At 58.8% G+C, this 87,224-nt stretch carries 83 protein-coding genes, 2 tRNA genes and 1 other RNA gene; 39 read left to right on the top strand and 47 right to left on the bottom strand.

What is annotated here, in order from left to right; genetic code table 11:
• Positions 1–111: 111 nt before the first annotated feature.
• Positions 112–185: transfer RNA gene (locus ADB02_RS03620), tRNA-Met, on the bottom strand.
• Between the two features lie 200 nt (positions 186–385).
• Entirely contained in the window at positions 386–3,373 is a 2,988-nt protein-coding gene (locus ADB02_RS03625) for a UPF0182 family protein (RefSeq protein ID WP_049189694.1), read from the bottom strand.
• 151 nt (positions 3,374–3,524) lie between these two features.
• Here ADB02_RS03625 and ADB02_RS03630 point away from each other — a divergent pair, with 151 nt between their 5' ends.
• Both ADB02_RS03630 and ADB02_RS03635 read left to right on the top strand, forming a co-directional pair.
• Positions 3,525–4,106 (top strand): PPA1309 family protein, encoded by a 582-nt coding sequence (locus ADB02_RS03630; RefSeq protein WP_048733546.1) that lies wholly within the window; start codon positions 3,525–3,527, stop codon positions 4,104–4,106.
• Between the two features lie 261 nt (positions 4,107–4,367).
• Positions 4,368–5,207, top strand: coding sequence for a GDSL-type esterase/lipase family protein (locus ADB02_RS03635; RefSeq protein WP_049189695.1), 840 nt, complete (start codon positions 4,368–4,370; stop codon positions 5,205–5,207).
• A gap of 73 nt (positions 5,208–5,280) precedes the next feature.
• Here the strand turns inward: ADB02_RS03635 and ssrA are convergent.
• Positions 5,281–5,664: a transfer-messenger RNA gene (gene ssrA, locus ADB02_RS11135) on the bottom strand.
• A gap of 354 nt (positions 5,665–6,018) precedes the next feature.
• On the opposite strand from ssrA, the gene ADB02_RS03640 reads away from it, so the two are divergent.
• Positions 6,019–6,414: a DUF3887 domain-containing protein gene (locus tag ADB02_RS03640; RefSeq protein WP_016423247.1), complete on the top strand. Its 396-nt coding sequence runs from the start codon at positions 6,019–6,021 to the stop codon at positions 6,412–6,414.
• A gap of 28 nt (positions 6,415–6,442) precedes the next feature.
• Here the strand turns inward: ADB02_RS03640 and smpB are convergent, their stop codons facing one another.
• Positions 6,443–6,946, bottom strand: coding sequence for an SsrA-binding protein SmpB (gene smpB / locus ADB02_RS03645; RefSeq protein WP_005511394.1), 504 nt, complete (start codon positions 6,944–6,946; stop codon positions 6,443–6,445).
• A gap of 178 nt (positions 6,947–7,124) precedes the next feature.
• On the opposite strand from smpB, the gene ADB02_RS03650 reads away from it, so the two are divergent.
• The 3 genes from ADB02_RS03650 (at position 7,125) to ADB02_RS03660 (ending at position 10,706) form a co-directional block, all read left to right on the top strand.
• Entirely contained in the window at positions 7,125–8,768 is a 1,644-nt protein-coding gene (locus ADB02_RS03650; protein ID WP_049189696.1) for an AbgT family transporter, read from the top strand.
• A 163-nt stretch (positions 8,769–8,931) separates the two neighbouring features.
• Positions 8,932–9,699: an alpha/beta hydrolase family protein gene (locus tag ADB02_RS03655; RefSeq protein WP_048733555.1), complete on the top strand. Its 768-nt coding sequence runs from the start codon at positions 8,932–8,934 to the stop codon at positions 9,697–9,699.
• Positions 9,700–9,719: 20 nt separating this feature from the next.
• Positions 9,720–10,706 (top strand): cation diffusion facilitator family transporter, encoded by a 987-nt coding sequence (locus tag ADB02_RS03660; protein ID WP_049189697.1) that lies wholly within the window; start codon positions 9,720–9,722, stop codon positions 10,704–10,706.
• Positions 10,707–10,735: 29 nt separating this feature from the next.
• On the opposite strand, the gene ADB02_RS03665 is transcribed toward ADB02_RS03660, so the two are convergent.
• The 6 genes from ADB02_RS03665 to metG all read right to left on the bottom strand — a co-directional run bounded on the left by ADB02_RS03665 (position 10,736) and on the right by metG (position 18,033).
• A complete protein-coding gene (locus ADB02_RS03665; protein WP_049189698.1) occupies positions 10,736–12,544 on the bottom strand; it encodes an ABC-F family ATP-binding cassette domain-containing protein in 1,809 nt (602 codons plus the stop codon).
• The gene (locus ADB02_RS03670) at positions 12,528–13,043 is read right to left on the bottom strand and encodes an NUDIX hydrolase (protein WP_049189699.1); all 516 of its coding nucleotides are present in this window, start codon (positions 13,041–13,043) and stop codon (positions 12,528–12,530) included. The genes ADB02_RS03665 and ADB02_RS03670 overlap by 17 nt, the downstream gene beginning before the upstream one ends.
• Before the next feature lie 24 nt (positions 13,044–13,067).
• Entirely contained in the window at positions 13,068–13,982 is a 915-nt protein-coding gene (rsmA, locus tag ADB02_RS03675) for a 16S rRNA (adenine(1518)-N(6)/adenine(1519)-N(6))-dimethyltransferase RsmA (protein WP_049189700.1), read from the bottom strand.
• 65 nt (positions 13,983–14,047) lie between these two features.
• Positions 14,048–15,199: a resuscitation-promoting factor gene (locus ADB02_RS11810; protein WP_275451915.1), complete on the bottom strand. Its 1,152-nt coding sequence runs from the start codon at positions 15,197–15,199 to the stop codon at positions 14,048–14,050.
• 167 nt (positions 15,200–15,366) lie between these two features.
• Positions 15,367–16,191, bottom strand: a complete 825-nt coding sequence (locus tag ADB02_RS03685; protein WP_049171274.1) for a TatD family hydrolase — start codon at positions 16,189–16,191, stop codon at positions 15,367–15,369.
• 15 nt (positions 16,192–16,206) lie between these two features.
• Positions 16,207–18,033 carry a methionine--tRNA ligase gene (metG, locus tag ADB02_RS03690; RefSeq protein WP_049171277.1) on the bottom strand — a complete coding sequence of 609 codons (1,827 nt, stop codon included), beginning with the start codon at positions 18,031–18,033 and terminating at the stop codon, positions 16,207–16,209.
• Positions 18,034–18,148: 115 nt separating this feature from the next.
• Between metG and ADB02_RS03695 the strand changes: the two genes are divergently transcribed.
• Positions 18,149–19,390, top strand: coding sequence for an aminodeoxychorismate synthase component I (locus ADB02_RS03695; protein WP_049189702.1), 1,242 nt, complete (start codon positions 18,149–18,151; stop codon positions 19,388–19,390).
• On the opposite strand, the gene ADB02_RS03700 is transcribed toward ADB02_RS03695, so the two are convergent.
• Entirely contained in the window at positions 19,387–21,063 is a 1,677-nt protein-coding gene (locus tag ADB02_RS03700) for a BCCT family transporter (RefSeq protein WP_049171282.1), read from the bottom strand. The genes ADB02_RS03695 and ADB02_RS03700 overlap by 4 nt on opposite strands.
• Before the next feature lie 160 nt (positions 21,064–21,223).
• Positions 21,224–22,078, bottom strand: a complete 855-nt coding sequence (rsmI, locus tag ADB02_RS03705) for a 16S rRNA (cytidine(1402)-2'-O)-methyltransferase (RefSeq protein ID WP_193388747.1) — start codon at positions 22,076–22,078, stop codon at positions 21,224–21,226.
• A 142-nt stretch (positions 22,079–22,220) separates the two neighbouring features.
• Here rsmI and ADB02_RS03710 point away from each other — a divergent pair, with 142 nt between their 5' ends.
• Positions 22,221–23,717, top strand: coding sequence for a dolichyl-phosphate-mannose--protein mannosyltransferase (locus ADB02_RS03710; protein ID WP_371326129.1), 1,497 nt, complete (start codon positions 22,221–22,223; stop codon positions 23,715–23,717).
• Here ADB02_RS03710 and ADB02_RS03715 read toward each other — a convergent pair.
• The 6 genes from ADB02_RS03715 to ADB02_RS03740 form a co-directional block, all read right to left on the bottom strand.
• Positions 23,714–24,496 (bottom strand): zf-HC2 domain-containing protein, encoded by a 783-nt coding sequence (locus tag ADB02_RS03715; RefSeq protein WP_049189705.1) that lies wholly within the window; start codon positions 24,494–24,496, stop codon positions 23,714–23,716. The two genes, ADB02_RS03710 and ADB02_RS03715, sit on opposite strands and share 4 nt — an antisense overlap.
• Positions 24,497–24,547: 51 nt before the next feature.
• The gene (locus tag ADB02_RS03720; protein WP_038629133.1) at positions 24,548–24,952 is read right to left on the bottom strand and encodes a DoxX family protein; all 405 of its coding nucleotides are present in this window, start codon (positions 24,950–24,952) and stop codon (positions 24,548–24,550) included.
• Positions 24,953–25,188: 236 nt separating this feature from the next.
• Positions 25,189–26,460 carry a gephyrin-like molybdotransferase receptor GlpR gene (gene glpR, locus ADB02_RS03725; RefSeq protein ID WP_049189706.1) on the bottom strand — a complete coding sequence of 424 codons (1,272 nt, stop codon included), beginning with the start codon at positions 26,458–26,460 and terminating at the stop codon, positions 25,189–25,191.
• Between the two features lie 173 nt (positions 26,461–26,633).
• Entirely contained in the window at positions 26,634–27,266 is a 633-nt protein-coding gene (locus ADB02_RS03730) for a GNAT family N-acetyltransferase (protein ID WP_048733595.1), read from the bottom strand.
• A gap of 30 nt (positions 27,267–27,296) precedes the next feature.
• Entirely contained in the window at positions 27,297–28,568 is a 1,272-nt protein-coding gene (glp, locus tag ADB02_RS03735) for a gephyrin-like molybdotransferase Glp (protein WP_005511382.1), read from the bottom strand.
• A 79-nt stretch (positions 28,569–28,647) separates the two neighbouring features.
• Entirely contained in the window at positions 28,648–29,622 is a 975-nt protein-coding gene (locus tag ADB02_RS03740) for a UTP--glucose-1-phosphate uridylyltransferase (RefSeq protein WP_016423265.1), read from the bottom strand.
• Between the two features lie 132 nt (positions 29,623–29,754).
• Between ADB02_RS03740 and ADB02_RS03745 the strand changes: the two genes are divergently transcribed.
• The 3 genes from ADB02_RS03745 (at position 29,755) to mscL (ending at position 31,748) form a co-directional block, all read left to right on the top strand.
• Positions 29,755–30,429 (top strand): 5-formyltetrahydrofolate cyclo-ligase, encoded by a 675-nt coding sequence (locus ADB02_RS03745; protein WP_049189707.1) that lies wholly within the window; start codon positions 29,755–29,757, stop codon positions 30,427–30,429.
• 105 nt (positions 30,430–30,534) lie between these two features.
• Positions 30,535–31,080, top strand: a complete 546-nt coding sequence (locus ADB02_RS03750) for an SAF domain-containing protein (RefSeq protein ID WP_224433571.1) — start codon at positions 30,535–30,537, stop codon at positions 31,078–31,080.
• 251 nt (positions 31,081–31,331) lie between these two features.
• Positions 31,332–31,748, top strand: coding sequence for a large-conductance mechanosensitive channel protein MscL (gene mscL / locus ADB02_RS03755; RefSeq protein WP_049189708.1), 417 nt, complete (start codon positions 31,332–31,334; stop codon positions 31,746–31,748).
• 286 nt (positions 31,749–32,034) lie between these two features.
• Here the strand turns inward: mscL and ADB02_RS03765 are convergent, their stop codons facing one another.
• The 6 genes from ADB02_RS03765 to ADB02_RS03790 form a co-directional block, all read right to left on the bottom strand.
• On the bottom strand, positions 32,035–32,604 hold the full coding sequence (locus tag ADB02_RS03765) for a MogA/MoaB family molybdenum cofactor biosynthesis protein (protein WP_126108175.1): 570 nt from the start codon (positions 32,602–32,604) through the stop codon (positions 32,035–32,037).
• Between the two features lie 72 nt (positions 32,605–32,676).
• Entirely contained in the window at positions 32,677–33,996 is a 1,320-nt protein-coding gene (locus ADB02_RS03770) for a S1C family serine protease (protein ID WP_049189710.1), read from the bottom strand.
• A 158-nt stretch (positions 33,997–34,154) separates the two neighbouring features.
• Positions 34,155–35,711, bottom strand: coding sequence for a sensor histidine kinase (locus tag ADB02_RS03775; protein ID WP_049189711.1), 1,557 nt, complete (start codon positions 35,709–35,711; stop codon positions 34,155–34,157).
• Complete coding sequence (locus ADB02_RS03780) at positions 35,711–36,403, bottom strand: response regulator transcription factor (protein ID WP_005511429.1); 693 nt, start codon at positions 36,401–36,403, stop codon at positions 35,711–35,713. Before ADB02_RS03780 ends, ADB02_RS03775 begins: the two co-directional genes overlap by 1 nt.
• A gap of 242 nt (positions 36,404–36,645) precedes the next feature.
• Positions 36,646–36,819: a 50S ribosomal protein L32 gene (gene rpmF, locus ADB02_RS03785; protein WP_005511439.1), complete on the bottom strand. Its 174-nt coding sequence runs from the start codon at positions 36,817–36,819 to the stop codon at positions 36,646–36,648.
• Between the two features lie 21 nt (positions 36,820–36,840).
• The gene (locus ADB02_RS03790; protein ID WP_005511390.1) at positions 36,841–37,107 is read right to left on the bottom strand and encodes a type B 50S ribosomal protein L31; all 267 of its coding nucleotides are present in this window, start codon (positions 37,105–37,107) and stop codon (positions 36,841–36,843) included.
• Positions 37,108–37,563: 456 nt separating this feature from the next.
• Here ADB02_RS03790 and rpmB point away from each other — a divergent pair, with 456 nt between their 5' ends.
• The 7 genes from rpmB to ADB02_RS03825 all read left to right on the top strand — a co-directional run bounded on the left by rpmB (position 37,564) and on the right by ADB02_RS03825 (position 42,081).
• Positions 37,564–37,800 (top strand): 50S ribosomal protein L28, encoded by a 237-nt coding sequence (gene rpmB / locus ADB02_RS03795; protein WP_016423274.1) that lies wholly within the window; start codon positions 37,564–37,566, stop codon positions 37,798–37,800.
• Positions 37,801–37,803: 3 nt separating this feature from the next.
• Entirely contained in the window at positions 37,804–37,968 is a 165-nt protein-coding gene (gene rpmG, locus ADB02_RS03800; RefSeq protein ID WP_005511413.1) for a 50S ribosomal protein L33, read from the top strand.
• Positions 37,969–37,971: 3 nt separating this feature from the next.
• The gene (gene rpsN / locus ADB02_RS03805; protein ID WP_005511414.1) at positions 37,972–38,277 is read left to right on the top strand and encodes a 30S ribosomal protein S14; all 306 of its coding nucleotides are present in this window, start codon (positions 37,972–37,974) and stop codon (positions 38,275–38,277) included.
• A 14-nt stretch (positions 38,278–38,291) separates the two neighbouring features.
• On the top strand, positions 38,292–38,543 hold the full coding sequence (rpsR, locus tag ADB02_RS03810; RefSeq protein ID WP_005511410.1) for a 30S ribosomal protein S18: 252 nt from the start codon (positions 38,292–38,294) through the stop codon (positions 38,541–38,543).
• A gap of 165 nt (positions 38,544–38,708) precedes the next feature.
• The gene (locus ADB02_RS03815) at positions 38,709–39,644 is read left to right on the top strand and encodes an AEC family transporter (protein ID WP_049189712.1); all 936 of its coding nucleotides are present in this window, start codon (positions 38,709–38,711) and stop codon (positions 39,642–39,644) included.
• A gap of 47 nt (positions 39,645–39,691) precedes the next feature.
• Entirely contained in the window at positions 39,692–40,417 is a 726-nt protein-coding gene (locus tag ADB02_RS03820; protein ID WP_049171307.1) for a TIGR03089 family protein, read from the top strand.
• Between the two features lie 53 nt (positions 40,418–40,470).
• Positions 40,471–42,081: an FMN-binding glutamate synthase family protein gene (locus tag ADB02_RS03825; protein ID WP_049171310.1), complete on the top strand. Its 1,611-nt coding sequence runs from the start codon at positions 40,471–40,473 to the stop codon at positions 42,079–42,081.
• Between the two features lie 20 nt (positions 42,082–42,101).
• On the opposite strand, the gene purE is transcribed toward ADB02_RS03825, so the two are convergent.
• From purE to ADB02_RS03845, 4 genes are all read right to left on the bottom strand, one after another.
• Entirely contained in the window at positions 42,102–42,578 is a 477-nt protein-coding gene (gene purE, locus ADB02_RS03830) for a 5-(carboxyamino)imidazole ribonucleotide mutase (RefSeq protein WP_049171375.1), read from the bottom strand.
• A gap of 117 nt (positions 42,579–42,695) precedes the next feature.
• Positions 42,696–43,985 (bottom strand): 5-(carboxyamino)imidazole ribonucleotide synthase, encoded by a 1,290-nt coding sequence (locus ADB02_RS03835; protein WP_080969567.1) that lies wholly within the window; start codon positions 43,983–43,985, stop codon positions 42,696–42,698.
• A gap of 30 nt (positions 43,986–44,015) precedes the next feature.
• The gene (locus ADB02_RS03840) at positions 44,016–44,477 is read right to left on the bottom strand and encodes a PH domain-containing protein (RefSeq protein ID WP_049171313.1); all 462 of its coding nucleotides are present in this window, start codon (positions 44,475–44,477) and stop codon (positions 44,016–44,018) included.
• A 6-nt stretch (positions 44,478–44,483) separates the two neighbouring features.
• Complete coding sequence (locus ADB02_RS03845; protein WP_049171316.1) at positions 44,484–45,341, bottom strand: biotin--[acetyl-CoA-carboxylase] ligase; 858 nt, start codon at positions 45,339–45,341, stop codon at positions 44,484–44,486.
• Between the two features lie 126 nt (positions 45,342–45,467).
• Between ADB02_RS03845 and ADB02_RS03850 the strand changes: the two genes are divergently transcribed.
• The 3 genes from ADB02_RS03850 (at position 45,468) to ADB02_RS03860 (ending at position 49,101) form a co-directional block, all read left to right on the top strand.
• A complete protein-coding gene (locus ADB02_RS03850; protein ID WP_049171320.1) occupies positions 45,468–47,108 on the top strand; it encodes an acyl-CoA carboxylase subunit beta in 1,641 nt (546 codons plus the stop codon).
• A 107-nt stretch (positions 47,109–47,215) separates the two neighbouring features.
• Positions 47,216–48,844 carry an acyl-CoA carboxylase subunit beta gene (locus ADB02_RS03855; RefSeq protein WP_016423283.1) on the top strand — a complete coding sequence of 543 codons (1,629 nt, stop codon included), beginning with the start codon at positions 47,216–47,218 and terminating at the stop codon, positions 48,842–48,844.
• Entirely contained in the window at positions 48,841–49,101 is a 261-nt protein-coding gene (locus ADB02_RS03860) for an acyl-CoA carboxylase epsilon subunit (RefSeq protein WP_016423284.1), read from the top strand. The genes ADB02_RS03855 and ADB02_RS03860 overlap by 4 nt, the downstream gene beginning before the upstream one ends.
• Positions 49,102–49,237: 136 nt before the next feature.
• Here the strand turns inward: ADB02_RS03860 and ADB02_RS03865 are convergent, their stop codons facing one another.
• Complete coding sequence (locus tag ADB02_RS03865) at positions 49,238–49,780, bottom strand: hypothetical protein (RefSeq protein WP_016423285.1); 543 nt, start codon at positions 49,778–49,780, stop codon at positions 49,238–49,240.
• 2 nt (positions 49,781–49,782) lie between these two features.
• A complete protein-coding gene (locus ADB02_RS03870) occupies positions 49,783–49,995 on the bottom strand; it encodes a helix-turn-helix transcriptional regulator (protein ID WP_042388872.1) in 213 nt (70 codons plus the stop codon).
• 159 nt (positions 49,996–50,154) lie between these two features.
• Between ADB02_RS03870 and ADB02_RS03875 the strand changes: the two genes are divergently transcribed.
• Positions 50,155–50,757, top strand: a complete 603-nt coding sequence (locus ADB02_RS03875; RefSeq protein WP_016423286.1) for a Maf family protein — start codon at positions 50,155–50,157, stop codon at positions 50,755–50,757.
• Between the two features lie 65 nt (positions 50,758–50,822).
• Here ADB02_RS03875 and ADB02_RS03880 read toward each other — a convergent pair whose 3' ends face one another.
• Positions 50,823–51,881, bottom strand: coding sequence for a Cj0069 family protein (locus tag ADB02_RS03880; RefSeq protein ID WP_049189713.1), 1,059 nt, complete (start codon positions 51,879–51,881; stop codon positions 50,823–50,825).
• 363 nt (positions 51,882–52,244) lie between these two features.
• Here ADB02_RS03880 and ADB02_RS03885 point away from each other — a divergent pair, with 363 nt between their 5' ends.
• The 3 genes from ADB02_RS03885 (at position 52,245) to ADB02_RS03895 (ending at position 55,856) form a co-directional block, all read left to right on the top strand.
• The gene (locus tag ADB02_RS03885; protein ID WP_049189714.1) at positions 52,245–53,129 is read left to right on the top strand and encodes a sulfurtransferase; all 885 of its coding nucleotides are present in this window, start codon (positions 52,245–52,247) and stop codon (positions 53,127–53,129) included.
• Between the two features lie 420 nt (positions 53,130–53,549).
• The gene (locus tag ADB02_RS03890; protein WP_042388874.1) at positions 53,550–55,337 is read left to right on the top strand and encodes an acetyl/propionyl/methylcrotonyl-CoA carboxylase subunit alpha; all 1,788 of its coding nucleotides are present in this window, start codon (positions 53,550–53,552) and stop codon (positions 55,335–55,337) included.
• Positions 55,338–55,454: 117 nt separating this feature from the next.
• Positions 55,455–55,856 carry a hypothetical protein gene (locus ADB02_RS03895; RefSeq protein WP_042388876.1) on the top strand — a complete coding sequence of 134 codons (402 nt, stop codon included), beginning with the start codon at positions 55,455–55,457 and terminating at the stop codon, positions 55,854–55,856.
• Between the two features lie 30 nt (positions 55,857–55,886).
• Here ADB02_RS03895 and cobF read toward each other — a convergent pair whose 3' ends face one another.
• Positions 55,887–56,735 carry a precorrin-6A synthase (deacetylating) gene (cobF, locus tag ADB02_RS03900; RefSeq protein WP_049189715.1) on the bottom strand — a complete coding sequence of 283 codons (849 nt, stop codon included), beginning with the start codon at positions 56,733–56,735 and terminating at the stop codon, positions 55,887–55,889.
• Positions 56,686–56,967, bottom strand: coding sequence for a hypothetical protein (locus tag ADB02_RS03905; protein ID WP_016423292.1), 282 nt, complete (start codon positions 56,965–56,967; stop codon positions 56,686–56,688). Before ADB02_RS03905 ends, cobF begins: the two co-directional genes overlap by 50 nt.
• Before the next feature lie 275 nt (positions 56,968–57,242).
• On the opposite strand from ADB02_RS03905, the gene ADB02_RS03910 reads away from it, so the two are divergent.
• Both ADB02_RS03910 and ADB02_RS03915 read left to right on the top strand, forming a co-directional pair.
• Positions 57,243–57,315 (top strand) — tRNA-Arg (locus ADB02_RS03910).
• A 197-nt stretch (positions 57,316–57,512) separates the two neighbouring features.
• Positions 57,513–58,373, top strand: coding sequence for a siderophore-interacting protein (locus tag ADB02_RS03915; RefSeq protein WP_016423293.1), 861 nt, complete (start codon positions 57,513–57,515; stop codon positions 58,371–58,373).
• 14 nt (positions 58,374–58,387) lie between these two features.
• On the opposite strand, the gene ADB02_RS03920 is transcribed toward ADB02_RS03915, so the two are convergent.
• Positions 58,388–58,963, bottom strand: coding sequence for an RDD family protein (locus tag ADB02_RS03920; protein ID WP_016423294.1), 576 nt, complete (start codon positions 58,961–58,963; stop codon positions 58,388–58,390).
• 286 nt (positions 58,964–59,249) lie between these two features.
• Between ADB02_RS03920 and ADB02_RS03925 the strand changes: the two genes are divergently transcribed.
• Entirely contained in the window at positions 59,250–59,879 is a 630-nt protein-coding gene (locus ADB02_RS03925; RefSeq protein ID WP_241482396.1) for a hypothetical protein, read from the top strand.
• Between the two features lie 186 nt (positions 59,880–60,065).
• Here the strand turns inward: ADB02_RS03925 and gcvT are convergent, their stop codons facing one another.
• From gcvT to ADB02_RS03955, 6 genes are all read right to left on the bottom strand, one after another.
• Positions 60,066–61,238: a glycine cleavage system aminomethyltransferase GcvT gene (gene gcvT / locus ADB02_RS03930; RefSeq protein WP_016423296.1), complete on the bottom strand. Its 1,173-nt coding sequence runs from the start codon at positions 61,236–61,238 to the stop codon at positions 60,066–60,068.
• A gap of 279 nt (positions 61,239–61,517) precedes the next feature.
• A complete protein-coding gene (locus ADB02_RS03935) occupies positions 61,518–63,170 on the bottom strand; it encodes a solute symporter family protein (RefSeq protein WP_016423297.1) in 1,653 nt (550 codons plus the stop codon).
• A 2-nt stretch (positions 63,171–63,172) separates the two neighbouring features.
• Positions 63,173–63,550 carry a DUF485 domain-containing protein gene (locus tag ADB02_RS03940; protein WP_016423298.1) on the bottom strand — a complete coding sequence of 126 codons (378 nt, stop codon included), beginning with the start codon at positions 63,548–63,550 and terminating at the stop codon, positions 63,173–63,175.
• A gap of 226 nt (positions 63,551–63,776) precedes the next feature.
• Positions 63,777–66,230, bottom strand: coding sequence for an HAD-IC family P-type ATPase (locus ADB02_RS03945; protein WP_049189716.1), 2,454 nt, complete (start codon positions 66,228–66,230; stop codon positions 63,777–63,779).
• Between the two features lie 41 nt (positions 66,231–66,271).
• Entirely contained in the window at positions 66,272–67,024 is a 753-nt protein-coding gene (locus ADB02_RS03950; RefSeq protein ID WP_048733677.1) for an enoyl-CoA hydratase, read from the bottom strand.
• A gap of 61 nt (positions 67,025–67,085) precedes the next feature.
• Positions 67,086–67,952 (bottom strand): aldo/keto reductase, encoded by an 867-nt coding sequence (locus tag ADB02_RS03955; protein WP_016423301.1) that lies wholly within the window; start codon positions 67,950–67,952, stop codon positions 67,086–67,088.
• Positions 67,953–68,085: 133 nt separating this feature from the next.
• Between ADB02_RS03955 and ADB02_RS03960 the strand changes: the two genes are divergently transcribed.
• The 4 genes from ADB02_RS03960 to ADB02_RS03975 are packed head-to-tail and all read left to right on the top strand — an operon-like array spanning position 68,086 to position 71,148.
• Positions 68,086–68,349, top strand: coding sequence for a helix-turn-helix transcriptional regulator (locus ADB02_RS03960; RefSeq protein WP_042388879.1), 264 nt, complete (start codon positions 68,086–68,088; stop codon positions 68,347–68,349).
• Positions 68,350–68,351: 2 nt separating this feature from the next.
• Positions 68,352–68,921, top strand: a complete 570-nt coding sequence (locus ADB02_RS03965) for a hypothetical protein (protein ID WP_049189717.1) — start codon at positions 68,352–68,354, stop codon at positions 68,919–68,921.
• A 59-nt stretch (positions 68,922–68,980) separates the two neighbouring features.
• The gene (locus ADB02_RS03970; protein WP_049189718.1) at positions 68,981–69,886 is read left to right on the top strand and encodes an ABC transporter ATP-binding protein; all 906 of its coding nucleotides are present in this window, start codon (positions 68,981–68,983) and stop codon (positions 69,884–69,886) included.
• Entirely contained in the window at positions 69,883–71,148 is a 1,266-nt protein-coding gene (locus ADB02_RS03975; RefSeq protein WP_016423304.1) for an ABC transporter permease, read from the top strand. The genes ADB02_RS03970 and ADB02_RS03975 overlap by 4 nt, the downstream gene beginning before the upstream one ends.
• Positions 71,149–71,261: 113 nt before the next feature.
• On the opposite strand, the gene ADB02_RS03980 is transcribed toward ADB02_RS03975, so the two are convergent.
• Entirely contained in the window at positions 71,262–72,248 is a 987-nt protein-coding gene (locus tag ADB02_RS03980) for a ribokinase (protein ID WP_049189719.1), read from the bottom strand.
• A 108-nt stretch (positions 72,249–72,356) separates the two neighbouring features.
• Between ADB02_RS03980 and ADB02_RS03985 the strand changes: the two genes are divergently transcribed.
• A complete protein-coding gene (locus ADB02_RS03985) occupies positions 72,357–73,838 on the top strand; it encodes a carboxyl transferase domain-containing protein (protein ID WP_049189720.1) in 1,482 nt (493 codons plus the stop codon).
• Positions 73,839–74,065: 227 nt separating this feature from the next.
• On the opposite strand, the gene ADB02_RS03990 is transcribed toward ADB02_RS03985, so the two are convergent.
• Positions 74,066–74,425 carry an FKBP-type peptidyl-prolyl cis-trans isomerase gene (locus ADB02_RS03990; protein ID WP_005511805.1) on the bottom strand — a complete coding sequence of 120 codons (360 nt, stop codon included), beginning with the start codon at positions 74,423–74,425 and terminating at the stop codon, positions 74,066–74,068.
• A gap of 215 nt (positions 74,426–74,640) precedes the next feature.
• The gene (locus tag ADB02_RS03995) at positions 74,641–75,936 is read right to left on the bottom strand and encodes a citrate synthase (RefSeq protein ID WP_016423307.1); all 1,296 of its coding nucleotides are present in this window, start codon (positions 75,934–75,936) and stop codon (positions 74,641–74,643) included.
• A gap of 724 nt (positions 75,937–76,660) precedes the next feature.
• Between ADB02_RS03995 and serC the strand changes: the two genes are divergently transcribed.
• From serC to ADB02_RS04010, 3 genes are all read left to right on the top strand, one after another.
• On the top strand, positions 76,661–77,797 hold the full coding sequence (serC, locus tag ADB02_RS04000) for a phosphoserine transaminase (RefSeq protein ID WP_049189721.1): 1,137 nt from the start codon (positions 76,661–76,663) through the stop codon (positions 77,795–77,797).
• 141 nt (positions 77,798–77,938) lie between these two features.
• The gene (sepH, locus tag ADB02_RS04005) at positions 77,939–79,066 is read left to right on the top strand and encodes a septation protein SepH (protein ID WP_049189722.1); all 1,128 of its coding nucleotides are present in this window, start codon (positions 77,939–77,941) and stop codon (positions 79,064–79,066) included.
• Positions 79,067–79,081: 15 nt separating this feature from the next.
• Complete coding sequence (locus ADB02_RS04010; RefSeq protein ID WP_049189723.1) at positions 79,082–79,987, top strand: DUF6928 family protein; 906 nt, start codon at positions 79,082–79,084, stop codon at positions 79,985–79,987.
• A 3-nt stretch (positions 79,988–79,990) separates the two neighbouring features.
• Here ADB02_RS04010 and ADB02_RS04015 read toward each other — a convergent pair whose 3' ends face one another.
• From ADB02_RS04015 to ADB02_RS04025, 3 genes are all read right to left on the bottom strand, one after another.
• Positions 79,991–80,863: a TrmH family RNA methyltransferase gene (locus ADB02_RS04015; protein WP_016423311.1), complete on the bottom strand. Its 873-nt coding sequence runs from the start codon at positions 80,861–80,863 to the stop codon at positions 79,991–79,993.
• Between the two features lie 9 nt (positions 80,864–80,872).
• Positions 80,873–82,387, bottom strand: a complete 1,515-nt coding sequence (locus tag ADB02_RS04020) for an NCS2 family permease (protein WP_016423312.1) — start codon at positions 82,385–82,387, stop codon at positions 80,873–80,875.
• 141 nt (positions 82,388–82,528) lie between these two features.
• Positions 82,529–83,221: a DUF3027 domain-containing protein gene (locus ADB02_RS04025; RefSeq protein ID WP_224433761.1), complete on the bottom strand. Its 693-nt coding sequence runs from the start codon at positions 83,219–83,221 to the stop codon at positions 82,529–82,531.
• 23 nt (positions 83,222–83,244) lie between these two features.
• On the opposite strand from ADB02_RS04025, the gene ADB02_RS04030 reads away from it, so the two are divergent.
• Both ADB02_RS04030 and ADB02_RS04035 read left to right on the top strand, forming a co-directional pair.
• Complete coding sequence (locus ADB02_RS04030) at positions 83,245–84,405, top strand: glutaminyl-peptide cyclotransferase (protein WP_049189724.1); 1,161 nt, start codon at positions 83,245–83,247, stop codon at positions 84,403–84,405.
• 122 nt (positions 84,406–84,527) lie between these two features.
• On the top strand, positions 84,528–85,022 hold the full coding sequence (locus ADB02_RS04035; RefSeq protein ID WP_016423315.1) for a DUF2771 family protein: 495 nt from the start codon (positions 84,528–84,530) through the stop codon (positions 85,020–85,022).
• 72 nt (positions 85,023–85,094) lie between these two features.
• On the opposite strand, the gene ADB02_RS04040 is transcribed toward ADB02_RS04035, so the two are convergent.
• Positions 85,095–85,526, bottom strand: a complete 432-nt coding sequence (locus ADB02_RS04040; RefSeq protein WP_005511873.1) for a cold-shock protein — start codon at positions 85,524–85,526, stop codon at positions 85,095–85,097.
• Between the two features lie 870 nt (positions 85,527–86,396).
• Here ADB02_RS04040 and ADB02_RS04045 point away from each other — a divergent pair.
• Positions 86,397–87,017 carry a transglycosylase family protein gene (locus ADB02_RS04045; protein ID WP_016423316.1) on the top strand — a complete coding sequence of 207 codons (621 nt, stop codon included), beginning with the start codon at positions 86,397–86,399 and terminating at the stop codon, positions 87,015–87,017.
• Positions 87,018–87,224: the final 207 nt, after the last annotated feature.

Genomic DNA, 87,224 nt, shown 5'->3' on the forward strand with positions numbered 1-87,224 from the left:
CAACACGCCCGGAAAAGACACACTTTTCTTTACTTAACCCCAAACGGTGATTTGACCCCCGAATAACGAAGACCCCTACCAGCGTTTACACCGGTAGGGGTCTCTTCTTAGTGGCGGGGGCTGGATTCGAACCAACGACCTCTGGGTTATGAGCCCAGCGAGCTACCGAGCTGCTCCACCCCGCGTCAACTGTCCTGGCTTTTACAAGCACTCACAGCGGGTGCTGACCTCTCCGGCCAACGAGATGTAACTGTAGCACGGACCTTCCAACAAAGACCAATCCCCAGGTCATAGCCAGTTTCGCTACAACCTGGGGACTCTGCGAACCATAAGACCCTATGATTCTCGGCTAATCTCCCGTTGCAAGCCTTACTCTCTGTAAACCTTACTGGCCGTTGGCCTTCTGGTAGTCAGCGGCAGCGCGGTCGAGCTCGGCAAGTGCCTGGCCCTGTGCCGCGTAGTCACCGTTCTTCTGAGCGTCGTTAAGCTTTTGCAGTGCGTCGGAGATACGGCGAGCGGCGTCGTCACGCGCGGCGACATCAACCTTGCGCTCTTCCTTCGGTGCCTCGTCGTCGGACTCAGCGTCGGCGGCATCCTTGTCCTTATCCGCCGACTGCTCCTCAGTCTCTTCCTCACCGCGGACCTTGGTCGCGGCGGAAGCATCGATACCGACCTGACTCAGAGCCTCAGTGACCGTGGCGCCGTAGCCCACCTGACCGCGGTAAGCGACGAGAATACGCAGCAGCTTCGGGAATGCGGTCTCCTGGCCCTTGCGCTGGGTGTAGACCGGTTCGACGTAGAGAATCTCGCCATCGCCGACCGGCAGCGTCAGCAGGTTACCGTTGGTGACCACGTTCGTGCCCTCGAGCAGAGTACGGTCCTGGGCGACCTCATCTGCGGACATCATCGTGTCCTGCGCCTGCCGTGGACCCATGGTCTGGGTGTTGGTCGGCAGGGCACGGATGGTGATCTGACCGTACGTCTCCGGATCGGAGGAAGCGCTCATCTGGGCGGCGAGGAACTCGCGCTCCAGACCGCGGAAGGCGGAAATCAGCTGGAAGCTCGGCTTGCCGGTCTTCGGATCGGAAGCGACAACGTAGTACGGCGGCTGGGAGAGGTTCTGCTCTTCCGGCGCGGTCGGATCGGACGGGACGGACCAGAAGGAGTCATTGGCGAAGAAAACGCCCGGATCGCTGACGTGGTACTTAGCCATCAGCTCACGCTGAACCTTAAACAAGTCCTCCGGGTAGCGCAGGTGCTCCTGCAACTCCTCGGAAATCTCCGACTTCGGCTTCACCACATCCGGGAAGACACCCTCCCAGGCCTTGAGCACCGGATCCTTCTCATCGAACTCGTAGAGCTCAACGGTGCCATCGTAGGCATCGACGGTCGCTTTGACCGAGTTGCGGATGTAGCTGACCTCGCTGTTTGGCAGCGGGCGTGGAGTGCCATCCGGGTTAATGGAGTCCTGTGTGGTTTCCTGGAGGCTCATGCGCTGGGAGTACGGCATCTTGGCCAGCGTGGTGTAGCCGTCGACAATCCACTTCATACGGCCATCGACTACAGCCGGGTAGGTCTTGGTGTCAGTAGTCAGCCACGGGGCGACCTTCTGAACACGGTCACGCGGATCGCGGTTGTAGATGATCTTGGAGTCCGGCCCAATGCGGTCGGACAGCAGGATGTTCAGCTCCTGGTAACGGGTGGCAAAAATCATGCGGCTGGCAAGTCCGCCAACGCCAACACCACCCTCACCGTCGTAGGTGAAGTTACGGCCGTCGGCATCGTACTCATAGTCCTTGCCGTCACCGTTACCGCCAACAATCGCATAGTCGGCATCGCTGTTGGCGATAACCGGGCCGTAGTAGATACGCGGCTGCTTCAGGTTCAGGTTCATGCCGTTCGGGTCCTCGGACTCGAACAGGTCAGCCACGGTGTACAGCGGGTAACCGCCGCGGGCGGAACCGGACTCGGAGGCAACCTCGTCGACCTTATTAGCCGGCGCAGCAACGAAACCATTGCCGTGGGTATAGACCGTGTGACGGTTGATCCAGTCAGTCTGGTTACCCTGCAGCGTCTGCGGGTTCAGTTCACGAGCAGCGACGATGAAGTCACGGGACGCGCCATCGATCTGGTAGCGGTCAATGGCAAGCGGATCGGAGAAACCATAGAAGTTCTTCAGCTGACGCTGCTGCGTGAAGGTACGTGGCAGCACTTCCGGATCCAGGATTCGGATATTGGCCAGAGTAGCGGCATCGCGGGAAATCGAGTCCGCACCTTCCTTCGCGGCTTCCTTATCGCCTTCCTTTTCAGCCGGAACGCCCCAGTCGCGCTCGACCTTCACCTTGTCGTCGGTAAGCCCGTAGTGGTAGCGCGTCGATTCAATATTGCGCGCAATGTATTCGCGTTCCTTGGAAGCGCGGTTCGGGTTAACTGAGAACTGCTCAACTGCCATCGGCCAGGCCACGCCAATCAGACCTGCGGAAACCAACATCAGCACGGTGGCAAACGCCGGGATCGAAAGATTGCGCAGGAAAATGGCCGCGAAGAATGCAGCGGCCACGACGATTGCGATGACCAGCAGCGTAATCTTCGCCGGCAGCAGCGCATTGATATCGGTGTAGGAACCACCGGTGAAGGTCTTCTGCTTGTTATTCAGCAGCTCATAGCGGTCCAGCCAGTAAGACACAGCCTTGAGCAGCATGAAAACACCGGCCCAGCACGCCAACTGCGCACGAGCCGCATTGGAAACGCGGGTCTTCTCCCCTGTAGTCGGGTTACCTGGGCGGATGCCACCAAGGAAGTAATGCGTCACCAGCGACAGCAGGAACGCAATAACTACCAGGACAACCAGCGTCGAAATGATGTACGACCACAGCGGCAACTGGAATGCATAGAAGCCCAAGTCCTTGCCGTACTGCGGGTCAGTCTCACCGAAGGACTGCCGATTTAAGAACAGCTGCACCGTCTGCCAATTACCCTGCCCCACAAGGCCACCGAGTACGCCGAATACAACGGGCAGCGTGGTGAACATCGACTTCGAACCGGATTCAGCCATCCGTCGGTACACTGCCTGCGGGCTGCGTGGATCCGTCAGTCCGAGGTCGACGGGCCGCGAGCGCCACGCCAGCCACATAGATAGAAATGTCAGTGCGCCCGTTATCAGGCCTACAGTGATAAACAGGACGATACGAGTGAGCCACGTGGTGGCGAATACCCCTCGATAGCCCACTTCACCGAACCACTGAAAGTCCGTATAAAAATTGACGGCGATTGGAATAACAAAGGTCAGCGCGGCAATCACCAACACGGTAATTGCCAGCCACCCCGGGCGGCCACCCGCCGATCGTCTCGGTCGAGTCTGGTTTAGAGACAACGTCTCTCCTGTTCGAGTTGAGCTTGACTTGCCAGCGAGCTGGTAAGTCGGTCGTACGCTTATCTGTCATCTACTCTAAATAAAGTTCCTAACATTTGACTAAGGATGCTGTTAATACAGCGTTGCCAGGAAAGGGGCGTCGTCAAGCGTCATGAGCGAAAACAACGGCACTCAGACTCATCTCAGCCAGCAGGCACTCAATCGCGCCGTGCGCGAAGCTGTCGAATACGTCCACGCCGAAGGTTGGGACCGCGCTCCGAGCCTCTTCGCCCTCGTCCCCACCGCCGCGCTTGCTGACGTGCTTGCCGACGAGCTGATTGACAGCGCCCCATTGACTGTCGTTGCGCAGGAACCTCTCCCCGAGGGAATTGAAGGTGGTAGCCCTGAGTTGGCGGACTTTATCGCTCGGACATCCTGGCCGGCAGGTGTCGTCGGTGCCGTGTTAGCGCAGGAAATTATGGTCATCGCCCCGGAGCAGGCAGACAGCTTTGAGGGCGCGTCCCTGGACGAGGTGCGGGCACAGGCGGATGGTGAGGCGGCTCGTCAGGCACGTCTTTTCAGTGGCGTTATCAGTGAAGGTCCACACCTAACGCTGATTCAGCCTCGCCCCACAGAGGCGGAACTGGATGAGCGTGGACCCTTTGCTGAAGATGAGATTGAGCTAAAAGATGGTTCTGGGGTAGCCGATGGTGTCATCGCTGCGTTGTATTCCACGTTCGGAAGCGCCTCATAAATCCACCTACCAGCGATAAGAGACAAAAAGAGGTATTGAAAGCGCCGAATATCCATATAACTAGCTTATTCCGGTTGACATCGGGCTTAGAACCTAGTTGTATAACAAAGTGATAAAGGCGCGTCTCTAAGTATCCGCTCAGGGTTCTGTCGGACTTGGTTCTGTCGGACTTGGTTCTTACAGGGACGGTCTGTGGCGAAGAAATCGCGAGTGTAGCGCGAGTTTTTCCTTCTATAGGTTTTCAACTAAGAGGTTTTAATTATGAAGAACAACGTTGTTCGCCGTGCAGCAGCCTCGGCAGCTGCAGCTTCTGCGCTGGCAGCCTCCCTCCTGACCGGTGGTGTTGCCAACGCTCTTCCTACTGGTAACTACGTTGCCTTCGGCGATTCCTTCGCTGCTAACCCGGGCCAGTCCGACCCGGCCGTACCGGGCCGTGGTGGCTGCCCGATTTCGGTCTCGAACATCGGCTCTCACGTTGCTCGTGAGACTGGCCTTGAACTGCACGACTACTCCTGCAACGGCACTACCGCTTTCATGCCGACTCAGCCGCAGAAGTCCCTGATGGGCCAGGTTGACAACGCCATCGCTCAGGGCTCCCTCGGCCCGGCTACCCAGCTGGTGACCATTTACGTTGGCGCCAATGACGCGATGCAGGGCGCTGTGCTGCCAATGCCGGTTCAGGATGACCTGTACACCACCAACGTTGTGGCCGCTGTGGAGAAGATCAAGGCCGCTAACCCAACTGCTCGCGTCATGCTGATTGGTTACCCGGCTTTCACCTCTAATGACCCGACTCACTACGCTTGCCCGGTTAACGCCGCAGGTTTTGCACCGCACATTCCGGCTGCCGGTATGCACCACTTTGAGATGGCTCTGCAGAACCGCCAGATGCGTGCTGCCGCTGAATCCGGTATCGGTTTCGTCAACATGAAGGAGGTCACCAACATCGACGTCGCAATGTGCGGTCCGGACGGTGAGCGTCAGGTCTCCGCAATTCTGGATACCGATATTGCTTCCTACAACATGACCAACCACCCGACCTTCCACGGTTCGGCAGTTGCTGGCACCACTATCGCCAACGTCTACAAGAGCACCTTCTAAGGTCTTTCGACGTCGCTCAGACGTCTTCAAGTACAACGAAAAATCCCCGGTCGTAATGACCGGGGATTTCCATTTGTGGAGCTGCCGAGAATTGAACTCGGGTCCACCGCCAACTCGCCAGGGCTTCTCCGTGCGCAGTTCGCACAATCGCCTCTACTCGACCCTTCGGCTCAGGCAAACATGTCCGAATGACGGGCCCAGCCGCAAGCAAGAAGATCCCCGATGAGCCTTACGGCACACCCATCGGGCGAGCCCTTTTAAGTCGATGCCAGGGTCCGGACCAAAGGGCAAGCCCGGTCTGACAGACACGCTAGTCGCTTAATTAGGCAGCGAGAGCGTAGTCGCGCTGAGTGTTCTCGGCGCTTAATCAGTTGCTACGACGCTTAACGGTGGTCTCTAGCCTGCACCGGCACGCTTCCCCTGGCTCACTGTACGGTGTCGAAACCATGTCAGCCCCATACAATGCCTTCGAGCACGGGAAAGTGCGTAGCACTCAAAGGATGTTCAAGGATAACGCTTTACGACGAGGAAAGTCAACAGACCTCGTCATACAGCCAGCAGCCCCCCCACATGTCAACTTAGAGTTGACAACGATGTCAACTAATGGTTGACTGCAGTCATGGATCCATTGACGACAATCCGTCACCGACTGCAAGCAACGAACATTGCCGAACAAGAACTTGAAGATGCCGTGGTGCAGGCTCGCGCAGCGGGCCATTCATGGGCAGAGATTGGAAATGTACTCAATATCTCCCGGCAAGCGGCATTCAAACGGTTCGGAAGTGTCCAAAACCCCGTTTCAGGAGAATTGATGACTGCCACAAAAACTACACATATCGCCGAACTCGGCGAAAAATTCCTTCGCCACATCATCAACGGTGAAGAAGCAGAAACCGTAAGCATGATCTCCCCAAAGCTCCGGAAGGATCTCCCCTGGTCCACTATCTACTCTGTCTGGGAAGATGTTCTCACCGAGACTGGGGCGTTCGAATCTTTCGACGACACCCAAGTCACCAGCCTCGGGGGAACCAGGACTAAGGAACCGACCTCGCAGAAACTCCTGTCGAAGATTCTCGGCACAAGTCTCGTCATCACCACCCTCAAACATGAGGCTGGCGAATGGATGGCTCGAGTTGCCTTTGACCGTCACGAAAACGTCATTGGCCTGCTCATCCTCCCAGTCGATGCGACTGAGTTCCCCTTCTAATAGAGCCCTCTTCTAATGAAGACCTCTACTACCCCTTGATGCCTTTCACACGGCGACCCAGCGCACGAGTAGCTTCGCGCTCCTCCGTGCGGCGCTTGATGTCCTGACGCTTGTCATAGTCCTGCTTACCGCGGGCGAGTGCGAGCTCGACCTTCAAGCGACCGTTGGTGAAATACAGCTTCAGGGGTACAAGCGTGTTGTTGCCATCGCGGACCTTGCCCCACAGGGTGTCAATCTCCTTGCGGTGCAACAACAGCTTGCGCGAGCGACGCGGTGAGTGATTAGTCCACGAACCGTAGGAGTACTCCGGGATATGCAGCCCGCGGAGCCACACTTCGCCGTCGTCGATGGTCGCGAAGGCGTCATTAAGCGATGCTTTGCCCTCGCGCAGCGCCTTGACCTCAGTGCCCACGAGAACGACACCGCATTCGTAGGTGTCCAGAATGTTGTAGTCATGGCGGGCACGACGATTGGTGGCCACCACCGCGTTGTTGGCGCTGACCTTTTCTTTCTTCGACTTCTTCTTGCCCATAACCTGATTAACTCTAGTCGAAGAAGGTGCACTACAGCTATTCCCTAGCTATTCCCTTAACTTTCCCTTGTGCGCCTCCTTGCAGCCAACATATATATGCCTCTGGCCTTTTACGTTGTGACGCAACTTACTTTCCCCTAACCTTTTACCAACGTCTAACACAGAGGGATTTATATATATGGGACAGTCAAAAACGTTGGAACCGGACAAAGCGCCACCGAAGCCAAAGGGGTTCCTAGCAACACTGGAACGTATCGGCAACGCACTGCCAAATCCATTTTGGCTATTCGTGATTCTTGCCGGTGTAGTCATCGTTTCTTCGTGGCTCGGTGAGGCTGCGGGTATGCAGGCCAAGGATCCCGCGTCGGGTGACATCATCGAGGTGGAAAGCCTTGCTACCGCAGAGTACCTGCAAAAGATGGTCTCTGAGGCGGTAACGAACTTCACGGACTTCGCACCAGTTGGCCTGATTCTGGTGTGCATGCTCGGTGTCGCAATTGCGGAGTACTCCGGTTACATCGGCTCGGCAATCCGCGCGGCAATTTCCAAGGTGCACTCCCCTGTCCTGCTGACATTCATTGTTGCACTGGCCGGCGTGACTGGTTCAATCGCTTCTGATGCCGTCTACGTGATTCTCATTCCGCTGGGTGCCGCCTCATTCGCCGCAGTTGGTCGTAACCCTATTGTCGGTGCGATGGTCGCCTTTGCCGCCTCGTCGGCCGGGTTCAATTCGTCACTGGTGCTCAACATCACCGATGTGCTGCTGGCAGGTATCTCCACGCATGCAGCGCACTTCGTGGATCCGGAATACGTAGTTTCACCGCTGGCCAACTACTTCTTCACTATGGCCTCGTCGATTGTGCTGGCTCTGATTATTACCGCCGTTACTGAACTGTTTATTACCAAGCACGTGGAGAAGACCGTCCACGACGACCACATTGACCACGATGCCGCGGAATTCACCAAACCGGGCGCTTCGGAGGAAGCTGCCGAGGAAAACGCCAAGAAGGAGGAGCGGAACACCGCATCTAGCAGCTCCAGCAATGGCCGCGACAAGCTAATCCTCAACGATGCCGAACGACGTGGCCTCCGCTACGGCAACATCGCCGCTGTCATCTTCCTGGCGCTTTGGTTCGCTGCCCTGTTCATCCCGGGTTCGCCTCTGCGCGGCGAAGGCGACGGCATCTTGAATTCCGTGCTGCTTACCGACGTCGTGGCGTCCATCGCCCTCTTCTTCGCAGTGGTCGGCATTGCGTACGGCATCGGTGCCAAAACCATCACCTCCTCAGCAGACGTGCCCGCCTTCATGGAACGCGGCCTGGGCACACTGACCACAATGATGGTGCTCTTCTTCGCCGTCTCGCAGTTCACGGCCTACTTCAAGTGGTCCAATATCGGCCAGTGGACCGCTATCAAGGGCTCCGAATTCCTGACCAAGGCGGATCTGCCGCCGCTGTTGCTCTTTGCTGCCTTCGTCCTGATGGTGGCTGTTCTCAACCTGCTGATTACCTCGGGCTCCGCACAGTGGGCTCTGATGGCGCCGGTCGTTGTGCCGATGCTGATGTACGTCAACGTCTCTCCAGAGGTCTCCCAGCAGCTATTCCGTATTGGTGACTCCCCGACCAACATCATTACGCCGATGTCGCCGTACTTTGCGCTGGCGCTGACTTTCCTGCAGAAGTACTACAAGCCTGCGGGTGTCGGCACGCTGATGTCGCTGGCTATCCCGTACTCGCTGTGCATGATGGTGGGCTGGTTCCTATTCTTCGTCCTCTGGTATCTCGCGGGCATTCCGCTGGGGCCGGGGGTTCCGGTGCGTTAACTCACAGCCACTAGGAGATTGAGGGATTGGTCGAATTTTTCGCCCAATCCCTCACTTATTTGTGGCACCCGGGCTTAATATTGCGTACGGTCGCCACCACAACGGGCGTCGTAAAGCGAAAACGTACACACATTGAACACACACTGAGACGCGGATATAACCTATGCCAACAAAGCACCTAAAATTTACGGGATCGACCGGCGAGACTCTGGCTGCATCAATTGATTTGCCGGACGGTCAGCCACGCGCGTGGGCGCTATTTGGTCATTGCTTCACGTGTAATCGGATGGTGCCCGGCGCGTCACGCACCTGCAAGGCGCTGGCGAAGAAGGGCATTGCGGCATTCCGGTTCGACTTCACTGGCCTCGGGCAGTCCACTGGTGATTTCGGTGAGACGACGTTCCAGACCAACATCGATGACCTTAAGGCCGCCTACGAGTTCATGGAGGCAGAATTTGAGGCCCCCTCGCTACTGATTGGGCACTCGCTCGGTGGCGCAGCGGCGCTGAACGCCGGCCACGATATGCCGAAAATCAAGGCGGTAGCGACAATCGGTGCACCCTTCGATCCGGCACACTCGATTGTGCGCATCGCCGGTGACATTTCGACGGTCGATGAGCACGGCACGCAGGTTCTGCAGATTGAAGGTCGTGGCATTCCCATCTCCCGTGAGTTCTTGGAAGTGTTGGCGGACTACAACCCGGAGGTTTATCTCAGCCAGCTGCGCAAGCCACTGCTTATTCTGCACTCCCCGACCGACCAGACTGTTGGTATCGATAGCGCCCAGAAGATTTTCCAGGTCTCTCGCTATCCAAAATCCCTGATGAGCTTGGATCGCGCAGACCACTTGCTCACTCGCGCTAAGTCCGCCGCGCGCGCTGCTGACCTGATTTATGCGTGGGCGGATAGCTATCTTCCGGAGGCTGAATAGCCCTGTTATCATTAGGGGTTATGGACACAACTGAACACTCTGGCCACTCACACGGCCACGGTCATTCACACGGTCATTCACACGGCCATGGTCACGGCCATGACCACGCTCATTTTGACCCCGCGAATACTCCTGCTCGCCGCCTTCTCGCGGCTGCTGGTCTAACTCTTGTCGTATTTCTCGCCGAGCTCATCGGGGGCTTGGTTTCGGGTTCACTGGCGCTGCTGGCAGATGCCGGCCATATGGTGACGGACTCCGCGGGCCTGCTGATGGCAGTTGCCGGTTTGGCTATCGCCCAGCGCGGAGCCAATCACCGCGCGACGTACGGGTACCGTCGTGTTGAAGTTCTGACTGCTCTCGTCAACGGTCTGACCGTTTTCATCATTGCCGCTGTGATTCTCTGGGGCGCAATCCGGCGATTCGGGTCAGTGGAGCAATCTGAAATCCAGACCACGTCGATGCTCATCATCGCGGTCATCGGCCTGCTGACCAACGTTATTGCGGCGTTTCTGCTCGCAGGTGCTGCCAAGGAGAGCGTCAACGTCCGCGGCGCATATCTCCATGTGCTTGTCGACGCCGCTGGTTCGGTCGCCGTCATTATCTCCGCTATCGCTATTGCATACACCGGTTGGACTGCCATCGACTCGGTGGTCTCTATCGTGATTGCGCTCTTCATCGTCCCGCGCGCTGCCGTTCTGGTGCGCGACTGTCTCCACGTGTTGCTGGAGTACACCCCGAAGGGCGTCGACGCTGAGAGAATCACTGCTGACCTGTCTGACTTGGACGGAGTGGTCGATGTCCACGATCTCCACGTCTGGTCCCTCAACGGCAGCGACCTACTGGCATCTGTCCATCTCGTGCGCTGCGACACGCTCCCCAACGGCGACGAGCACGTATTACTCGACCGTGCGCAGGCACTGCTTCACGACGTCCACGGGATTGAACACGCCACGGTGCAGATTGAAAGAACCGGGCACGCTGACCACGAGTACCCGGCTCATACCTAGTTTGTTCGGCTAGTAGCTGAAGTAAGGTGCTAGCCCTCGAGCTGCTCGCCTAGCTCCAGCCACTCCATCTCCAGCTCTGCCTTCTGCTCAGCCACCTCCGCAGCACGGCGATCGAGGTCCGCCAGCTTTTGTGTGTCCAAGTTGGCTACATCAGCACTCGCTTCCGCCATCTGCGTATGCAGTTCACTTTCCTGCTGGCTGAGCTTCGCCATCTTCCGCTCCAGGGCACTCATCTTCTTTTGAACAGCATGAGCTTCCGCGGCTGAGAGCTTCGATGTCTCTTCGGCAGCATCATCTTCACGAGTTCGCGTGGCAGTGACGCGTGCACCCCTGTCAGCCAGCTGTGCGCGGCGCTGGAGGTATTGACCAATCCCACCTGGCAGGTTCGTCAGCTCACCATCGCCGAAAAGGGCCCAGGCCGAGTCCGCAATACGCTCAATCAGGTAGCGGTCGTGCGAGATGACCACCAGCGTGCCCGGCCAATTGTCCAGCAGGTCTTCCAATTCCTGCAGCGTGTCAATGTCCAGGTCATTCGTCGGCTCGTCGAGCAGCAGGAAGTTCGGCTCACTCATCAACACACGCGTGAGTTGCAAGCGACGGCGCTCACCACCGGAAAGGTCTGCGATTGGAGTGCGTTGCCGTTTCGGGGAAAATCCCAATCGCTCAGCCAGTTGCGAGGCGCTAATCTGCTTCTTGCCCAGGTCAATATAGGTCGCGACGTCCTCCACAGCGTCGAGCACACGCATATCCAGCGGCAGATCATCGAGCTCCTGTCGCAGCCAGCCCAGGCGCACCGTCTTGCCCTCAATTCGCTTGCCATCGCTTAAGGGGTAGTCTCCCGCCAACGCACGCAACAAAGTCGTCTTACCCGAGCCGTTGACACCGACCAGGCCGATGCGCTCGCCGGGGGCCAGGCGCCACGTGACGTCGTTAAGCAATTCCCTACCGTCGGGCGTTTCCAGGGACGCATGCTCCAACTCCACGACCACCTTGCCCTGACGACGCTGCGAAAACGCCATCAGCTCCACGGAATCACGCGGTGCCGGGACATCGGCGATGAGCGCCTCAGCTGCTTCGATGCGGTAGCGCGGCTTCGAGGTGCGGGCCGGTGCACCCCGGCGCAACCACGCGAGTTCCTTACGCGCAAGGTTCTGACGACGCTGCTCGGCGGCATCCGCCTGTCGCGCACGCTCGGCACGCGCGAACGTCCAGTCGTTGTAACCGCCATCGTAAAAATCGACGGTACCGTCGTGGACTTCCCACGTCTTCGTGGCAACGGTATCCAGGAACCAACGATCGTGCGTGACGACGACCAGGGCTGCCCGGCGCGAAAGAACATGATCGGCCAACCACTGCACACCCTCAATATCGAGGTGGTTCGTTGGCTCATCGAGAATGAGCAGATCTAGATCGCGGACCAGTGCGGCCGCCAGGTTAACGCGACGGCGCTCACCACCGGAGAGATTGGCGACCTTGGTATCCATACCGAGGTCATTGATACCGATGCCATCGAGGACCTCGCGGATGGAAGCGTTACCCGCCCACTCGTGTTCAGCGAGTCCCAGCGGTGCAATGACGCACTCAAACACGGTGGAATTCGGGTCGAGCTCGGCGCCCTGGGTGACATGCGCCATGGCCATGTCGTTGGCTCGCGAAATACGTCCGGAGTCCGCTGGCTCCACGCCTGCCAGAATCTTCAGCAGTGTGGACTTGCCGCCACCGTTCAAACCGACAACACCGATGCGGTCGCCCTCTTGAACACCGAGGCTGACGCCGTCGAGCAGAGTCTTGAGCCCGAAGGACTTAGAAATATTCTCGCAATTAATCAGATTCGCCATGATGAGTATTTATTGTGCCCCATTCGACGTTGCCAAGCACACGCCGGACATACCAGGCCACCGGCAGCTCATCGAACTGCTCTCGGGTTACCCATTTAAACTCCGGATGCTCGCCGCTGAGCTGGACATTCTGCGTGTCGTCGGCCTCGCGTACTAGAAAGGTCACCGTGTGGAAGCGGAAATTCTCCCCGCCCAAGTCCGGATTGGAATAGTGGGCAAATTCACTGACCTCCGCTGCGCGCAGGCCGGCCTCTTCACGCAGTTCGCGCACAGCGGCCTCCGCGGGCTCCTCCCCCGCGTCGAGCTTGCCACCGGGCAAATCCCACTGGCCCCCGAGGAAGCCCTCGTATTCACGCAGCAGAAGCAGCAAGCGGTCACCTCGGAAAACTATGCAGTTGCACACCCAGCCGTCGTCGTCAGGCCAGAACTTAGTCCAAGCCAGGTCGCGCGGTTCGCGCCGGCCGATTTCGGCCCTGCTGGGGTTGCCGTCACGGTGCATGGGGGAAAGATCGCCTGTCCTTTGTTAAAAGCGCTGGTCTCGTGAGACCTCAGCGAGGCGAACGAAATCGGCAATTTCGAGCTTCTCTCCTCGCTGCTTGGGGTCAATCCCCGCTGCTATAAGCGCCTCTTCGGCTGCGGCGCCAGATCCGTAAATCCCCGATAGGGCCGCACGGAGGGTCTTGCGGCGTTGCGCAAAAGCAGCGTCGATAAGCGGGAAAAGGCGCGCGCGGAATTGCGGCGAAATCTCCCACGGAGCCTCGGGGGCATCGGCGGCATTGGAGTTCTCAGGAGCGTCGGAGCGGGCGTAGCAGTCAATGCGCACAAGCCCGGAATCAACCTTCGGGACCGGCCAAAAGACGTGCGGACCAATGGCACCGGCGCGACGCACTGTGCCGTAGTAGGCGGCCTTGACGCTGGGGACGCCGTAGATCTTGGAGCCCGGCTGAGCCGCCAGCCGGTCAGCGACCTCGGACTGCACCATCACGAGCACACGGCGGATGGTGGGGAGCTCGGCAAGCATGTGCAGCAGCACCGGTACCGAAACGTTGTATGGCAGATTGGCCACCAGCGCATCTGGGGCGGTCTGAAAGTCCTCGCGGCTGACCTTCAGCGCATCTTTCTCAATGAGCTCGAGTTCACAGCCCTCAGCGCGCTCAGCGACTGTCTGGGGCAAACGCTCCGCCAACCGAGAATCGATTTCAACAGCCGCGGCGCGGCCGCAGTGTTCGAGCAGCCCGAGGGTCAGCGAGCCCAAGCCGGGGCCGACCTCAACAGGGTAGGAATCCTCCGGCAAGTCCGCCGCAGCGACAATTCGACGCACGGTGTTGGCGTCGTGGACGAAGTTCTGCCCCAATTTCTTCGTCGGGACAATATCCAACTGCGCCGCCAAGTCGCGCACTTCGACCGGCCCCAGGAAAGAAACTTCTGCTTTAGTCACAGTTAGATACTACGGGGTCAAAAGACAAAATAGGTTTAGCTCGTTTTGGCTAGTCTGAACTAGCTTTAACGAAGCCCCATGGAAGCGGTGCAAGCGGGCCATGCACCCCAACCCTGACCAGCCTGGACGCGCTCGGCGACAGCGATCTGCTGCTCGCGGGAAGCCTGCGATGCACGCGGTGCATACTCAGTACCGCCGTAAGCTGCCCAGGTGGAATCGGTGAACTGTAGACCACCGGAGAAACCGTTACCGGTATCGATAGCCCAGTCGCCGCCGGACTCACACTGAGCCAGCTGATCCCACACACCGTAGCCAGCGGCCGGAGCTGCAATGCGAGACTTAGTGCCCTGGCGGATAGTGGAGATACCCGGAGCCTTTAGCTCCTTTTCTTCCAGGACCTCGCGTCCGAGCTCTTCGCCGTCGCGAGAGGTGACCTTGACCTGACGCTCTACCTGGCCCGGCTCACCCTCCTGCTCAACGATGCGCTCGTCTTCGAACATCGAATCATCTTCAATGATGTTCTCGTGAGCTGGAATTTCCTCAGTCTCGGTGATGGTCTTATCAATCAGACGAGACAGCGCGATGCGCATGCCTTCAGTGACCGGCGCATCCAGACCCGGCTCAACGGTGTCGTCTTCACGCAGCTCAATGCCACGCTGTGCCAGTACATCACCGACGGTCAAAGCCGGGACGGTCAGGTCGATGTCCTTGGCATCGTCGTGAAGCACAATATTCTTGGCACGAACGACGTCGAGTTCGACCCCCTTAGCGGAAATCTCGCCCTTTTCGACCTCGACCTTGTCCTTATCGGAGATGAGCCCCTGCTTCTTCAGACCTTCAATCAGCTCATCGGTAGTGATGGCATTGGTCTTGTGCTCCTGCGGCTTGCCATCGACAATCATCGTGACCGGCTTGACAGAGCGGTAGACCAGCTTGCCGCCGTCCGTGAGGTCGCCCTGACGCTGAACCAAGTCTCCGCCGGTGGTTTCGACACCAGCCTTCTCTAGAATGGCCTTGTCATCCTTGGACCAGGTTGCGATTTGCTCAACCTTACCGTCGATTTCGACGGTGATGGTGTCATAGTTGGATGCTGCGACAGTACCACCCAGAGCAACAGCAGCGACCAGACCGCCTGCGGCAATCTTGGACGAAGTGGAGACTCCGTCATTAGCACGATTGAGATGACGCTTCTTCGCAGCACTCACGGGGTTCGTCACAGCCTTTCGGAGGATGGGGCAGCTAGCAAATGAAAGAAATACAGTTTGTAACAGTACGGTAAAGATTCAGTGTTGTCTAAAATATATCGATAAAAGTGACGGGAAATACAACAAACCGCCCCGGCTGCATTTCCACAGCTCAGGGGCGGCAATACGCCAGCACGTGCTTAAATGCCGTACACCCGACGTGCATTATCCGTCAAAATCTGTGCCATCTCCTCCGCCCCGATTTCTCGGGCTGCGGCCATCGCACGCGCCTGATGACCGATAAAAGTGGACTCGTTGCGCGCACCTCGGAAAGGCTCCGCGGTCATGTACGGGGCATCGGTTTCCACCAGCAGCTGCTCCGCCGGCGCCTCAGCCACAGCCTGCCGCAGGTAATCATTGCGTTTGAAGGTCACGTTGCCGGTAAAACTCAGCAGGTAACCGCGTGCAATGGCCTCGCGGGCAACCTCGATGGGCGAAGAGAAACAGTGCAAAATGACCGTATTGTCGTAGCCGTCCAACGCCGCCATCAGGTCTTCATCGGCGTCGCGGTTATGAATCATCAACGGCTTGCCGACGGTTGCTGCGAGCTCCATATGCCACTGCAACGCAGCCAGCTGTTCGCTCTTCGACGCGCAGCCGTCGAGGGAATCCAGCCAGTACCAATCCAATCCCGTCTCCCCCACGGCCACAACCCTGGGGTCGGCAGCCATTTCGGTTAAGCGGGCCTTGGCGTCGTCGTCAAGCTCGTGCGCGCGCGTCGGATGGATGGCGGCGGCGGCCCAGACGTTGGGGTGCGCGTGCGCAGCGGCAAAGGCCAGTTCGGTTTCCGGCATGCCATCGCCGACCGTGCAGACTCCGACGACGCCCGCTGCGGCGGCCCGGTCCATGAGCGCCGCAATCTCTTCCGGAGTTTGCGCCCCACAGGACGCGAGATGCGTGTGGGCGTCAAACAGCGGAGTGAGATACTCCGCGGGTTCTGCAATCTTGCGTTTGCGCTTTCCCATACCTCTACTGAGCCCCTACTTCACCTGTGCCCACTCGGGGCCGTGCTCAGCCAACTCAGAGTCGAGCTTGGTGAAAATCGGCTTCGGCTTGGCCAGCGCCGTACCCGGCTCAATGTCGAAGCGACGCCAGGCGGCCTTCTGATTGACGTAGTCACCGGTGATGATTGGGTAGCTCCTACCCTCTGCCGGCAGGTCAGCGCCGACCGGTTCGACCGGCATGTCGTCCTGGACTTCCTGGACTTCTGGCATTGCGGCCCAGATCCCCTCGCCGCCCAGGGTCTCGAAGACCTTCTGCGAGCTTTCCGGCAGGTACGGGGTCAGCAGCACATTGGCGTCGCTGACTACCTGCAGTGCTGTCCACAGCACGGTGGCGAGACGCTCGCGCTGGGACTCGTCCTTCGCCAGCTTCCACGGCTCCTGCGCAGCAATGTAGGCGTTGGCCTCTCCGACCAAGTGCATGGCGGCGGTGATACCGGCGCGGAAGCGGGACAGCGCAAGCGCGTCGCCGACCTCGGCGAAGGAACGCTCAGCCAGGTCGAGCAGTTCACGGTCAGCGTCAGTGAGTTCGCCCGGAGTTGGCACCTCACCGAAGTTCTTGAAAGCCATGGACACGGTGCGGTTGACCAGGTTGCCCCAGGAGTTGGCCAGCTCGTTATTCACGCGGCGGACGAACTCATCCCAGGTGAAGTCGGTGTCCTGGTTCTCCGGGCCTGCCATCGCGATGAAGTAGCGCAGCGGATCCGGACCAAACTCCGCCAGGAAGTCCTTCACATAGATGACAACGCCCTTGGAAGAGGAGAACTTCGAGCCCGACATGGTCAGGTACTCCGAGGAGACGACCTCCGTCGGCAGGTTCAACTCACCGAGCTCCCCGACCTCGCCCCCGCGGGAGCCCTCGCCACGGTAGCCCAGCAGCTCAGCCGGCCAAATCTGGGAGTGGAAGGTGATGTTGTCCTTGCCCATGAAATAGTAGGACAGCGCCTCCGGGTCATTCCACCACTTGCGCCACGCTTCCGGGTCACCAATGCGCCAGGCCCACTCGATGGAAGCGGATAGGTAACCGACGACGGCGTCGAACCAAACGTAGAGTTTCTTCGTCCCGTTTTCCGACCAGCCCTCCAGCGGAATCGGCACACCCCAGTCAATATCACGGCTCATTGCACGCGGACGGATGTCCTTCAGGATGTTCAGGGAGAACTTCAGCACGTTCGGGCGCCAGTCCTTGCGCTCCTGCAGCCACTCGGTCAAGGCCTCTGCCAGAGCCGGCAGGTCTAGCAGGAAGTGCTCAGTTTCAACGAACTTCGGGGTCTCGCCGTTGATTTTCGACACCGGATCAATCAGATCGGCCGGGTCAAGCTGGTTACCGCAGTTGTCGCACTGGTCGCCGCGGGCACCGGAAGCGCCACAAATTGGGCAGGTACCTTCGATGTAACGGTCCGGCAGGGTGCGACCGGTCGACGGGGAAATCGCACCCATCGTGGTCTGCTTGACCATATAGCCGTTTTCGTAGAGCCCACGGAAGAGCTCCTGGACAACGGCGTAGTGGTTGCGCGTGGTTGTGCGCGTAAACAGGTCGTAGGAAAGCCCCAGACCCGCGAGGTCCTGCACAATCTGGCGGTTGTAACGGTCGGCCAATTCCTGGACAGAAACGCCTTCCTTCTCCGCCTGCACAAGCAGTGGCGTGCCATGCTCATCAGTACCGGAGACCATCAGCACGTCATTGCCAATCATTCGCTGGTAGCGAGCGAAAACGTCCGAGGGGACACCGAAACCTGCAACATGGCCGATATGTCGCGGACCGTTAGCGTACGGCCACGCAACTGCTGTGAAAATGCGAGACATATTTAACAGGGTAATAGATGACCTACCATCACGATGAACTGTGCCCTCATGAAGTCTTCCAAGAACTGTCCCCTAGCGTCATCGCGCGCTCGCGCAGTCACTACGCTTATGTCCTATGTCCACTCGGTCTACCTCCTCCGGCTCGGCTGCTGACTTCACTTCGCGTGCGACCACTGCGCTGGCGCGTCTTATCGCTGCCGGTCATCGTCCCGCCGCGCTCATCGGCTCCTGGTTCGGTTATCGCGCGGTTCTCGCCGCCAACGTCGAGCTCACTGCCTGCGAGTCGGCAGCGCTTTTCACCATCCCCGACCCCGATGCGTGGATCTTTGGGTTCCGCCCCTACTCCGGCACCAGCGCGCATGGGATCGCTGCCTGCGTCGCATTGCTTGCCGACGACGGCACGTGGCATTTCGACGGCCCCGGCACCGGTGACCCCTCAAATCCGGATTTCCAAGCCCTTCAGGAGGCCATCAACTACTCGCACGAAGACACGCGTGACGACGCGCTCCCCGCGGCCACACCACTGGAGTGGGATCAGGGCGACCGAGAACGCCACCAGCTTGCAGTGGAGAACTGTAAGGAAGCAATTGCCGCGGGCGAGGTGTACCAAACCTGCATCTCTACACGCTTTCACGCGGAGCTGGCAGCGAGCGACTCTGCACTAGCCCACGCCGGTGCGTGGTTTTCCTCCCGCGTGGCGCGGTATCAGCCGGCTCGAGCAGCATTCTTGCCCGGCAACCTCGACGCTGGAATTCCAATCCTGGCCTCGCTGAGTCCTGAGGAGTTCCTCATCCGCGCAGGCACAAGCGTGACTGAAACTCCCATCAAAGGCACGATTCCCGCTGGCCGGCCCCCGAACGAGTTATTGCGCAGCGACAAGGATGTCGCCGAGAACATCATGATTGTCGACCTGGTGCGCCATGACCTCGGTCAAGTTGCCAAGACCGGCACCGTGAAGGTCACAGACCTGCTCAGTGTGCGTCCGGCACCGGGCGTGTGGCACCTCTTTTCCACAGTTTCCGCGGAACTTCCCGATCAGCTCAGCCACGCTGAACTAATCGAAGCCTGCTTCCCACCGGCCTCAGTCACCGGTACACCGAAGCTGCGAGCAATTGAGCTTCTGCGCGAGTGGGAACCCGAACCCCGTGGCGCTCACTGCGGCGCGATTGGTGCGGCCCACGGTGATGCACTTGAGCTCAATGTCGGTATTCGTACCGCTGAGTACACAAAAGACCCGAACTCGGGGAGAGTTCGGGTCGAAGCTGGCATCGGCGGTGGCATCACCATCGGGTCTACACCCGAGGGCGAATGGGCCGAGATTGAGGCCAAGGCCGCACCGCTGCTGTTGGAAAGCTAGTTGCGCAATTTACGAGCACGGCGGCGCTCGCGCTGTTCGGCCGCTTCCGCCAAGCGGCGCTCACGAGCCATGCGCAGGGCAAACTGACGCTGTTCCTTGTCATCGAGGTACATCGGATCGTCGGAAAGCCCCTTAACCAGCGAAACCATCAGCGCCAAGATAACAATGACGAACGGGCTTGCCGCCAAAATGGTGATGTTCTGCAGGTTCGACAGGGCATCGCTGCCACCGGTGACCAATAGGACGATGGCAATCAGAGCGGTGAAAATACCCCACATAGCAGTGACCGTGCGCGACGCTGTGAGTCGACCGAACTGACTCATGGTACCCATCACCGTGGAGGCGGAGTCTGCCGAGGTAATGAAGAAGGTAGCCAGCAGAATCATTGCGATAGCGGAGGTAATCGCGCCACCCGGCAAGGATTCCAGCAGATTGAACAGCTGACTCTCGGCCGAACCGTCACCGTAGATGGACGCACCCTGCTGCTCGTGGGTAATGGCGGTGCCACCAAAGATGGAGAACCACACTGCAGAGACAATCGACGGAACGGCGACGACGGTGAAGACGAACTCACGGATAGTACGGCCGCGAGAAATACGTGCGATGAACATACCGACAAACGGCGACCATGAGATCCACCAGGCCCAGTAGAAAATTGTCCAGGAAGAGAGCCATTCACCGGCGGTGCCGTCAGCGGAAGCACTGGAGCGGGAGGCCATCTCAAAGAAGGAATCCAGGTAGCTGCCAATAGAGGTCGGAATCAGGTTCAGAATCACCACGGTAGGGCCGAGGACCAACACCAGCAGAGCCAGCAGACCTGCGGCAACCATGTTGAAGTTCGAGATGTACTGAATTCCCTTGCCCACGCCCGACAGTGCAGAGACCAAGAAGGCACAGCCCAGAACGAGAATAAGACCAATCCACAAAGGTGCGCCCTTGATGGCGTTGAACCCGTTGATTTCCAAACCGGCGGAAATCTGAAGTACGCCCACACCGAGAGAGGCTGCCGTACCGAAGACGGTGGCAAAAATCGCAAGCGCGTCGATAAGCTTGCCCAACCGCCCCTCAGCGCGACGCGCGCCGATGAGCGGGATGAACGCCGCCGAAATCAGCTGCTTTCGGCCGAGGCGGTAGGTCGAGTAAGCAATTGCGAGACCGACGATGGCGTAGAGCGACCACGGGTGCAGAGTCCAGTGGAACATCGTCGAAGCCATGGCGGTACCGACTTCCTTCGGCTGGTGGCCCGGCACGCCATCGCGATAGAAGGTCAGCGGCTCAGCGACACCGTAGAACATCAGACCGATGCCCATACCGGCGGCGAACATCATCGCAATCCAGCTAGGCGTGGAAAACTCTGGTTTCTCGTTGTCCTTGCCCAAGCGGATGTGACCGAACTTGGAAATCGCGATGGACACAATGAAGAAGACAAAGACGGTACTGGCCAAGATAAACAGCCAGCCGATGTTCTCCACGACCCAGTTCAGAGAGCTAGATGCAAACGTCGAGAAACTATCCGGCCACGCCAGGCCCCAGACGATGATTGCCAGAATTGCGACAACGGCGGGGATGGTAACCCCGAGGTTCACGGGAGCGTGAGAATCGTCGGCCCTGACTTCGCCGACGACTGACTCCCCTACTTCTTGTTGTATTTCATGCTCTGGTGGATTCGTCATTCCTCCACCATGTCCACCATTGACCTGGGATTTCAACTCAGGATGTGGATTCTCTCAGGTTTTCCTCATTTCCCGTCTGAATTACAAAACTTCCAATAACAGCGTTTACCCTGTTCACTGGCGTGCGCTGGAACATTTTCTGGCACAAAGTAACAATCGGCTAACGATTTCCCTCACGAGCAGCCAAAACCGCCTGATAGAGATCACGGTGCTTTGTCATTCCAGCCTCTGCCGCAACCTGCTTCGCGGCATCCTTCAGCCGCATGCCATCAGCCACAAGCTCCTCCACGCGGTCAACCAAGTCCTCCGTGGATACCTCCGTCGCCTGCTGCCCCGCGCCCTCAATCACCACCGTAATTTCGCCGCGGACACCTTCCTCCGCCCACGCAGCCAGCTCTCCCAGCGTCGCACGGCGAGTCTCTTCAAAACGCTTGGTCAGCTCACGGCTTACCGACGCGCGCCGCTCCTCACCCAAAATCTCCGCGGCATCGGCCAACGTAACAGCCAACCGATGCGGCGACTCAAAGAAACAGCAAGCCCGCTTCTCTGTCTTCAGTGATTCCAACCATGCCCGGCGCGCCCCCTGCTTACGCGGTGCAAAGCCATCGAAGCAAAAGTGGCCGACACCCAACCCGCTGAGAGCCAATGCGGTAGTCACGGCACTCGGCCCCGGTACGCAGGACACGGGCACGCCCGCGTCGTGAGCAGCCGCCACCACAGCCAGGCCAGGATCCGACACCACCGGCATCCCCGCATCGGTCACCACAATGACTTTCTGTCCCGCCTTCGCCGCCTGAATCAGCGACTCAGTGCGGCTCTCTTCGTTGTGATCGAAGTTCGAAACAAACTTCCCCTTGGGGGAAATGCCCAGCGCTGTGGCCAGGTTGCGTGCCCGCCTGGTGTCTTCCGCGGCGATGATATCGGCGTCGATAAGCGCACCGCGCAAGCGGTCGGAGGCATCGGCGATATTGCCCAGCGGCGTTGCCACCAGAGTGATGCCAGGGGCCAGCGTCATTGCCTCGCTAAGAGGCGCGTTCTCGTGCGGTTGGAAGTTCGATGCCGAATGCGTCATGATTCCATAGCTTAAACTGACATTCGTGACCGATGCCGCTTTAACCCCACCACCGGAAACCGAGCGCCGCGCGAAAAAGCGTTTCCTGCGCCCGATTCCCCCGGTTCCCCCGCTGCCGCCACTGCGGCGGTGGGACAAATGGGATACCGCCACTTTTGTGGTTCTCGGAATCGTCGCAGCGCTAACGCGTTTCATCGGGCTTGCTGCCAAGACCGACAATGGCACCCCGCTCTTCGATGAAAAGCACTATGTGCCGCAAGCATGGCAGATTCTGGAGTCCACCCGCGACCCCATCTCATCCGGCATCGAGGACAATCCCGGCTACGGTCTGATTGTGCATCCGCCAGTGGCCAAGCAGGTCATCGCCTTGGGCGAGTGGATCTTCGGTTACTCACCAATGGGCTGGCGGTTTATGTCGGCGGTGTGTGGCACGCTGGTCATACTGCTGCTGATGGATATCGTCCGACGCATCTCCCGCGGCTCACGGTTGGCAGTGGGTATCGCTGGTCTCTATGCGCTTGCCGACGGAGTGCTGTTTGTCTCCTCCCGGGTCGGCATGCTGGACATGATTCAGACCTTCTTCATCGTTGCGGCCGCGTGGGCACTTCTCATTGACCAGGCCGATGCCCGCAAGCGCCTGGAATCCGCCACGGAGCTAGGTAGTTTCGGCCCCTATCTCAGTTATCGCTGGTGGCGACTGCTCGCCGGCATCATGCTGGGGCTTGCCACCGGGGTGAAGTGGTCTGGCCTGTATTACATGGCCGCATTCGGTCTGTGGTCCGTCCTCACGGATTTGGTCTCCCGCAAGAATGCCGGTGCGCACAAACCCGTGCTCGGCGCACTCGCCCGCGATACCGCCCCGGCGTTACGTGATCTGGTGGTAGTCCCGCTGGGCGTTTACTTCTTAAGTTGGCGTTCCTGGTTCGCCGAAGAAACGTCGGTCTATCGCCATGTCTCGCCCGAAGACCGCGATACGGGACTCCCCGGCACCGACTGGCTTCCCGAGGCCCTGCAGAACTACCTGCACTACCAAAACAGCGTGCTGAAGTTCCACGCCGAGCTGACCACCTCTAATGGCCACAAACACCCTTGGGAGTCTAAGCCTTGGGAGTGGCTGGTGAGTTGGCGGCCAATGCTCTACTACTCCACCGAAACCACCTGCAGTGACGGCCAGGAGTGCAAGGGCTGGATGATGCTCTTTGGCACCCCACCCATCTGGTGGTTGCTGGTCCCCGTGGTCCTGTGGGCCACATGGCGTTGGCTCGGCCGCCGCGACGGCCGCTACGCGCTGCCCGTCATCGGTTTCCTCGCCTCGTGGCTGCCGTGGGTCATCGGCTACGACCGGCAGATGTACTTTTTCTACGCCACCGCGCTGATTCCATTCGTACTCATCGCCTTTGCTCTGCTTGCCGACGATCTCTCACACTGGCGGCCCCGCGGTAAGCCGGTGGGGTTGGTAATCGTTGGCACGCACGCCGCACTAGTGGTGACCGCGTTTGTGTTCTGGCTGCCGATTTTGACCGGCTACCCGCTGCCTCTCAACCACTTTGAATGGCGGTTCTGGTTGCCGTCTTGGAGCTAGTCCCGCTGTGGTGGCACGCCTGTGACCGGCAACCCCGAGGCGGCCCGCCATGCCTGTGCGATTGCCGTCGGCGTATAGCCGCCCAGCCACACAACGGCCAGTGTCAAAGCGGAGACAAACATCAAGGCCAGGCCAGCGATCTCTGATGCTCCCTGAGCACCGATGAGAATGTCACGAATACCAAAACCGATGCTGAACGTGGCGACGGCACCGTAGACCGGCGCCATGCCCATGGCAGCGCGTGGCCGCCAAGCAGCCCAGAACAATCCCACTGCCAATGCAAGCCGAATTGCCGCGAGTTGGATGGCAAGGCGTGCTCCGAGCTCCATTGGGTCAACGGTGGCAGTGGAACCGTCGATAGGCGCTCCCGTGCTTGTTGCGATTCCTGCACCGTCCTGCGGCTGCGCCGAGGAAAGTCCGAGCGTCATCATGCCGGAGGCGTCGACCAGTGTCGCAATCCCCCAGACCGCCCAGCAAAGGCCCAGCGCAATGAGCACCCCGCGGGCGGTGCCGGCCATGAGCAGCCATGCGCGCTCACGCCGCCGGCGCTCCGGTTCGATGGAGACCAAAATGCGCTCCGAGAGATCATCCGTGGAAATCTCCGGCATACCATCGGCAGGCCCAACCGTAAGGGCGCGGTTCAGCCGCACCGCTCGCTCGTACCAAGCTCGGCACTCCTCGCAGGCCCCAAGATGGGCATCGATGACTTCATCGGCAATGCTTGCCTGCTCGCCATCGAGGCGAGCTGACAATGCTGCGCGAATTTCCTCGCACTCCACGGGGAATCTCCACCGCCTTTAACTCTTAAGGGGGTTGTACCTAATGAGGTCTTACCTGATGAACTGCCTGTCCAAACTGAAACGGCCAGCCCCGAAAACGAAAATCATCACCAGACCACCGATGAGCGACATCACAAGCTCCGCACCGTTGTCGCGGATAAACAGGCCATTGCCCAAGTGCATCGACCACCAGGCACCAATCATCTCAATGATGAAGACCATCGCCACCGTCGGTGCCAAGAGTCCCAGAATCAGCAACGCGCCACCGACCAGTTCGACTAGAGCGACAACCCAGACCGTCAAGTGCGCCTGCGGGATATTCGCGGCGACAAAGTAACCGGTCGTCTTGTCGATACCGGTGATAAAAATCTTGTCCCAGCCATGGCAGATGAAGATAATTCCGAGTATCAGGCGGAGAATCACGAGCGCGATATCGCGCATTACCGGTCGATCCATGAGGGACATGCTACCCGACGGCACGGTCAAAACACGGTAGCACTGCGGCTGCGAGAGGCCAGCGACTTAAACATGCAAAAAGGCTTCTCCCAACCCCTCGGGAGAAGCCTTCCGCCAAACACACCCGGTGTGTCATGTCTTAGGTAGTGACATCGTAACAGGCCGAGTTTCTAACAAAAAATCGCGCTGACGTGCTCAGACAACTTTAAGGTTGTTCTACGGCTCAGTTCACAGGACTAGCTCACACGAGCCTGTGGCATTTCGTCATAATCGTCGTCATCAAAGCGGTGGTCAGTGTAGGCCAGATCTGCGAAATCCGGGTCCTCATCATCAAGCTCGACCACTACCGCGCCCGGACGGCGCAGTCGCTGTGGAATTCCCAGCTCATCATCCTCGCGGTTACGCACGCCGAGGCGGGCCATCTTCATCCGGCGAATTCGGCGAGCTCGCAGTTCCTGCTCTGCACGCACGGTGCGGCGCAGGTTGACCAGATACAGGGTCATCAAGCCGACACCGACCAGTGGAATCCACCAGGTCCAACCACCGGCGAAAGCAGCGATGATGACCGTGACCGCGATGAACGCTGCCAGCCCAGCAACCGAACGGCGGCGGCGGGCAAAGCGAGTCTCAGCGTACTGAGCATCCGAAATCGGATCGAACCCACCACGACCACGGCGCTTCTCAGCGAACGCGTAATCATCTTCGGTCAAGATGTCATCGACAGCAACTGCGTCATCGTTGGACTCGACACTGTGGTCGCTGTCGTCCTCGACGGTCTCGTCGGGTTCCGCCTGCTCGTCTACGGTGTCTGCTGCCTCTTCAGTCTCAGAGAGAGCCTCAGCGTCCGCGTGCTCAGCGTCAGCCGCGGCACCGGAATCAGCGTCAGATTCAACGGCATCTTCGAACATCAAGTCATCGGCGTCGACAAACTGACGGCGAACGTCAACGCTCACATCGGAAGAGGACTCATCTGCACGAACCACGTCACCTTCGGCGGAGGCAACGGCGGAGTCAGATTCAGCATCCTCGTCATTAACGACAGCCTGCAGCGACTGGTCTGCAGACTCATCATCGGACACGTCCATGTCAGAGCGGTCAGAAGACTCAGCAGTGGCTTCCTCGGTAGCGGAATCATCCGCCTGCGGGGTCTCCTCCTCTGCATCTGCCGCTTCCAGCTCGTAGACGATATCGCCGTCAACGACGGCCGGGTCGGCCGCCTCGTCCACGGTGTCGTCGATAAGCACGTCGCTGACATCGAAGTCATCGTCGACCTGCGCGTCAACGGTTTCGAGAGAATCGTCGACTTCTTCGGCCACGCGCACGTCCGACTCCTTAAAAGACGGACGGCGGCGCGTCGTGGCCAACTCCTCGCCACCACGATGCAGCACGCGGGTCTTACCTAGCGCATCGGAGGTACGACGAATCGGCTTGCGCGTATTGACCACCAGCGGGGCAAGCACAAACAGCCACAGTACAACGATGAGTATCAGCAACAGTGAAGTTGACATATTTTGTGTCTCCTTGCGATTTCGCCCGGGGTTTCGCCGTCTCTCCCCGGCCCAAATACGCCACCCACATGCCCTTCCACAGAGGCATTTGCGAAGGCAGTCAGCGTATCTAGAGCGAATTCGCCCAATAGTAGAGTTGTCATCACCCTATCGGCGTGTGTTACTCAGACTACTCAGGCGCGCCGTTGCGGTGGGTATTTCTCCGCCTCTTCATATTGCGCGCGACCACTCGCCACGATGAGGTCCACTGCACTGTCCTCCCCCACCCGCGCATAGGTCAGATGATCGCGCCACGCGCCATCCATATGGAAGGCTTCCCGCGCCACGCCTTCGTACTCGAACCCACAGTTTTCCAGCACGCGTATCGACGGGACATTGCTGTCCAACACAGTCGCTTCAATTCGGTGGACGCCAACTCTCTTGGCATAATCCGACGCCAACGCCACTGCCGCAGTGGCGACCCCTCCACATGTAAAGCCGCTGCCGACCCAGTAGCCAATCCATGCGTGAGCGACGGGGAAAGGCGTAATACCGCCGAGTGTGAGCATGCCGGCGAACTGGCCGTCTACCTCAATGGTGGAGACAATCATGTCTCCCGCAGCCTCTGAACGACGCCAACTGCGCAGGTTACGGCGGAAAACAGAAGCCCTGTGGGCGTTATCCCAGTCGTCCTCGAGGGTTGGCTCCACGGGGCGCAAAATGGGCTCGTCGCGCAGCCGCAGTGCCCGCCATGCAGAGGCATCAGAGCGCTCTGGCACACGCAGGCGGACTCGGCCGCCACTGGTTACTAGACGAGAAGTACGCACAGCAACAATACTCGCGGTAGTGGAGTGAGGTTAGGCCTGGCGCGCCATGAACAGCACGTCAACTACATCTCCCGGACGCACGTGCAGCACGTCTTCCGGAATCACGATGAGGCTGTTGGCTTCCGACATACCGGCCAAAAGGTGGGCTTGCGCACCGCCGGAACCTCCCAGCGGCTGCACCATGTATTCGCCGGTCTCGCGGTCACGCATGAGCTGGCCACGGATGTAGCCACGGCGCTTCTCCGCCGACTCAATCGGGCCGACAGCACGAGCGGTGACAGCGCGGCGGCGGGGATTGCGCTTACCCAACGCCAGCCGAATGAGGGGACGAACCATGACCTCAAAAACGACCAATGCGCCGACCGGATTCGACGGCAGGAGGAACGTTGGAATCTTGTCATCTCCCAGCAGACCAAAGCCCTGGACCGAACCAGGATGCATAGCGATGCGGGAAACATCAACCTCGCCCAATTCAGCCAGCACACGGCGAATCTGCTCACCCGCGGCACCGCCGACAGCCCCCGTGATGACCAAAAGCTCACTGCGAATGAGCTGGCCTTCGATGATTTCCCGGATGCGACGGGGCTCACCGGTGGCAATACCCACTCGGTGTACCTCAGCCCCAGCATCGCGGCCGGCTGCTGCCAACGCGTAGGAGTTGACGTCGTAGACCTGACCGAGCCCCGGCGTGCGGTCAACATCGACCAACTCATTACCAATGGAAATCACGGACATACGCGGCTTGGGGTGCACCAAAACCTTCGAACGCCCCACCGCTGCCAGCAATCCAACCTGTGACGGCGAAATCACCGAGTCCAAGGACACCGCCACGTCACCCGGCTGCACGTCGTCACCGACCTTGCGCACAAAGTCACCGGAGTAGACCGGATGGAGAACATTAACTCGACGGCCACCGCGGTCGGTCCAGTTTAGGGGCACGACGGCGTCGGCAAGCGATGGCAGCGGCGCACCAGTTTGTACGCGCACGGCCTGCTTCGGCTGTAGCCGCATCGGGTGATGCGAACCCGCTGTCACCTCACCGACAACAGGTAGCTCAACCTCGCGAAAATCAACATCACTCTGACGCGCATCCGGAGGTAAAGAACCAGATTCGCCGACGATATCGACAGCGCGCACCGCATAACCATCGATTGCTGACTGCACGAATCCCGGTAACGGCTGCTCAGCGATGACATCCTCAGCGCACAGCATGCCGAGGGATTCCGAAATAGCAACGCGCACAGGATCAGGCATCACAGCGTGTGCGGTGATTGCCGCCAACTGTTCTTCCACAGAACGCATGTTTTACCTTCCTCGGCACCAACCCGCGGTGCGCTTTATGGCTATTCAGCTTCTCAGTACAAGCCTCTATAAAAAGGCTTTAAGCCTGTTCATCCTGCGCCAGACGCTGCTGCATGTAGTCGCGCAGCCCCTCGCCGTAGTCCGGATGCCTGAGTCCAAAGTCTACGCAAGCACGAATGAAGCCACCAGGATTTCCCAGGTCATGGCGGAACCCCTTGTGGACGACCACATGAACCGGATGCCCCTCTTGAATCAGCAACTCAATTGCATCGGTGAGCTGGTACTCGCCGCCCTTACCGCGCGGGATGCGGCGCAGCGCATCGAAGATGGCGCGATCGAGCAAGTAACGTCCGACTGCAACGAAGTTGGATGGAGCATCCGCAGGATCCGGCTTTTCCACCATGCCCTTGACTCGCTTCACATCGTCCCAGGCATCAGCGTCGGCTGCGTCTGCACCGAGCTCACCAGACTCCGCCGGGGTAGCGTCCTCGATATCGAAGACACCGTAGTTGTAGACCTCTTCGTGAGGAATTTCCAGCGCACACAGCACCGAACCACCAAAGCGCTCGCGCACTTCCGTCATCCGATCCATCACGCCCACTGGGAGCACGAGATCGTCGGGAAGCATGACAGCAACGCTGTCCTCATCGTCTTCGAGCAGCGGCTCTGCGACCAGCACCGCATGCCCCAGGCCCAGCGGTCGATCCTGGACAACGGATTCGACGCGGATAACCTCGGTGGCGCGGCGTACCTTCGCTGCAATTTTGTCCTTGCCGCGCTCGGCGAGAGTCTGCTCAAGGTCCGGGCGCGGGTCGAAGTGCCCAAGCACGCCGTCCTTACTCGGCGCTGTGACAATAGCCAGGCGTTGCGCACCAGTGGCGGCGGCCTCTTCAGCAATCATCTCGATGCCCGGCGTATCAACTACGGGCAGCAATTCTTTCGGCACTGTCTTGGTGGCAGGCAAGAATCGCGTACCCATGCCCGCGGCAGGAACGATGACAGTTCGAACCGGAGTAGTCATGTCCGAACCAGACTCTTTAGACGATGAGACCATAATGGCAACGATACCTATATAACTTCCATTTGCTCGGAGGCTGACCCCGCTTTTTCAACGCATTAATCAGAAATTTTCTCCTGCGCTGACGACAGAGGTCGCTCCCCTACCTGACAGAGTAGGTTTGCAGGTATGGCTCCGCTTCCCGAAACCACGTCTGATTTCAAAGCCCGCACACGGCACGAGGTACTCGCCGCACGCGCCGCCAAGGGGCAGCGTGAGCGCATGCTTGACGACGAAGCACTGGTACAGCGGTTGCAAGAATGGTTATCCAATACCGTCGGCGACCTCGCAAAACCCATCATTGCCGCCTATGTCCCCGCTGGCGACGAACCCGGCGCAAGCGTTTCTAGTTCGACTGGTGGTGAGCCCGGCCAGGGCTTTGTGGAAGCTCTGGCCAACGCGGTTCCCGGAGCACGAATTCTGCTTCCCGTCTGCCCGCCCGGTCCACCACAACCGCTGCACTGGGGTTACTACAACGGCAGCTTCCACAAGGGCCGATTTGGACTCTTAGAACCTGTTTCGGTGGAAGACTCTGCTGACCCAGCTGAGCTGGGTGTTGCCGACGCCATTATCCTGCCGGCAGTTGCGGCCGACCCCGCAACCGGGATGCGGTTAGGGCGTGGCGCTGGTTACTACGATCGCAGCTTGGTTTTCGCTCGACGCGACGACGATACGGATGGAGCGAGAACTGCGGTCATCGCTGTTGCGGTTTTCGACACCGAATTGCGCACGGAGCTTGCCTACGATGAGCACGACATTCCTGCCGATTATGTGATCACGCCAGCGGGGATTTCACAGATTTAATGGAACCGATTCCGGGATTTTCGCGCCTAACTTAATATGAGCCCAAAATATTCGTCCCGGTTTCCGCGTCCATTCCGAAAGCTCCGCCCCACAACTATTCGGCGGATGGTTGCCCTCACTGTTTTCCTATGCGCAGTCGGCCTGGCGGCGGTGGAGTCATTGACACCCCGCAGCGGCCATATTCGGGTAGTGGTTAGCGCCAAATCCATTGCGGCTGGCGCATCGGTGGCAGAACAAGATGTGGCTTTCAAGGACATTCCCCGGGAGCTCGTTCCCGGTGGAGCCGTAACGGACATCGCCTCTGTGCGGGGACGCACCCTGGCCACCGGCATGTCACCGAGAGAGATAATTACAGAGCAGCGAATGGTCGGCCCGTCACTTGCCAAGTCGCTGACGGGGACGTCGGAAAGCAAAATTATTGCCATCACGTTGACTGATGCGGGCATTGTGTCCGCTCTTCGCACTGGTGACAGCGTGGATATTGTGTCGACAGCGGATGAGCGCGGGGTGGCGGCGCCGCTTGCACACGGGGCAAGGGTGGTCAACATCGTCGACGATGAGGTGGTCTTGGTCGCTCTGCCCACCGGCGCCGCGGAGGTGGTGGCTGCGACATCGCTAGCATCTCCGCTCACACTGTTACTCGCGGGTTAGTGACCAAAATCTCACTGGTTCAAAGATTTTATGGTCCTGAACAGTGTTTTTCGCATAAAGTTGACTTGTCCCATAACTTAGCGAAGGGATACAATGGACAGGCAATTCAAAACTACGATGAGAGCTAAGAAGAGTGGCACTGCCAGACATCGCACTGCCCCGTCTCTGAAATCGTAGGGGCCTGCACTGAGCAACGCGATGACTCACAGGTCTCGTTTGGTTTGTTCCGTTTCTACAGAAGGAAATTTCCTATGCTTAAGGGCTTTAAAGAGTTCATCATGCGCGGCAACGTCATCGACCTGGCGGTCGGTGTTGTCATCGGTGCTGCGTTCACCGCAATCGTCACTGCTTTCACCGACAGCCTGCTCGAGCCGCTGCTGAACACCATCGGTGGCGCTGAGGTCACTGGCCTCGGCTTCGAAATCATCAAGGGCAACCCGTCGACCTACCTTGACTTCGCAGCTGTCATCACCGCAGTCATCAACTTCCTGCTGGTCGCAGCGGTTGTCTACTTCGTCATCGTTGCTCCGATGAACAAGTTCAACGCGATGCGTGAGGCTCGTCTGGAGACCTCCGCTGAACCGGAGGTCACCGAGGCTGACCTGCTGACTGAGATTCGTGACCTGCTGGCAGAGCAGAACGGCAAGCCGAAGACGGAGCTGAACTAGCCTCTAGCTGCTAGTTGCAGGCTTCCGATAAGAAGCGAACTAACGCTTTTACACAGCGCTCATCCCCAATGGGGTGGGCGCTGTTTTGTCCAGTAGTCCGCATCAAAATCACGAGCATCCTCCGGGGATTCATCGTGATAGTGCACTGTGCGCGCAGTTTTCGCACTGCGCGACTGGGCAAAGTTTTTCGCCGGTGCACCTGCGCGGCGACGCTGCCTACGGCTGCCACTGCGCGGCGCGGCTTGCTCTTGCTCAGGCTGATTGGGCTGCTTAGCGTCGCCCATTCCTAGACGCTCCAGCGGCAGAGATCGTCAAGCACATGTGAGACCAGCGGGAGAATTGTCGCCATGCCATCGCGCACTGCAGCGCGAGACTCCGCGAGATTGACAATCACTGTCTGACCGGACACACCGGCCAAACCGCGGGACAGACCGGCATCCAATGCGCCAGCTCCCATACCGGAGTTACGAATAGCCTGCTCGATGCCCTGCAGTCGCACATCGAGAACCTTGCGAGTGGCATCCGGGGTCTTCGCACGAGGCCCAACACCAACACCGCCCACCGTAACGACCAAATCTGCGCCACCGACAACAGCGGTATCTAGGGCCTTCCGGATCTCACGCTTCACTGCACCCGTACTGACCACAGCATCGACCGAGTAGCCGTCTTCTTCCAACAGCTCAACCATGAGCGAAGCCGCACCATCCGGGTTCTCAAAATGGTCGCCCACGAGGACAACAAACGCATTTCGAACCTGGCCGTCGTCGTTGATAAGACGCTCCATCTCAGCGAGGTTGACGTCACTTGGCTCAGTACTCACGGTTTCACTCATCTGCTCTATCTCGCTTTCTCCCACAGCTTTTCACTCGAAGTTTCACTCGAAAACTCTTCTACAGATGGTGAGGTACTAACTCCACCACGCTGCCTATCAATCCTGGGCTTCTACCAAGGTGACATCGACCGTTCGCTCGTTGCCGCCTCGCTCATCTGTAACTGTAAGTGTGACAGAATCCCCAATCCGATGCGACCGAATAGCCGCAATTAGTGCAACGCCGTTGTCAAGTGTGCGGTCATCAACCTTGGTAATCAGGTCACCATCTTTCAGTCCCGCCTTATCAGCTGGGCCGTCTGGCGTTACCTCTCGCACCAGTGCACCACGTGCAATCGGACGCGAATCAATCTGGGCACCAATGACAGGCATCCGCGCCTTACCGGAATCAATCAGGTCTTCCGCTATGCGACGAGCCTGATTAACCGGAATTGCGAAACCAAGGCCAATGCTGCCCGCCTGTTCCGATGCCTCACTGTTAGAGGCAATCACGCTGGGCACACCGATGAGGTTGCCTTCCATATCCACTAGCGCTCCGCCGGAGTTACCCGGATTAATCGCCGCGTCGGTCTGGATTGCATCAATGACCGAGGACTGACCGTCTTCACCAGCGGCGGTCACTGGACGGTTTTTAGCGGAGACAATGCCCTGCGTAACAGTGGAGGTCAGTCCCAGTGGCGAACCAACGGCCACCACTTCCTGGCCAACCTGGACCTGCGAGGAGTTACCCAGAGAGATTGGGCGCAGCCCGTTAACACCTTCAATTCGAATAACGGCAATATCAGTCGCTGCATCCCCTGCAACCAGAGTTGCCGGGTGCGTGGTGCCGTCGGAAAGCAGGACTTCCATATGTGCGTCCGGACCTGCGCCTGCGACGACGTGATTATTCGTCAGCACCAGGCCGTCGGACGACAGAATGGAACCTGAGCCCGACGCCGTGCCCCGCTCCGAGACAGTGGTGATGGAGACGACACTGGGAAGGACCTTCTGCGCGACCTTCTCCACGGACCCCTCAGCTGCTGCTACCTGACGGGTTTCCGCAGGCTTATCCAGCGCGTTGTCCGCGGGAGCCGACGACTGCGAGTTGTGAACTACCCATGCGCCGACACCGCCACCAATACCGGCCGAGCACAGCATCAGGGCAGCGACTGCCAGCGCCCCCATGCCCTTAGCCCCCTGGGCACCCTTGGTCTTCTGCTGATTGGCCGCAACATCCCACTCTGAACCGCCTCCGTAAGCGCCGTTCGGCTGAGACGGGATGGTGTTGTAGTGGGAATTCTCCCAGCCGCGCTCGTCGGCAGAAAACTGGTTTGTCTCACCAGCATCCCCCATGGCACGGTTCTCGCTGAAGTTGTGAGATTGCGAGGAGTAGTGTCCCCGCTCATCTCCCCGCGAGGAATCGTTGAAAGAGTTGCTCATACGTAATACCTTGCACTGTCTGTCTAACAATTGGCTGAGAGCAGTCTGCGGTCTCGCCGATAATTCCCCGAATGAAACACCGAATCCCCGCCACACACTTCCTTAAAAGGCCGCGCGCAGCGGGGATTACATCAGCTTTGACGTGGGGTTATGCGTTTCTAGCTAGGCTCTTGAGCTGAATCGGAGTCGTCACCTTTTCCGCTGTGCGGACTGCCCGGCAGCGTTACTCTCATCAAGGCACCGCCATCATCGGACTCATCGGCAGTAATCGTACCCCCGTGGCGGACGATGACCGACTTCACAATGGCCAAGCCCAGGCCGGATCCAGGCATCGACCGCGACTGAATGGAACGGTAGAAACGCTCGAAGACCTTGTCTCGATCTTCCTTCGGGATACCTGGCCCCGAGTCCGCCACCGTGAATTCAGCAACAACCTCGCTGAGCGGCGTCAGACGAACCCGCACGGTGCCATTTTCTGGCGACCACTTTGCAGCATTGTCCATCAAGTTCAAAACTGCGCGACCAAGACCCGCCGAATCCCCGTAGACATACCACGGAGCTGTCTGCACATCGAAAGTAATGTCCGGACGACGACGCTCAACACGCGCCAGCGACGTGGAAATGATTTCGTCGACATCGACATGCTCAATAACCTGTTGCGGGCCATCTTCGCGTGCCAGATCAACCAGGTCACCGACCAGCGTCGACAGCTCTTCCAGCTGTGCGATGACGTCAGCTTCCAGATCCGCGCGATCCTCATCCGAGATTGCCGCTCCCGAACGGGAGGCCATCATCAGCAGTTCAATATTTGTGCGTAACGACGTCAGCGGAGTCTTCAACTCATGACCAGCATCTGCAACCAGCTCCGCCTGCTTAATGCGCGACGCTTGAAGTGCAGCCAACATCTCATTGAAGCTGCGGGTGAAGCGCGCAAGCTCATCGTCGCCCTCCACAGGGATTGGGCGCAGCTCGTCGGTTTCCGTCACCCGCTCCGCAGCAATGCGCAGCCGAGTGACCGGGCGCAGACCCGTTGTTGCCACCGTAATACCTGATCCGATTGCGAAGAGGATTCCGATAGCAGAGATACTCAGCAGCACTGCACTGAGCGCTTTCAAGACCGACTGCGTCGAGCTCAGATCCTGCGAAAGGATCAGCGTCGCACCGTCTTCGGAGCGGACGGCGTATACACGACGGCCGTTGTACTCATCGGTGCGAATCGATTCCTGTCGATTCCCCCGCAACACCGCAAGTTCGGGGCCACCAATAGAGATTGAGCCACCGCCTTTGCCCGCCACACTGCCGTGGGCAAAGTACACCGCGTCCAAATCGGGGTTCAGAATCCTGTTCGAGTCCGCTTCAAAGGAGGGGCCAATGGCAAACTCCGAAGCGTACGGTGACATCAGCAGCTTTTCCGCCTGGCTACGGAGGTTACTGTCCACCTCGCGGTATAGCGCTGCCTGCACAGTAAAAAATGCAGCCAGCGTCATCAGCCCCACCGACATCGCCACAATGAGCGCTGTCAGAATAGTCAGCCGCCAACGCAGCGAAGGGATACGCGAGCTCCGCGGCAGGCCGGGAAGCGATTCCCCTGCCATCGTCTCAGTATTCGCGGACTTCTCTTGCTTACCGACGGTACCTTGCCCCGGATTGACCTCCGTGGCAGAACGCTGATTTGATTGCACGCCACCGCCGGTCGAACGACGACGGCGCAACATCACGGTGCGGTCTCCCGCATCACATAACCGACACCACGAACGGTGTGAATCAGACGCGGCTCTCCCTCTGCCTCAGTCTTACGACGCAGGTAACCAATGTAGACCTCCAGCGCATTGCCGGACGTCGGGAAGTCATAGCCCCAGACATCCTCCAAGATGGCGGTACGGGAGAGTACACGCCGCGGGTTGCTCATCAGCAATTCCAGCAGCGCAAATTCTGTACGAGTGAGGCTAATGCGGCGTTCACCGCGGAAGACCTCACGAGTTTCCGGGTCCAAGGAGAGATCCTCAAACTGCAGAGTTGCGGCATCCTCCATCGCAGGCACTTCCAAAGCAGAACGACGAAGTAGCGAACGGACACGAGCGAGCAGCTCTTCCAATGCGAACGGCTTGGGCAGGTAGTCATCTGCGCCGGCATCAAGACCAGCTACGCGCTCGGAGACCGAATCACGTGCAGTCAACATCATGACCGGCAGATCATCGCCTTCGCTGCGCAGCCGACGGCAAACATCCAGGCCGTCCAGCTTCGGCATCATGACATCCAAAATGGCCAAATCCGGACGATCCTTGGCAATCTTTTCCAAGGCCTCTGCGCCATCCTCGGCGAGCTCGACCGTGTAGCCATTAAAAGTCAACGATCGCCGCAACGCTTCGCGTACCGCTTGATCGTCATCAACTACCAAAATCTTCATACTGCCCATTGTGCCTTGAAAATATAAGGTGAGTGTAAATGTGACACAGATTCTTCGTGAGAGTGCTCCCATAAAACCTGGCCATAGAACTGAAAAACCTCACCCCATCGCCGAGTACAAGCGATGGGGTGAGGTTTAAAAAGCTCTTTATCAACTGTTCCTTACACACTGAACGCGCTCTGGGCGCTCGAAGCGCTCTTCGGTTCAGCGAGGAACGTTGTCAGCATCCTAAAAGATGCGCGTTAGAACTTCTCGACGTCAACCAGGCCGAGCTGAACAGCCTTGGCGATGCGACGAGGAACGTTGTAGACGCGACCGTTTACCTTGACTTCCTGGAGAGCGACGTTGTTGCTCTTCCACTGGGAACGGCGAGCGCGGGTGTTAGCACGCGACATGCGACGCTTTGGTACTGCCATTTTCTTATTCCCCTCCTATTCTTAGTTCTTCTTCGCGCGGCGAATGCGGTTACCGTAACGGCGCTGGAACTTCTCGACGCGACCAGCGGTGTCCATGACACGCTGAGCACCGGTCCAGAACGGGTGCGACTCGCTGGTGACGTCAACGACGATCAGCGGGTACTCGTTACCGTCTTCCCACTCGACAGTGCGGTCGGAGGTGGCGGTGGAACGGGTAAGGAAAGAGTGACCCGTGCCTGCGTCCTTGAAAACCACCGGGTGGTAATCAGGATGGATGTCCTTCTTCATTAATTCTCGTTTCCCTCAGGATTGAACTTCAGGTCGCTTTCCCCCAGCTAAGAGTGAGAGAATCGTGCCTGAGTTGGGTACGAACACGACTTACAATGACACGCACCGGGTCAATATTTCTATAAACCGGCATGTGACACTCGATGGAATATTACAGGCTCGAGCCCGAAAATTAAAAAAGGGCCCTGCACTAACGCCCGTCGACAAGCACGAACTCTATGACGACACTCGAGAGTCGCACCGAGAAAACCACAGTGGAACAGCGATTAGGTTATCCCGCAACTCGTGTGTAAACTGTTCTCTCGCTGTTGTCTAGTTATTCGTTTACGCGCTCAGCGTCGAGTGTCAGTGGGCAGCGCCCCGGAAAAGGCCAGGTGGATTCCTCGGTTATTCAATAGTCCGGCGTGGCGCACCAGTGATGTCGGCATTGGGCGGCAAGGAAGCAAAGGAATCCCTATGTCGGCGATTTGCCAGGTTACGGGACGCAAGCCGTCTTTCGGCAAGACCGTGTCCCACTCCCACCGGCGCACGTCGCGCCGTTGGAACCCCAACGTGCAGCGTAAGAAGTTCTACCTCGCCTCTGAGGGGCGTCACATCACTCTGAATGTGTCCCCGAAGGGTCTGAAGACCATCGACAAGTACGGTATCGAGGCTGTTGTTGCTCAGATTCGTGCACGTGGGGAGAAGATCTAAAAAATGGCACGTAATGACATTCGTCCAATCATCAAGCTGAAGTCCACTGCGGGCACCGGTTACACCTACGTGACCCGTAAGAACAAGCGCAATACCCCGGACCGTATCACCATTAAGAAGTACGATCCGGTTGTCCGCAAGCACGTCGAATTCCGCGAGGAGCGCTAATTCATGGCTAAGAAGTCCAAGATTGCCAAGAACGAGCAGCGCAAGGAAATCGTCGCTCGTTATGCAGAACGTCGCGCTGAACTGAAGCGCATCATCAAGTCCCCGCACTCCACTGACGAAGAGCGCATGGACGCACAGTACGAGCTGAACCGTCAGCCGCGTGACGCGTCCCCGATTCGCGTCCGCAACCGTGACGCTGCAGATGGTCGCCCGCGCGGCTACCTCCGCAAGTTCGGTCTGTCCCGTGTCCGCGTTCGTGAGATGGCCCACCGTGGCGAACTCCCGGGCGTCCGTAAGTCCAGCTGGTAAGTCGAGGAGCACCAATGAAGCGCAATCACTCTAACAAGAAGGCGCGGATGGAGCAGTCCCGCCGCCCGAAGAAGAACCCGCTCAAGGCCGCAGGCGTTGAGAAGGTTGATTACAAGGACATTAACCTGCTCCGCCAGTTCATCTCTGACCGTGGCAAGATTCGTTCCCGCCGCGTCACCGGTCTGACTCCGCAGCAGCAGCGCCAGGTCGCTACCGCTGTGAAGAACGCCCGCGAGATGGCACTCCTGCCGTTCACCAGCCGCTAAAGATGGCTGGTCGGCGGGAGCCGATCATTCGAATACCCGCCGAAAGGCCTTATTTACGCGCTGGCCGCATGACGATACATGCGATAACAGCGTAAAACGGACTCAGTCCTTCCCCACCAAGGGGATTGGATTGGGTCCGTTTTTTATTGTCTAAAATATGCACTTATGCCCGCTCTCACCGAAATATTCACCGGCTTTGGTTCCGTCGCAGTACTGATCATTGTTGGCTGGTTGTTTGGGCGCAGTGAGATCGTCGATAAGCGGGCATCTTTTACCCTGAATATGGTCGTGTTCTGGATTGCGATGCCGTGCATGCTCGCGCACACGCTCGCGACGGCGGATTCGGCGAGCATCTTCGGTTCGGCGTTTGGCGTCGCGGCACTGTCGGCGCTTGGCACGGCGGCGTTTTACCGGATCTTTGTGGCACCCATGTTCAAACAGCGCGGCGCCGATGCTGTGGTCGGCGCGATGTCGTCGAGTTACAACAACGTCGCTAATCTCGGCGTGCCCATCGCTGTCGCAGTGCTTCACGACGCTACCGCCGTCGTCCCAGCCCTTATCTTTCAGATTGCCTTCTATGCGCCCGCTTCCATGACCGTGCTGGAAATCCTCACTAACCGCGGCCATTTCCGACCGCGCAATGTCATCATGGCACCGCTGAAGAACCCGATCTTTCTGGCGGCGATGGTGGGACTTGCGGTTAATGCGTTTGCTATCAAACTACCTCAGTTCGTAGCGCATCCAGTGGGGCTATTGGGGCAGGCCGCGGTGCCAATGGCACTTTTGGCCTTCGGTATTAGTTTGCATGGCATGCCGTTTATGGAAGCCGGCCGCTCCCCTCGTCGCGCCGTCGTGGTGGCGTCTACGCTGAAGCTTTTCCTGCACCCCGCGCTGGCTCTCCTGTTCGGCCATTTTGTCTTTGGTCTCAGCGGGCATGCGCTGCTGGCAGCTGTGATTATCGCCGGCCTGCCGACAGCCCAGAACGTCTACACCTTCGCCTCCCGTTTCGGCCGGAACCTTGAACAGGCGCGCGATTGTGGCGTGATTACGACAATCGCCTGCTTGCCGACGGTCCTTTTGTTCACCCTGCTGTTGAGTTAGGGGACTCTTCCCGACGGCCTGGAGAGAATCTCGTTACCCTTGGAGGCGTGGAGATTCTGAAGACACTTCTCGAGGCCGACCCGTCCGTGCCTCGTTTGACCTGTTATGACGAAACTACCGGCGGTCGTACTGATCTATCGGCCCAAACTCTGGACAACTGGGCCAGCAAGATCGCCAACATGCTGCACGATGAGTTCGACCTCGTCGCCGGAGACCAAGTATGGATTGACTTGCCGTTGATTTGGCAGTCCGCCTGCATCATCCTGGGCTGCGAGCGTGCTGGCGTCACCGTTAGCGATGAGGAGCCGCTGGTCGTATTCACCACTGTCAGCAACGTCAGCACGTGGGAAGAGAAGTTCCCAGATGCCTACCTCGCAGTGCTTACCGACGATCCCTTTGGCCGCGGTGTCGTGGAATGCGGTGATGATATTCCACCGGGAGTCATTGACTTTGGTCCGGAAGTTCGTTTCCACCCAGACGCATATCTAGGCGCAGGCCCGGACTCCGACCAAACCCCCGTTATTGGGGAAAAGTCGGCTGCAGAACTGCTTTCATCTGCTGGCGATTATGCGGACGAGATGCAGCTCACGCCCGGTTCCCGCGTCGTTTCCGACGGCTGGCTGGTGCCTGATTCTTCACAGGTCACCGCAGATAAATGGGCATGTAATGTGCTGTCGGCTTGGGTTCGTGGAGGTGCTGCCGTCGTCGTGCGCGGTGGCGATAGCGAGCGTGTCACTGCTATTTCTACGGCCGAAAAAGCCCGTGTGATTTAGTCGCAGCTGTCCCGTCGAGAAGCGCTCTAAGTAGTCGCGATAACCTGGAAACCGTGATTACCCGACCATATATTCTTGCGATTCTCGCCCTCATCAACGTCTTGGGCGCACTGGCTGTATGGGATCTGAGCCCATGGTGGTGGATTCTGATGGCCTTCATCCTCTTCCTGGATGTTGTGGCTATCTATGACATGCTTCAGAGGAAGCACTCCATCTTGCGGAACTTCCCGGTCATCGGCCATCTGCGCTACATGGGTGAGACCATTCGCCCTGAGATGCAGCAGTACTTCATCGAACGCAACTTCGACGGCGCTCCATTCGACCGCGATACCCGTACCGTGGTCTACGAGCGTGCGAAGGGGCTGTCCTCGAAGAAGTCATTCGGTACTGAGCGAAAGATTAATGCGCCCGGCTACGAGTACGTCCGCCACTCGATGGCGCCGAGCCAGCACGTCATCGAGGATCCGCGCGTAGATATTGGCGGTCCGGACTGCGCCCAGCCGTACTCAGCGTCTATCTTCAACATCTCAGCCATGAGTTTCGGCTCTCTGTCCCCTAACGCTGTCATGGCAATGAATAAGGGCGCGAAGCTGGGCAACTTCGTACAGGACACCGGCGAGGGCGCTATCAGCCCTTACCATTTGAAGTATGGTGCCGACCTCTATTGGCAGCTGGGTTCCGGTTACTTCGGTGCGCGTACCGAGGATGGCGACTTCGATCCGGAGCTCTTCCGCGAAAAGGCTAAGATTCCGCAGGTCAAGGCAACCTATCTGAAGGTTAGCCAGGGCGCAAAGCCTGGACTCGGCGGCATGCTGCCAGGTCACAAGGTCAATGAGGAAATCGCGGCTACTCGCCACGTACCAGTTGGCAAGGGTGTGATGAGCCCGCCGTACCACCGCGTCTACTCCACCCCGCGTGAACTTGTTCGGTTTATGGGCACCATGCGCGAGCTCAACGGTGGCAAGCCGGTCGGTTTCAAGCTGTGTGTTGGCTCCCAGCTTGAGTTCCTCGCCGTGTGCAAGGCCATGCTGGAAGAGAACATCACCCCGGACTTCATCATCGTCGACGGCGCTGAAGGCGGCACCGGCGCTGCACCGCTGGAATACTCCGACCGCGTTGGCCTGCCGCTTACCGACGGCCTGATTCTCGTCCATAACGCGCTCGTAGGTGCCGGTCTGCGAGATCGCATTAAGCTCGGTGCGTCCGGCAAGGTCATTACTGGCTTCGATATTGTGAAGCGCATGTGCATCGGTGCTGACTTTGTGAACTCGGCTCGCGGCATGATGATGGCCACCGGCTGTATCCAATCTCAGCTATGTCATACAAACACCTGCCCGGTGGGTGTGGCTACCCAGGATCCGAGCCTGTGGAAGGCCCTGGATGTCGACGACAAGGGTCAGCGTGTGGCCAACTATCACAATGCCACGGTCGCGGAAGCAGCTAGCCTATTGGCATCGATGGGCCTGAATAGCTTCTCTGAGCTGGGGCCGTCCCACCTGCTGCGGCGCACCAATGAGCAGGTCGGTGAGACCTACGCGGAGCTCTACAACTGGCTGCAGCCAGGCGAGCTGCTGAGCGGAACTCGCTTCCACAACTGGGCCGAAGCCTGGGAGACCGCCGACCCGGACACGTTCCACTACCCCGCAGTTCATATGCGCGGGTAGTTCGGGGCTGGTTGCGCGCCCTACTCACCCATCAGCTTCTTGCGCAGACGCTCGTCCTTTTCCAGGACCTGATCGCGCATGTTGGCCTGGTAGTTCTCCATCGCCACAATGAGCTCCGGGTAACCGGCCGAGAGAATACGCACAGCCAGCAGGCCAGCGTTCTTAGCGCCGCCCACACCGACGGTTGCCACCGGAACGCCGCCCGGCATCTGAACGATTGACAGCAGGGAATCGACACCCTCCAGGTTCTCCAACGCGCGTGGCACGCCGATAACCGGCAGCGGAGTGGCCGACGCAACCATGCCCGGCAGGTGTGCTGCACCACCGGCGCCAGCGATAATGCAGCGCAGCCCCTTGTCAGCGGCGGACTTTGCGTAGTCAATCATGCGTTCCGGAGTGCGGTGTGCAGAGACCACACCTACCTCAAAGGGAATTCCGAACTCAGCCAAGACCTCCGCTGCGGGCTCCATGGTCGGCCAATCCGAGTCCGACCCCATAATCAGACCGACCAGCGGACCGGTTACGTTGGCCAACTTCGGGCTTGCCACCTGGTTTGCTTCAGCCAATGTTGTCTCCTTGAGATAGCAATCTAATTCTTATACAGCGCCAGCCACCTATGCGGTGTAGCCGTCTGCCCACACGCCATCGACGATGTAGCCAGCAGCGAGGTTGGCAACCCGCCGGGTCTCCGCGATGCCTTCCGGGCTTGCGTCGTAGCCGCACAGGTTGACGTGCCCCAGCTTACGTCCAGGGCGCCAATCCTTCCCGTACCAGTGAATCTTCGCTGATGGGAAACGACGCCATACCTCAGCAAAACGCTGTGAAATAGGTACATCCGAGGCCTCATCGCCACCGAGCGTATTGACCATTACCGTCACCGGCGCAGTCGGGCGAGTGGAACCCAGTGGCATGTCAGCAACTGCACGCAGGTGCTGCTCAAACTGGCTGGTCTCACAGCCGTCCTGCGACCAGTGACCAGTGTTGTGTGGCCGCATGGCCAACTCGTTGACAAAAATCTCCGGATTGCCGTCAGCATCGACGGTTTCGAACAGCTCAACTGCCAGCGCGCCGGTTACTCCCAGCTCGGAAGCGATGGTCACACTGAGCTTTTCGGCCGCTCTCGCAAGGTCGTCGGCAAGCCCTGGCGCCGGGCAGATTGCCTCAACACAGATGCCGTCACGCTGCACGGACTCGAGGACCGGCCAGGCCTTGACCTCGCCCGACGGCGTGCGCGCACACATGGCCGACAACTCACGAACCAGCGCGACCTTCCGCTCGGCCATCAGCGGCACATCTTTGCCCAACAGCTCGTCGACAAGCGTGCGCAGATTCTCGCGGTCCTTCGGGAACCACACGCCGTGACCGTCGTAACCGCCGCGGCGAGCCTTCAGGCAGACGGCACCGTCAACGCGGTCGAAGAATGCTTCGGCATCCTCGGCGGACTCAATTGCAGCGTAGGCAGGTACTGGAGCGCCCAGTTCCTCCAGGCGCTGGCGCATCAGCAGCTTATCCTGCGCGTACAGCAACGCCGACGGCTGAGGCTGAACCGAGTAGCCCATCTCGGTCAGCTTGTTGAGGAATTCGGTGGGAACGTGCTCATGGTCGAAAGTCACGGCCTGCGCACCGGCGACAGCGCGCTCAACATCTTCCCAGACGTGGTAGTCGCCGATGATAACGTCCGCACACACCTGCGCTGCGGAAGCATCCGGCGAACCGGCGAGCAAACGGATGGACTGTCCCAGCTCAATGGCCTCAGTCTGCATCATACGAGCCAGCTGACCGTCACCAATCACCGCCACAACCGGCACGCCATCAGCATGCGCGGGATGCTGCGCAGCAGTTAGCGCTGCAGCGGAATTAGAAGTGGAATTAGTGGAGTTTTCAGGGGTATCCGAAGCAATCACACCCCTGATTGTAGGTTATGACCCAAAATTCTAAGTCAACCGGGAGACCAACTTAGCCACCTTACGAGAGCTGGGAATATCTTCCACAGCCAGCGGCGGGCCGAAACTGCGGGTGTGCAGATACAGCACGCCGCCCTTGCGATTGACCGCACGTACCGAACGCAGATCAATCGAGACCACCTGCGGGCGCAGAATGCCACGGCGCAGAATAATTCGCCTATCAGTTAGTACGAACCGCTCCCCCAACCAACTTAGTACCGGACGAACGACGCGCCAGAGAATAAGCCCCAGCCACGCGAAGAGCAGCAGCTGACGCACACCTTGCAGATCTCCCGGAGCAATCGCAGGGCCGTCGATAAAACCAATCAGCAACCAGCAGACGCCCGTGATAACCATGAGTTCCAAGAGCGGCCACACCAGCCGACCAAAAGTTGGATTGGTGTCCAGCAGAATTGCCTCGCGCGTGTCCAACTCATCATCGGGAAAGGTCATACAGCACTACCCCCGCTCCGAATCAGCCTGCGGGGACGCATAGCCGCCGTCAGTGGCACGAACATGGAACACGTCACCGGCCGCAACAAAGTGACTTGTGCCAGCTTCATCGGTGACGATCAATTCGCCGTCGGCACGCACGCCAACCGCCTTGCCCACCAGCACGCGATCCCCCGGCAACTCCACGCGCACGTTCGAACCGATGGTCGCGCACACCGCCTCGTAGTCCCGCAGCAGCTCCGCATCGCCCTTTCGCCACTGCGCTTGACGACGTCCCAGCGCACGCAGCACACCAGCGGAGATGTCGTCGCGGTCGAGGTTTTCCGCTCCCGCCAGGTATAGCGAAATGGCGTGTGGCACCGGCAGCTCATCTTCCTGCAGGGAAACGTTGACGCCGATTCCCGGAATGAGAATTGGCGGTGTCAGCGACGCGGCCTCCACCAGAATTCCGCAGAGCTTACGACCGTCAACCAGGACATCGTTCGGCCACTTCAGGGAAACGCGTTCAGGCGCAAGACCCGCAACTTCCACAACAGCATCGACAACTGCGAGGCCCGCGACTAACGGCAACAGACCCAGTTGCTCGGGTGCGAGCCCTTCCGGGCGCAGCAGCGCGCTGAGTGCAATGGACGCACCCTTCGGGGCCGTCCAACTACGACTCAGTCGACCGCGACCTGCGGTCTGCTCCGAGGCGATAAGCGCACTGAGATCTGCCACCTGCCCCAGTGCCGCCTGTTTCCGAAGATCAGCGTTGGTCGAACCAGTGGTTTCGACAACCTCAATGGAATTCCAGCCCGGCGCGGCTGCGCGCACACGCGTGGCGTCAAGAGGCTTGCGGGAAGCAACAATCCTGGGGTTGGTCATGCACAGCAGTCTAGCGCCATGGCCGGATTCACTGAGTCGTGACCTTTCTCAAGAGCTCTACAGCGTGAGAATCATCACAGCTCGCCTGCTTTACTATTTTCCTTCCCAAACACTACATTCCATAACATGACTATTTCCTCACGTTTGGCGGCGGAGCAACACACCACCGCTTTCCTCAATGAAGACCTTCTACGCCGACGCACTGCTGCACTGACTCCGATGGGGTCGCGGGGCTACGACAAGCTCAAACTGACTGAGCGCATGAATGCCCGCGAGCGCATTGACTACCTGCTGGACGAAGGATCTTTTGTCGAATTTGATGCGCTAGCCCGCCACCGCACTACCGCATTTGGGATGGAAGCCAAACGCCCCGCGACCGACGGAATCATCACCGGCTGGGGAACCATAGACGGCCGTGAGGTCTGCATCTTCTCTCAGGACGGCACAATCTTCGGTGGTGCACTCGGAGAGGTCTACGGCGAAAAGATGGTCAAGATTCAGGAACTTGCCATCACTACCGGCCGCCCCCTTATTGGCATGTACGAAGGTGCCGGCGCCCGCATCCAAGATGGCGCAGTCTCACTGGACTTTATTGCCCAGACGTTCCACCACAACGTTCGCGCCAGCGGCGTCATTCCGCAGATTTCAGTCATTTTTGGCGCCTGCGCGGGCGGAAATGCCTACTCCCCAGCACTGACGGACTTCGTTGTCATGGTGGAGGAAAACTCCCGTATGTTCGTCACCGGCCCTGACGTAATCGAAACAGTCACAGGCGAAAAAATCAGCCAGCACGAGCTCGGCGGCGCCGACACCCATATGGAGATCGCCGGAAACTCCCACTACACCGCCGCTAGCGAGCAGGATGGACTCGACTGGGTCTGCGATTTGCTCGACTACCTCCCCAACAACACAACCTCCCCCGCGCCCAGCTGGGATTCCGATGCCAGTGACGAAATCACCGACACCGATCGCACCCTCGACAGTCTCATTCCCGACAGCCCATCCACGCCGTACGACGTGCACGAAGTCATCTACGCGCTTTGCGACGATGCGGAGTTCCTGGAAATCCAGGAAAACCGAGCAGCCAATGTCGTGATTGGCCTTGGCCGTCTCAACGGTCAATCTGTTGGGTTTGTCGCTAATCAGCCCATGGAATTCGCGGGCTGCCTAGATATCGATGCAGCGGAGAAGGCCGCGCGATTCGTCCGAACCTGCGATTGTTTCAACATTCCACTCGTCTTTCTCGTAGACGTACCCGGCTTTCTCCCCGGTTCAAATCAAGAACACCAGGGAATTCTGCGCCGTGGCGCTAAATTGCTCTATGCGTATGCAGAAGCAACCGTTCCTAAAATCACCGTCACCATGCGCAAAGCCTATGGCGGCGCGTATTGCGTGATGGGATCAAAGGGGCTCGGCGCGGATGTAAATCTGGCTTGGCCGACGGCACAGATCGCCGTGATGGGCGCCTCAGGCGCAGTACGCTTCCTCCATCGTGCCGAGATTCGAACCGCCACCGAAGCAGCTCTCGCAGCAGACCCAGCGGCCGATAGATTTGGCACTCCCGAGAGTGTGAAAGAACTCATTGCTGAACTGGAAATGGGATACGAGCAACACATGCTCACGCCTTATCGTGCCGCCGAACGGGGGTTAATTGATGAAGTCATCCTCCCCTCCGAGACACGAACTCGAGTGATAAAAAATCTGCGCCTGCTAACTTCAAAGAAAGTACCGTGGCCTGCGCGCAAGCACGGCAATATTCCACTGTAAGAGCAGGCTTTTTGCTGTACAACGAGCTAGTCATTACCCCTACTTTTGTTAACAGCGATTGCCCCCAACTACCTCCCCCCCCGTTTTCGAAACGTAAACTAGTTGGTATGACGACTGCCGCAAATACATCAACCGGTGAAACCCCGGATTTGACCACTACTGCTGGAAAGCTGGCCGATCTGCGAGCCCGTCTCGCAGAGACCCAGGCTCCAATGGGCCAGGCCAGCATTGACCGCGTCCACGACAAGGGCAAGATGACCGCTCGTGAGCGCATCGAGTTCCTCTTGGACGAGGGCTCGTTCGTGGAGGTTGACGCTCTCGCACGTCACCGCTCCAAGAACTTCGGCCTCGACGCCAAGCGCCCTGTCACTGACGGTGTTGTGACAGGCTACGGCACCATCGATGGCCGCCAGGTCTGTGTCTTCTCGCAGGACGGCGCCATCTTCGGTGGCGCGCTCGGTGAAGTCTACGGTGAAAAGATTGTCAAGATCATGGATCTGGCCATCAAGACCGGTGTCCCAATTATCGGCATCAACGAGGGTGCTGGTGCCCGCATCCAAGAGGGCGTTGTTTCCCTCGGCCTCTACTCCCAGATTTTCTTCCGAAACACCCAGGCTTCTGGTGTTATTCCACAGATCTCCCTGATCATGGGCGCCTGCGCTGGTGGCCACGTCTACTCCCCGGCTCTGACCGACTTCATTGTCATGGTCGATGGCACTTCCAAGATGTTCATCACCGGCCCGGACGTTATTAAGACCGTCACTGGCGAAGAGGTCACACAGGAAGAGCTGGGTGGCGCTGGTACTCACATGAGCACCTCCGGTACTTCGCACTACACCGCCGCTGATGACGAAGACGCTCTGACTTTCGTTCAGGAATTAGTCAGCTACCTGCCGTCCAACAACCGCGCTGAGGCTCCTCGCATGGAGGCTGAGCCGTTCGAGGGCTCCATCGCTGACAACATCACTGAGACTGACCTCGAGCTCGACACGCTGATTCCGGACTCCCCAAACCAGCCGTACGACATCAAGGACGTCATCACCCGTCTGGTCGACGACGAGGACTTCCTGGAAATTCAGGAGGACTACGCACAGAACGTGGTCATCGGCTTCGGTCGCGTGGAGGGTCGCTCGGTCGGTTTCGTCGCCAACCAGCCGATTCAGTTCGCTGGCTGCCTCGACATCAAGGCATCCGAGAAGGCGGCTCGCTTCGTCCGCACCTGTGACGCCTTCAACATTCCGATCATCATGCTGGTTGACGTTCCAGGCTTCCTGCCGGGCACCAACCAAGAGTTCGACGGCATCATCCGCCGTGGCGCCAAGCTGCTGTACGCATATGCTGAGGCCACCGTCCCGAAGATTACCGTCATCACCCGTAAGGCCTACGGCGGAGCTTACTGTGTGATGGGCTCCAAGGACATGGGCGCTGACATCAACCTGGCATGGCCGACCGCTCAGATTGCGGTCATGGGTGCTTCCGGCGCTGTCGGCTTCATCTACCGCAAGGAGCTCAAGGCTGCTGCGGCCGAGGGCAAGGATGTCGTCGCACTGCAGAAGGAGTACGAGGCAGAGTACGAGGCCACCCTGGTCAACCCGTACATGGCTGCTGAGCGCGGCTTCATCGACGCCGTTATCCCGCCGAGCGAGACCCGCGGCCAGATCATCGAGGGTCTGCGTCTACTGGATCGCAAGGTTGTTAACGTACCCGCCAAGAAGCATGGGAACATTCCGCTGTGACCGATTCCAAAAACACCCCAGCAACCGAAGACAAGGACGCCGCTACAGCCCCGGCTGCACCGTTCATGTCCGTCCTCAAGGGCAACCCGTCTGACGCTGAAACTGCCACGCTCGCGCTTTTGTTCGCAGGTATGGCAGCAGCCGGCGGCGCCCCAGAGGACCGCGGCCCGCGCAACAACTGGGGTCGGCTGGAAGAGGGTTTCCACCAGCCGCACCAGCACGTACCGGGCACGTTCCGCAACGTCCATTTCTACTAGTACAGCTACCGCTTAGCGCGTAGTCGTTACCGCACGCTAGCTGCGTCGATTCGCTAGCACAAAGCGCCACCATCGGGTTTTCCGATGGTGGCGCTTTGGTTTTTGTTACTGCCTTAGCCTTGACCACTGCTTATTACTAGCGTTGTTCACCCAGCGACTCGCCATCAAACTCGTCATCGAGCTCCCGGTCCAGCCGACGCTGATCACGGTTGCGAGCTACCGGCCACACCACCTTGAACAGGAAATACACAAACGCCAGACCGATGGCAGCACCCACCACAGCGCCGGCAATGAATCCCCACGATTCCGATAGTGCCCCACCAGCGCTTGCCTCAGAGAGCAATTGCACTCTGATAAAACCAATCAGCCACAGCCCAATGACGGCTACGAGTGCTGCAATCTCGCCTTTTGTAAGACCATTAATCTTCGGCATTGGCACTTGACGTCGCAACCACCGCTGCGAAAACAGGAGTCCAACCAGCGGCATCAAGATGATTGCCACTGTCACGCCCACCATCTTTGGCTCTGGAATGAGCCAAATCAGTACCGTTGCAAGCACGTAGTTAGCCCACATCATCATTGTGAACCCGTACGTGTAGGACTTATGCAGCAACATCTGCTGATACTCATCGTCCACCGTGGCGCTGTTGCGTTCAATTACGACATCCGCATAGGACATTGTCAGTATCCTTCCTCACCAAAAATTTCTTCGACTGTTTTTCCCAGGACCTTGCAGATACGCAACGCCAAATACACCGAAGGCGAGTAATTTCCCCGCTCGATATTTGCAATGGTTTGCCGCGAGACCTCCACCTGCGCGGCTAAATCCGCTTGGCTCAGCTCCAACCAGCGTCGGTATCTCCTGACCTGGTTCGAACGTTCTTCCCCACTCATCTGTGTACTTTCTTTAACTTGATGTCCACTTTACTTTACATCACTAGAAGGCAGCTGCCATCTAAAAAAATCTGCCTGTTCTTACAATCGGGCCAACCCCACGCATGTTTGCCACAAAAATTAGGCTTTACGATTCCGCCCTCACTAAAATCACTAACTATGAGCAGCCCCCGAATCGTCTTGGCTTCCACTTCCCCTTCGCGACTGCACATTCTCCGCTCTGCAGGCATCGAGCCCATCACAGTAGCGCCCAACGTCGACGAGGATGCCGTAATCACAGCCCTTCCGGACGCATCGCCGGTACGCATCGTCGAGGAACTCGCGCAGGCCAAGGCACACGCTGCCTCTCCGGCCTACCCCAATGACATTGTCATTGGCGGGGATTCAATGCTGCTTCTCGACGGGCAGTTGCAGGGCAAGCCCCACACGGAAGAAAAGACCATTGAGCGCTGGCATCAACAGAGTGGCCGGACGGCTGAGCTGATTACTGGTCACTGTGTCGTGACACCAAAGGGCGAGCACCTTGAGGTGGCGATTACTTCCCTCGATTTCGCTGAAGTCCCAGAAGAGGACATCCGTGCCTACGCTGCGACGGGCGAGCCGCTGAAGTGCGCTGGCGCGTTTACTTTGGAGGCTCTAGGCGGCTGGTTTGTCGATGGCATCAATGGCGACTCATCCAGTGTGATCGGACTGTCGCTACCTGTCGTGCGCCGAGCTCTGTATCGCTACGGCTATTCGGTCTCCCAGTTCTGGAATCGGTAGGCATCGCAAGGACGTCGTAAAGCAAAAACCGCACCAAATTGGTGCGGTTTTCTTAGCTGTTGAGACTACTTGTTAGCAGCCTCAACGCGCTTGATGGCCTCCTGAGCAACAAGCTCCTGAATACCCATATCCAGCTCGGAGGTGAAGCCGACACAGGAGCAGTTGATCTCGCCGAGAACGTAAGTGTCCTCGCCGTCCTCGCCGTCTGCCAGCATGAAATCAGCGGTCCAGATTAGCGGGATATTGTCGCCACCGAGGTTCTCGGCAATGACCGGGCGAGCCTCAGCAAACATGTCGATGAGGTCCTGCCACTCTTCCGGCTTGTTGTAGGTGTACTTCGCGCCAGAGAACAAGGTTGCGGAGAAAGCGTCGCCGCCCTCGGCCGGCTTCTTGTGAACCACGAAGACCGGGTGCGGACCGACCAGCAGAATGCGAATTTCGCCTTCGGTGATGCGCGGCATGAAGCGCATGTCCACGAGCATGCCGTTATCGCCGATGATGTACTGGTCGCAGAAATCCATGAACTCGCCGAGCTCGCGAGTCTCGGTGTGGTTGTCCACGGCCTCGGTGCACTTCAGCTTGGTGTTCAGCGGCAGCGGGGTGCCCGGCTCAACGTTCTTAGCAACCTCTTCGTCAGCGATACGCACGCGCCAAATGCCAGATCCGGTGGAGCCACGGTTCTGCTTGAGGACGCGCTCGCCGTAGGACAGGGAGGTCGGGAAAGTGCTGTGGAATGCCTCGACGTCGTAGTATGCAGCGGTGTCAGACGGAACCAGGTCGGTGTCCTTGAGCTTGACCAGTGCGTCCTTTGCGCCGTAGGCCATCATTTCGCCCGGGGTGGACATACCAACCAAACCAGCGACCGAGAGACTGGTCAGAAGCTCGAAGTAGCCCCTCTCACCACCCGGGATGTTGCCCGGGTTTACGCGGGAGATGTAGCCGTCGAAGTTCTGGGAGACGTAGTCGTACAGGTCGTCCTTCCACTCCGGTCGGTAGTAGACGACCTCAGCGGACCAACCGGCTTCGCGGATAGCGTTGACGATTGGCATGGTGTCCTTGCGGTGTCCGTCGAAGTACTTGTCCGAGCCGCCCTCGATCTCGAATACAACAATGTTCTTGTGCACAGGCACTCCTTTTAAGAAAATACATGGACTTCCGGCACTCAATTGTCTCCGTAACGCAGCGAATACCCAGGCAGATAGCCCATTTCAGCCCATTTTCCAGTGATACGAATCAACACAGTTTTTGCGCTAACTCTCAGCTAAATTTTAGGGCACTACCTGGACTCCAAGCGCGCTGAAAACACTGCTTTTACCCCCAACTGTGAGGCGTATCCCAGGGTGGCCGCGGACGCAATTGTTGCCGTCGGAAAGCGCTCACACTGGGGACTATTCCGCCGTTCGCCACGCGACCCGTAAACTAGATATGCAATTGACGATAAACGTCAGAAAGTCCCACCCACCCAACTTGCGCCAAGGGAGTATCCGATGGCTGTTCCGCACGACCCGCACCCCCAGTTCCAGCAGTACGCCCACCCTGAGCGCCTCGTCTCTAGCTCCTGGCTTGCTGCCCGACTGGGCTCTCCCGGTCTGCGCGTTGTTGAATCCGACGAGGACTCACTGCTCTACGACATTGGACATATTCCGGGCGCGGTTCGCATCGACTGGCATCACGACCTTAACGATCCCGTGCGCCGCGACTATATCGACGCCGAAGGCTTTGCCGAGCTCATGCGCGAGAAGGGCATCTCGCGCGATGACACCGTCGTAATCTACGGCGACAAGTCCAACTGGTGGGCCGCCTACACACTCTGGGTCTTCGAGCTTTTTGGGCATCCCGACGTGCGCCTGCTTAACGGTGGCCGCGATGCCTGGATGACTGAAGAACGAGACACGAGCTTCGAGGTCCCCAATTACCCACGCACTGACTACCCTGTCGTCGAGCGCGACGACAAGACACTGCGCGCCTACTTCAGCGATACACGTGAGCTCATTGGAAAGGCTCCGATTATCGACGTGCGCACTCCGGAGGAGTATGCCGGTGCACGAACCCACATGGTCGATTACCCACAGGAAGGCGTCCTGCGTGGTGGCCACATTCCAACCGCGGTAAACATTCCATGGAATCAGTCCGTTCACCCGAACTCGCGTTTCCGCGATCGCGAAGAGCTCGAGCAGATTTACGCGCACGTCCAATTTGAAGATGAGGCGATTGTCTACTGCCGCATCGGCGAGCGCTCCGCGCACACCTGGTTTGTACTGCACCACCTGCTCGGCCACGAGAATGTTCGCAACTACGACGGCTCGTGGGTTGAGTGGGGCAATATGATTGGCATGCCCATTGCCCACGGTTCGGAGCCGGGAAGCCTGTAGGCGATCGACGCAACCGGTGGGCGCTTCCCCCACCGTTTTTCCAGCGTCAGCGGCTGACGCTACACCGGAGATTTAGTTTCCCCCTGCCGCCCCCAATCAAGGGGGCGGCTCTTGCACTCTTGGGTGATAATTTTAACCACAAACCTAGGTTTTTGGGCGGAAAATAGCCACTTCAGCTGCCCCCATGACCACTTGAACGCTGCTCAAGACCACAATCCCTACCCCCTTATGTAGCGAGCAAAAAGAGGTTGCTTACCGCACCTGTGACACAATGGAGACATTGGGTCACACGCTGTTAGCTACCGCGTGGTGAACCGCATTGCGGTTCACCACTCAGTTAACTGCAGTGCTGCTTGTGATTCCTACAAATGACTGTCGCAACCTTGCCCCGAGGGCCAATTCTCGGGGTGCCCACGAAAAATGGAGGATTTCGTGTCCGAGCAGACCACTGAAAAAATCACGAAGGTTCTCGTCGCCAACCGTGGCGAGATTGCCGTTCGCGTTATTCGCGCTGCGAAGGACGCCGGCATTCCTTCCGTCGCCGTTTACGCTGAGCCGGATGCGGACGCTCCTTTCGTGACCATGGCGGATGAGGCTTTTGCTCTCGGTGGCACCACTTCCGCTGAGTCCTACCTAGTTTTCGACAAGATTCTGGACGCCGCAAAGAAGTCCGGCGCTAATGCCATCCACCCGGGATACGGCTTCCTGTCGGAGAACGGCGACTTCGCTGAGGCTGTTGAGAACGCTGGCCTGATCTGGATTGGCCCGTCACCAGAGTCCATCCGCGCCCTGGGCGACAAGGTCACCGCTCGTCACATCGCGCTGAAGGCTGACGCTCCAATGGCTCCAGGCACCAAGGAGCCAGTTAAGGATGCAGACGAGGTCGTCGCGTTCGCTAAGGAGCACGGTCTGCCAATCGCCATTAAGGCCGCTTTCGGTGGCGGTGGCCGCGGCATGAAGGTCGCACACAAGATGGAAGAGGTCGCCGACCTCTACGAGTCCGCTACCCGTGAGGCCGTTGCGGCCTTCGGTCGCGGTGAGTGCTTCGTAGAGCGCTACCTGGACAAGGCACGCCACGTCGAGTGCCAGGTTCTCGCTGATAAGCACGGCAACGTCGTTGTCGCCTCCACCCGTGACTGCTCTCTACAGCGTCGTTTCCAGAAGCTCGTCGAGGAAGCACCTGCTCCGTTCCTGACCCCGGAGCAGGATGAGCGCCTGCGCCAGTCCGCTAAGGACATCTGCCGCGAGGCTGGCTACTACGGTGCTGGCACCGTTGAGTACCTGGTCGGCGCTGATGGCCTGATCAACTTCCTCGAGGTCAACACCCGCCTGCAGGTGGAGCACCCGGTCACCGAGGAAATTACCGGCCTCGATCTGGTCCGTGAGCAGTTCCGCATTGCCGAAGGCAAGGAACTGTCCATCAAGGAAGACCCGGAGATGCGCGGTCACGCTTTCGAGTTCCGCATCAACGGCGAGGACGCCGGCAGCAACTTCATGCCGGCTCCGGGCACCATCACCAAGTACGTCGAACCGTCCGGCCCGGGTGTCCGCATGGACACCGGCATCAAGGAGGGCGACGTCATCGGCGGCCAGTTCGACTCCATGCTGGCCAAGCTGATTGTTTGGGGCGAGACCCGCGAAGAGGCCCTACGCCGCTCCGCTCGTGCTCTGTCCGAGTACCAGGTTGAGGGCCTGGCAACGGTCATTCCGTTCCACCGCCACATTGTGGAGAACCCGGCGTTTGTCGGCGATGGCGAGAAGTTTGACGTCTACACCAAGTGGATTGAAGAGGAATGGGACAACCCGATTGCTCCGTACGACGGTGACTCCGACGCTGACACCGACACCGTTCCGGCTCAGAAGGTTGTCGTCGAGATCGACGGTCGCCGCGTCGAGGTAGCCCTGCCGGGCGACCTGGCTCTGGGCGGCGGCAACGCTGGTGCCAAGAAGAAGAGCAAGAAGAAGCGCGCTGGCGGTTCCAAGAAGGCCGCTTCCGGTGACGCTGTGGTTGCTCCGATGCAGGGCACCGTCATCAAGGTCAACGTCGAAGAGGGCCAGGAAGTCTCCGAGGGTGACACCGTGGTTGTCCTTGAGGCCATGAAGATGGAAAACCCAGTCAAGGCTCACAAGGACGGCGTTGTCACGGGTCTGGCTACCGAGGCTGGCTCAGGTGTCGGCAAGGGCGATGTCCTGATGGAACTGAAGTAGTTCTAAAGCTCTAAGCGGGGCTGGTTGCGATGGGATTCGCAGCCAGCCCCGCTTGATTCTTTTCAGCCCCTCCCCCGGCGCCCTTAAACACTGTTCAGGACGTCTAGAGTGGACGGTATGGAACCCATGGAAGTAAATGCCGGCCGCTTCTACTGCCGTCCGCTGCGCCACGATTCCCGCGTCGATGACGCCCCGGTCGCAACCCAATTACTCACAGAATTGGCCCCTGACTCCGTCGCCGAGTTCCTTCGGAACTCCACCACCGAGTGGGAAAACGACACCGCCTACCGCTTTGCGGTTGCTGAGCAGACGAACGTCGAGATGCTCGCACTAGCAACCGTCGAGGTCATCAATGCCGACCACGTCAGCATCACCGTCCGTCCCGCAGGCGATCCCGCACGCGTGTTGCCTAACGACGATCAGGTCCTCACCAAGGTAACCGTCGCCGACGGCGTCGAAGCCGCCGAAAAAGCCCTCCACCGATGGGCAGAGGGCTTCTTGGGCAAGAAAGTCAGCTAGCCGAACTGGCACCGCTGCGACTGCTCAGTCCTAGGCGCCGGAACGCAGCAGGTAGATATCCATAATCCAACCGTGCTCCGCACGGAGCTTCTTTTTCAGCTCCGCAATCTCTTCGCCGACGTCGCCAACGCGACCACGGCGGAGCGTCTCCAGCTCCGTTCCCAGGAATGCACCCCAGAGAATCTCTTCCTCCGGGTCCGCGTGCTCGAGCCAGGCTGCACCGCCATCGAGCATCACCACCGCATCCATGCCAGGCGCACGCTCCCCCAGGCGCCGACCAGTGGTAATCAATACCGGCTTACCAATCTGGTTCAGGCACTCTCCATGCGCTGCGGTCAGCGCGGAAATCGCCGTCACACTGGGGATAACTCGCGAGCGCACGTCCAGCCCAAGGTCGCGGACGCGCTGCAAAATCCGCAATGTTGAGTCATACAAGGAAGGGTCACCCCAGACCAAGAACGCACCGCGGCGCTTGCCCTCTCGTCCGAGGTGAGCGACGAAGGCGTCGGCAAGCAGCTCTGCACGGCGCTGATGCCAGTCACGGACGACTGCACCGTAGTTATCGGGCGTGCGGTCACGTGGCGGGTCGGGAACGGCAACGAGTTCGACATGCGGCGCATGCTTATCGACGATCGCCTGTCGCGCAGCCAACAAGTCCGCTTTGGCATCACCCTTGTCGAGAGCAAAAACTACGTCGACATCAGCAAGAGCGCCGATAGCCTCGAGCGTAATGTGGCTCGGACTACCGGCGCCGATTCCGATGACGTCTACATCGACATATCCGCTGTATACAGGGCTCTCGGCCTGAGTGCGGGCGGCGTCGTTTCGACTAGTGATTGGTCGGATCTCCCTCGTAACCGAACTGTTCAGCCATCTCATCTGGAGACAGGCCAGCCATCGAACCCTGGAGGTTAGCCGAAGCGGCCTGCTTCAAGTAAATCTCGCAAGCGTTGGCCATGTACTTGGAGTCGTACACGTTCATCTCCAGAATCGGAGTCAAAGAGCCATCATCTTCCATGCGCGAAACCAAAAGGTGCGGCTTGTCCGAGTCCGTGGTCATGGAGCACTTAATCTTGACACCGTTGACATCCGTGAAAGTTGGCTTAATCATATTGTCATCCTCCTCCAAAACAGCGACCGGAAAATAAGTAGCGCTGTTGCGACCGCAAGCGCAAGAAAGTCGCTCGTTATAAACCATGTTAGCCAGATTCCGGGCGGCACCGCCGAGCACAAAAGCACATGGGGGTAATAGCGAGCTTCCTGCATGTTTGCGTGTCAGGTCGAGGACCCAATTGCCACTAGAGCTCGCAGATGCGTTAAAGTGATGAAGTAATTTTCCGGCCGCCGAGAATGTGTTTTCACGGCTGTTTTACCCGGAAGATGATTGCCCTAGTAGCTCAGTGGATAGAGCACGGCTCTCCTAAAGCCGGTGTCGGAGGTTCGATTCCTCTCTGGGGCACAAATACCCTCGTGACCTTTTACATATAGGGCGCGAGGGTTCTTTGTTTTTCTCACGACCGGCCACTACGCCCCCTCCTGAGAACGCATCACCCAGCAATTTCCAGAAACACTTGTGTTAGGCTTACCTAATCACGTGGCGTGTAGACTTCCGCCAGTACAAAACAGCCCAAGACTTGTTGAAGGACAGTGACAACTATGGCTGGCCTAGCTAAAGCAGCAGCACCGAAGCGTAAGCCCCGTAAGGCACACGAGGCAACAGTTACTGGACGTCGCCAGATTTCCCCAGACCTTGTTCGTTTGAGCATGAACTCGCCTGCATTTGTGGGCAAGGAGCTGGAGTTTACCGACCATTACATCAAATTATTGTTTGTGCCAGAGGACGCTGATTACTCCTGGCCGTTCGATATTGCGAAAATTCGCGCCGAACAGCCGCGAGACAAACTGCCAATCACCCGCACATACACTCTGATTAATGTGGACTCCGAAACCGGCGACTTTGACGTCGACTTCGTCACCCACGGCGATTCCGGCCTGGCTGGACCGTGGGCACGCGTAGCCGAAATCGGAGACAAGCGTGGCTTCTTAGGGCCAGGAGGCGCATGGGGACCTGCAGCAGAATATGAACACTTTGTACTCGCCGGAGACGAGTCCGCAGCGCCAGCTATCAGCGCCGGACTGAAGCACCTCCCAGCAGGCACGACCGCAACCGCATACATCGAAATCGAGTCCGAAGATCGGAAGTTTGAGCTCCCAACCCGAGAGGGTGTGGAAGTCCATTGGGTCCTCCGCAACGGCGCAACCCACGGCACAGAGCTATCCCGCGCAGTGCGCGAGGCGGGCATTCCAGAAGGTAAGAAAACTAGCTGGTTCATCCACGGTGTCGCCGAGATGATCAAGGAATTGCGCCGCTTCCTCTTCGTCGAATCTGAGATCCCGAAGAAAGACGTTTCCATTTCTGGCTACTGGCGTATCGGTATGACCGAAGACCAGTGGCAGTCTTCTAAACGAGAATTCAACGCTGAGGTTGAGGCCGAGGAGGAAAGAGCCAGGGCCTGACGCTTGCTCGAACGTTAGCGCTCGCTACGCCTTTCAACAACGACGCGTTTTCCTGCCAACCAGTCGAATGGGTGCCAGCGGCAAACAGCAACCCAAATCATCAGGACACCAAAAAACAGTTCAACGTTTGGCTCAAAACCCGTAGGCAAGAAAATCAGCGACAATAGGTAACAATTACGTACCGCTGCCCGCCAACCTCTGTGCCAAGAATCGTCTCCTGATTCGAGCTCCGATGTTCCCTCTGGCTGAGCGACTTCGAACGGAGTTGCCCCAGAGTCTGCTTTCCGCGCTGGAACAACGTGTAGCAAAAATGCGCTTTTACCAAACGTCTGTTCACCGCGAGCCTCTGCAACCACGCGCACAAAGAAAAAGACAGCTGGGAATATGACACCATACAAAATCCTGAACTCTGGCGGACTCGGCAGCGCCCAGTTCGCCATGGCTGCTTCCCACGCAAGTTTGCCAAGTGCCACAATGATGGCAACAAAGATTCCTACAAGGAACGAATCCAGTATCCACGCGCCACTGCGCCGAGCGAACAAATCCGCATTACTCTTTACGGGGAATCGATTCGGGGTGCGCCGATACATGGGACACACGCTATCAAAACCACTTATGACTTCACAGACGAATTGCCTTTCCCTACCGCACCCGTTCTGCCACGATTAGAAGCATCCAGTATGCAAATCGAAAAGTCGACTGTATAGTTGCCGGTTGAATCAACCTATCTATTGGGTGTCAGCAACTACCTTGCCAATAACTCGGCAAGTTCCCCTATAGCTGGCACCCCCAGTGGTTTTTCAGGAGACCCTACCCAGAAAGCCGAGAATTAAACCACGCGACGCAGGCCCGAGAAGCCCAGAAAGTGAGACGGATGTGAATACGCGAACTCAGCTGTCAGCCGTACAGCACCCTAAACTCACTGCCGTCCGGCGCAAGAACCGCCAGCACTTGGCGCTGGCCTGCTGCTTCCTCACCTTCGCAGCCATGGCCACCAGCTGCGCCAACAGCGAAAGCGAGGAGGTTGCCGCGACGCAAACCTCGTCGTCAAGCCAACTTACTACGGTGTCGACGACGAATTCGCCGACGACGACCGGACCAAAGGTTCGAGAAGGCGGTACGCCGCGCATCGGGCACCTGTGCCCGAACCAGACCGGCGAAATACGAATGAGCGCCAACGGCCAGAATCTTGAATGCGCACAAGTCGGCGAGCAGGAAGTGTGGACGGTGCTGCAGCAAACCCCCGCGAACCCGACATCGCAGCAAATGTGGATCTCCACTACTCCGACGACCTCTGAGCCACAGCCTCAGGAACCTGAGCCGACGACTCCGAGCGAGAGCACAACGGAGACAAGTGAGACGGAGAGCTCGACGACCTCTGATTCTTCCACGCCTCCCGATACTTCAACGACTCCGACTACCTCCGGCGAGCCGACGGAATCGGAATCGGAGCAAGACGAGCAGCCAAGCGAAGATAATCAAGGGCTCACCGGCCTGTTCCGCTAGGTTCGTCTCGGACGGCGAGGTTCGTCGGCTCGGGACTTAGTTAGGTGAGGTGCGCTAGCTCGCCCTAAAACACCAAAATCCGCTGCAAAAATTCTGCAGCGGATTTTTTATTTACCCAACAGATACGAAGAGACGAACCTGAACAGATCTGAGCCCGCCACAATGCGGCGGAGCACCCGCGCTCCCCTACTTGCGGTGACGGCGATTGTAGAACGGCGTCGGAACGACGGTGGCGGTAATGTCGGCGCCTTCAACGGTCAGCTCCGTGCCAGTGGAGGACTGCCAACGCTGAACGTATGCAAAACCGATGGGGTGCCCCAAAGTCGGCGACACCTTGGCGGAAGTCAGCACGCCAACCTCGTTACCTTCCGCATCAATGAGCTTGGTGCCACGCTTCGGAGCTTCATCACCGGAGAAACGCAGACCAACCAGTAGCTCCTTCGACTGCGGACGATTAATCAGTGCGTTGCGACCAATAAACTGCCCCTTGGTCGGCCCCATGATGGACTTCAGGCCGGCCTCCAGCGGAGTGCGGTCTCGAGTCAGCTCGTATCCATAGAGCGGCATACCGGCCTCAAGACGCAGGGTGTCGCGGCAGGCCAGACCACACGGCAGCAGGCCGAGGTCAGCGCCGTTGTCAGCCGGATCCTCCGGGTTTTCCACCTTGCCACCTGCTGCAATGATTGCACGCCAGACCTCGACGGCGCGGTCAGCCGGCGGGAAGATCTCGAAGCCGTCCTCACCGGTGTAGCCGGTTCGGGCAACAATCATTTCCACACCTGCGACCTCGAGCAGAGTGCAAGAGTAGTAGTTCATGCCATCGAGAGTCGCGTGCAGATCCTGTGGCAACAGACGGCGCAGAAGCTTCGCAGCCTTCGGCCCTTGAATGGCCAGGAGCACATTCTTGTCATTCATGCGCTCAACCTCGACGTTGTAGCCACCAACGCGCTCGCGCAGCGTCGAGTACACATCTTCAGCGGCTGCGGCATTCTGCACCAGCATGAATTCGTGACTACCGAGGCGGTAAATGATGAGGTCATCAATAATGCCGCCGTCTTCCTGCACAATCATGGTGTACTTGGCACGGCCCAACGCCAGCGGCTTGATTGCCGAAATCAGGGAGTGTGCAAGGAACGCCGCCGCATCCTCACCAGTGACGCGGATGATACCCATCAGCGACAGGTCGAAAACACCAACGGCCTCACGCACTGCGTTGTGCTCTGCAATTTCCGAAGAGTAGCGGAACGGCACTTCGTAGCCACCAACATTGCGCATTTCTGCGCCAAGGCTTACGTGCTCATCATGCAGGGCGCTACGGAAAGAATTGTTGTTCTCAGAAGCGCCAGAATTGTCAGTCATACACACTCCAATTATTGCGGTGGGGCAAACCAGATTGTTACCTTCCCACCTTATATCTAAGACTCCGCGCTCGCTTCCGCGAGCCCCTGCGGAGCCAGGGCAACAGGCCCGTCCATTAACTATCATGCACTGATTCGCACATGCTTGACGACGACCCCGCGGCCACCACAAAGGCCCCGCTACCAGTGACGGTAACGGGGCCCTTGCATTTGTCTATTCAGTTAATTGCGATTAGCTGAGCTGTTCGGGCAGCGTTGCCAGCCAAGGACTCAGTGGTTATTAGTGATCAACCGCAGCCTCGGTGCCAACACCGGTCAGGGAGCGAACTTCCATCTCAGCTGCCAGGTCATCGAAGTTATCCGGCTTGCCCATGTAGGTGGCGATGATGCCAGCCAGGAACGCCAGCGGGATTGCGAGCAGACCCGGCGAGGTCAGCGGGAACCAGGAGAAGTCAACCGACGGAATCATCGAGGACTCGCTGCCGGAAACTGCCGGGGAGAAGATAATCAGAACCAGCGAGGCGATGACACCGGTGTACATGGAGGCAACTGCGCCTGCGGTGTTGAAGCGCTTCCAGAACAGGGACATCAGGATGGTTGGTACGTTTGCGGATGCTGCCACTGCGAAGGCCAGCGACACCAAGAAGGCGACGTTCTGCCCCATGGCCAGGATGCCGAGGATAATGGCGACAACGCCCAGCACGATTACGGTAATGCGGGAGACACGAACCTGCTCGGCTTCCGTGGCCTGTCCCTTGCGGATCACGGCCTGGTAGAGGTCCTGGCCGACAGACGCGGAAGCGGTAATTGCCAGACCAGCGACCACGGCCAGCACGGTAGCGAACGCCACTGCGGAAATCACTGCCATGAAGATGGAGCCACCGATTTCGAAGGCCAGCAGCGGAGCTGCAGCGTTGGCTCCGCCCGGGGCGGCGTTGATTCGGTCCGGACCAACAAGTGCGGCGGCGCCGTAACCGAGTACCAGGGTCAACAGGTAGAAACCACCGATGAGGATGATTGCCCAGGTCACGGACTTACGAGCTTCCTTTGCAGTCGGCACCGTGTAGAAGCGCATGAGCACGTGCGGCAGACCAGCAACACCGAGGACCAGTGCCAGGCCCAGAGAGACGAAGTCCAGCTGCTGAACGAAGGAGCCGCCGTACTTCAGACCCGGCTCAAGAATGGCGGAGGCTTCGTAGCCCTTCTCGGCGATGTGATCCGAGCTCGCGTGCATGTCCACTGCGTCCTGCAGGAGCTGGGAGAAGTTACCCTTAACGCCAACCAGGATGATCAGGGTCATGATGATGACAGCACCGACCAGCAGGACGGCCTTAATCATCTGCACGTAAGTCGTGCCCTTCATACCACCGATGAGAACGTAAGCAACCATGATGATGCCGACGACCGCGACAACGATGGACTGCTGAGTGGAGTCGTGAATGTTGAGCAGCACGGCGACCAGGGAACCTGCACCGGCCATCTGCGCGATGAGGTAGAACAGGGTCACCGCGAGGGTCGAGATAGCAGCCGCAGTACGTACCGGGCGCTGCTTAAGACGGAAGGACAGCACGTCGGCCATGGTGAACTTACCGACGTTACGCAGCGGCTCTGCAACCAACAGCAGCGCGACCAGCCAGGCTACGAAGAAGCCGATGGAGTAAAGGAATCCATCGTAACCAGTCAGCGCGATGGCGCCGACGATACCGAGGAAGGAAGCCGCCGAGAGGTAGTCACCTGCAATGGCAAGACCGTTTTGGGTACCGGAGAACTGTGCACCACCGGTGTAGAAGTCCGATGCTCCCTTGTTTCCGCCCTTGCCCACTCGAGTAACGATGAACATGGTCGCAACAATGAAGGCGACGAAGACCGCGATGTTGAGAATCGGGTTACCTGCTGCTGCAGTGTCATCTGCAGCAAAGAAACTGGTCAGCATGTCTATGCCTCCTTCTTTGCGACGATTTCAGCGATTTCTCCGCTTTCCAGTGCCTCGCGCAGCTCTGCCTGCATCGGCTCGAGCTTCTTGTTGGCGAAGTTGATGTACACCCAGGTGATGGCGAAGGTGGTCACGAACTGGAGCAGACCAAGGACGATGCCCAGGTTGATATTGCCCAGTACGGGAGTCGCCATGAGGTCTGGCGCGAACGTCGCAAACAGAACGAATGCGATGTACCACACCAGACCTGCGACGGTCATCGGGATGGCGAAAGAACGGAATGTAGAGCGGAGCTCTTGGAACTGCGCTGAGTTTTGCACGTAGCGGTACTCGGCCGCCTGTGGCTTATGCCGGTCTGCCGGCAAGGGAGTTGCGGACACGGGCTAATCCTTTCCAGGAAGTTATGCAGGTGTTCGTAATGAGGTCCAGCACAGCCACCCCGAGGGTGTGCCATGCACCACATTTTTCATTATGTGTGGAAACAAAGTTACCTGGAACACAGTTAGCAAAGAAGTTAAATGCGGCTAACTACTTCTCAGCGAGCCTTAAGGCACCCCCAAAAACGCCATTACCTGCATACTTAGGCGCCGTTTTTACTACCCCCATTTACGCCGTTGTACTCGTGTTCTCCGCTTCTTCCGGAAATGGCTTACTCTGACGCCACCACCACAGCGCTTCGATAATGACCGCGCCGATGGCCCCCACGATCAGCGCGGGAATCAACAGCTCCCGCCCTACCCAGTACAGATTAAGCACTGTGGCCACTGGACGAACCGAGAAGATGAACAGGTAGGCTCCTGCCGATACCGCCAGCAACAGAACCTTCCACCAGGTGTATGGCCTAGCCACGACCACCAAAACCCAAAATGCCGAAACAATCAGCACAATGAGGGTCGCAGTAGACGCCTCCCCTCGTGCCGCATCGCTGGCGTCGACTCCCGGGTTTGCCCACAACCAAAACATGAAGGTCAACAACCCCACCGTGATGCCCGCCGGTATCGCTAAGCGCAACACGCGCCGCACGAAACCATCGCGCGCACGCTCCAAGTTAGGAGCCAACGACAGCACGAACGCCGGGATTCCAATTGTGAACCAACCCGTAATCGTCACGTGAATCGGCTCGAATGGATAATCCATCCCCCACAGCCCCACAGCCAGCGCCAGCACCACCGAGTAGATGGTCTTCGTCAAAAAGAGGTTGGCCACACGCTCGATATTGCCAATGACGCGACGCCCCTCCGCCACAATCATCGGCATCACGGCGAAGCGATTATCCAACAGCACCAACTGCGCAACCGAACGTGTCGCCGGCGCCCCATCCCCCATAGCCACGCCCAGGTTCGCCGCTTTCAGCGCCAGCACATCATTGACACCATCACCGGTCATCGCCACATGATGCCCCCGCGACTGCAGCGCATGAACCATATCGCGCTTATTCTCCGCCGTGACACGGCCGAAGATCTGCCGCGACTCCACAATGTCTGCGAACTCGTTGCGGATCTCGGTGGGCTTGGCTTCGCTATTCTCATCGCGGCTGACCGGAAGCTCAGACGCATCGACAGGATTGTTAGCCCCCTCCATTTCCAGCTCACGTGCAACAGCCCCCACGGAGCGGTCATTGTCACCAGAAATGACCTTGACCTCGACGCCTTCTTCATAGAAGTAGGCCACCGTGTCCGCCGCATCTGAACGCACCTTCTGCCCCAGCACGACAAGTGCGACTGGCTCCAACTCCACCTCGCCACTCTTCCGCAGCGCACCGCCGGGCAGGTCATCTGCCCCAACTGAGGTCCGCGCGAGCAGGAGCACACGAAGTCCTTCCTCCATAAGCTCCCGAGCTTTCTGCATGCCGACCGCGGAGTCGTCGACAAGCACATCGGGCGCGCCGAAAACCCACGTCGCACCGCCGTGATACGTCAGCGCCGACCACTTATTCGCCGAGGTAAAGGGGCGGGTTTTGGTTTGTTCATGCTTTACGACGCCCCCTGCGTCCGCAAGCCCCTCGAGCAGTGCACGAGCCGTTGCGTTGGGGCGATCGTCGAGCTTGCACAGATCGATGAGTGCGGAGTCGACCTCATCGCGGGAGGTACCGTCACCCGATACGATGTCGACTTCCACTAGCTGCATCGCATTTTCGGTGAGCGTGCCAGTTTTGTCGACACACACGGTGTCGACACGCGCGAGACCTTCGATGGCGGGCAACTCATTGACCAGCACTCGATGTCGCCCCAAGCGCACCACCCCAAGGGCAAATGCGATGGTGGTCATGAGGACAAGCCCCTCAGGAACCATGGGCACCAGCGTGGCGACCATCCCCAGCAGCGCATCGTTGAAATCATCGCCGGCGACAAAGAGCTGCGTATAGATTGCCAGGGCGCCGACGGGAATGAGAATCCAGGAAATGTAGGTCAGGATCTTGTTGATGCCGCGGAAGAGCTGGGAATCAGTCAGCGTGAATTTGTTGGCCTCAGCTGCGAGCTTGGCGGCGTAAGCCTCCTTGCCCACTTTGGTGGCCTGATATCGCGCCGACCCCACCACGACCGAGGAACCCGAGTAGACCATGTCCCCAACGCTCTTATCGACGGCATCGGATTCACCGGTGAGAGAGGACTCATCGACAGCCACGTCAGAGGCGTAGCGGAGAATACCATCAACGACGATTTGGTCACCGGGACCAACCTCGATGAGATCGTCGAGGACGACGGACTCGCGGTCGATCTCGCGAGCAGGCTCCCCGTCGCGAATGACCATGGGTTTTGCACGGCCGACAATGGAAAGCTTGTCCAGTGTGCGCTTGGCACGCAGTTCTTGGATGATGCCGACGATAGAGTTGGCGATAATCAGCAGACCAAAGGCACCGTTGACGATTGAGCCGGTATAGAGCACGACTGCGAATAACACAGCGAGAATACCGTTAATCCGGGTAAACACATTGGCACGGATAATGTCCCACACACTGCGCCCGGATGTTGGCGGCAGCTCGTTGACGTGCCCCAACTCGATGCGTTGCTGGACCTGCTGTTGAGTAAGACCACTGTCGGGAGTTTTCCACGAGCCCATGCCTGCCTACCCTATTCGCCTAATTGCTGAACCTATTCGACCTATTTGCCAATGAAATTTGGTTCGCGCTTTTCGGCTCGCGCCTTCGATGCCTCCGCAGCATCCTCGGAAGCCCACACCGTGTCGTAGAGCTCCTGCTGGTAGTCCTTCAACGGGCTATGTGTCTCATCGTCGTTGAGCACTGCCTTGTGGTAGGCCAGCGACAGGGGCGCGTAGGTGGCGATACGAAGCGCTACCTCCTCCGCCTTGTCCGGACCACCAAGGTAGGAAGCCAGACCACAACCGCGGGCGGCTTCCTGATCCATGCGCTCGGCCGCCAACAAAATAGTGCGGGCGCGGGCACCGCCGACGAGTACGCGTACGCGGCGAATTGTCCAGGCATCGACAGCGATACCGAGCTTGACCGGCGGAATCATAAACCAGCCGCGCTCACCCACGACGCGCAAATCGGCCGCCATCGCCAGCTGCATCCCAGCGCCGACAGCCGGCCCCTGCACATCCGCTATAACCACCAGACGGCTGGCCTCGATTGTGCGCAGCATTCGACGGAGCTGTTCGTGGAAGGAATCTTCATGGTGCTGGCCACTCAGGTCGGCGCCCGCACAGAAAGCGCGGCCTTCGCCGCGCAGCAGGATAACGCGCTGCTCTGGAACCTCAGCGGCAGCTTCCACCGCATCGGCGATGTCACGACACACGTCGGCAGTCAGGGAGTTGCGCTTATGATCTCGGTCGATGGTGATAGTGACAATTGCGCCGTCGGCTTCGACGCGGATTTCAGATGCTGGGTTCGTCATAGCATTTAGGCTACCCGCGAAACACCAATAGTGATGGGGCTATAAGCAAATCTAAATTCGCTTATTCGTTGCCGAATACCCGCGGGTCGCCGCTCAGGCGCCCGTCGGCACGCGCCATCGACGCAATCGTTTCCATGTCCTCGTCGGTGAGTTCAAAGTCGGTGACCTGAAAGTTCTCCTTGATGCGCGACGGCGTGCCCGACTTCGGGATGGCCACGATGCCACGCTGAAGGTGCCAGCGGATAGCAACTTGGGCGGGAGTTTTACCCAGGCGATCTGCGATTTCAGCAATCGGCGAGCCCTCAAAGTACTTCGCGCGCCCCAACGGCGACCACGCCTGCGTGACAATACCGCGACGACGATCGTCTTCAACCTGCTCATTCTGCGGGAACTGCGGATGCAGCTCAATCTGGTTGACCACCGGAGTCTCCGAGAGCTGGTCGAGCACCTCTGGGTAAAAGTTCGCCACACCAACCGAGTGAATCAGCCCCTCACGCTTGAGCTCCAGCAGCGTATCGAAACACTGCCCAAACGTCCCCTGCTTCTCCACCGGCCAGTGCACAAGCACCAGGTCAACGTAGTCAAGGCTGAGCCGTTCTAAAGATGCCCGCACGGACTCGCGCGTCGCCGCCGACCCCTGCGCATCGTTCCAGACCTTCGTGGTCACGAAGATATCTTCACGCTTTACGACGTTCGCAGCGACCGCATCAGCAATACCCTGCCCAACCCCTCGCTCATTGCGATAGAGCGATGCGGTGTCGATGTGGCGGTAGCCGATTTCCAGGGCGTAGCGCACGGATTCGCGCGCCTGCTCATCGTCAAGCTTGTAGGTACCGAACCCCAGAATCGGAATGGCGTTGCCATCGACCATTTCCACGTTGGCAATTCCGGTTGTCGCTGCATCGTACTTCAGATTGAGTGTGGTCATGCCAACCGAGTGTACGGACTGAAAATTTTTTAGATTTTTTCTACCCCGCTGACCTGCGGTTTAGAAAGGTGAGTGCGCTTCATTTTGTTGCGAACAGTTGACGTAGCGTTGTGTTTATATAACACTTTGGAGTGTGTCCCCAAAGATTAAACCCAAAGAACCGATATTCAACAGAATTTCAGTGCTGCGGGCAGAACACGGACTCAGCCGAGCCGAACTAGCCAAACAAGTAGAGGTCAATCCTCAAACGATTGGCGCGTTGGAGCGAGGTGACCACTACCCCAGCTTGGATCTGGCATTTCGCATCTGCGCGGTGTTCGATCTCCCCGTTGAGGCGGTGTTTTCTCGCGAGGAATTCAAGCCCATGTCCTCTGCCCTATACCGAAAGGAAAGCTAACGATGCCAGCTATTCGGACTGAAGACGCAACACCGAACTTTTTCGAAAAGCTAGAAGCCCGGCGCGAAGCGAAGTACACAAAGCGTGTCGAGCAGATGTCGAGCTGGTTGCCCAAGTGGCGCAACCAGGCGGCGCGGCGGAAGCTGGTCATCGCATTCGAGGTGTGCCTTGTGCTGATGCTGCTGAGCGGCATCGCGCTTCTCGGTAGCCTGACCGATATTTTCCCGGGATGGCTTTCTCTGCTCTGGCCAGTGATTTCCCTCATTATGGTCGTCGTCTGGACCAGCCTCAACATCACAGTCGACATGGTTGACAGCGCACCGACCTCGCTACTGGACGAATACCAGCAGGAACAGATTCTGAACCTGCGGGGGCTGACATATCGCTGCTTCACCTACTTCGGCTTGGTGGCCTTCCTTGCTCTCGTTCTGGTGGGCACCTATGTCCTGAACGCGCAACCTGACTGGGGACGCTACATTCCGTACAGCTTCGGAATCTTCGGAATTATCGCTTTCCTCTACATTTCCACGCTGCCCACCGTCGTCTACGCCTGGAATCTGCGCGACGACTAGTACGGGCTCAAAAACTCATATCCCTCCTCTGCCCTTCACTCCTCAATCTAAGGATCACCATGAACAGCCTCATTATTGACGGGCTTGAGAAGTCCTACGGAGACCTGCAGGTTCTCCGTGGCATGAGCTTCCAAGTTCACCCTGGAGAAATCTACGGCTTCGTCGGCTCTAACGGTGCCGGCAAGACCACCACTATGCGCATTGCCCTGGGCGTGCTGGCCACCGATAAAGGCGAGGTGCGCATCGGCGATACCTCGATGAATGACTCGCTGCGCCGCACGATTGGCTACATGCCAGAAGAACGCGGCCTCTACCCCAAGGCTGAAGTCCGCAAGCAGCTGATTTACTTTGCTCGCCTACACGGTGTGCCCACCAAGCGCGCGGAATCCAATGCCGACAACTTGTTGGAGCGCCTCGGTCTCACCGAGCGTGCCAACGACAAGGTCGACACGCTCTCGCTCGGCAATCAGCAGCGCGTGCAGCTGGCAGCCTCCCTCGTCCACGACCCAGAAATACTAGTCCTCGACGAGCCCTTCTCTGGTCTCGACCCAGTTGCGGTCAAGGTGATGAGCTCCGTACTCAAGGAGTACGCCGACCGCGGCACCCCGATTGTGTTCTCTTCCCACCAGCTCGACCTTGTCGAGCGCATGTGTGACCGCGTCGGCATCATCCGCGACGGCCGCATGCTCGTGGAAGGCACTGTTGATGAGCTGCGAGCACGGGGCCCACGGGCTTTCGTCGTCAAGCTCGATGGTGCGCCCCAGGATTGGGCGACCTCCGTCGAGGGCGTGACAAGCGTGGAGCGTGATACCCATGGTGCCACCGTCGTTCACCTCGATTCCAACGCCCCCGCCGACACCGACCAGAAGCTGCTACACAGCGCGATGGCAGCGGGAACGGTCCGTTCGTTTGGACCTCTGCAAATTCCACTTACCGAGCTCTACCAGGAGGCCGTACAGCAATGAGCACCAACACTTACAACGCCTCAACGGCCGTCAAGACTGTTTTCGTCCGCGAACTCCGCGAGCATCTGCTGAAGAAAAGCTCGCTAATCACGCTCATCATCATGGCAGTGGCGGCCGTCGGCGGTATCTTCGTTGCCGACTACATGACCTCCAAGTCCGATAATGACACCGTAAAAATCGCGGTCGTCGGAGAAGCGCCGTTCGCGGACTCTCTCGCCGACGCTACCGCCGAAATAAAGGATGCTGAAGGCGCGGATGCCGCAGCCGGCGCATTTGCCACAGCATCGCTCTCACCGTTGGAGATTACGTCCGCGGCAGACGACAAGGCCGCTCGCGCTGCCGTCACCGACGGCGACGCCGACGCCGCTCTCGTCCCCGACACCGCAGAAGGCAAGGAGGGCTCGTGGAAGCTGCTTGCCGACGACGCCCCATCCTGGCTGGCCCCAATGCTGCAGGAATCGCTGCAGAAACAAAATGAAGCCATGCTGCTCAGCGAAAACGGAATCAACCCCAGCGAGTTTTTCTCCAAGACTCAAAGCGCAGCCGTGTCGGTGGAGTCGCTGGATGAAGCCAAAGACGAGAAGATGCCCGCAGTGGTCATCACACTGATTGGTGTGATGGTCATGATGACCGCCATCCTCGTCTTCGGCGGCGCGGTGGCCACCAGCGTCATCGAGGAGAAGTCCTCCCGCGTCATCGAGATCATTCTCTCGACCGTTCGCCCGGCGCACCTGCTGGCTGGCAAGATCCTCGGCGCCGGTCTGGCTGGCATCATCATGATGAGCGTGCTGACCGCCAGCGCCGCAGTTGCCCTCATGATTACCGGATTGGCGGAGAGCTTCGATGTGCCGTGGTCCGCAGTCTGGCTGCTGGTCCCGTGCTTCATCCTCGGTTACTTCTTCTTCGCCGCGCTGTATGCAGCCTCCGCATCCTTGGTCAGCCGTATGGAAGATTTCCAGGGCGCACAGATGCCGGTACTGGTGTTCTCGCTGATCACGATGTATGTTCCGCTGTTTGGCTGGAGCAAGCTGGACTCTACCGTCATGCAGATTGCAGCGTGGATTCCACCGGTTTCCATCACCACTGCCCCGATGCAGTACGCCGTTGGCAACTTCTCCGCACTCCAGTTGGCGGCTTCGCTGCTAATCATGGTTGTGGGAGTAGCCGCAGTCATCGCACTCGCCGCCTGGATCTACCCGCGCAATGTCCTGCGCACCGGTGCCGCGGTCAGCTGGAAGAAGGCTCTGACAGCCAAGAGCTAGCCCCAGCCCTGCCCAAAAGAGCGTGGCTCCTTCGGCCACGGTCACCTAAAACCGAATAATCGTCAATCGCGTAGTTTGCTCAGCGCACCTTATAGGCCTTTGCGCAGCGCACCTTATAGACCATGGTCCGCCGCAAACTTCGCGATTTTTCCTGTCTCGCCATAGGAGGTCTGCGCCCCCACGCCTGTCGCCGCATGAGCCGAGACCACCGCCGCAAGACGAGCTGCCGTCACCACATCATCGCCCGCGGCCAACGCGGTGAGGACCGTACCCATGTACGCATCACCGCAGCCCGTGGTGTCCACGACCTCGATGGGCAGCGCTGGAATGCGAGTGACTGCCACCTCGCTTTCCGACGTCCTCAAGACCGCAGACCCCTCCCCGCCAAGTGTGACAATGGCCGTGGAAATCCCGTGTTCGTCGGCAAGCGCGCGCCCAACCGCATCCCACTGACCGTGCTCGCAACCGGCGACCGCGCGCTCGGAGCCGATGATGGCTGCGAGTTCGTGCTCGTTGACAATGAGGACATCGACCAGCGCGAGCAGATCCTCACTGACCGCCCGAATCGGCGACAGGTTGAACACCACCGGCACACCCGCATCGTGGGCAATCTGTGCGGCGGCCAGGACAGCCTCATCACAAATCTCCAGACACAGACCGAGGCACCCAGCCCGCTGAATCTTGTCCGCATGACTGCGCACCATCTCAGCATCGACTTCACCATTGGCGCCAGCGGAGATGACAATGAAATTCTCCGCCGCATCATCAACGACAATCATGGCTGTACCAGTGGCAGAGTCGACGGTCTCAACTGCAGAGATGTCCACGTGAGCGTCGGTAAGCGCGTCGCGCAGCAACTGCGCATTGGGATCCGAACCGACCGCGCCGACCAGTTCCACGGCCGCGCCCAGTCTTCCAGCCGTCGCCGCCTGATTCGCCGACTTACCGCCCGGCAGAATGCGCAGAGGACTGCCCTCGATAGTCTCGCCACCATGCGGCAGGCGCTTCACGGTGACGGTCAGGTCTGCGTTGATGGAACCGACGACACATACGTTTGGCCTCTGTTCAGCCAGCTCGGTGAGGCGCTCAGTAATCGGCATTGGTTCGACTCCTCGGTAGTGCGGACACGTTTTTTCCGACAATAGCGCTACCCCTTTCCGCCCACCATCAACTAAGCCGGTTTACCCCTTGTTTACTACCGTGGAGGTATGGCTAGAATCAGCGCCCAACAAGTAATAGATACCGTCCTCGACCACGGAAGTTTCACCTCCTGGGACGGCGCGCCCGAGCATGGCAACATCGACGAGTCCTACCGCGGCACACTGTCCCGAGCCTCTGAGAAGACCGGTCTCGATGAGGCCGTTATCACCGGTGAAGGCACCGTCGGTGGCAAGCGCGTCGCCGTCATCTGTTCTGAGTTCGGCTTCCTCGGCGGTTCTATCGGCGCCGCAACCGCTCGTCGTATTATTCGCAGCATCGAGCGCGCGACTGCGGAGCAGCTGCCGCTGTTGCTCTCCCCGACCTCGGGTGGCACTCGCATGCAGGAGGGCACTGCGGCGTTCGCGCTCATGATCTCTATTACCACCGCAGTGGCGCGCCACAAGGATTCTCACTTGCCATTCCTGGTGTACCTGCGCAATCCCACCACCGGTGGTGTCATGGCGTCGTGGGGGTCGGCAGGCCACTTCACCTTCGCAGAGCCCGGCGCACTTCTCGGCTTCCTCGGCCCGCGCGTCGTCGAGCTGGCTACCGGCGAACCCATGCCCGAAGGCGTTCAGACCTCCGAGAACCTGTTCAAGCAGGGCATTATCGACGGCATCATTCCGCTCGAAGGTCTGCGCGGCGCTGTCCGCCGCACCATCGACGTGCTTGCCGACGGAGACCCCAGCGAACCCACCCCACCGCCAGTAGCAGCCATTGATGGTCGCGATACCTGGGAAGCTATCCTGCGCACCCGCGATACTTCTCGTCCAGGTGGCGGCGACATTATCGATGCCCTTGTCGACTGCTCCGTGCCGATCTCCGGCACTGGCGATGGCCACAAGTCGCTGTCGGTCCGGGCTCGCCTGGCGCGGATTGGTGAGCGGCCGGTGATTCTGGTCGCACAGGATCGCCATAACCAACCGCCTCTGGGCACGCATCCAATGGGGCCGGGCTCACTGCGTTTTGCCCGCCGCGCGATGCGCATCGCGGAAAGCCTGAACATTCCGCTGGTCACGGTCATTGACACCCCAGGCGCTGAGTTGACCAAGGACGCCGAGGAAAATGCCATGGCCGGCGAGATTGCCCGCACCTTGACCACGCTGGTGAACTTGAAGGTTCCGACCGTGTCACTCATTCTCGGCCAGGGCTGCGGTGGCGGCGCGCTGGCCATGCTGCCCTCTGACCGCGTGCTGGCAATGCACGATGCCTGGATGTCTCCGTTGCCGCCGGAGGGTGCTTCGGCGATTATCTACCGAGACACCGAGCATGCCCCGGAAATGATGGAGGAGCAGGGCGTTGGCGCCGAGGCCATGCTGAAGACCGGGGTCATCGACGAGATTGTGGCCGAACCTGAGAATCCGGCCGAACTGCCCCGCCGTGCTCTGAGTGCTATCGAGCACGCCCTCTGGGAGCTGGAGAAGAATCCGGCTCGCGTTGGCCGTGAGCAGCGTTTCGACCACTACCGTCGCTTCGCGCTGAGCGAGTAAGGGGGCTGGGGCCTGGTGTGGGCCTGGTTTGGGCCTTCAGCCCCCACCCCAACCTCAGAAAGCAAGAAAGTGACTGGGTTTATGACACTTTTGGGCAATTTTTCACGCCTGAAGTGTCATAAACGCAGTCACTTTCTTCGCCGGAAATCCTGCAAACCGCCGACGGAGGGATGGGCAGGAACCGCGAAGCGAAGCTCAGCCGGCCAACAGAGCTAGCATGCGGGCTTTTACTTAACGTCCAACAGGTCGATGACGAAGACCAGGGTCTTACCAGACAGGAAGTGTCCTGCACCAGCCGGGCCGTAAGCTTTCTCCGGCGGGCAAATCAGCTCGCGACGACCGCCGACCTTCATGCCCGGAATGCCTTCCTGCCAACCGGCAATCAGGCCGTTCAGCGGGAACTCGATGGACTGGCCACGGTTCCAGGAAGAGTCGAACTCTTCACCGGTTTCGTAGTCAACACCCACGTAGTGGACCTCGACACGAGCACCCGGGGTGGCCTCCTTGCCGTCACCGACAGTGAGGTCGTTGATGACGAGTTCCGTCGGAGCCGGACCGGACTTAGCAGTGAGTTCTGGCTTGGACAAGACAATCTCCTATCACAGTTGGCTTTTTCACAGTTGGTATTCAGCCCAACGTAAATGGACCCAACTTAAATGGGGTTTCTTAGAATTCTAGGAAAAATAAAAGGCGCGTACCAACCTTTCGAAGGCTAGTACGCGCCTTTTCGCGTTTTCAACGCTGGACTTTTCTATGCTGAGTTACCTGCGAGGAACCCCCTACGCAGTAATCGCTAGAAACCTTAGCGCTGGTCGCGCGGAACGAAGTCACGCTCGGTCTCGCCGGTGTAAATCTGGCGAGGGCGGTTGATCTTCGATGCCGGGTCAGTGACCTGCTCGTTGAACTGAGCAATCCAGCCCGGGAGGCGGCCGATGGCGAACAGGACGGTGAAGAAGTCCGTCGGGAAGCCCATGGCGCGGTAAATCAGACCGGTGTAGAAGTCAACGTTCGGGTAGAGCTTGCGGGAGACGAAGTAGTCATCAGCCAGTGCAATCTCTTCCAGCTTCATAGCCAAATCCAGCAGCTCGTCGCCGCCGAGGTGCTGGAGCACCTCGTGAGCGGTCTTCTTAGCGATAGCTGCACGCGGGTCGTAGGACTTGTAGACGCGGTGACCGAAGCCCATCAGGCGGACGCCCGGCTCCTTGTTCTTCACGCGATTCATGAACTCGGTTGCGTCGCCACCGTGGTTCTGCTGGATGTCCTCGAGCATCTCCAGAACAGCCTGGTTAGCGCCACCGTGCAGCGGGCCAGACAGAGCGTTGATACCAGCAGCGATGGAGACGAACATGGAAGCGCCGGAGGAAGCGACCATGCGGACGGTGGAGGTGGAGCAGTTCTGCTCGTGGTCAGCGTGCAGGATGAGCAGCTTGTCCAGAGCGTCAACCACTACCGGATCAACCTCGTAGTCAGCGGTCGGGTAACCGAACATCATGCGCAGGAAGTTCTCGCGAGCGTTCAGGTTGTTGTCCGGGTACATGTACGGCTCACCCTTGGATGCGCGGTAAGCGTATGCAGCCAGCATCGGGACCTTAGCCATCAGGCGAACCGCAGCCAGGTTGCGCTGCTCTTCGTTCAGCGGATCCAGCTCGTCCTGGTAGTAGGAAGCCAGGATGTTGACCGAGGAAGCCAGGGTCTGCATCGGGTGTGCGCCACGCGGGAAGATGCTGAATGCGCGACGGAAGTCCTCGTCCAGCAGGGTGTGGTGACGAATGTCGTGGTTGAACTGCGCAAGCTCTTCCTCAGACGGAAGGTGGCCGTGAATCAGCAGGTAGGAAACCTCGTTGAAGGTAGCCTTCTCAGCCAGCTGCTCAATCGGGTAACCGCGGTAGCGCAGGATGCCGTTACCTCCGTCGATGTAAGTGATCTTGGACTCGGTAGAACCGGTGGCGGTGTAGCCCGGGTCGAAGGTGGTCAGTCCAGTTTCCTGGAGCATCTTGCCCAGTGCGATACCGTCGTTACCCTCGGTTGCCTTGACGATGTCCATCTCGAACTCGCCGCCCGGGTAGTGGAGTACAGCCTTGCCGTCTTTAGTAGCCACAACTTCCCTTTCACAGAAAAATTCTTCTTAACGACTCCAGAGTGCGGGGGAAGCAGGCACAGCGGAAAACAGCATGCTGCCTCCCAACTCCACGCCACCCCTTCGGGGTCGCATTGTTTTCAATGATTCAATTATGCGCGACATTTGCGTTCCATTGCATCTTGCCCAGTGAAAAAAGTTTGCTTAGTTCACATCGACCGTGTCGTAACCATAAAGAACCGACACCTGCAGTGGATTAGAACACACAATATCAAAGAGTGTGAGCAGTGCAACACCCTCTACCCCATTCGGGCAGCCTGGGCTTACCCAATCTTGACCCCTCTTCACCCCGAAATGCAAATGGAAAAACGGGTTTATTACGTTGTCACTGCTTATTTACTAATCAGGAGGTCAGGAGCACATTCAACAGCCAATGTCTTTAAAAGTTCAAAAGCCATCGAGCCGACGCCCGAAAACACATCGACTAAATCCACAATAATTCACCCCTCGCCGCCCGCCCGAGGCTCCACACCGCCAAGTTTTCAGCACCAACAAAACTGGAAAAAATTCTTCGCAAACTTTGCAAATACGCCAATCCACCCTGTTTTGTTATGCAAAGTACGGAAGCGGGGGCAATTGAACCCCACCCTTTTGCTATAAGTACCCCCGATTACCGCTAGAGTTTGAAGACAACGGCTGTATATCAAGCTTCACTTTGAATGCACTTTGAAAGGTTGCGCCTCATATGAGCGATCAATTCCCAGTCCTCCCTGAAGAGTTCCAGCCCGGCGACGGCCGCTTTGGTTGCGGTCCGTCGAAGGTTCGCCCGACACAGATTCAGGCAATCGTTGACGGCGGTACCTCTATCATGGGTACCTCCCACCGTCAGCCGGCAGTGAAGAACGTTGTTGGTGAGGTTCGCGAGGGTCTGGCTGAGCTCTTCCAGCTTCCGGACGGCTACGAGATTGTCCTGTCCCTCGGCGGCGCAACCGCTTTCTGGGATGCTGCCACCTTTGGGCTCATCGAGAAAAAGTCCGCTCACCTGACTTACGGTGAGTTCTCCTCTAAGTTCGCCAAGGCCTCCAAGATGGCTCCGTGGCTCGACGCTCCGCAGATCATCGAAGCAGAGCCGGGTTCCGCACCTGAGGTTGTCGCTGGCGAAGAGGACGTTGACCTTATTGGTTGGGCTCACAACGAGACCTCCACCGGCACCATGGTTCCGGTCACCCGCCCGGCAGGCTCCGAGGGCCAGCTCGTGGCTATCGATGCCACCTCCGGTGCCGGCGGCCTCCCGGTCGACATGTCCCAGGCTGACGTCTACTACTTCTCCCCGCAGAAGTGCTTCGCTTCTGACGGCGGCATCTGGTTGGCCGCAATGTCCCCGGCCGCCATCGAGCGTATTGAGAAGATCAATTCTTCCGACCGCTTCATCCCGGCTTTCCTGAACCTGCAGACTGCCGTTGATAACTCCCGCAAGAACCAGACCTACAACACCCCGGCCGTCGGCACTTTGCTGATGCTGGCTGATCAGGTCAAGTGGATGAACGCCAACGGCGGCCTCGACGGCATGGTTGCCCGCACCACCGAGTCCTCCTCCCACCTCTACAACTGGGCTGAGAACCGCGCGGAGGCAACTCCGTTCGTCACCGATGCTGCAAAGCGCTCGCTGGTCGTCGGCACCATCGACTTCGAGGACAACATCGACGCCGCACAGATCGCCAAGGTTCTGCGCGCCAACGGCATCCTCGACATCGAGCCTTACCGCAAGCTGGGCCGCAACCAGCTGCGCATCGGTATGTTCCCGGCCATCGACCCGGAGGACATCCGTCGTCTGACTGGCGCTATCGACTGGGTTCTGGATAACGGCTACGCTGCAAAGTAACAGCCAAATACCGGCCTCAGCCGCATAACTCCCGCGCCACGCGCAAGGGCATTGCCCCATTTGTCCGTGACGCGGGAGTTTTGTCGTTTACCATGATTAGTGAGCATTACTTATAACGTCGACCAACAAGGAGGTTCTCGCATGAGGGAGCTGAAGCCCGTTCTGGACGGCGATGTGACCGATTCACTGATTCTCGTTCCCGCCGATACCACCGAGCAGGAACGGCAGGAGGGACTTCGCTTCACGCTGCCTCTCGACGAGAACCTGCGCACTTTCCTGGTCGAGCACTTCGAGCTCGCCGATGCCGCCGGTTCCCCTGCTGCAGCTGATTCCGCATCGCTTGCCGACGGATCCAGCGCCGCCACCGCCACTGCCAGCGGTAGCTCTGGGGAGAGTGCTACCGCAGAGAGGGGCTCCACCGACGGAAGTTCCACTAGTGACAGCACAGCGGAAGCCACCACCGCAAGCGGCGACGCGGCCGAAGGCAACGAGACGACCGGCAACTCCGCTACAGCAGGCGGGGCACCGAAGAAGATTCCAACGGCGCCGAAGCCAGTTCTGGAAGAGCCCCGCGTAGTTTTGTCGCCGCGCGAAATCCAGGATCGCATTCGCAGCGGCCAGACGGTCGAGGAGCTCATCGAGTACAGCGGCATGCAGCCGCGCAAGATTGAGTCCTTCGCCTACCCGGTGCTTGCAGAGCGCGCACGTATTGCGGAGCTCGGCAAGCAGTCGAAGCCACGTCGCATTGATGGCCCGGCCAAGTTGTCCCTGTGGGAGATTCTCGCCACCGCTTTTGCCGCCCGTGGCCAGGAACTCGCCGATGCCTCGTGGGACGCCTACCGCGACCCGAGTGGACAGTGGATTGTGACGGTTACTTGGAATGTCGGCCATACCACCAACGTGGCCGAGTGGAGTTACCAGGCGGAGGGACTTTCCGCGCTCACCATTGCTCGCAATGAGCTGGCAGCAGAGCTGATCGACCCCGACTTTGCCCGCCGCAACCGAGACTTGGCTCCGCAGGCCAATCGAGCTGCTGATACCGCGGATACCTCTGAGATGCCAGCCGCATGGCAGTCTTCGGCGGAGCCGCAGCGAGGCCACGGGGAGCAGGACGTTCCGTCGCAAAGCGATGACGCCGACGACGATATTGACGAGACGGAGTTCTTGCAGCACCCGGACGCGGAGCAGCCGAAGCGCAAGAAGAAGACTGTCATGCCGTCGTGGGAGGATGTGCTTCTCGGCGTACGTCCGAACGGCCCGAAGAAGTAGGAGTTTCCCTCGACAATGAGCTCCATGACCAGTGGCAACGCTTCTGATTTCGAATTCTCCGCGATTCGCCGCGGTGTAGTCACAATTTGGTTTATCAGCACCAATGACCCTGCTGCGGCCCTGGAGACAGGTGTTCAGCACGACCGCGGTTTCGGGCGTCGTTTCCTAGCTCTCTATGACTCAACGCTGCCGGTAACACCGATTGGTGATTTCCCGCTCAACCGCTCGGCGGAAACCGGTGACGGTGAATACTACATCGGTGGCTTTGAGGGCGTTGCCGTACTGCAGACGGTTCTCGATGATGTCTCGCAGCTGTCCAAGCTGTCGCCTCGTCTGCGGCAGGAGATTGCCGCCACGGACGTCTTCGCGAGTGTGTCGAATAAATCCACGGGCTTCGGTGCCTTTGCGCATTGGCACGATGGTGAGCTCAAGCGTGCTTTCTCCGCTACTCGCTACCGCACACTGGAAGACATCGGTCTTCCCTGCCCCGCAGAGGGCAGCTTCTGGGCGGGCAAGCACCGCCCGCTGCCCGATGCTTTCGAAGGTACGGGTTCACGTCCACGCGAGGGGGTCGGTTTGCCGTTCGTTCCGGCAGAGCTTGCCGACGCCGTCATCACCGACTGGCTCGGATTCGACCCGCATTCGCCCGCTACCGATATCCCTGTTAGTGGTTTTGCGGTGGATGGCCGTCGTGCGGCTCCCGGGGCTTCGTATTCGACGTCTCGTAGTCCACGCGGGCTAATGGGTGAGCCGGGTTCGTCCGAGTCTGGCGCAGAGCTTGACCGCGCCTACGACGACTACGAAGTTCACAACGCAGAGCCGAACCGAGACTTTCTGGAGGAGCTCAGTCGCTTTGGGGCTAAGGCCAAGAACTTCGCTGGCCGCACCTGGCAGCGGGCGCGAGGCAAGTTCGGGAAATAGTTTCTACCGCCCTGCGCGCTGCGACTGAACGCGCAGTCGCTCGTAGAACGCGATCGCCGCGGAGGTAGCCACATTCAGGCTGTCAGTTCCCGGTGACATGGGAATGCGAGCACGCACATCGGTGGCTGCCATCGCGTGCTCGGTAAGCCCCTGCCCCTCAGCGCCAACGAGAATCGCGACCTTGTCCGTGTCCATGGCATCCCACAGGTCCACCGTGCCCGCAGGGGTCATCGACACCACGCGGAAGCCCTGCTCTTTGAGCTGGTCCAGGCTTCGCTGCCAGGTGGTCGTAGTACCGGGCAGAGTCGCAAATGGGACTGTCAGCACATGCCCCATGGAAACGCGCACGCTGCGGCGATACAGCGGATCGGCGCAGGCCGCGCCGAAGACGACCCCATCCACGCCCATGCCCGCCGCGTTACGGAACAGGGCTCCGATGTTCTCGTGGTCACCGACTCCCTCCATCACGGCCAAGGTGGTGGCTCCGCTCAGAACTTGGTCCACCGATAGCTCCGGCGCGCGGTCAGCGGTGGCCAGAAGGCCGCGGTGAAGATCAAATCCGGCCGCTGCGGCCAGAACCTCGCGGTCGAGTTCAAACCAGGGCACCGTTTCCGCAATAGCGGCCTCGCTCGCGGTCAGTCCGTCGGCAAGCGATGCGAGCTTCTGGCGAGTACCAAAGACTGCGCGGAGCGGAAAGCGTGAGCGCACTAACCGCGGCACAATGAGCGTGCCTTCGGCGATGACCAGCCCCTTCCCACCGGGCAAATCGGGGCGGGAATCGGACTTGTTGAGGTTGCGGATGTCATCGAGACGGCTGTCGGCGGGATCGTCGACGACGATGGGCGCAAAGCGTTCGAGGAATGTGGTGGTACTCATGGAAACTCTTTAGCCGCCCAGCAGAGCGGTGAACGGATCGGCGGCGAAGTAGATGATGAACAGGCCGGAGACAATCCACATCAGCGGATGTACGGACTTGGCACGACCCGAGAAGATAGCCATCGCAGCAAAGGTGATGAAACCGATGCCGATACCATTTGCAATCGAGTAGGTAAACGGCATGGTGACAATAGTCAAAAATGCCGGCAGTGCGATGTCGAAACGGGTGAAATCAATCTCGGTGATCTGCCCGATCATCATGGCACCGACGATGACCAGCACTGGCGCGGCAGCCTCGATGGGCACGATTTCATAGAGCGGGGTGAAAAACATCGCTGCCAGAAAGAGGATGCCGGTGACAATGTTGGCAAGGCCAGTGCGTGCACCATCGGCGATGCCCGCTGCGGAATCCACAAAGACGGTGTTCGACGAGGAGCTGACTGCACCACCGACAATGGCACCGGTGCCTTCGACAACCAGTGCGCGCTTCATGTCCGGCAGCACACCGTCTTCATCGACAAGTGCGGCCTGCTTGCCCAGACCAGTCATCGTGCCCATGGCATCGAAGAAGTTCGCCAGGACCAAGGTAAACAGCAGCATGGTGGCGCTGAGGGCACCGACGCGGGCAAAGGATCCGAAAAGATCCACAGCTCCAACGAGGGACAAGTCCGGCATGCCGCCTACGCGGTCCGGCAGAGTCGGTACCGCGAGATTCCAACCGGTCGGCACTGGCTTGCCATCAGCGAAGGAGGGGCCCGCATCCGTCAAGGCCTCGACTGCGAGCGCAATGATGGTATTCAGCACGATGCCGATGAACAGGCCACCTGGAATATTGCGGACAACCATGATGCCGCAGATAATCAGCCCGAGGACGAACACGGCGGTCGGCCACGAGGCAATCTGACCATTGATGCCGAGCTGCACCGGGACAGTCGTGTCAGCGGCATCGGGAATACGGCGAACCAGGCCACCGTCGACCAGACCAATCATGGCAATAAATAGGCCGATACCCACACTCATCGCGGCCTTCATATCGGACGGAATCGCGTGGAAGACAGCTGTGCGGAATCCGGTCAGCGCCAGCAGCACGATAATCACGCCGTCCAGCACGACCAGGCCCATCGCTTCTTCCCAGGCCAGTCCCTCGTTAGCAACGAATGTCACGGCAACCAGGGTGTTGATGCCCAGGCCCGTCGCAATGCCGAAGGGGTACTTGGCAAAGAGACCAAAAGTAATGGTCATGACACCCGCGGCGAGCGCAGTGACAGCGGCGACCTGTGGTATCCCCAGGCTATTGCCGTTGACATCCTCGATATTGCCGAGGATCAGCGGGTTGAGCAGAATGATGTAGGCCATCGCGAAGAAGGTCACTACGCCACCGCGAATCTCGGTCACGGTCGTCGAACCGCGCTCCGTGATGTGAAAATAGCGGTCCACTGCCGAAAGATGGCTCCCCTTCCGTGCAGGCTTGGAGTCCTTCGCCTCATCTGAGGATGTTGCAGAGGTGGACGTACCTTTGTCCATTTTTTATGCCTCTCTAGAGTCTCTTTACTATCCGTGTCAGAGCGGAATTTTTGTGCCGAAATCCGTAACGGTGCAGTCTCTGGGGCCACAGTGGCGTCGAAACTGCACCTTCTCCGTCATCGCGTTTGCCTAGGTGGAAAGCTACAGGTGGGAATCCTGGTAGGGTTCCGCCACCGGTGCACCCTGCCCCGTTACTTCCGGGATAGCTGAGTGAGCACCGCAGCCGTGGTCAAAGCTTACGGCCGTGGCATCGAATGTCCATTCGTTAACGCACACGCCCCAGTTCTTACCGAGCGGACCGGTCAGCGGGACCATAAAGGCGCAGGTTCGGCAGCGGTGCAATGCTTCCCGAGCAAAGTCACTCTCGGGGCCGGTATCGCCCTCTTCCCAACGCTGCTCGGTGTCTTCCACACCACGCGCCGACAAGGTGCGGGTCTGCAAGTCATCGCCGTCGAGTCGCTCATCTCCCACTGCAGCCGGCAACAAATCGCGCGGACCGAGGTCACCGGGGCGCAGCCGCTCCTCGTAGGGCACCCATTCAGGCGCCTGCAGCGCGGTTTCGCCAGGGACAAGAGCCACTTCACTGACCGTCGCCTGTTGAGTGCCCGGCGCGCACGCGACCACCACATGCCACTCCCAGCCCCTGTATCCGGGCAGGTCAGCCGCAAAACGATGCACCGCAACGCCCTCGCCTACGACACTTACACCGGTGTGCGCGCCGGCAGGCCCCTCCCCGAGCTCTTCAATCGCGGTACGGGCAGTGTCGACCGCCTGGTGATTCATCACCTTCCCCCGTCGGCGGCTGTTTCGGGAACGTCGTCGATTTTCAGTCACGTTTCCTATCCTAGAGTGAAGCTATGGACAGATTCCCGTCGGGCGACGCAAAACCCGCCCGCACCTTCCACTCATCACGCTTTACGACGGTCCGAGCTGCCATCCTCTCCGTGGCAACTGCCGCCCTATTGGCCGGCTGTGCGGCTAAAACTGGTTCAGGTGGCGATCCCTCAGGCGAGGCCCCTTCTAGTGGCGCTAGTGCGGACTCGAACTCCGGCACCGCCCCAAGGTCGACTTCGGCATCGGTTAATCCCTCCGAGCTGGTCGGTGCCGATAAGGTGCCGGGGCTCGGTGACGTTCCGACACTGAAACTGGCCATCGAGCAGTCCTATCCTGTCTTGGCTCCACCACTTCCCACGGAGAAGAATGTCGCTGCGCCTTTTGTCCAGGGCCTTGAGTTCGAACCCGATGGTTCTTTGTTGATGGGCACCGGCCTCTACGGTGAGTCCCAGATTTACCGATTACCGCAGTGGCTCGACAACTCTGCAGCCGAGCCGACCAACGTGGAAGATTTACAGCCTGAACTCTTCGGCGAGGGGATTACCCGTCATGGAGATACCGTGTGGCAGCTGACGTGGAAGGAAGGACGCGCCATTGAACGCGACGCGGCTACTCTCAAGCAGCGTCGCGAGGTTCCCTTCGACACCGAGGGCTGGGGCGCGTGCTCCTTCGATGACACCATCGTGACCTCCGACGGCAGTGGCACCCTCACTTTCCGCGCCCCCGATGACCTCTCTTCCCAGCGTCAACTGGCGGTCACTGCAGCAGGTACAGAGACAACGTGGCTCAACGAACTCGAGTGCGTCACTGTCAACGGCGACGCAGCTCTGGACGAAGTGCCGGACGAAGTACCAGCGGACACGAGCGATTCAAACAACCAGAGCAACGCGGACGGACCAAACTCCCCGCAATCGCACCGCGAGATTTGGGCCAACGTCTGGCAGAGTCCATTCATCTACCGCATCAACCCGGAAGACGGAAAGGTCACAGGCATCGTCGATGCCACCGAACTCTTCCGCGACTTGTACGCGCAGCTCTCCCCAGCAGAGCAAAACAGTATTGATGTGCTCAACGGCATTGCTCTAATGCCGGATTCTTCCTCTACCTCCCCCAATGGCCCCCGCCAGTTCCTGCTCACAGGGAAGAAATGGCCCACGGCCTACCGTGTTACCGTGAGTGAATAGCAGTATCTGGCCCGAAAACGGCTAGTGTGACTGAACGTAGCTTCAATTCCGTTACGAATGTCGGGAAGTGAGAGTTGATGGGATCGAGTAGGCGCCGCTGGCAACAGAATAGTAAGGCGTTCATGGTTGTCGGCGCTATTGTCGTGGTGGGTCTTGTCGTCACCGGCATTGTCCTTGCTGTCAATAAGTGGACCAACCAGGCAATCGACGACCCGCACGCGCTGTCCATCGAGGTCATTCAGGACGGCGAAACCACAGAGGTTCTTCCCTACCGTGTCTGCGACCTCTTTGAGAAGAATGCCTGCACCACGACTGAGGCCAACGCCGCCAAGATTTCTCTGGGCGAGCAGGAGACAGCTGAGGTTAACGTCGGCTCCACTGTTGGCTCTAACTCTTGGACTCTGCAGCGTTTCTTCTCCGACGATGCGGTCAACTCCACCTCTCGCAAGGATCCGGGCGAAGCCACGACCGAGACCATCGCCGGCTCCGCAGCTGTTGCCGGCAAACGCACCCCACTCGGGGTCGTGGAGGTTTCCACCGCGCTCATCGGAAAGAACTCCGAGGGTGAAGAGACCACCTACGGTATTACTTGGTCGATCGTCAACGAACCGTCGTAAAGCACAGCAAAACGCCCGCTCACTGAGGTTATCCACCTTCGTGAGCGGGCGTTTTTCACATCTTCTACCGACTTACGAGTCCAGCTCGCGCGCGACCGCACGCAGGACTTCAGCCATCTGGTGGCCGTCCTTACGCTCCGGGTAACGCCCGGCGCGCAGGTCACGCTGCACCGTCGACTCCAGCATGGAAATCATGTCCGAAATCATGCCGTTGAGATCGCTGGGGCTGTGCTTCTTTGCTTGACGACGGGCTCCTGCGCCCCCACCTGCCCCGCCACGGCGGTGACGGGCACCGCGCGGTCCCTCGTCGAGCACCTTGATCCGGAGGGCCTGCGGGCCTGGGCGGCCGTCAGCGTAGTCGTACTCCAGGCGCTGACCAGTTACGAGTTCTTCCACGCCTTTCGGCAGCACGTTCTTGCCGATGTAGACATCTTCACCGTCCGGATTCGAAACGAAGCCAAAACCGCGATCCTTGTCGTACCACCTGACCTTACCGATGGGCACTTTCCACCTAACCTTCCCGTGCCCTGTGACTGGGGGCACTCAACCTCGTTCCCCTTGTGCAGCGGTGACTGCCCTTCAGGGTCTTCGGATCGGAGATGCAATTCTTCCGCATTTGCCACCGTCCTCGCACGCACAAACGGCCAGAGTTAGAGGCTCGCTCGGGGCGAGCTTGGCCAGACAGGACCGCGAGGATATGCCAGGCCGGGTGCTGTCTTAATGGTGTTCCTTTAATTAAGGTGCGACCAAAACAGGACGCACTCCAACGGGGAACACATTATTTATTACTGCTTACTAGTGCGAAGTGGCGGCAGCGGTAGCGGCGTGCATGTGCACGTCACCTCCGATTACCTAAAGAACTCAATTATACCCATAGATGGGGACATAAAGGGAAGACGGATCTGCGTGAAGCGAACACTCTCGCGGATTGACGCACCGAGACGGCAACTAACTGCCAGCGTTGGTTCTTTATGGCTATCTCTTATGGCCATCCTTCTCAGTGCATGCGGCGCGCCAAAACCGGAAAAATAACAAGACGATAACGTGAGCTTTATCACATTTTGAAGTTTTAACTTACACAACACCAATAACAGTCACGTCTCTTACCTGCAGTTTCACCTACTTTTATGCATATTTCCCACCTGCGCTCAAAATTAAGAATCCGGCGATTCGCGTGACTATTTCGTTATCAACCGCTACGGTGTGCAATCGACGCGTTTAACGGACGAAGTCGCATAGATCGCCTTCATCTCACTCCAGTGCGATGACATCGGCCCGTTATCAATAACGTGAAGAACTTTCCATAAGAGTGAGATGGGGTTGCATTAGCCCCACTGGCGCCACAAAGAAAATCGACGAAAAGGAAATTTTCATATGGCTCGCCACGCAGCTAAGACCAACACCTTCGCTTCCACTTCGGCAAAGGTTGCACTGACCGGCGCAATCCTCGGTGCCGGTGCCGCTATCTTCGCACCGACCGCTTCTGCAGCTCCGGACTCCGACTGGGACCGCCTGGCACAGTGTGAGTCCGGCGGCAACTGGCACATCAACACCGGAAACGGCTACTACGGCGGTCTGCAGTTCTCCGCAAGCACCTGGAACGCTTTCGGTGGTAACGAGTTCGCTTCGACCGCTGATCAGGCTTCCCGCGAGCAGCAGATTTACGTTGCTGAGAAGGTCCTGGCTCAGCAGGGTTGGGGCGCATGGCCGGCTTGCTCCGCAAGCCTGGGTCTCTCCTCCGGCCCGACCGATCGTCCGCACCCGAGCCAGGGCTCCGCTCCTGTTCGCGCACAGGCCGCTCCGGCAGCTGCTGCTTCCGACTCCAAGACTGACCTGGTCCAGCAGTTCGCTGACCGCCTGTCCAACGTCGACAGCCTGTCCGACGCTCAGGCACTCATCGCTGAGTTCCGTGCACTGACCGGCGAGGTTGAGCTCCCGCAGGAACTGGTCGCAGCCATTCCGTTCGACCTGTCGAAGCTGCAGGGTCTGATTTAAGACTTTCGAGCTAGCCAGCTCATCACAGTAGCCCCGAGGGTAATCCCCCTCGGGGCTACTTTTTGGCTTCCGCAGGTTGGCGGTACCGACCCAACGCGAGTTAGTGACTGCGTGAGTTACTGCCTGCGTTTATGGCTAGCGACCGCGTGCCAACGCGAGTTAGTGACTGCGTTTATGACAAAAATGGCCCGAAAAATGGCTTGAAAG

Source organism: Corynebacterium sp. 212_CJEI, from assembly GCF_001055915.1.
Lineage (GTDB): Bacteria > Actinomycetota > Actinomycetes > Mycobacteriales > Mycobacteriaceae > Corynebacterium > Corynebacterium jeikeium_D.

Coding starts and splice junctions, on each gene's coding strand:
- ADB02_RS03670 (WP_049189699.1), bottom strand. CDS start 13,043: ATGCACCGTGACGGCAACCCCAGCAGGGCCGAAATCGGCCGGCGCGAA.
- ADB02_RS03905 (WP_016423292.1), bottom strand. CDS start 56,967: ATGATTAAGCCAACTTTCACGGATGTCAACGGTGTCAAGATTAAGTGC.
- ADB02_RS03855 (WP_016423283.1), top strand. CDS start 47,216: ATGACGACTGCCGCAAATACATCAACCGGTGAAACCCCGGATTTGACC.
- ADB02_RS03770 (WP_049189710.1), bottom strand. CDS start 33,996: ATGAGCAACTCTTTCAACGATTCCTCGCGGGGAGATGAGCGGGGACAC.
- ADB02_RS03650 (WP_049189696.1), top strand. CDS start 7,125: ATGGGACAGTCAAAAACGTTGGAACCGGACAAAGCGCCACCGAAGCCA.
- ADB02_RS03870 (WP_042388872.1), bottom strand. CDS start 49,995: ATGAGTGGGGAAGAACGTTCGAACCAGGTCAGGAGATACCGACGCTGG.
- ADB02_RS03660 (WP_049189697.1), top strand. CDS start 9,720: ATGGACACAACTGAACACTCTGGCCACTCACACGGCCACGGTCATTCA.
- rpmF (WP_005511439.1), bottom strand. CDS start 36,819: ATGGCAGTACCAAAGCGTCGCATGTCGCGTGCTAACACCCGCGCTCGC.
- ADB02_RS03720 (WP_038629133.1), bottom strand. CDS start 24,952: ATGGATCGACCGGTAATGCGCGATATCGCGCTCGTGATTCTCCGCCTG.
- rpmG (WP_005511413.1), top strand. CDS start 37,804: ATGGCACGTAATGACATTCGTCCAATCATCAAGCTGAAGTCCACTGCG.
- ADB02_RS03935 (WP_016423297.1), bottom strand. CDS start 63,170: ATGCTGACCAGTTTCTTTGCTGCAGATGACACTGCAGCAGCAGGTAAC.
- ADB02_RS04045 (WP_016423316.1), top strand. CDS start 86,397: ATGGCTCGCCACGCAGCTAAGACCAACACCTTCGCTTCCACTTCGGCA.
- ADB02_RS03745 (WP_049189707.1), top strand. CDS start 29,755: ATGGCTCCGCTTCCCGAAACCACGTCTGATTTCAAAGCCCGCACACGG.
- glpR (WP_049189706.1), bottom strand. CDS start 26,460: ATGTCAACTTCACTGTTGCTGATACTCATCGTTGTACTGTGGCTGTTT.
- ADB02_RS03920 (WP_016423294.1), bottom strand. CDS start 58,963: ATGTATCGGCGCACCCCGAATCGATTCCCCGTAAAGAGTAATGCGGAT.
- rsmI (WP_193388747.1), bottom strand. CDS start 22,078: ATGACGCTGGCCCCTGGCATCACTCTGGTGGCAACGCCGCTGGGCAAT.
- ADB02_RS03815 (WP_049189712.1), top strand. CDS start 38,709: ATGCCCGCTCTCACCGAAATATTCACCGGCTTTGGTTCCGTCGCAGTA.
- serC (WP_049189721.1), top strand. CDS start 76,661: ATGAGCGATCAATTCCCAGTCCTCCCTGAAGAGTTCCAGCCCGGCGAC.
- ADB02_RS03950 (WP_048733677.1), bottom strand. CDS start 67,024: ATGACGAACCCAGCATCTGAAATCCGCGTCGAAGCCGACGGCGCAATT.
- rpsN (WP_005511414.1), top strand. CDS start 37,972: ATGGCTAAGAAGTCCAAGATTGCCAAGAACGAGCAGCGCAAGGAAATC.
- ADB02_RS03985 (WP_049189720.1), top strand. CDS start 72,357: ATGGCTAGAATCAGCGCCCAACAAGTAATAGATACCGTCCTCGACCAC.
- smpB (WP_005511394.1), bottom strand. CDS start 6,946: ATGGGCAAGAAGAAGTCGAAGAAAGAAAAGGTCAGCGCCAACAACGCG.
- ADB02_RS04035 (WP_016423315.1), top strand. CDS start 84,528: ATGGTTGTCGGCGCTATTGTCGTGGTGGGTCTTGTCGTCACCGGCATT.
- ADB02_RS03655 (WP_048733555.1), top strand. CDS start 8,932: ATGCCAACAAAGCACCTAAAATTTACGGGATCGACCGGCGAGACTCTG.
- rpsR (WP_005511410.1), top strand. CDS start 38,292: ATGAAGCGCAATCACTCTAACAAGAAGGCGCGGATGGAGCAGTCCCGC.
- mscL (WP_049189708.1), top strand. CDS start 31,332: ATGCTTAAGGGCTTTAAAGAGTTCATCATGCGCGGCAACGTCATCGAC.
- ADB02_RS03895 (WP_042388876.1), top strand. CDS start 55,455: ATGGAACCCATGGAAGTAAATGCCGGCCGCTTCTACTGCCGTCCGCTG.
- ADB02_RS03875 (WP_016423286.1), top strand. CDS start 50,155: ATGAGCAGCCCCCGAATCGTCTTGGCTTCCACTTCCCCTTCGCGACTG.
- glp (WP_005511382.1), bottom strand. CDS start 28,568: ATGCGTTCTGTGGAAGAACAGTTGGCGGCAATCACCGCACACGCTGTG.
- gcvT (WP_016423296.1), bottom strand. CDS start 61,238: ATGACTGACAATTCTGGCGCTTCTGAGAACAACAATTCTTTCCGTAGC.
- ADB02_RS03975 (WP_016423304.1), top strand. CDS start 69,883: ATGAGCACCAACACTTACAACGCCTCAACGGCCGTCAAGACTGTTTTC.
- ADB02_RS03965 (WP_049189717.1), top strand. CDS start 68,352: ATGCCAGCTATTCGGACTGAAGACGCAACACCGAACTTTTTCGAAAAG.
- ADB02_RS03790 (WP_005511390.1), bottom strand. CDS start 37,107: ATGAAGAAGGACATCCATCCTGATTACCACCCGGTGGTTTTCAAGGAC.
- ADB02_RS03685 (WP_049171274.1), bottom strand. CDS start 16,191: ATGGGAAAGCGCAAACGCAAGATTGCAGAACCCGCGGAGTATCTCACT.
- purE (WP_049171375.1), bottom strand. CDS start 42,578: ATGGGGTCGGACTCGGATTGGCCGACCATGGAGCCCGCAGCGGAGGTC.
- ADB02_RS03630 (WP_048733546.1), top strand. CDS start 3,525: ATGAGCGAAAACAACGGCACTCAGACTCATCTCAGCCAGCAGGCACTC.
- ADB02_RS03775 (WP_049189711.1), bottom strand. CDS start 35,711: ATGTTGCGCCGTCGTCGTTCGACCGGCGGTGGCGTGCAATCAAATCAG.
- ADB02_RS03750 (WP_224433571.1), top strand. CDS start 30,535: ATGGTTGCCCTCACTGTTTTCCTATGCGCAGTCGGCCTGGCGGCGGTG.
- ADB02_RS03840 (WP_049171313.1), bottom strand. CDS start 44,477: ATGACCTTTCCCGATGATGAGTTGGACACGCGCGAGGCAATTCTGCTG.
- ADB02_RS03695 (WP_049189702.1), top strand. CDS start 18,149: ATGTCCACTCGGTCTACCTCCTCCGGCTCGGCTGCTGACTTCACTTCG.
- ADB02_RS03955 (WP_016423301.1), bottom strand. CDS start 67,952: ATGACCACACTCAATCTGAAGTACGATGCAGCGACAACCGGAATTGCC.
- ADB02_RS03780 (WP_005511429.1), bottom strand. CDS start 36,403: ATGAAGATTTTGGTAGTTGATGACGATCAAGCGGTACGCGAAGCGTTG.
- ADB02_RS03970 (WP_049189718.1), top strand. CDS start 68,981: ATGAACAGCCTCATTATTGACGGGCTTGAGAAGTCCTACGGAGACCTG.
- ADB02_RS03850 (WP_049171320.1), top strand. CDS start 45,468: ATGACTATTTCCTCACGTTTGGCGGCGGAGCAACACACCACCGCTTTC.
- ADB02_RS03640 (WP_016423247.1), top strand. CDS start 6,019: ATGACTGCCACAAAAACTACACATATCGCCGAACTCGGCGAAAAATTC.
- ADB02_RS03915 (WP_016423293.1), top strand. CDS start 57,513: ATGGCTGGCCTAGCTAAAGCAGCAGCACCGAAGCGTAAGCCCCGTAAG.
- ADB02_RS03740 (WP_016423265.1), bottom strand. CDS start 29,622: ATGGTCTCATCGTCTAAAGAGTCTGGTTCGGACATGACTACTCCGGTT.
- ADB02_RS03890 (WP_042388874.1), top strand. CDS start 53,550: ATGGAGGATTTCGTGTCCGAGCAGACCACTGAAAAAATCACGAAGGTT.
- ADB02_RS03700 (WP_049171282.1), bottom strand. CDS start 21,063: ATGACGAATCCACCAGAGCATGAAATACAACAAGAAGTAGGGGAGTCA.
- ADB02_RS03945 (WP_049189716.1), bottom strand. CDS start 66,230: ATGGGCTCGTGGAAAACTCCCGACAGTGGTCTTACTCAACAGCAGGTC.
- ADB02_RS04015 (WP_016423311.1), bottom strand. CDS start 80,863: ATGAGTACCACCACATTCCTCGAACGCTTTGCGCCCATCGTCGTCGAC.
- metG (WP_049171277.1), bottom strand. CDS start 18,033: ATGTCTCGCATTTTCACAGCAGTTGCGTGGCCGTACGCTAACGGTCCG.
- rpmB (WP_016423274.1), top strand. CDS start 37,564: ATGTCGGCGATTTGCCAGGTTACGGGACGCAAGCCGTCTTTCGGCAAG.
- ADB02_RS03635 (WP_049189695.1), top strand. CDS start 4,368: ATGAAGAACAACGTTGTTCGCCGTGCAGCAGCCTCGGCAGCTGCAGCT.
- ADB02_RS04010 (WP_049189723.1), top strand. CDS start 79,082: ATGAGCTCCATGACCAGTGGCAACGCTTCTGATTTCGAATTCTCCGCG.
- ADB02_RS03885 (WP_049189714.1), top strand. CDS start 52,245: ATGGCTGTTCCGCACGACCCGCACCCCCAGTTCCAGCAGTACGCCCAC.
- ADB02_RS03980 (WP_049189719.1), bottom strand. CDS start 72,248: ATGCCGATTACTGAGCGCCTCACCGAGCTGGCTGAACAGAGGCCAAAC.
- sepH (WP_049189722.1), top strand. CDS start 77,939: ATGAGGGAGCTGAAGCCCGTTCTGGACGGCGATGTGACCGATTCACTG.
- ADB02_RS03665 (WP_049189698.1), bottom strand. CDS start 12,544: ATGGCGAATCTGATTAATTGCGAGAATATTTCTAAGTCCTTCGGGCTC.
- ADB02_RS03865 (WP_016423285.1), bottom strand. CDS start 49,780: ATGTCCTATGCGGATGTCGTAATTGAACGCAACAGCGCCACGGTGGAC.
- ADB02_RS04030 (WP_049189724.1), top strand. CDS start 83,245: ATGGACAGATTCCCGTCGGGCGACGCAAAACCCGCCCGCACCTTCCAC.
- ADB02_RS03845 (WP_049171316.1), bottom strand. CDS start 45,341: ATGACCAACCCCAGGATTGTTGCTTCCCGCAAGCCTCTTGACGCCACG.
- cobF (WP_049189715.1), bottom strand. CDS start 56,735: ATGAGATGGCTGAACAGTTCGGTTACGAGGGAGATCCGACCAATCACT.
- ADB02_RS04020 (WP_016423312.1), bottom strand. CDS start 82,387: ATGGACAAAGGTACGTCCACCTCTGCAACATCCTCAGATGAGGCGAAG.